We start from the raw sequence: 111,260 nt of genomic DNA, 5'->3' as shown, positions 1-111,260 counted from the left end.
GTCGTGCACCTGGTCGTCGCCGCGCGCGACGAGCTGCACCCGGTCGGTGGCCCGGCGCAGGTTCGGCGTGGTCGGCATGAGGGCGGTCATGAGGGGTTCTCCTCGAGCGGCAGCTGGAGGGTGTCCAGCACGGTCTGGCGGAAGTAGGTCCCGGCGTCCTCTTCGGTCTCGACGAGGAGGTCGAACTGGACGGAGAGCGTCAGCGCCGTCGCCCCGGCGGTGGACGGCGCGAGGCTGAGCGCCGTGCCGTAGGCGAACGGCGGGGTGACGACGAACTCGCCGCGGTCCTCGGTGACCGTGGTCCGGGTGCTGCCGTCGTCGACGACGGCGACGAAGCGGGTGACCTTCGTGGCGGCGCCGCTGCCGCCCTCGATGTGCGCGGAGAGCTGGATGGTCTTGGCGTCGTCCGCCGACCAGCCCTTGGCGTCCTGGGTGGTCCAGTAGTCGACGACCACGCTGCTGTCTCCGGCGGGCAGCGTGTGGGTGATCGAGCCGGTGTCCAGGTCACCGGCCGGGCGGGCAGGTGTGGCGGCGGCCGGCTTCGTCGCCGCGGCGGCCGGTGCGGACGACGTCCGGGACGCGGACGGGCTCGCCGCCTCGACGTCCGGACTCATGGTGACGTCCGGCCAGTCGCAGGCTGCGAGCCCACCGGCCAGCACGAGCGCGAGCCCTGCTCCGGCCAGCCTGGACCGGGTGGTGCGTGACGACATGCGTGTGTTCCCCCCGTGGTGCGGCGACCTGGAGCGGTCACCGATGGCACTCAAAGGGAGGAACGAGGCGACCGCTCCCCCCAGCGGTCGTCACCGACGGTAAGGATCGGCCGGGGCGGGGGGAACGGCGCTCACGCGAAGGGTGGAACGGATGGGCCCCGGCGGGTGAGACCGGGCTCATAAGTGTTTACGCGGGGTTACGACGAGCTGTGCCCACCGTTAACGGGAGGGGTCGAGGACCAGCTTGCCGGTGGTGCGGCGGGCGAGCAGGTCCTGGTGCGCCTCGCGGACGGCGGAGAGCGGGTACCGCCCGCCGCCGATCGGCTTCAGGCCGCCCTCGGCGACCATGGGCAGGAGCTCCTCCACGGCCGCGTCCATCATCCCCGGCCGGCCCATGCAGTGGGCGAGCCAGAACCCGATGACGGCGCGGCTGCGCTGCAGCAGCGCGCCGGGCGGCACCGAGGGGGTCTCCTGCCGCGCCGCCATGCCGTAGGTGACCAGTCGGCCGAACGGCGCCAGCGCCGAGAGCGAGCCCGTGAACACGTTGCCGCCGGTCATCTCCAGGACGATGTCGACCGGCTTGCCGCCGTTGGCCTCGCGCAGCGCGGCGGTGAACTGCTTCGGGTCGTCGTCGGCGAGCGCGGGGTCGACGGAGGCGTCGGCGCCGAGCTCCTCGGTCAGCGCCCGCTTCTCCGGGCTGGAGGCGGTCGCGATCACCCGGCCGGCGCCCCACCGCTTCGCCAGCTGGACGGCGAGCGAGCCGACCCCGCCCGCCCCCGCGATGACGACGACCGACTCGCCCTGCGCCAGGTGGGCGCTGGTGCGCAGCAGGTGCCAGGCGGTCGAGCCCTGCAGGACCACCGCCAGCGCCTGCTCGTCGGTGACGCCGTCCGGCACCTCCCAGGTCAGCCGGGGGTGCGCGGCGACCTTCTCGGCGTAGCCGCCGCCGTCGAGCAGCCCGACCACGCGCGGCCCGCCGCCGGCCTTCGTGCCGACGAACTCCGCGCCCGGCGTCATCGGCAGCTGCTGGGCCGAGAGGTAGGAGTTCTCGATCTGGTGCGTGTCGGCGTAGTTGATGCCGGCGGCGGACACCTCGAAGAGCTCCTGCCCCTCGCCGGGGACCGGGTCGGGGAGGTCGACGACGTCGAGGACCTCGGGACCGCCGAAGCGGGTGATCTGCACAGCTCGCATGGACCTCAACCTAGGGGCATCGGGGTGACGGCCTGACGGGCTCCTGTCCGGCACAGAGCGGCGCCGTCGCGCAGAGGCGATCGAGTGACTGTGGCGTCCCGGTCATGTGCGGAGTCAGAAGGACGCGCTGTCCGGGCACCCCTCACCGCTGCGCAGGTAGGTGACCTCACCCGGCTCGGGGGAGTGGTAGGGCCCGTCCGTGGCCACGCCCTCGTTCACCGATCCGACCCGGACGCCGTCCGCATAGATCTGGACGCCGCCCACGGGCACCTCGGCGATGAAGGCGAACCCCGGGTTCACCGACCCCTGGGCCACGACCGTGGACCCTTGACGGAACTCCACGTCGAACCTGCCGTCGTCCGGGTCGTTGCTCGACGGCCCCTGGCACCACGCCACCCGCTGCACCCGGGGCTCCTCCTGCGAGCCGCACCCGGTCAGGGCCGCGAGGCAGAGCAGCAGCAGGGCAAGGCCGTGCTGGAGCCTGCCCTGCGCGCCCATGGTGATCACCTCGGGGCGCACTGTAAGGGCATCGGCCCGGGATGGTGGGTCAGTAGCTGCGCGGGAGGCCGAGGACCTGCGTGCCGATGTGGGCGAGGACGAGCTCCTCGGCGACCGGGATGTTCTTGCCGATCCGCGCGTCGCGGAACAGCCGCTCCACCGGGAACTCCTTGCTGTAGGCCATGCCGCCGAAGACCTGGAACGCCCGGTCGGCCGCCTCCCACGCCGCCTGCGCGCCGGTCAGCTTGGCCACGTTCGTCTCGGTGCCGCACGGCAGGCCCTGGTCGAACAGCCACGCCGCCTTGTAGGTCATGAGGCGGGCGAGCTCGGTTTTGGCCTTGATCTGCGCGAGCGGGAACTGGACCGCCTGGTTGGCGCCGATCGGCCGGCCGAACACCTGCCGCTCGCGGGCGTAGTCGCAGGCCACCCGCAGCGACGCCTCCGCCGAGCCGACGCCTCCGGCCGCGGCCAGGATCCGCTCGGGGTTGAGGACGTCCCACAGCACCTCGAAGCCGCGGTCCACCTCGCCCAGCACCCGGGACGCGGGCACGCGGACGTCGTCGAACCAGACCTGGCTGGACGTGACGACGTTGCCGCCGAGCTTCGGGATCGGGGTGTAGGTCAGCGTGCCGGCGGCCACTGCCTCGGCCACGTCGACGAGGAAGAGCGTGAAGCCGGACGTCCGCGGCTTCGCCTCGGGGGCGGGCGTCGTCCGCGTGACGGCGATCATCCAGCGCGCGTTCTCGATCCCCGAGATCCACACCTTCTGCCCGCGCAGCAGGAAGTCGTCGCCGTCCCGCCGCGCGGCCGTCGTGATCTCGAGGGCGTTGCTGCCGGCGTCCGGCTCGGTCAGCGCCAGGCAGAACTGGACCTCCCCGGTGGCGACGCCCGGCAGGATCGCCTCCTTCTGCTCCGCGGTGCCGTGCCGCGCCAGGGTCATCGCCCCGAAGCCGGGCGTGAGGATGTACAGGAAGATCCCGGCCGTGCCGCCCGAGGCGGCGAGCGTCTCGCAGGCCACCGCGAGCTCCAGCATCCCCTGGCCGCCCCCGCCGTACTCCTCCGGCACCGACAGCCCGATCCACCCGCCGTCGGCCAGGTCACGCCAGGCCTCGACGGGGAAGCGGTGCTCGTCCTCGCAGCGGGACCAGTAGGCGTGGTCGTACCGGGCCGCGACGGCGCCGACTCCGTCGCGCACGGCGAGAGCGGTGTCGGGCAGAGTGAAGTCCATGGGGGCCTCCGGCAGGCTCGGGAAGGATCCGCTCGTGTCCCTGGGATGGAACGCCGACCGTACGGCGATGCCCGACGCCGCGCGGCGCAACCACTGGAACAACCACGTCGAGCGGCACGGCTTCGCCGTGCCGGACCGCCCGGCCTTCCGGTTCCAGGGCCGGACGACGACGTGGGCGCAGCTGCGCGACCGGGTGCGGGCGCTGGCCGACGCCCTGAGCCGCCGCGGCGTCTCCGCGGGGGACCGGGTCGCCGTCCTCATGGGCAACCGGCCGGAGTTCATGGAGACCGTGCTCGCCGCGAACCGGCTGGGCGCGCTCGCCGTCCCGGTGAACTTCCGGCTCACCGGCCCTGAGGCGGCCTACATCCTGGAGAACTCCGGGGCGCGGCTGCTCGTCGTCGACGGCACCACCGCGGCCCTGGGTCGCGACGCGGCGGAGCGTCGGGCCGAGCCGCTGCCGATCGTGGTGGTCGACGGCCCGGGCTGGAGCGGCACGGAGCCGTACGAGTCGCTGATCGGGGAGAGCGGACCGACCGCGCCGCCGGTCGACGTCCCGGAGGACAGCCCGGCGCTGATCATGTACACCTCCGGCACGACCGGGCGGCCGAAGGGCGCCGTCCTCACCCATCAGAACCTGCAGTGCCAGGCGCTGACGATCATCCGCGCCTTCCAGCTGACCGGGGAGGGCGAGGTCAACCTGGTGGCCGCCCCGATGTTCCACATCGGGGCGATCGGCTCGATCGTGCCGCTGATCCTCATCGGCGGAACGCTCGTCGTGCTGCCCAGCGGGGCCTTCGACGCCGGGCACGTCCTCGACCTGTTCGAGCAGGAGCGGATCACCAGCGTCTTCCTGGTGCCCACCCAGTGGCAGGCGCTGTGCGCCGACCCGACCGTGGCCGGCCGGGACCTCTCCGCGCTGCGGGTGACCTCGTGGGGCGCGGCCCCGGCGTCGGACACCCTGCTGCGCCGCATGGCCGAGGTGTTCCCCGAGGCCCTCAACGTGGCCGTGTTCGGGCAGACGGAGATGTCACCGGTCACCTGCGTGCTGGAGGGCAGGGACGCGATCCGCAAGCTCGGGTCGGTCGGGCGGCTGGTGCCGACCGTCGCGGCGCGCGTGGTGGACGGCGAGATGAACGACGTCCCCCCAGGCACGGTGGGCGAGATCGTCTACCGGGGCCCGACCCTCATGGCGGGGTACTGGCAGAACCCGCAGGCCACGGCCGAGGCCTTCGCCGGCGGCTGGTTCCACTCGGGCGACCTGGTGCGGGTCGACGAGGAGGGCTTCCTCTACGTGGTGGACCGCGCCAAGGACATGATCATCTCCGGCGGCGAGAACGTGTACTGCGCCGAGGTGGAGAACGTCCTCGAGGGGCATCCCGCCATCCGCGAGGTGAGCGTGGTCGGCCGCGCGCACGCCAAGTGGGGCGAGACGCCGGTGGCCGTGGTCGCGCTGCACGATCCCGCGGCCGGCCTCGGCCTCGAGGAGCTGCGGTCCTGGGCGTCGCAGTTCCTGGCCCGCTACAAGCTGCCCACCGACCTCACGCTGGTCGACACGCTGCCCCGCAACGCGTCGGGAAAGGTGGTCAAGGACCAGCTCCGCCGGCAGGTCGGCTAGTGCCTGGTCAGGCAACCTTCGCCCGTTTGATCGTCTCGGCTCGGCGGACGACCTTGCGGAGCGCGGGGTCGGTCACGTGGCGGTTCCGCCAGGCGATGTAGCGGCGGATCATGCTGGCCTGCGCTCGGTGGCTGTCATGGTCGGTGCCGTCGAGGGCGAAGTAGCGCAGCGCGGTGAACTGGGCCTCGATCCGGTTCAGCCAGGACCCGTAGAAGGGCACGTAGGCCAGCTCGACGTTGTTCGCCGCGGCCCAGTCCCCGACCCGCCGATCGGTCTTGGTCGACCGGTGGGGACTGAAGTTGTCCAGCACGATCGCGATCCGCACCTGCGGTGGGTGCAGGGAGCGCAGGTAGCGGCAGAAGGCCAGGAACTGGGTGCGGTCCTTGCGCAGCCTGATGTGCCCGTAGAGCCGGTCAGTCGAGAGGTCGTAGCCGGCCAGCAGGTGACGGATCCCGTTCGGGCGCTTGTAGGTGGCCCGCCGGCGACGTCGCCGCGGCCGCCCCTGATCGCCGGAGCCAGCCGCGATCGGCGCCCACTGCCTGCCCGGATGCGGCTGCAGGTTCAGCGGCCCGAACTCGTCCATGCAGATCACCACGGTCGGGTCGCCGGGGCCGGGTGCGGCCTTGCCGTCGGCGATGGCATAGAGCCCCAGCACCCGGTTCTTCTTCGCCTCGTAGTCAGGATCGGTGCTGGTCTTCCAGGTCTTGATGGCCTGGAAAGGAGACGCCCTGCTCGCGCAGCAGCACGCGCAGCCCCTCGTGGGAGATGTCCTCAACCACCCCCTCGGCGACCAGGAAGTCGGCCAGCTTCGACAGGCTCCAGGTCGAGAACGGCAGCCCGTGATCGGCCGGCCGCCCCAGCGCGATCTTCTTGATCTGAGCCCGCTGCACGAGGTCGAACTTCGGTGGCCGCCCGCCGGCGTACTTCGGCCGGAGCGAGTCGAACCCGTCGGCGTTGAAGTTGTGCAGCACGTCGCGCACCCGATCAACGCTGGTGAACGTCACCTCGGCGATCTTCGCGGCATCCATGCCCTGCGCCGAGAGCAGCACCATCTGCGCCCGCCGCCAGGTCACCACCGAACCGCTGGACCGGCGCACGATCCGTAACAGCCGGTTGCCCTCGTCAGCGCTGATGGCACGGACCTGCACCCGATGCACCATCTCGCATCTCCTGTGGGGAAGACAGGATCAGACGACGCGAGACTCCAACCCCCGAGGCGGCTCAGGAAGGGCCAACGTTCGCAGCCGCGGCACTAGCAGCCTCGCGGATCGCGGCGGTGAGGGCCCCGGGGGCCTCCAGCGGCGCGAAGTGCCCGCTGCCGGGCAGCGCGGTGACCGAGACGTCGGCGAAGAACTAGCCGAGCCGGTCGCCCCACGCGGTGCGCCCTCCGGGCCAGCCGTGCAGCAGCACCACCGGCGGCCCCGCGCCGGCCCGGTCGTAGGCGAGCGAGAAGCCGTCGACCGGTCGCGAGCGGTGCACGGGCGGACCGTAGCGGCCCCTACCCGGGCTCGGTCAGGTGTGACCCGCGACCACCGACTAGGTTCCCGATGTCAGATCTGACGGCTGTCGGAGGAGTGGCACGTGGGCAGGTCGGTGCTGGTGACCGGTGGCAACCGGGGGATCGGGCTGGCCATCGCCCGCTCGTTCGCCGAGAACGGCGACTCGGTCGCGGTGACCCACCGCGGCAGCGGCGCCCCGGAGGGGCTGTTCGGCGTCCGGTGCGACGTCACCAGCACCGAGGACGTCGACCGCGCGTTCACCGAGGTCGAGGAGCACCAGGGCCCGGTCGAGGTGCTGATCAGCAATGCGGGCATCACCCGCGACGGGCTGCTGATGCGCATGAAGGAGGACGACTTCTCCGACGTCCTCGACGCCAACCTGACCGCCGCCTACCGGGTGGCCAAGCGGGCGGCGGCGCGGATGGTCCGCAACCGGTGGGGGCGGATGGTCTTCATCTCCTCCGTGGTCGGGCTGCTCGGCTCGGCGGGGCAGACGAACTACGCCGCGAGCAAGGCCGGCCTGGTCGGGCTGACCCGCTCGATCGCCCGCGAGCTGGGCAGCCGCAGCATCACGGCGAACGTGGTGGCGCCGGGCTTCGTGGCCACGGACATGACCGCCGAGCTGCCGGAGGCGCGGCAGAAGGAGATCCTGGGGCAGGTCCCGCTCGGCCGGTACGCCGACGCGGACGAGATCGCCGGCGTCGTCCGCTTCCTGGCGAGCGACGCGGCGGCCTACATCACCGGGGCGGTCGTCCCGGTCGACGGCGGACTGGGGATGGGGCACTGAGCATGGGAATCCTCGAGGGCAAGAAGGTCCTCGTCACCGGCGTGCTGACCGAGGCGTCGATCGCCTTCGCGACGGCGCGCCTCGCGCAGGAGCAGGGCGCCACCGTCGTCCTCTCCAACTTCGGCCGGGCCCTGTCGCTGTGCCAGCGGATCGCCAAGCGGCTGCCGCAGGAGGCGCCGGTCGTCGAGCTCGACGTCACCGACACCGAGCACCTGGCCACCCTGGCCGACCGGCTGCGCGAGCACGTCGGCGACACCCTCGACGGCGTCGTCCACTCGATCGGCTTCGCGCCGCAGGAGGCGATGGGCGACGGCTTCACCGAGGTCGCCTGGGAGCACGCGGCCACCGCCTTCCACGTCTCCACCTGGTCCTACGCCTCGCTCACCCACGCCTGCCGCCCCCTGTTCGGCGACTCGGCCTCGGTCGTGGGGCTGACCTTCGACGCGACCGTGGCCTGGCCGGTCTACGGCTGGATGGGCGCGGCCAAGGCGGCGCTGGAATCCACCTCGCGCTACCTCGCCCGCGAGCTCGGGCCGGACGGCGTGCGGGTCAACCTGGTCGCCGCCGGGCCGCTGCGCAGCATGGCGATGAAGTCCATCCCCGGCAGCAAGCAGTTCGAGGAGGCGTGGGAGGTCCGCGCCCCGCTCGGCTGGTCGGTCACCGACACCGAGCCGGCCGGCAAGGCGGTCGTCGCGCTGCTGTCGGACTGGTTCCCGGCGACCACCGGCGAGATCGTGCACGTCGACGGCGGCTACCACGCCGTGGGTGCCTAGCCCATGCCGTTGGCGTCCGACGTCGACCTCCACCCCGGCCAGCAACCCGACGAGGACCCGTCGCTCGCCGTCCGCAACAACGGAGGGACGCCGCCCTCCGCCGAGCCCGCCCCGCCCGGACGGCGCGAGGCACTGCTCGTGCTCTCCTTCGGCGGCCCCGAGGGGCACGAGGACGTGATGCCGTTCCTCGAGAACGTCACCCGCGGCCGCGGCATCCCGCGCGAGCGGCTGGAGGCGGTCGCCGAGCACTACCACCACTTCGGCGGGGTCAGCCCGATCAACGACCAGAACAAGGCGCTGATCGCCGCGGTCGAGGCCGAGTTCGCCGCGCACGGGGTGGACCTGCCGGTGTACTGGGGCAACCGCAACTGGGCGCCCTACGTCGAGGACACCTGGCGGCGGATGGCCGACGACGGCATCGAGCACGTCTACGTGTTCGCCACCTCGGCCTACGCCTCGGCGTCGGGCTGCCGGCAGTACCACGAGGACGTCGCCCGGGCCCGCGCGGCGACCACCGGCGGGGGCCCGACGGCGGAGAAGCTGCCGCACTACTTCGACCGGCCCGGTTTCGTCCGCGCCAACGCCGAGGCGCTGGCCGCGGCGCTCGCCTCGCTGCCCCTGGAGCACCGGGACACCGCCCGGCTCGTCGCCACCGCGCACAGCATCCCGAACGCCATGGCCGCCGTCGCGGGGCCGCAGGGGCACGCCTACGAGGCCGAGCTCCGGGCCGCCGCGAAGGCCGTGGTCGACGCCGTCGCCCCGGGCCGGGCGTTCGACCTGGTGTGGCAGAGCCGCAGCGGCCCGCCGGCGGTGCCGTGGCTGGAGCCCGACGTCAACGACCACCTGAAGGCGCTGGCCGGGGCGGGGGAGCAGGCCGTCGTCCTCTTCCCGGTGGGGTTCGTCAGCGACCACCTCGAGGTGATCTGGGACCTCGACAACGAGGCCCGGCAGACCGCGGCGGACCTGGGGCTGGCGTTCGCCCGCGCGGCGACGGCGGGCACCCACCCGGCGTTCGTGGCCACCGTGCGGGAACTGGTCGAGGAGCGCCGCGCCGGCACCGAGCCCCGCCTGGGCACGAACTGCCCCGCCGCCTGCTGCTTCGTGCGGCGCACGGCCCGACCGGCGAGTTGATCAATCCCGCGGGACGGCGTTGAAGCTCGCGGTCACCGCCTCGCGGACGGCCTGGGCCAGCGGGCGCAGCGCGTCGTCGCGGGCGGCGGCCTGGGCGTGGTTGACCGCGCCGCCCGGTGCGTCGGCCAGCGCCAGGTCGAGCACCGCGGCCAGCCGCTGCGCCCGGGCCAGCACCGACAGCGCGAGCGGGTCGTGGTCGGCGGGCAGCCCGACCGCCCGGGACGGCTTCGCCAGCCCGGCCAGCAGCGCCGGCACCTCCGGGTGCCACCGGGCGAGGTCGAGCCCGGCGAGGGTGCGGGCGGCGTCGCCGACGGCGAGGTCCAGCGCCCCGGAGACCGACCGCAGGGTGCCCTCGGGCGCCGGGGGCAGCGGAGGGGCGCCGTCCAGGGGGAACGCCGTCCACGCGACCGCCTCGGGACCGAGCGCCTCGGGCACCAGCGCGAGCCGCTCGCCCACCGCGGCCTGCCCGGACTCCATCGCGAGCGCGGCCAGCCCGGGGACCCGCGGGAGCCCGCGGACGTCGCCGGGCACCGGCAGCACCAGCCGGAAGCGGCGCTCGCCCAGGCCGCGCAGCGCGGTCAGCGCCCAACCGAGCGGCACCGCCTCGTCGGTGCCGGGCAGGCCGGCGACCCGGTGCGCGGTGTCGCCGAGCAGGGCGTCGAGGGCCTCGTCGTAGGAGGCACGGCCGGAGAGCCAGGCGGTCGCCCAGACCGCGAACCGGCCGGCGGGGAAGTCGTGCACGCAGCGAGGCTACGTCGTGACCCCCACGAGACCATTCCGGTGAGAAACTCCGGACGTGGACCCGTGGGTGCTCTGGCTGATCGCGTCCGGCCTGTTCGCGGCCGGTGAGCTGGTCAGCCTCGACCTCGTGCTGCTGATGTTCGCCGGCGGCGCGCTCGGCGGCATGGTCGTGGCGCTCGTCGGCGGTGCCGTGGTGTTCCAGCTGGTCGCCTTCGTGGCGGTGTCCCTGGCGCTGCTGGCCGTCGTCCGGCCGATCGCGCGGCGCCACCTCGAGCAGAGCACCCCGCTGCAGCTCGACGGCGTCGACACGCTGATCGGGAAGACCGCGCGGGTGACGCAGGCGGTCGACCGGCACAGCGGGCGGATCAAGCTGGGCGCCGACGAGTGGAGCGCCCGCAGCCAGTTCGACGGCGACGCGTTCGCCATCGGGCAGACGGTGCGGATCCTGAAGGTCGAGGGCGCCACGGCCCTGGTCGGCGACGCGTTGGAGTGACTGGCGCGCACGGATCGTGACCACGGCGGACGCGGCGGGGCAGGATCGCAGGTGACCGCGTAGAAAGGGGATTCCACCGTGGAGCCCGCCCTCATCGCCCTGCTGGTGGTCGCCGTACTGGTGATCATCGTGGTGGCCAAGAGCATCACCATCGTCCCGCAGGCCCAGGCCAAGGTCGTGGAACGGCTGGGCCGCTACAGCCGCACCCTGTCGCCGGGGCTGAACATCCTGGTGCCCTTCGTCGACCGGATCCGGGCCACCATCGACCTGCGCGAGCAGGTCATCTCGTTCCCGCCGCAGCCGGTCATCACGTCGGACAACCTGCAGGTCGGCATCGACACCGTCGTCTACTTCCAGGTGACCGACCCGCGGCTGGCGGTGTACGGCATCGCGAACTACATCACCGGCATGGAGCAGCTGACCACGACGACGCTGCGCAACGTGGTCGGCGGGCTGAACCTCGAGGGTGCGCTGACCGGCCGCGACGGCATCAACAGCCAGCTGCGCGAGGTGCTCGACGGCACCACCGGCCCGTGGGGCCTGCGGGTGGCCCGCGTCGAGATCAAGGCGATCGACCCGCCGCCGTCCATCCGCGACTCGATGGAGAAGCAGATGCGCGCCGACCGCGACAAGCGCGCGATCATCCTGCAGGCGGAGGGGCAGCGGCAGGCCGCCATCGCCACCGCCGAGGGGCAGAAGGCATCGGCGATCCTCTCCGCCGAGGGCAAGAAGCAGGCGGCGATCCTCGAGGCGGAGGCCGAGCGGCAGAGCCGGATCCTGCGCGCCGAGGGTGAGCGGGCCGCCCTGTTCCTGCAGGCCCAGGGCCAGGCCAAGTCGATCGAGACGGTCTTCCAGGCCATCCACGAGGGCAAGCCCGACCAGGGCCTGCTGGCCTACCAGTACCTGCAGACGCTGCCGCAGATCGCCCAGGGCGACGCCAACAAGATGTGGATCGTCCCCAGCGAGTTCAGCAAGGCGCTGGAGGGGCTGGCTCGCCTCGGCGGCGCGGACAGCGAGCGGTCCTTCCTCGACGTCCCGGCGTCCGGCAACGGCGGCGGCCCCTCGGGTGACCGCATCGACACCAGCGGCTGGTTCGAGTCCCAGCTGCCGCCGGCCGCCGATCAGCCGGAGGCGAAGATCGAGTTGCACACCATCGAGCCCGGCCTCTCCGCCGCGCCGTCCCTGGCCCAGGCCACCGAGGAGGCCCGGGAGGAGGGGGCGGCGGCCCTGCCGCCCGCCCCGCCGTCCCCGGGCCAGCCGGGCGCGTGACCGCTCCCTCGGCGCCGAAAGCCGGACGGCTTTCGGCGCCGAGGGAAAGGCTCAGTCCTTGAGGAGGCCCTCGCGGAGCTTGGCGAGGGTCTGCGACAGCAGCCGCGAGACGTGCATCTGCGAGATGCCGATGTCGGCGGCGATCTGCGACTGGGTCATGTTGCCGAAGAACCGCAGGATGAGGATGCGGCGCTCGCGGGCGGGGATCGTCGCCAGCAGCGGCTGCAGCGACTCGCGGTACTCGACGCCCTCCAGCGCGGCGTCCTCCTCGCCGAGGGTGGCCGCCAGGGTGGGGGAGTCGTCCTCCCCGGAGAGCCGCTCGTCGAGCGAGCTGGACCGGTAGGCGTTGGCGACGGCGAGGCCCTCGAGGACCTCCTCGCGCGGGATGCCCAGGTGCTCGGCCAGCTCGCTCGGCGTCGGCGCCCGGCCGTTCTTCTGCGCCAGCTCGCCGACCGCGGCGTTCAGCGACAGGTGCAGCTCCTGCAGCCGGCGCGGCACGCGCACCGACCAGCCCTGGTCGCGGAAGTGCCGCTTGATCTCACCGGTGATGGTCGGGACGGCGAAGGAGAGGAACTCCACCCCGCGGGTCGGGTCGAACCGGTCGATCGCCGCGATCAGGCCCAGCGTGCCGACCTGCAGCAGGTCGTCGAACGGCTCGCCGCGGTTGCTGAACCGCCGCGCGAAGTGCCGCACCAGCGGCAGGTGCTCCTCGACGAGGATCTCCCGCAGCCGCTCACGCCGCGGGTCGCCCTTCTCCAGCGTCGCCAGCTCGGCGAACAGCGGCGCGGTGCGCTCGGCCCGCCGCCGGTTGTCCGACACAGGGGTGCTGTCGGGCTCCGCGGTCGCGTCCGTCCCGGTGTCCGCATCGGCCTGGCGGTCCGGATCGGCGCCGCGCGATGCCCGGTTCGACGGGATGGCCGGCGGGGCCTCCTCCTCGGGGACCTCGACCGGCTGTTCGTGTGCAGGAATGTCGTCCTCCGCCGCTCGGGGGATCACGGACAGCCCTTTCGGGAGGGTGTCCTCGTCGCCGGGGGCTACCCGGCTCACCGCGGTACCGAGAGGTTCTGCCCGGCCCCGCTGATGGCCTCGGGGGGCCGCTGCCCGGGCAGGTACTTGTCCATGGAGATCACCGCGACGGGCTCGGCGGTGCCGTTGCCGGCCGGGACGTCGGCCTGGGTGGCCGGCCGCCCGGAGACGTTGTCGACCAGGGTCTGCAGCACCGCCCAGCCGAAGCCGTCGCGCGGCACGTCCGTGCCCTCGGCGGCGGGCACCCAGGCGTCGATGTGCAGCCCGGCGCGGCTGGTCTCGAACACGACCGTCAGCGGCGTGTCGCCCGCGGCCACCTGCACCAGCGTGGCGCACGCCTCGTCGACGGCGAGGCGGAGGTCCTCGACCGAGTCCAGGTCGTAGTCCATCCGCATGGCCAGGTCCCCGGCCATCGCCCGCACCGCGGGCAGCTGGGTCGGCGTCGTGGGCACCCGCAGCTCCAGCCGTTCCGCGCGCCGTCCGTCCGGCGCGTGGGCACCCCTCGAGTCCGCCATCCGTGTCCGCCCTCTCCTCGCCTGTCGTCGGTGGTCGCGGGTGCGAGCCCGCGGCAGCTCCACCCCATCCTGCCGGATCGCCGGGCGCGCCCGGTCGGGCGCGCGCGTGCAGCGACCCGGGCTCGCGCCCGAGGGGATGGCATACCCCTTCCGCCGCGGGCGGCAAACGTGGCGCTGACCACGGTGGAGGCCGCCCCGGGCGCGGTTGCCGACCCCCCGCCCGTGTTGTTGTCTGGCCGCAAATGAGTGCGAGTCCGGGGAGCGCGCCGCCGCCGATCCCACCGGGGGACGCGGGCACGGCCGCCCTGGTCCAGGCCATGGAGTCCGCCCCCGCCGGCATCTGGTTCCTCGCCGGCGCGGACGCCGAGCCGGTGTGGGCCAACGCGCGCGCCCGGGCGCTCGGTGGGCCCGGCGAGCTGCCCGCCGTCGGCGGGCACCGGGTGGCCGACCTGGTGGCCGGCGCCCTGCGCACCGGCCGGCCGGAGAGCGTGCACGGCCCCGTGGGGGACGGCGGCCCGGTCGCCAGCGCCGTCGTCCGCCCGCTGCCGACGGCCGGCGGCATGGGCGTGCTAGTGATCATCGAGCCGCAGGACGCCGGCGGCGAGCGGCCCTGGCCGAGCCCCGAGGCCGACGTCGTCGAGAAGGTGCAGCACAGCCTGCTGCCGCCGTCGCTGCCGCTGCTGCCGGACCTGTGGCTGTCCGGCAGCTACCACCGCGCCAGCTCGGTGCGCGCGGCCGGCGGCGACTGGTACGACGCGGTGCCGCTGGGCCGTGGCCGGCTGGGCCTGGTGGTGGGCGACGCGGTGGGGCACGGCGTGCCCGCCGCCGGCGCCATGAGCCGGCTGCGCGGCGCCCTGCGCTCGTGCGCGCTGCTGGACCCCGCCCCGGCCGCGGTGATCCGGGCGCTGGACGCCTTCGCCGGCCAGATGGAGGACGTCGAGGGGGCGTCGGTCTTCTACGGCGTGCTGGACGCCGCGACGGGGCGGCTCAGCTACGCCGCCGCGGGGCACCCCGCGCCGCTGGTCGTCGGCACCGACGGCCGCGCGCGCTTCCTGCCCGTGGTCCCGCGACCGCCGCTGGGCAGCGTGCCCGACGCGGTCACCCACGTCTCCGAGCACCAGCTCGAGCAGGGCGCCACGCTGATCCTCTTCTCCGACGGGGCGGTGGTCGGCTCGGCCGGGCAGCCGGGCGACGGGCTGGCCCGGCTGGCGCAGGTGGCCACCGAGGTCCTGGCCACGAGCGAGGTGCTCGAGGCAGGCGCCTCGGCCGAGCTCGCCGCGGCCGTCGCCGAGGGCGTGCGGACACCCTCGGGCTGGCCGGACGACGTCGCCGTCCTGGTCGCCCACCGGCGCGCGATGTCCCCGGAGCCGGTGCACCTCGACCTGGAGGCGGTGCCGTCGTCCCTGCCCGGGGTGCGGCGCCGGCTGGGCGGCTGGCTCGCCGACCTCGGCATGGGCGAGCAGGATCGGGTCGGCGTGATGGTCGCCGTGGGCGAGGCGTGCGCCAACGCCGTCGAGCACGCCTACCGCGGCCAGGAGCCGGGCCGGATGTACCTGCGCGCGGCGGTCGACGTCGACGGCGTGCTCACGGTCAGCGTCCGGGACGAGGGCACCTGGCGGCCGCCCGACCGGGATCCGGGCGACCGCGGCCGCGGGCTGCTGATCATGCGGCAGATGGTGGACCGGGTGGTGCTCGAGGAGGAGCACGGGACGACGGTGACGCTCAGCATCCGGCTGCGCCGCACCCCCGAGCTGGACGCCGAGCGCGCGGTGGCCGACGCCGCCGCGCACGTGACCGTGGACCGCACCGGCACCCGCCCCGTGGTCCGGGTGGAGGGCCCCGTCGACCAGGTCAGCGCCGAGCTGATGCGCATCAAGCTGCTCGAGGCCAGCCACGGGGGGACGGCGCCCGTCGAGCTCGACCTCGCCGGCGTGGGCCTGTTCACCAGCGCCGGTGTCCGCGTGGTGCTGGCGATCGCCCGCATCGCCCGCGACGAGCACTGGCGGCTGGCCGTGGACGCCCCCGAGGGCGGGGTCACCCGGCACCTGCTCGAGATCAGCGGTCTCGGCGGGCTCGTCGACCTGCTCTGACGGGGGACAGCGGCGCCCCGGCGGTTTGGGGCACGGCGCCGGTGCGCATCCCTTGCGCGTGAGACTGCGGCGCAGCGACGTCAACGGCCCCGGCTGGCGGCGTCGCCGCGCGGGCAGGGGCTTCGCCTACTTCGACACCGACGGGACGCTGATCAAGGACGAACGGCTGGACCGGGTCCGGGCGCTCGCCATCCCGCCCGCCTGGCAGGACGTGTGGATCTGCCCCTGGCCGGGCGGGCACATCCAGGCCACCGGGGTCGACGCCGCGGGCCGGCGGCAGTACCGCTACCACGACGAGTGGCGCGCCCGGCGGGACGCCGAGAAGCACGAGCGGGTGCTGGAGATCGCCCACCAGCTGCCCGACGTCCGCGACGCCGTGGTGGACGCGATCACCGGAAGTGGCCTGAGCCGGGAGCGGGTGCTGGCGGCCGCGGTCCGGCTGCTCGACCTCGGCGCGTTCCGGGTGGGCAGCGAGCAGTACGCCGAGGACAACGGCACCTTCGGGCTGGCCACGCTGCGCCAGGACCACGTCCGGGTGCGCGGGGAGAAGGTGTTCTTCGAGTTCCCCGCCAAGGGCGGCAAGAACTGGGAGCTCGAGCTCAAGGACAAGCCGACCGCCGACGTCGTCCGGGAGCTCATCAAGCGGCCGGAGGACACGGGGGAGGACCTGCTCGGCTACTGGGTGGACGACCCGGACGGCGGACGCAGCTGGCACGACGTCACGAGCACCGAGATCAACGCCTATCTCAAGGAGGTCAGCGACGCCGAGATCACCGCGAAGGACTTCCGCACCTGGAACGCCACCGTCCTCATGGCCGCGACCCTGGCCGAGACGCCGGCGCCGGCGTCGAGGACCGCGCGCAAGCGGGTGGTGAAGGCGGCCTACGAGCGGGTCTCGGACTCGCTGGGCAACACGCCCGCGGTCTGCAAGGCCTCCTACGTCGATCCGCGGGTGGTCGACCGGTTCGAGTCCGGCGAGACGATCGCCGAGGCGCTCGCGGAGGCGCAGCACGCCCCGGACGACCGGACCCAGCAGCGGGTGCTGGAGCAGGCGGTCTGCCGGATGCTCACCAGCGACTGAGGACGACGAAGGGCCCCGCCGGAACCGGCGGGGCCCTTCGTCAGAGGTTCAGTTCGCGGCGCTGTCGGCGATGGTGAACAGGTCGATCAGGCCGGTGACCTCCAGCGGGCGGGTGACCGCGCGGGTGGTCGCGATCAGCCGCAGGCCGACGTCGCGGGAGCGGGCGGCCTTCTGCGTCTCGACCAGCACGGCCAGGCCGGCCGACCCGAGGAACTGCACGCCCGAGAGGTCGATCACCAGCTCGCGCGGCTGCTGCTCCAGCTGGGTGTCGAGGGAGGAGCGCAGCACCGGGGCGGTGAAGGTGTCCACCTCGCCGACGACGGTCACCGTGACCACGCCGTCCTCACCGGTGGAGGTCGAGAGGGTGATGACGTCGTCGAAGGGCGCTTCCGTGCCCTCGGCCGGCACGTCGCGCTGACCCTCGGCGGGCAGGTCGGAAGTCGTCACGGACAGCAGCTCCTCTCGGCGGCAGAACCCGGCGGCAGTGCCGCGCGGTCAATCTACCGCTGCCCGATCCGGGAGCGTCGGGGCCCCGGACCAGGCCTTATGAACGTGTTACCTGCCGGAACGTGGTGTGCCCCGGCTCGAGACGGCTGCTTGTTCAACCGCGAACCCAACGTAGACAACTCAATCTTCGCACGACAACCCGCCCCGGGGTGTCCTTCCGGCGGAGGAACCCCGGGGCGGGGAGGGACGCGGGGGTCTAGTCGGTGAGGTGGACCGCCTGCTCCTCGGCGCTCTCGCCGCCGACCGGCTCGTCGGCGGTCGCCTCGACGTCGTCGGCTGTGCGGTTGGTCCCGGAGTCGGAGTCCGGCGAGGTGCTCGTGTCCTGCTCGTACTGCGCCATCGCCCGGTCGGGGCTCTCCGACGGGCGGACGTCCGCGGCGTCGTCCGGGATCTCCCGCTCCAGCCGGCCGGTGAGCGACTCGCCCTCCGACTGCTCGAAGGCGGTCGTCCCGAAGTCGACGGTGGCCGTCGGTCGCTCGCCGGGCTCCGGGGCGAACTCGGGGTCCTCGTTCTCGTAGATCGTCGGTGAGTCGTCCTGCGAGATGTCGGGGATCCCGTTGTCCTCGGGGAAGATGTCGCGGGCGGTCTGGCCCTCGGGCTCGCTCATCGCGGAAGTGCCTCCTTTGCACGGTTCGCCCTCCCGCCTACCCGCCGGTCCGGCTCTCATGCGGACGCCGGCTCGCGGCATGCCCGGCCGATCGCGGGGGTAGCGGCCCTCGCATGTCGATCGGTGAGGAGGTGCAGCGGTTGGGTGAGCCGGTACGTCGCTGGGCCCGGACCCAGAAGCGCGAGTACGGACGGAATGCCGAGCGCCCCCTCGAGGGCGACCTCGGCGCGATGGGCGTCTACACCGGGCTCGTCGCCGCGGGCGCGGCCGCGATCCGGGCCTCCGGCCGGGAGCTGCCCAGCCGCATCCCCCTCGGGGACGCCGTGCTGCTCACCGTCGCCACCTTCCGGCTCGCGAGACGGCTGGCCAAGGACCCCGTGACCAGCCCGATCCGCGCGCCGTTCACCGCGTTCCAGGGCCCGTCCGGGCACGCCGAGGTCGCCGAGGAGGTGCGCGAGCACGGCGGCGTGAAGCACGCGGTGGGGGAGCTGCTCACCTGTCCGTTCTGCCTGGCCCAGTGGGTGGGGACGGCGTTCGTCTTCGGCTACGCGACCGCGCCGCGGGCGACCCGGCTCGCGGCGCTGACGATGACCACGGTCGCCGGCTCCGACGTCCTCCAGTTCGTCTACGACGCCATCCAGAACGGCGTGCCGCGCCGGGACGGCGAGTCCTCCGGAGAGGTCCCCGGAGGAGGACGATGAGGGCCTCCGTCCGGTCCGCGCAGGGCAGGGCGGTCCGCGCCCGGTGACCTCTTCCCCCGAGGGCGTGTCCCTCGTCCGGGGGAGACCGGTGGCCGGTCGACCTGCCGCGGGTACCCGCCCGCCCCTATCCTGCGGATCTTGACCTCCGGCTGGTCATCACCCGGGCTGGGTCGCGGAGTGCGTGAGGGGAAGGGGCGGCATGCGATCGATCTGGCGCGGGGCGGTGTCGTTCGGCCTGGTCAGCATCGGCGTGAAGCTGTACTCCGCCACCGAGGACAAGGACATCCGGTTCCACCAGGTGCACGTCACCGACGGCGGGCGGATCAAGTACAAGCGGGTCTGCGCGATCGACGGGGACGAGGTCGAGTACGGCGACATCGCCAAGGGCTACGAGCTGCCCGACGGCCAGCTGGTGATCCTCACCGACGAGGACTTCGACGAGCTGCCGCTCTCGACGCGGCGCGAGATCGACGTCCTGCAGTTCGTCGACCAGGAGCAGATCGACCCGATCCACTTCGAGAAGACCTACTACCTGGAGCCCGACGGCCCCGCGACGCGCCCCTACGTGCTGCTGCGCGACGCGCTGGAGAACGCCGGCCAGGTCGCGATCACCAAGATCGCCCTGCGGCAGCGGGAGTCGCTGGCCGCGCTGCGGGTGCGCGACGGCGTCCTGGTGCTGCACACGATGCGCTGGCCGGACGAGATCCGGACGCCCGACTTCGGCTTCCTCGACGAGGACATCTCGGTGCGCCCGCAGGAGCTGCAGATGGCCGAGGCGCTGATCTCCTCGATGTCGGGCGCGTTCGACCCGGGTGAGTTCACCGACGACTACCGCGCCGCCATGGAGGCGCTGCTCGAGGCCAAGACCAGCGGCGGGGAGGTGCAGCCGGTCCCGGAGGTCGCCGACACCGGGGCGGCGGTCGTCGACCTGATGAGCGCGCTGCGGGCGTCGGTCGAGCGGGCGCGTGGCGGTGGCGACGCGGAGGAGAAGCCGGCCCCGCGGGCGACCGCCGCGAAGAAGGCCGCGCCGGCCAAGAAGGCGGCGCCGGCGAAGAAGACCGCCGCGCGCAGCACGGCCGCGAAGAAGACGACCGCCAAGAAGGCGGCGGCCGCCGACAAGCCGGCCAAGCGCGCCCGCCGCAGCGCCTGACGTGCCCGCCCGCCGGTCGGGCCCCGACCCGCTCGCCGAGTACCGCGCCAAGCGGGACCCGGCGCGCACCGCCGAGCCCGTGCCGGCGGAGGGGCAGCCGCTGCCGGCGGGCGACGACGACACCTTCGTCGTCCAGGAGCACCACACCCCGCGCGGTCGAGGCGAGCGGGTGCACTGGGACCTGCGGCTCGAGCGCGACGGCGTGCTGAAGAGCTGGGCCGTGCCCAAGGGGCCGCCGCTCGAGCCCGGGATGAACCGGCTCGCCGTCCCCACCGAGGACCACCCCCTCGAGTACGCGTCGTTCTCCGGGGAGATCGCGGCCGGCGAGTACGGCGGCGGGCACGTGACCATCTGGGACGCCGGCCGCTACGAGACCGAGAAGTGGGACGACCGGCACGTCATCGTGCACTTCACCGGCCGGCGGCTCGCCGGCCGCTACGTCCTCTTCCCGCTCGCCGACGGCACCTGGAACCTCAAGCGGCTCGACCCGGCCGAGGCCGCCCTGCCGCCGCGGCTGGCCCGCGAGGACTTCACCCCGATGCTGGCCACGCCCGGCGAGCTGCCCGCCGCTGCGGAGGACGACCGGTGGGGCTACGAGTTCAAGTGGGACGGCGTCCGCGCGGTCGCGTTCGTGACCGGCGGCCGGGTGCTGCTGCGCTCGCGCAGGGGCGACGACATCACCGTCCGCTATCCCGAGCTGGGCCGGGTGCCGGAGAGCCTCGCCGGGCGCGACGTCGTCGTCGACGGCGAGGTCGTGGCCCTCGACGAGCAGGGGCGCCCGGACTTCGGTGCGCTGCAGAACCGCATGCACCGCACCGGCGCCGAGGTGCCGGCGATGGCCGCGCAGAAGCCGGTCACCTACCTGGTCTTCGACCTGCTGGCCATCGACGGCGAGGACCTGCTCGACCGCCCGTACGCCGAGCGCCGGGAGCGGCTGGACGCGCTCGCGCCGAGCGGGCACCGCTGGGGCGCCACCCCGTGGTTCGCCGGGGGAGGGGAGACCATCGCCGCGGCCGGCCTGGAGAACGGGCTGGAGGGCGTCGTCGCCAAGCGGCTGGACTCGCCCTACCGCCCGGGCGTCCGCGGCCCCGAGTGGATCAAGGTCAAGAACTTCCGCACCCAGTCGGTGGTCGTCGGCGGCTGGCGGCCCGGCAAGGGACGGCGGGCCGGCGGGATCGGCTCGCTGCTGTTCGGCGTCCACGACGACGAGGGCCGGCTGGTCTACGCCGGCCACGTCGGCACCGGCTTCACCGACGCCGACCTGCGCGAGCTGAAGGGGCTGCTCACCCGGCGGAAGACCTCGCCGTTCGACGGCACGCTGCCACGCGAGGTCACCCGCGACGCGGTGTGGGTCGAGCCCACCCTGGTCGGCGAGGTCGCCTACGGGGTGTGGACGGCGGACGGCCGGCTGCGGCACCCCTCGTGGCGCGGGCTGCGTGACGACCTCGATCCGGACGACGTGGTGGTCGAATGGTGAACCTGGGCATGATCACCACGTGAACCGCCAGCGGGTGCGGGTCGACGGCCGTCAGCTGACCGTCTCGAACCTGGACAAGGTCCTCTTCCCGGACATCTCGTTCACCAAGGCCCAGGTGATCGACTACTACGTCCGCATCGCGCCGGTGCTCCTGCCGCACCTCTCCGGCCGCCCGGTGACGTTCACCCGCTGGCCCGACGGCGTCGAGGGCCAGGCGTTCTTCGAGAAGAACAGCGCCCGCCACGCGCCGGACTGGGTGCGGCGGGTGACCGTGCCCAGCCCCGGCAGCTCCACGGGCCGGGAGATGCTCGACATGGTGCTGCTCGAGACGGTCGCCGACCTGGCGTGGGCGGCCAACCTCGCCGCGCTGGAGCTGCACGTGCCGCAGTGGCAGATCGGCAGCAAGCGGCAGCCGGCGCTGCCCGACCTGCTGGTCCTCGACCTCGACCCCGGCCCGAACGCCGGCATCTTCGAGTGCTGCGAGGTCGCCGAGCGGCTGCGCGAGCGTCTCGTGGCCGACGGGCTGGACCCGGTGGTGAAGACGTCGGGGTCGAAGGGCATGCAGGTCTACGCCCCGATCCGGGTGAGCGACCGCGAGCACCCCAGCCGCTACGCCAAGCACCTGGCGCAGGAGCTGGCCGCGGAGACGCCGGAGCAGGTCGTCTGGCGGATGGAGAAGGTGCTGCGGCCGGGCAAGGTGCTGGTCGACTGGAGCCAGAACAACCCGGCGAAGACGACGGTGGCGCCCTACTCGCTGCGGGCCCGGCCCGATGCCACGGTGTCGGCGCCGATCGGGTGGGACGAGGTGGACGCCGTCCTGCAGGGCGACGCCGAGCCGGGCGCGCTGCGCTTCCGCACCGAGGAGGTGCTGGAGCGGGTCGAGGAGTACGGCGACCTGTTCGACGTCGGCGACCGGAGCCGGGCGCCGCTGCCTCACGTCTGAGCGCGGTCGTCGGGCGGCAGGCCGAGCGTGCGCCGGTTCTCCGGGGTGTCGTCGTGCACCTGCCACCGGGCGACCCGCCCGCCTCGGACGACGGCGCTCCACAGGGCCGGTCCCGCCAGCGCGGGCTCGGCACAGCGGGAGTACCCGGCGATCGCGACCCGCTCGCCGTCGCCGCAGACCCGGGTGAAGACGTTGCGGTAGTCCGGGAACGCGGTGAAGAAGCCGGCCCACGCCGACCGGCAGGCCGCACGGCCGGACACCGACCGGCCCTCGGTGTCGACGAACACGTGGTCGCCGGTCATGAGGCGGCTCAGCGCCGCGGCGTCGCGCGCGGTGATGCGGTCGTTGAACGCGATGGCGACCTCCGCGGCGTCACCGGGGGTGAGCATGCCTGCGGGGGTACTCGCCGCGGCGCCCCGCCACAAGGGGTGAGATCACCGCCCGCATGCCCGCCGGCACCGCGGCGTTTGGCACGATTCCCGGCGTGTCAGCACCCGAGGACCGGTTCCGCGACGTCGGACGGCTCGTCGTCCGCTGCCCCGACCGCCCGGGGATCGTCGCCGTCCTCTCCCGGCTGCTGGCCGACGTCGGGGCGAACATCATCGAGTCGCAGCAGCACTCCTCGGACCCGACCGGCGGCACGTTCACGCTGCGGCTGGAGTTCGTCCTGCCCGACCTCGCCGCCCACCGGCACCATCTCGAGGGCGCGCTGAACCTGCTCGCCCGCCAGTGGCAGATGACCTGGCGGCTGACCGAGGCCGTGCACCGGCCCACGGTCGCGGTCTTCGTCAGCCGGACCGACCACGTGCTGCAGGAGCTGATCTACCGGGTCCGCGCCGGGGATCTGCGCGCCGACATCACCGCGGTGGTCTCCAACCACCCGGACCTCGAGCCGGTCGCGAAGGCCGCCGGCATCCCGTTCCACCACGTGCCGGTCGCGCCCGACGGGAAGCCCGCGGCCGAGGCGCGCGCCCTGGAGCTGATCGGGGACGTCGACCTCGTCGTCCTCGCCCGCTACATGCAGATCGTGTCCGAGGACTTCTGCAGCCGCTTCCCCGAGCGGCTGATCAACATCCACCACAGCTTCCTGCCGGCCTTCGTCGGGGCCAACCCGTACCAGGCCGCCCACGACCGCGGCGTGAAGCTCATCGGCGCGACCGCCCACTACGTCACCCCGGAACTCGACGCCGGCCCGATCATCGAGCAGGAGGTGGCCCGGGTCGACCACCGCGCGACCGTCGAGGACATGCGCCGGGTCGGCCGCTACGTCGAGCGGCAGGTGCTGGCCCAGGCGGTCACCTGGCACGTGGAGGACCGCGTGATCGTCGAGGGGCACCGCACGATCGTCTTCGGGTAGGGCCGCCGCCGGCGGTGCACGGCCGGCTCTCGCGGTGGTGTGCGTGCTCATGCGGTCCCGCATCAGCGCAGAACCGTGCAGAACACCGCAAGAGTGGTGTCGGCCGAGAGCGGGCGCGCACTTGTTTTGACTGGTTCAAGAAAAGTTCGTTGGGTGGACGGCGATGGGCACGCCGTGGACGCACCAGCTGCGCGCCGCCGGCTGCGGGTCACCCGGCCCCGGCTCGCGGTGCTGGACGTGCTGGCGACCCATCCGCACGCCGACGCCGACACCGTCGTCACCGCCGCTCGGGACGCGCACCCGTCCCTGTCTCCTCAGGCGGTCTACGGCGTGCTGAAGGCCCTCGTCGACGGGGGCCTGGCCCCGGTCGCGAACTACACCCGCGCCAAGCTCTTCCAGGAGAAGGGCAAGCGGACCGAGGTGGCGCTGCGGTTCTCGACCGTCGCCGGGGGCCGGGACTCCTCGGAGATGGCGCGCGACCCGCGCGGCTTCGCGGTGAAGTTCTACACCGAGGACGGCAACGGGGACCTCGTCGGCAAAAACCTCGGCGTCTTCTTCATCCGCGACGCGATCACGTTCCCCGACTTCATCCACTCGCAGAAGCCGGACCCGGTCACCTTCGAGGCCAACGTCGCCGAGCGCGCCTTCGACTTCTTCAGCCGGACCCCCGAGGCCCTGCACATGATCACGCTGGTCTTCGGTCCGCGTGGCATCCCGGCGACCTACCGGCACATGCAGGGCTTCGGCGTGAACACCTACACGTGGGTCAACGCGCAGGGTGAGACCGTCCTGGTCAAGTACCACTGGCTGCCGAAGCAGGGCGGAAGTCCTACACCTCGGCCGACGCCGCCGCCGTCCAGGCGCAGTCGACCGGCTCGCACACCGAGGACCTGTACGACTCGATCGCGGCCGGCGACTTCCCGTCGTGGGACCTCCACGTGCAGCTCATGAGCGACGACGAGCACCCCGAGCCGGACTTCGACCCGCTCGACAACACCAAGGTGTGGCCGGAGGAGGTCTTCCCGCTGCGCAAGGTCGGGACGATGACCCTCGACCGGATGCCGGAGAACTTCTTCGCCGAGAACGAGCAGATCGCGTTCGGCACCGGCGTGCTGGTCGACGGCCTGGACTTCTCCGACGACAAGATGCTGGTCGGCCGCACGTTCAGCTACTCGGACACCCAGCGCTACCGGGTCGGCCCGAACTACCTGCAGCTGCCGGTCAACCAGCCGAAGGCCAAGGTCGCCACCAACCAGCGCGACGGCCAGATGGCCTACGGCGTGGACCTCGGCCCCGGCCAGAACCCGCAGATGAACTACGAGCCGTCGATCCTCGGCGGCCTGCGGGAGGCCGAGTACCCGACCCACGACGAGCAGGGCCCGGTCATCACCGGCCGGCTCACCCGCAAGCGGATCCCGCGGACCGACGACTACGCGCAGGCCGGCGAGCGCTACCTGCTGTCGGAGCAGTGGGAGAAGGACGAGCTCGTCGCCAACCTCGTGGCCTCGCTGCAGCAGTGCAACCGCGAGATCCAGGAGCGCATGGTCTGGCACTTCTTCCTGTGCGAGGACGAGCTGGGCCAGCGCGTCGGCGACGGCCTGGGCATCAGCGCGGACGACGTCCGCGGCCTGGCCCCGCTGCAGACGCAGACCCTCGCCGAGGACGAGCAGCAGCGCGCCGCGAACCTCGGCAAGAACGGTCCGCGCGACGTCAGCGGTCACCAGATGACGCACTGCGTGCCGAACGAGGGGGTCGTCGTCGCCTCCTGACGACCTGACCTGCACCGCTTCAGCGGGCCGCGACCGGGGTCTCCGGTCGCGGCCCGCTGTCGTCTCGGCAACCCTGGTGGCGAGACCTCGGCTCGAGGAGGAGCGATGAGCGGTTCCGGGACCACCACCCGCACAGCAGCCGGGACGGCGGCGCGCGCGGCCGGCTGGGTCGCGCCGCTGTGCTGGATCGCCGTCCTGCTGGACGGGTTCGACCTGGTCGTCGTCGGCACGGTGGTGCCCGCGCTGCAGGAGCCGTCGGAGTGGGGGCTCTCCGGCGCCGGGACGACGTTCGTCATCACGATCGGCCTGGTCGGCATGATGATCGGCGCGCTGACCATCGGCACGCTCACCGACCTGCTCGGCCGCCGGAAGGCGCTGATCGGCGCGGTGAGCGCGTTCTCGCTGTTCACGCTGCTGTGCGCCTTCGCGCCCAACGCCGCCACGTTCGGCGTCCTGCGCTTCCTCGCCGGGCTCGGCCTCGGCGGCTGCCTGCCCACGGCGATCGCCATGGTCAACGAGTTCAGCCGCACCGGCCGCAGCGGCCGCGCCACCACGACGGTGATGACCGGCTACCACGTGGGCGCAGTGGTGACCGCCGCCCTGGCGATCGTCGTCGTCGAGCCGATCGGCTGGCGCTGGATGTTCGTCCTCGGCGCGCTGCCGGCGCTGGTGCTGGTGCCGCTCATGCTGCTGCGGCTGCCCGAGTCCGCCGCCTACCTGGTCGCCAAGGGCCGCCGGGCCGAGGCCGAGGACGTCGCCCGCCGCTACGGCCTGGAGCTGGAGGCCCCCGCCGCACCGGTGGCCGACCACGCCGGGGAGACCGCCGGCGCCACCCTGAAGACGCTGTTCACCGGCGGCTACCTGCGCAACACCGTCGCCATCGGCGTCACCTCGTTCATGGGCCTGCTGCTGGTCTACGGCCTGAACAACTGGCTGCCGACGATCATGAAGGAGGCCGACTACGCGCTCGGCGCGGCGCTGGCCTTCCTGCTGGTGCTCAACGTCGGCGCGATCGCCGGCCTGCTGCTGGCCGGCACGGTCGGCGACCGGATCGGCACCCGGACCGCCGGGATCATCTGGTTCGCCTGCGCCGCGGTGTTCCTCGCCCTGCTGTCGGTGCGGCTGCCCACCGCCGGCCTCTACGTGCTGGTGTTCCTGACCGGCTGCTTCGTGTTCAGCTCGCAGGTGCTCGTGTACGCGTTCGTCAGCGGCAACCACCCGCCGCAGGTGCGCGCCACGGCGCTGGGCTGGTCGGCCGGTGCCGGGCGGGCCGGCGCGATCGTCGGCCCGGTGATCACCGGCGCGCTGTTCGCGGCCGGCAACGCCTTCCCGTGGGGCTTCTACGTCTTCGCGGTCGTCGGGGTGCTCGGGGCGCTGGCCCTGGCGGTTGCCAGGCCGCGGGCAGCCGCCTGACAGCTGCGGGCGCTACGGTCCGGCGCCATGAGCTGGATCCCGACGCCCGACGAGGACGGCGGACCGGTCGCGGCGGCCTTTGACCGCGACCGGGCCACCCTGGGCTACGTCGCCAACTACACGAAGGTGTTCGCGCACCGGCCGGCGGTCTACGAGGCCTGGCGCGGCCTGAACACCGCGATCAAGGGGTCGATGGACCCGCGCCGCTACGAGCTGGCCACGGTGGCGGCCGCGCTGCGGCTGCGGTCGAGCTACTGCTCGCTGGCGCACGGGAAGGTGCTCGCCGAGCAGTTCGGCGGCGCGGCGACGCTGCCCGCGCTGACGGGGGACCCCGCCGCGGCGGAGCTCGACCCGGTGGAGCGGGCGGTGGTGCGGCTCGCCGACCGGGTCGCCGCCGGGGCCGCGGACATGACCGAGGACGACCTCACCGAGCTGCGCGGCCTCGGGCTCGACGACGCCGAGATCCTCGACGTCGTCCTCGCCGCCGCGGCCCGGTGCTTCTTCAGCACCGTGCTCGACGCGACCGGCACGCAGCCCGACGCGGCCTTCCGGTCGCTCGAGCCGGGGATGCGCGACCCGCTGACGGTCGGCCGCCCGATCGCAACCGGCTGATTCAGTCGCGCGGGCGCTTGCGGTCCTGGTCGGCGAGGAAGCGCTCGAACTCGCTGGCCAGCTCCTCGCCGCTGGGCAGGTCGCCCGAGGCGCCGAGCAGGCCGTTGTCCTCGCGGGCGGCCTGGAAGGCGTCGAACTGCTGCTCGAGCGCGGCGACGACGGCCGTGTTCTCGGGGGACCGGGCGATCTGCTCGTCGATCTCGGTGCGGTTGGCCTCGGCGGCCTCGCGGAGCGACTCGACCGGCAGGTGCAGGCCGGTCAGCGTCTCGAGGTGCTCGAGCAGGGTCAGCGAGGCGGCCGGGAAGGTGGTCTGCGCCAGGTAGTGCGGCACGTGCGCGGCCACGCCGAGGGCGTCGACGCCGGCCTCGCCCAGGCGCAGCTCCAGCAGCGCTGAGATGTGGCCCGGGATGCGCATCTCGCCCCAGTAGACGGGATAGGACGCGATCAGCTCCCGGCGGGTGGCGTGCGCGGTGACGGTGACCGGCCGGGTGTGCGGCACCGGCATCGGGATCGCCTGCAGCGACACCGCCGAGGTGACGCCGAGCCGTTCGACCAGCCCGAGGACGGCGGACACGAAGCGCTGCCACGCGAAGTCCGGCTCCGCCCCGTGCAGGAGGAGGAACTCCTCGCCGGCGTCGTCCTCCACCGCGTACAGGTCGATCTCCGGCCCGGTGAAGGACTCGTAGTGGTCGCTCTGGAACGTGACCCGCGGGCGGTGCGCCCGGTAGTCGACCAGGCTGTCGACGTCGAACCGGGCGATCCGTCGGTGCGGGAGGCTGGCCAGCAGGTGCGCCCCGGCGAGGGCGCCGGCGTGGGCGGCGTCGAAGTCCCCGGCGAGGTCGTGCACGAGCACGAGGCCGCGGCGCTCCTCGGGCGCGCGCACGGCCGCCTCCCGGGCGAGGAACGGCTCCGCCTCGGGGAGCAGCTCCACCAGCTCCTCCGGTCGCTGTGTCACGGTCCCACCTCCTGCTCGACGGCCCCGGCGGCACCGGTTGCGATCGGTTCAGCCGACGCGGGGGACGGCGCATTCCCATCGTCCCCCGCAGGGGTCAGCGCCGGTCGTCGTCCGTGCTGCCGGCGGGCTCGGCGACCAGCCGGCTGCCGCTCTCGTCGCCCGCCACCTGGGCGACCGTGCCGTCCTCGGCCACCTCGGGTTCTCGGTGATCCAGCTGATCGCGGACGTAGCGGTAGATGACGGCGATCAGCGCCGCGATCGGCACGGAGAGGAAGGCGCCGATGATGCCGCCCAGGCTGCTGCCCGCCGTGACGGCCAGGATCACCACGGCCGCGTGCAGGTTGAACCCGCGGCCCTGGATGATCGGCTGCAGCACGTTGCCCTCGAGCTGCTGCACGGCGATGACGATGATCAGCACGATCAGCGCGTCGGTGGGTCCCTCGCTCACCAGCGCGATGAGGACGGCGAAGGCGCCGGCCACGAAGGCGCCGATGATCGGGATGAACGCCCCGAGGAACGTGATCACCGCCAGCGGGATCACCAGGGGGACGCCGAGGACGAGCAGGCCGAGGCCGATGAAGAACGCGTCGACGAAGCCGACCAGCGCCTGCTGCTTGATGAACTCCGAGAGGGTCGACCACGCCTGCTGCGACAGCGCGGCGACGTGCGGTGCGGCGCGCGGGCCGGTCTGCGCGGCCAGCCACGGCGTCCAGCGCGGGCCGTCCTTGAGGAAGAAGAAGCACAGCACGAGGGCCAGCACCAGGTTGATCAGGCCGTTGCCGATCGCCGACGCGGTTGTGAGCGCGTAGCCGGCGATGCTGGTGGCGTTGTCCTGCAGCCGGTTGATGGCCGTGTCGACGGCCTGGCCGATCTGGTCCTCGCCGATGTTGAACGGCGGGCCCTGCAGCCACTCCTGCACGTTCTGCAGCGAGGCCACGGTCTGGTCGGCCAGTTCGCCGGCCTGGTTGGCCACCTGCGGTGAGATCACCGCGATCAGGCCGCCGAAGACGGCGAGGAAGCCGAGCAGCACGAGCGACGCGGCCAGCGCCGGCGGCCAGCCGTGCCGGCGCAGGAAGCGGGTGGGCGGCCACAGCACGGTGGCGATCAGCAGCCCGAGGATCACCGGCAGCAGGATCGGCCACAGCTTCCCGAGCACGTAGCCCAGGACGACGACCGCCCCGACGATGAGCAGCAGCTGCCCCGACGCGATCGCCAGGGTGCGGGTGGCCGACCGCACCCGCTCGCCGCGGCCCGCGGCGGGGGTCGGCGCGAGGGTCGGCCGGGTGCTGTCCGCGCCGGCGTCGGGCATCCGGTCCGCCGTCACCGGCGGCTGCCCGGTGTCCGTCGCGGCGTCGTCCGGCCCCGTCCGGGAGCCGGGTCGAGGAAGCCTCATGGGCATGATCACAACACAGATGCGGGCCTCTCACCGGACGGTGCGCGGCTGTCACCCGGCAGACGTAGCGTGCCGTGCATGCCCAGGACCGCCACCGCCGACCGCGTCGACCGCGAGACCCCGCTGGAGTTCGTCCGCGCCCGCCACCGCGGCATCCTGCTCACCCGGCGCGGCAGCGGCGGCCCGCAGCTGTCCCCGGTGACCTTCGGGGTCGACGGCGCGGGACGGGTCGTGATCTCCACGTATCCGCAGCGGGCCAAGGTGGCGAACGCCCGCCGCGACCCCGCGGTGTCGCTGTGCGTCCTCTCCGACGACTGGGACGGGCCGTGGGTGCAGCTCGACGGCGAGGCCGAGGTGCTCGACCTGCCCGACGCGCTGGAGCCGCTGGTCGAGTACTTCCGGGTCATCAGCGGCGAGCACCCGGACTGGGACGACTACCGGGCCGCCATGGCCCGCCAGGGCAAGTCGCTGCTGCGCATCGGCATCACCCGGTGGGGCCCGATCGCCACCGGCGGGTTCCCGCCCGCGGTGGTCGACAAGCTCTGATCCTTGCTTTGAGCTGAGAAAGGTGTCAGGCTTGCGCGGTGCCGTACGTGCTGACCGTCGACCAGCGGGCGAGCCGCCGCGGCCCCGACCGGGTCGCGGACGCGCTGCGCCGGCTCGAGGGCGCGGTGCCGGTGCTGCTGCCGTTCGAGCGGACCGCGGGCGACGAGTTCCAGGGCCTGCTCGCCGAACCGGCGGACGTCGTGGACGTGGTGCTGCGGCTGGTGCGGCTGGGTGGCTGGAGCATCGGGGTGGGCGCGGGCCCGGTGCAGACACCGCTCCCGGACAGCACGCGGGCGGGCTCGGGGCCGGCGTTCCTGGCCGCCCGCCGGGCGGTGGACGCGGCCAAGCAGCGGCCGTTCCGCCTGGCCGTGCGCGGCGCGGTGCCCTCGGAGGCCGCCGACGCCCAGGCGGTGCTGAGCGCGCTCGCGGCGCTGGTGGACCGGCGCAGCGAACAGGCGTGGGAGGCGATCGCCCTGGTCGAGGAGGGACGCACGCAGGCCGACGCCGCGACCGCGCTCGGCGTCTCCCGGCAGGCCGTGGGCCAGCGGCTGGCGGCGGGTATGTGGGAACTGGAGCGCGAGTTGCGCCCGACGGCGGCCCGCCTGCTGGCGCGGGCGGCGGGATGAGGGGGAGGGCATGACGGTCGCCGTCCTCACCCTGGTGGCGCTCACCGGGGCGGGCGGGCTGGCGCTCACCGCGTTCGGCGAGCAGGTGCGCCCGGCCTGGACGGCGCTGGTGCTGGTCGTCGCCCTGGGGCTCGCGGCCGTGCTGGCGTGGGTGGCCGGCCCGCCGTCCGACGGGATCGTCCAGGCGGCGACGCTGCTGGCGGTGCTCGCCGCGGTCGCCGGCGGCGGTCCGGTGGCGACGGCGGTGCTGCGCTCGGCCGACCCCACCTCGGCGTCCACGGCCGGCGGCTCCGGGGGTGGGCCGGGAGATCCTGACGTGCTGCGCGGCGGGGCCTGGATCGGGGTGCTCGAGCGGATCGCCGTCGCCGGGGCCCTGCTGGCCGGCTGGCCCGAGGGCCTGGCGGTGCTGCTCGCGGTCAAGGGGCTGGGGCGCTTCGCGGAGCTCAGGGCGCCCGCGGCGGCGGAGCGGTTCATCCTCGGCACGCTGGCCAGCGCGCTGTGGGCGATCGCCTGCGTCGGGGTGGTCGTCCTGCTGCGGCGGTGAGGCGTTCCCCCTTTCGGGTGACGGTCCCACCTGGGGGTTCGCGCCGGGGATCGGCGGGGAAGGCAGGCCGCCGATCCCTGACCGAGGAGGACCCGTGAGCCAGGACGACCCGCGCCCGCTCTCACCCGAGGAGCTCGCCGCCGAGACCGCGGCGCCGCTGCCGGACAAGGAGGTCATCTCGCTGCTCGACCTCAACGCCGACCTGGACCTGGCGATCGACGCGGCGGCGCCGATCGACCTGGCCGTGGCGGCGAACGCGAACGTGGCCGCGCCGATCGACGCCGCGGTCGGCGCGAACGTGCTGTCGGCGGACTCGTCCGCACAGGCGCTCTCCGACCAGGGGGCGCTCATCGACCAGGGCATCACCGGCTCGGCGACGGCGACCGCCCCGCAGGACTCGGGCATCGACCAGGTCGGCAACGACGCCGCCGCCGGCGACGCGCCGCCCGCCCCGGCGCCGGACGCGGGCGCGGCCGACGCCGGGACCAGCACGGTCGGCGACCCCCTCTCCGGCGACCTGCTCGACGTGAACGTCGACGTGAACGCCGACGCCGACATCGCCGCCCCCATCGCCGGCGCGGTGGCCGCCAACGCCAACGTGGCCGCCCCGATCGACGCCGCGGTCGCCGCGAACGTCGGCTCGATCGGCTCGGAGGCGACGGCGGTGTCGCAGCAGGACGCGATCATCACGCAGAACATCGACGCCGACGCGACCGCGACGGCCGACCAGTCGTCCACCATCGACCAGTGACCGCGCGCGGATGAGTGATCCGCGCACCCGCCCGATCGTCGTCCCCGCCGGGCCCCCCGGGGCCGTGGCGGGGCCGGACGGCGAGGTGCTCGCGCGTGCCGCCGGCGTGGAGCTGCTCGGCGAGATCCCCGGCTCGGGCTACCGGCGCCCGCCCGCCCTGGCCCGGCGCGGCGACGGCCAGGTCGTCACGCTGACGCCGCTGCTGCAGCAGGTCCTCGCCGCGGTCGACGGCCGCCGGACGGTCGCCGAGGTCGCCGAGGCGGTCGGTGCCGCCACCGGGCGGCTGGTCCGGCCCGACGACGTCCGCCAGCTGGTCGACCGGTCGTTGCGGCCGCTGGGCCTGCTCCGGCTCGCCGACGGCGGCGAGCCCGCGGTGCGGCGGGCCAACCCGCTGCTGGCGCTGCGGTTCCGGCGGGTGGTGAGCGATCCGGCGGCGACCCGGCGGCTGACCGCCCCGTTCGCCGTCCTCTTCTCGCCGTTCGTCGTCGTGCCGGTGGTGCTCGCCTTTGCCACGGTGTCGTTCTGGGTGCTCTTCCGGGAGGGCCTGGCCGCCGCGACGGCGCAGGCGTTCTCGTTCCCGGGCCTGTTCCTCGCCGTCGTCCTGGTCACCGTGCTGTCGGCGGGCTTCCACGAGTTCGGGCACGCGGCGGCCGCCCGCTACGGCGGGGCCACGCCGGGGGCCATGGGCTTCGGCCTCTACCTGTTCTGGCCCGCGTTCTACACCGACGTCACCGACAGCTACCGGCTCGGCCGGGCCGGCCGGGTGCGCACGGATCTCGGCGGCCTGTACTTCAACGCGATCGTCGTCCTGCTCGCCTTCGGCGTGTGGTGGCTGACCGGCTGGCACGCCGTCCTGCTGATCGTCGCCACGCAGGTCCTGCAGATGATCCGGCAGCTCGCGCCGCTGCTGCGCTTCGACGGCTACCACGTGCTCGCCGACGTCACCGGGGTGCCCGACCTGTACCAGCGCATCGGCCCGGTCCTCACCGGCCTGCTGCCGGGGCGGTGGCGGCAGCCGGAGGCCACCGCGCTCAAGACCTGGGCGCGGGTCGTGGTCACGCTGTGGGTGCTGGTCGTCGTCCCGCTGATGGCGGCGTCGTTCCTGCTGATGGTCCTCTCGCTGCCGCGCCTGGTGGGCACGGCCTGGGCGGCGCTGCAGCAGCAGGGCAGCGCGTTCACCCGGGCCGTCGGGGACGGTGACATCCTGGCCGCGCTGGCCCGTGCGCTCGCCGTCGTCGCGATCGTGCTGCCGCTGCTCGGCATCGCGCTCGTCCTCCTCCGCCTGGTGCGGCGCACGGCCACCGGCACCTGGCGGCGGACGGCGGGCCGCCCGGTGCTGCGCCTGCTCGCGCTCGCCGTCGCGGCCGCGCTGCTCGCGGGGCTGACCTGGGCCTGGTGGCCGGAGGACGGCCGGTACCGCCCGGTGCGGCCGTACGAGGGCGGCACGGTGCTCGACGCGATCCCGGCCGCCGCGAGCAGCGACCTGGGCGCGGCCGAAGGAGAGCCGGGGGCCGGGCTGACCATCTGGCCGGACGACGGCCCGCTGCCGACCGCGGACCACCCCGCCCTGGCGCTCGTCCTCACGCCCGCCGGAGCGGCCGGCTCGGGGGGCTCGGGGGCGTCGTCCCCGGCGGACGCGCCGACCTGGGTCTTCCCCTTCGACCGGCCGCTGCCGCCGGGGGACGGCGACAACCAGGCGCTGGCGGTGAACACCGCGGACGGCTCGGTGCAGTACGACGTCTCCTTCTCCCTGGTCTGGGTCGACGGCGACACCGCGGTCAACCGCAACGAGGCGTTCGCGCTCGCCAGCTGTTCCGGCTGCCGCACGGTGGCCGTCGCCTTCCAGGTCGTCGTCCTGCTGGGCTCGGTCGACGTCGTCGTGCCGGAGAACCTCTCAGCCGCGGTCAACTACGCCTGCGTCGACTGCGTGACCTTCGCGCTCGCCACCCAGCTCGTGGTCAGCGCGCCCGGGCCGCTGGACGAGCAGGCCACGAGCGACCTGGCCGCGGTGTGGGCGCGGCTGCGGGCCTTCGGCGAGCAGATCGAGGGCGTGCCGCTGGCCGAGCTGCAGGCACGGCTCACCGGGTTCGAGGAGGAGATCCTGGCGATCGTCCAGCGGACCGCGGAGGACGCGCCGGCGGGGCACGAGGTGACGGACCAGACGGCGGGTACCACGGCGTCCGTCGACGGATCGGAGGCGCCGGCCGACGGATCCGGCGCGGCCGGCGCACCGAGCGGCGACGAGTCGTCGTCCGCGAGCCCGGCCGGCTCGTCCGCCGCGCCGTCGTCCTCGACGGAGGAGGGGGACGGCGGGACGACGGAACCGTCGTCCTCGGCCGAACCGGTGACCACGGAGCAGCCCGGCGCGACGGCGACGGCCAGCCCCAGCCCCTGACCGGTCGACCGCGCTCGGCGTGGTCCCGTGTCCTAGTAGGCGGTCGTCACGGGCACGGCCGGTTGCGATCGTGCTCCGGCTGCCTGCTCGATGTTCCGCTTGAGCACGGACAACATGCGCGCCTGCATGATCCAGACGACCGGGACGTAGATCCAGTAGTTGTAGAAGCGTTCCAGCCACCGGGGGCGCATGGCCTGATAGCCGCTGATGACCAGCCGCGTGCGGCCACCGGGCAGCTCCGTCAGCAGGAAGCCCCACAGCCCGTCCGTGTAGACCCGCGGGCGGGGTTGCTCGGGATCGAGGGGACGGCCGCGCACATCGCTCGACCCGTGCAGTCCCAGGAACCGGTTCGGTTCCAGCGCGGCGACCTGCCACGCGTCCACGGGGCCGCGGCGCGGTACCCAGTACGTCACGTGGTGGCCGAGGTGGAGGTCCTGCCACTCCGGGTGGACGCGGTGGGCGCTGGAGTGGCCGGCGTTGTCCAGGTGGTCCCAGGAGTACCAACCCCCGCGGTCGCCGCCCAGCTGGACGAGCCAGGGCCACACCTGGTCCGGCGGCGCGTCGATGGTGACGGCCATCGTCGCCGCCCGCTCGCCCTGTGGCACCAGCTCGGCACCGGGGTACGGCCCGGCAACCTCCTCGTCGCTCGCCCCCCAGTGCAAGAGCCGGGGGCGCAGCAGCCGGCCGTAGCCGACGGCGGCCGCGCCGGCCACCGCGGCTCCGGTGAGAACGCGCCCGAGCGTCATGCGAGCAGCCTCCGAGCCACGCCGCGGAATCGCCACGGGCCGAACGTCCCGCCGGACCGGCCCATCGGCCTCGGGGGACGGCGCGCCGACGGCGGTCAGCGGATGCCGGCACTGTTGTTTGCCGTCCTCGCCGGGCGGTGACTAAGGGACGGACCGACGTCATCCGACCCTGGAGGTCCCGTGTCCGAGTCGCCCGCCGCCGGCGGCATCCGCAACCCCGACCTCCTGGGCGTCTACTGCAACGACCACCTGGCCGCCTCCGTCGGCGGCATGGAACTGGTGAAGCGGATGCGCGGCGTCCATCGCGGCACCCCCTACGAGGGGCGGCTGACCGCGTTGCTGGGCGAGCTGGAGGAGGAGAACTCCTCGCTCGAGACCCAGATGCGCGCCGTCGGCTGCCCGGTCCGCCGGTACAAGCAGGTGGCGTTGTGGGTGGGCGAGAAGCTCGCGCGGGTCAAGCTCAACGGGCGGCTGATCGGCCGCTCCCCGCTGTCCGACCTCGTCGAGTTCGAGTTCCTCGCCTCGGCGGTCCGCGCCAAGCGCAGCGGTTTCGAGACCCTGCGCGAGGTCGCCGAGGTCGAACCGCGGCTGGACAAGGCGGAGCTGAACCGGCTCATCGACCAGGCGAACCGGCAGCACGACTGGATCACCCACGCCCGCCGGGAAGTCGCCGCGGCCGTGTTCGGCGGCCGGGTCGACGCCGCGCGAGAGGCGGCCGACTGATCGCGGCGGTAGAACCGGGGCATGTGCCACGACCAGGACAGTCGCCCGCCCGCACCGCCCCGGACCGGTGAGGTCGCCGAACGCGGCACCCTCAGCCTGACCGCCGCCGACGGCACCGAGTTCTCCGCGGCGTACGCCGCCCCGGCCGGGGAGGCCCGGGCGGGCATCGTCGTGCTGCCCGACATCCGCGGCCTGCACCCGTACTACGTCGCGCTCGCCGAGCGGTTCGCCGAGGCCGGGCTGCCGGCGGTCGCGATCGACTGGTTCGGGCGGACGGCGGGGCTGGCCGGCGGCGCGAGCGGCACCGGCGTCCGCGAGGCCGACTTCGACTGGCAGACCCACATCCCGCAGTGCACGCCCGAGGGGATCGACGCCGACATCACCGCCGCGATCGGCTACCTCCGCGAGCGCACGCGGGCCGGCCTGCCGGTGGTGACCGTCGGCTTCTGTTTCGGCGGCAGCCACTCCTGGCGGCAGGCCGGCGGGGACCTCGACCTGGCCGCCTGCATCGGGTTCTACGGGCGGCCGGCGATGGTGGGCGACGCGGCGGGACGGGCGCGCAAGCCCACGCTCATGTTCATCGCCGGCGCCGACGCCGCCACCCCGGTCGAGGACCAGCTCGCCCTCGCCGAGACGATGCGGTCGGCCGGCGCCGACGTGGAGACGGCGGTCTACGACGGCGCGCCGCACTCGTTCTTCGACCGCGCGTTCGGCGAGTGGGAGGACGCCTGCAGCGACGCGTGGCGGCGGATGCTCGCGCTCACCGACCGGGTCGCGGCCGGCTGATCGGGGCAACCGGCTCGTGATCCCGGCAACCGGCTCGGCGTCTCGAACGGCCCTAGTCTGAGTCGTGTGAGTGAGCCCATCGATCCGGAGGTCATCGCCCTGGCGGGCCGCGTCTTCGACCTCGCCCGCGCCGGTGCCACGGAGGCCCTCGTGGGTTACCTCGACGCCGGCGTGCCGGTCAACCTGACCAACGACAAGGGGGACACGCTGCTGATCCTCGCCGCCTACCACGCCCACCCCGAGACGGTCGCCGCGCTGCTCGACCGCGGGGCCGACCACGGCCGCGCCAACGACCGCGGCCAGACCGCCCTGGCCGCCGCGGTGTTCCGCCAGTCCGCCGAGGCGGTGCGGCGGCTGTTGGCCGCAGGCGCCGACCCGGACGCCGGCGGGCAGAGCGCGCGCGCCACCGCCCAGTTCTTCGACCTGCCCGAGATGACCGCGCTGCTGGACGGCGCCCGCCGCTGACAGCGCCCACCAGGGGGAACGATGGTCGCGCAGCCGAACCTGCCAGGACACCGGCTGCCGCCGGCTCACGAGACGTCGGCGGCGGCGCCGGTCCGGCCGCCCGTGGCGCGGGCGGAGCCCGTGGTCGACGCCGCTCCGGAGCCGGTCGAGACGACGGCCGACGCGCTCGGGAACGCTGCGGCCGCCGCACCGGCGCCCGAGCCGCCGCCGTCCGGCGGCCTGCCGCGCTGGCTGCTGCTGCTCGTGGGTGGCGCCACCGCGACGATCGCGATCGCCGGCCTGCGCGAGATCTCCTGGCTGGTCGCCCCCGTGCTGCTCGCGCTGGTCGTGGTGATCGCGCTCGCGCCGGTGCAGAGCTGGCTGATCCGGGCCGGCTGGCCGCGGTGGGCCAGCGCCACCGTACTGCTGGTCCTCGTGTGGACCGTGCTGCTCGCCTTCGTCGGCCTGCTCGTGCTCTCCGTCGCCCAGCTCGCCGCCCTGCTGCCCGACTACGCCGGCCGTGCCGAGATCCTCATCGGCGGTGTCGTGGCCGATCTCAACGACGCGGGGGTGGTCTCCGGGCAGCTCTCCGACCTGATCCGGGACATCGACTACAGCCAGCTGGTCGGCGTCGCGACCGGCCTGCTGGCCCGGCTCACCGACGCGGCGACCACGCTGCTCCTGCTGCTCTCGGCGCTGGTCTTCCTCGCGATCGAGTCCGGCGGCTTCGGCCGGCGGCTGGCGCTGGTCGCCGCCGAGCGTCCGCACCTGCCGATCGCGCTGGGCCTGTTCGCCCGCGGCACGCGCAGCTACCTGCTGGTCAGCACCGTCTTCGGGGCGATCGTCGCGGTCGGCGACGCGATCGGGCTGGCGCTCCTCGGCGTCCCCGCGGCGGTGCTGTGGGGCCTGCTGTCCTTCATCACCAACTACGTGCCGAACATCGGCTTCGTCCTCGGTCTCATCCCGCCGGCGCTGCTCGCCCTGCTCGGCGGGGGCTGGGGCAAGCTGATCGCGGTCGTCGTCCTCTACTGCGTGCTCAACTTCGTCGTCCAGACGCTGATCCAGCCCCGGTTCGTGGGCGACTCGGTGGGCCTGTCGATGACGGTGACGTTCGTGGCCCTGCTGTTCTGGGGCTGGGTGATGGGCGCGCTGGGTGCGCTGCTGGCCATCCCGCTCACGCTGCTGGTCAAGGCGCTCCTGGTCGACGTCGACCCCAGGGGGCACTGGCTCGACGTGCTGCTGCGGGAGGAGCCGCGCGCGCCGCGGACCGACCGGGCCCGCCGCCGGACGCACGCCCGGCGCGCCGCGCTGGCCTCCGTCCGGGCCCTCCACCCGCACCGCCGGACGCATCCGCCGGAGCCGCTCGACCACCCCTGACACGCGTCGCGACCTGCGGAAACGGAATGTCGTACCCCCTCCGTACGTTGTGGATGTGTCGGGTGGACGTGCTGCTCGGCAGCCGAGGAGGACAGCGACATGAAGGGCGACCGTGTGGAGGTCGTCATCGACGCCGGTGACGACACCCGTACCTACGAGATCCAGGCCACCCGGGCCGGCCGCCGGGTGGAGATCACCCACGGCCGCGGGCTCGTGGAGGTCACCGAGACCACCCGCGGTGGCACGAGGGTGCGCACCGCGCGGTTCATGGCCAACCGCGTGCTGGCCCTGGTGGAGCACCCGGCGTCCCAGGACGCGCTCCCGGACGACGCCGCGGTGACGCAGCTGCGCCAGCCCGCCTGATCCGGCCCCGCCCCCGGCGCCGCGAATCACGGCAGCGGCGGGTGGTCGCCGAGCTGCTCGCCGCAGGCAGCCCGTCCGCTATGTGTGGGCGGGAGCCGCTGGTCGGGGTCTTCGCCACGCGGGGACGGTTCGTCGCGCCCACGCCGGGGGAGGGCTTCGACAGAGTGGACGTCGTCCGGCCGTAACGTGTCGGTCGCCACGACGCCGCGACCCACACCGCCCTGCGAGGACCCGTGACCGCGAAGAGGACCGACGAGGTCGCCGCGTCGTCCGATGTGCCCGCAACCCCGCTGGGTCCGCTGGCCATCCTGCGCATCCGGCCGTTCCTGGTGCTCTACCTCAACGCGGCGGTCGTCTTCCTCGGCGTGATGGGGCAGGTCGTCGCCCGGACCTGGCTGGCCTTCGAGCTCACCGGGTCCAACGCCGCGCTCGGCGGTGTGCTGCTCTCCTTCGGCGTCACCATGCTGCTCGCCACCCCGTGGGGCGGGGTGGCCGCCGACCGGCTGCCGAAGCGGCTGGTGCTGCAGGTGTCCGTGGCCGTGCTGGCCGTGTCCAGCGCCTGGATCGGGCTCGCCGTCACCTTCGGTGTCATCCAGTACTGGATGCTGCTGGGCGCGGGCGTCCTGCAGGCGATCGGATTCGCGCTGTTCAACCCCGCCCGCATGGCCTTCCTGGCCGAGATCGTGCCCGAGGCGTCGGTCCCCGGTGCGGTGTCGCTGCTGCTGGTGAACGCGGAGGTCAACCGTGTCGTCGGCCCGGCCGTGGCCGGGGTGGTCATCGGGGCGGTGAGCTTCGGCACCCAGGCGGTGTTCCTCGCCGCCGCGACCCTGTCCACGGTCGGCGTGCTGCTGACCGGCGCCCTGCCGCCCGGACGACGCCGCGGCGAGCCGCCGGACCGCTCGCCGGTGGCGGAGCTGGCCGACGGCATCCGCTACGTGCGCCGCCGCCCCGTGCTGGCCGCGCTGCTGTGGTGCGGCATCGGCGTGACGATGGCCGGGCTGCCCTACCTGGCCTTCCTGCCGACCGTCGCCAGCGACCTCTTCGGGCTGGGGCCGGCCGGGTACGGCGTCCTCTCCGCGACCTCCGCGATCGGCGCCGTGATCACCGGGGTGGTCCTCGGGCGCCGGTCGTACCGGGGCCGGGAGAACCGGGTGCTCGTCGTGTCGGGGGTCGTGTTCGGGGTCGGGCTCGTCGCGCTCGCCCTGGCACCGGTCTTCGCCGTCGCCGTCGCCGTCCTGCTGGCGATCGGCGGCGGGATGCTCGCCTTCCAGACCACCAACCAGTCGATGCTGATCGCGCTGTCGGACATGGAGTACCACGGCCGCATCCAGGGCCTGATCATGCTCAGCTTCGGGGCGTTCGGGATCGCCGCGCTGCCGCTCGGGGTGCTCGCCGACCGGGTGGGGCTGCGCGCGACCTTCGGCGCCATGGGCGCGGCCGTCGTCCTGATCACCGGGCTGTACGCGCTCGTCAGCCGGCGGCGGATCGCCCGCGCCGGCCGGCTGCGCGACCTGGGCTGAGCCCGGTGCGGCTCAGCGCCGCCAGTCGACGTCCGGCAGGGTGGCGCTCCACGACTCGACGATCCGGCCGCCGGCGAGCCGGTGCACGATCAGCCAGGTCACCACGGAGGTCTCCCCGGTGTCGAGGTTGACGCCCTGGGTCGTGGCGCGGGTCCAGACCTTGTCGCCGTCGGCGACCTGGTCCTCGATCGTCGTGGCGGGGTCGTGCAGCAGCTGCCAGGCCTCCTTCAGCTCCCGCTTGAACTCCTTCCGGCTCAGCGACCGCGAGCCGGCGGAGGAGTGCCGCACGTAGGGGTCGCCGATCAGCTCGTCGACCACGCCGAGGTCGCGGCGGTGCCAGAGCCCTTCCCAGTACCGGGCGACGATCGTCCGGGGGTCCTCGTCCACGGCCGCGGATCCTAGAGCCCGCCACGCCGCGGTCCGGCGGCCGGTGTGTGGCGGTGGACACCACGACGGAACCGGCCGGCAGCGCAACGCTGCACGTCGGAACCGGTCGCACGGACCGGCGTGGGGTCTCCTCCGGGCCTCATGACCCGGCCGCGGGCGGGGGCTTCGGCGGGGACGGCGTCGTGCGCCCGTACCGTGTGGGGCACGCGCGCGGCCGCGCCGGGCGACGACGCCCCGCTGCGGGCCGGCGATCAGGACGAAGGGAACGCAATGAGCGAGGCAGGGACGGCCCGCGTGGCCGTCGTGACGGGGGCCGCCCGGGGCATCGGTGCGGCGACGGCCCTGCGGCTGGCCCAGGACGGGTTCGCCGTGGCCGTGCTGGACCTGAACGAGACGGACGCCAAGAACACCGTTCAGGCCATCGAGGCGGCCGGCGGCCGGGCGCTGGCCGTGGGCGCCGACGTCAGCGACGCCGAGCAGGTCCAGGCCGCGGTCGACCGCATCGCCGCCGAGCTCGGCGGCCCGACGGTGCTGGTGAACAACGCCGGCGTGACCCGGGACAACATGCTGTTCAAGATGACCGAGCTCGACTGGGACACGGTCATGAACGTCCACCTGCGCGGGGCCTTCCTCATGACCCGAGCGGTGCAGAAGTACATGACCGAGGCCAAGTGGGGCCGGGTCGTCAGCCTGTCCAGCGTCTCGGCGCTGGGCAACCGCGGCCAGACCAACTACTCGACGGCCAAGGCGGGTCTGCAGGGCTTCACCAAGACGGTCGCGATCGAGCTGGGCAAGTTCGGGGTCACCGCGAACGCCATCGCCCCCGGCTTCATCGAGACCGAGATGACCAAGGCGACCGCCGAGCGCATGGGCATCCCGTTCGACGACTTCATCAAGGGCGCCGCCTCGCAGATCCCGGTGCAGCGCGTCGGCCAGCCCGAGGACATCGCCCACCTGGTGAGCTTCCTCGTCAGCGAGGGCGCGGGCTTCGTGTCCGGCCAGGTGATCTACGCGGCCGGCGGCCCGCGCGCCTGAGCACGTCGGTGGGGGCCCGGACGACCGCGCGTCGTCCGGGCCCTTGTGCTTCGTGGCGCCGGCCGGGTAATTGACGGGCGTGGGATCCGTTCCGCTCCGGCTCGCCGTCCTCGGTGACTCCATCGGCTACGGGCAGGGCGCCCGCCGTCCGGAGGACCGGCTCGGCCCCCGGCTGGCCGCCGGCCTGGCCGCCGAGGGCTTCGCCGTCGACCTGCACGTGCTCGCTCTCCCGCGGTCGGTCTCCGCCGACCTGGCGGCGCAGGTCCGCCGCGCCGCGCCGCTGGCGCCCGATCTCGCCGTCGTCGTCGTCGGCGCCAACGACCTGGCCCGCTTCGTCCCGCCGGCCGACGCCGCCCGCTCGCTGGCCGACGCCGTGGCCGGGCTGCAGGCCGCGGGCAGCGACGTCCTCGTCGTCCCGGCCCCGGACATGTCGGTCGTGCCGTTCGTCCCGCCGGCGTTCCGCGCGGTGGTGCAGGCGGCGTGCTCGATGCTGCAGCGGCAGCAGGAGGCGGTCACGCGCGCGGCCGGCGCGATCTTCGCCGACGTCGGTCCGGAGGTCGGCGCCGCGTTCGCGGCCGACCCGAACCTGTTCTCCGCCGACCGCTTCCACCCGTCCTCGGCCGGCTACGCCCGCATCGCCGAGGCGCTGGCGCCCACCGTTCTCGCCGCCGCCCGCGCCCGCCGCGACGCCGCCGCCTGAGCGCAGGCAGCCGCCGCGTCGAGATGCGCGTGAGTGCCGGTCCCCGCGGCGGGATACAGCACTGCGGCGAATCTCGATGGCCGGCGACCCGACGGTTGGCGGAATCGGTCACCTGCGTGGACGACGTGCGCATCCGGCGGCGCTGACCCGGGGCCAGGGGTCAGGTCGGGCGGAACTCCTCGTCGGTCGCGTCGTACCGGCCGTGCTCGACGGCCAGGAACCGGAACTCCTCGGGCGCCGGCCACTCCGCGGACCCGGCGACCGGCTTCGGCCGCGGCCGCCGGGGCACCGACGCGCCCGCACCACCACCGCGGCCGCGGTAGACCACCAGCCCGTGCACCCGGTCCGGGACCGCGTCGAGCGCCGCCTGGACGGCGGGCAGCGCCCGGTAGCGCTCGAGCCGCTCGTCGTCGGGGAAGGCCAGTTCGAGGACGACGCCCCAGCGCGTCTCGTGCCACTCCCAGTACAGGGCGTAGTTCGTCACCGCAGCCTCGACCAGGTCGTTGCCGTGGGCGTCCTGCCAGAGCGACGCCGGGAAGCCCTCGGCGTCGAGCACCTCGATCGTGAGCCACTCGGCCACGACGCAACGTTAGGCCCGCCGCCGCCCGGCCGTCTACGTCCGCCCGGCGAGCAGCTCGGCCAGGTGCAGGCCGCGCCGGCCGGCGAGCTGGTCGAGCTGGGTGCGGCAGGAGAAGCCGTCGGCGAGGACGACGGCGTCCGGTCCGAGCCCGCGGACGGCGGGCAGCAGCTGCTGCTCGGCGACCGCCACCGAGACCTCGTGGTGGCCGCGCTCGACGCCCCAGTTGCCGGCCAGTCCGCAGCAGCCGCCCAGCCGGGTCACGGTCGCGCCGGCCTGGCGTAGCAGCCGCTCGTCGGCCGCCCAGCCCAGCACCGACGCGTGGTGGCAGTGCGGCTGGGCGACGACCTCCAGCCCGGCCAGCGACGGCGGCTCCCAGCCGGGGGTGTCCGCCAGCAGCTCGGCCAGGGTGCGGGTGGCCGCCTTCACCCGCACGGCCGCGGGGTCGTCGACCAGGTCCACGGCCTCGCCGCGCAGCACCGCGGTGCAGGAGGGCTCCACCCCGACGATCGGCACGCCGGCGTCGGCCAGCGGCGCGAGGGCCCGCACCGTGGTGCCGAGGATCCGCTGCGCGGCGTCGAGCTGGCCGGTGGTGATCCAGGTCAGCCCACAGCACGTGTCGGCGTCCGGCACCTGGACCCGGTAGCCGGCCCGCTCCAGCACCTCGGCCGCAGCCCAGGCGACCGACGGCGCGAAGTGGTCGGTGAACGAGTCCACCCACAGCGCCACCGGGGCGCCCTCGCCCCGGGCCGGCGGCCGGCCCGCCCACTCGGCCCGGAACGTCCGGACGGCGAACGGCGGCAGCTCGCGGCGCTGGTCCATGCCGGCCGACCACTTCGCCAGCCGCCCGCCGAGCCGCGAGCCCATGACCGCGTTCACCGCCCGCGGCGCCCGCGCGGCCAGGTCGGCCCAGCGCGGCAGCCACCCGAGCGTGTAGTGCGGCCGGGGCCGGGGCCGGCGCCGGTAGGACTGGTGCAGCACCTCGGCCTTGTAGGAGGCCATGTCCACCCCGGTCGGGCAGTCGCGCGAGCAGCCCTTGCAGGACAGGCACAGGTCCAGCGCGGCGTGCACCTCCGGGGAGCGCCAGTCCCGCACCGGCCCGCCCGGCGCGAGCATCTCCTGCAGCACCCGGGCGCGGCCGCGGGTGGTGTCCTTCTCCTCCCGCGTGGCCGGCCAGGACGGGCACATGACGCCGCCGGCGGACTGCAGGTCGGCCCGGCACTTGCCGACGCCGGTGCAGCGGTGCACCGCCGCGGCGAAGTCGCCGCCGTCGTGCGGGTACGCCAGCGCCAGCCGCTCCCGCCGCGGGCGGACGGCGGCCACCCGCACGTCCTCGTCGAAGCGGGCCGGGCGCACCAGCACGCCCGGGTTGAGCACGTCGTCCGGGTCGAACAGGCCCTTCACCCGCTCGAAGAGCGCCAGCGCGGCGGGGGAGTACATGTGCGGGAGCAGCTCGCTGCGCGCCCGCCCGTCGCCGTGCTCGCCCGAGATCGACCCGCCGTAGCCGGCGACCAGCCGGGCGGCGTCCTCGATGAAGGCGCGGTAGGCCTTGCGGCCCCGGTCGGGCTCGCGGTCGAACGGGAAGTCGATCCGCACGTGCACGCAGCCGTCGCCGAAGTGGCCGTACGGCACGCCCTGCAGGTCGTGCTCGGTCAGCAGCGCCTCGAACCCGCGCAGGTACGAGCCCAGCGACTCCGGCGGCACGGCGGCGTCCTCCCACCCGGCGTGCGCGGGCCGGCCGTCGGACGTCCGGGCGGCCAGCCCCGCGCCGTCCTCCCGGATCCGCCAGATCGCCGCGGCCTGCGCCGCCTCGGTGACGACCAGCGAGTCCAGCGCGGCGGCGTCGGCGAGCACCCCGCGGGCCTTCGCCTCCACCTCGGCCACGGTGTCGCCGGTCAGCTCCACGATCAGCCAGCCCTCGCCGCGCGGCAGCTCCGGCACGGTCGCCGCGGGGACGTCGCGCAGCCGCTGCACGATGCGCGCGTCGAGGCCCTCGACGGCGGTGGGGGAGTGCGGCAGCAGCCCGGGGGTGGCGTCGGCGGCGTCGGCCATCGTCGGGTAGCCGAGCACCACCAGACCGCGCACGGGCGCGTCGGCGACCAGCCGCACGGTCGCGCCGAGCACCAGCGCCAGCGTCCCCTCGCTGCCGACCAGGGCGCGGGCCACGTCGAAGCCGCGTTCCGGCAGCAGGTGCTCCAGCGAGTAGCCCGAGACCTGCCGGCCGAAGCGGCCCAGCTCGGTGCGGATCGTCGCCAGCTCGCCGTCCACCAGCCGGCGCAGCTCGTCCAGGACCCCACCCGTGCCGGTCGGCGCGAGGCTCAACCGCTGCCCGCCGCCGGTCACGACGTCCAGCGCGACGACGTTGTCCGACGTCCGGCCGTAGCCCAGGGCCCGCGAGCCGCAGGCGTTGTTGCCGATCATCCCGCCGACGGTGCAGCGGTTGTGCGTGCTCGGGTCCGGGCCGAAGCGCAGCCCGTGCGGCCGGGCGGCGGCCTGCAGCGCCGCCTGGACCACGCCGGGGTCGACGACGGCGGTGCGGCCTTCCGGGTCGATCGCGGAGATCCCGTGCAGGTGCCGGCTGGTGTCGACGACGACGCCGGGGCCCACGGCGTTGCCGGCGATCGACGTCCCGGCGCCGCGGGCGGTGAGCGGGACGCCGAGCTCGCGGCAGACCTCGAGCGTCGCCACCACCTCGTCGGGGTGCCGCGGCCGGACCACCGCGCGCGGCAGCACGCGGTAGAGCGAGGCGTCCGAGGAGTACAGCGCGCGGGCCAGACCGGAGTCGTCGACGTCGTCGACGCCGGCCCGGCGCAGCGCCTCGCGCACCGCGACGGCATCGATGGTCGGCTGCTGCGTCGTCACCCGGCCAGTCTCCGGCCCGGGCCGGGACGGCGCCTACGGGACCCCGGCGGAGATCTCCGTGTGCGGCAGGTTGGCCCGGGCCCAGAGCGCCGCGGACGTGCGGTCCCGGACGCCGATCCGCTGGAACACGCTGGTCAGGTGGGCCTTCACGGTGCCCTCGCGGATGCCCAGGGCGCGGGCGATCTGCTTGTTGGCCAGGCCCTGGCCGACGAGGGCCAGCACCTCCTGCTCGCGCTCGGTCAGGTCGCCGGCGGGGGAGGCCGCCCGGCGGTCGCGCAGCAGGGTGCGGGCCACCCGCGGGTCCAGCGGCGAGTCGCCCCGCGCCACCGACCGGATCGCCTCCAGCAGGTCGGCCGGTGCGGCGTCCTTGAGCACGTAGCCGAGGGCGCCGGCGTCGAGCGCCTCCACGACCCGGTCCCGGTCGGAGAAGGAGGTGAGCACCAGGACGGCCACGTCCGGGTGCTCCGCGGTGATCCGGGCGGTCGCGGCGATGCCGTCCATGACCGGCATGGACAGGTCCATGAGGACCACGTGGGGGCTCGACGCCGTCACCGCCTCCAGCGCCTGGGCGCCGTCGGCGGCCGTGTCCACCACGCGCATGTCCTCGGCGCCGCTGATCAGGCCGGTCAGGCCGGCGCGCATCAGGGCATGGTCGTCGACCAGCAGGACGTCGATCACGGCTGCGGAACCTCCAGTCGGGTGCTGGTGCCGGCGCCGGGCGCCGTGCGCAGGCGCAGCCGGGCACCGGCGGTGGTGGCCAGGTCCTGCAGGACGCTCAGGCCCAGGTGCCCCGAGCGTCCGCGGTGGCGCACCGCCTCGAGGTCGAAGCCGATCCCGTCGTCGTCGATCTCGAGGACGACGCGCCTGGTCAGCCGGGTGACCGTCACGTCCACCCGGGTGGCCTGCGCGTGCTTCGCCACGTTGAGCAGGCTCTCCTGCGCGACGCGGAACAGCAAGGTCGCGGTGTCCAGGGGGACGTCGAGCGGGTCGGGGACACGGACCCGGACGTCGATGCCGCGGGAGCCCAGCCGGTCGGCGAGGTCGTCGAGGGCGGTGGCCAGGCCCGCCCGCTCCAGCGTCGGCGGGTAGATCTCGACGAGCAGGGAGCGCAGCGAGCCCGCCGACTCGCGCAGCGCGGTCGCGGCGTCGCCCAGGACACCGGCCACCTCGCAGTTGCCGCGGCCGTCCTCGCGCAGCCGGTCCGCGGCGCCGGCCACGAGCAGGGCGGAGGCCGAGACGTCCTGGACGATCCCGTCGTGCAGGTTGCCCGCGATGCGCCGCCGCTCCTCGGTGGAGGAGTCCAGCGCTCGGGTCTGCAGCAGCTCGCGCTCGCGGTGGGTGGCGCGCAGCTGCGCGACCATCCGGTGGGCGAGGGGCAGCTGCATCGCCAGGAAGGCCAGCAGGACCGCCACCGAGATGGGCGCGAACCGCCACCAGATGTCGGTCTGCCGCTCGAGCACGAGGTCGTACGGGGAGTAGGTCTCCAGCCCGAGGCGCTCGCCGCTCGGCGTCACGACGGCCCGGTAGACCTCGAGCAGCCGCCCGAACGGGCGCTCGTACTTGTTCTCCTCGCGGCTGAGGTCGCTGACCTCGGCCTGCGTCGTCCCGTCGACAAGGGCCTCCTGGTCCTCGTCGTCCAGCGTGAACTGCGCACCGATCAGGCGCTTCTCGTCCGAGTAGACGATGAGGCCCTGGGGCGTCCAGATCTTGACCCGGACGATGCCGACCTCCCCGAGCCGGCCGAAGACGCCGTCGAGCCGGGCGATCGCGGCCCGGTTCGCCGCGGGGTCGTTCGCGAGCAGGCCGTCGTCGAGGGCGGCCTCGACCACCAGGACGGCGAGGGTGTCGGTCCGCTGACGGGCGTCGGCGATGCCTTCCTCCTCCGCCGCGGCCCGGCTCGCCCAGATGCTGCCCGCGAGCAGCAGCAGGACGGCGACCACGTTGGCGGCGAGGAAGCGCCCGACGACCCGCCGGGTCGAGGGCAGCGCGCGGGAACGGCCGGCCGCCAGGCCGTCGACGAGCATGGTCCAGCCGGGCGTGCTTCGGCCGTCCACGGGCCGGTTGAGCACCAGCGAGTGTTGGCCCACGCCCGGCCCTCCTCGTTCCGCGTCGACGTGCGGGGATGTGCACAGATGGTGACCGGTTCGCGCGCCGGAGAAGATCCCCGAACCGGGGGGTCAGCGGTGCAGCGGCCGCAGGGCGGGTCGTCCGGTCGTCGCCCTGCCCGGTGACCGCCCGGGTGGTCGGGCGCGGCGCCGTGCACCACCGCGCGGGGCGCCGCGGGCGGAGCCGCCCTCGAGGACGGCGACGATGGCCGTCGCCAGGCCCACCGTGTCGTCGGCGGAGACGACCAGGCTGACGGGCTGCTGCCGCCCTGAGGGGAAGCGCTCGAAACAGGACCGGTCGGCCGGTCCGGCGCTCGCGCCGGTGAGGACGTCGAGCAGCAGGGCGGGCTCCTCGCCGGCGGTCTCCGGCTCGACCCGGCGGGGCAGGACCAGGGCGCTGCTCGAGCCCGCCGCCTCGCTCGACGCCGGCCCGTGGAAGTGGATCCGGTCCTGCAGGGAGAGCGCGCGCACCTGCGCGCGCAGGTCGTCCTCGAGGGGGCCCTCGCCGACCAGGTCCAGGTGGAGGTGCGGGCGGTCGGCGGCGAGCATGCCGAACGCCGTCACCAGCGTGTCGACGCCGAACCCGGCCACCATCGGGGACACGCACAGCACCCGCTGCGGAGACAGCGCGCCGGACGATTCCTCTGCAGGCATCGTTGCCCTTCCTTCGGTCGACCCCGGTGTCGGGGACAGACCATCAGGTCAGGGGTCCAGAACGCCTTTGGACACCAGTCCTACGACCCGCCGGAGCGGGGTGGATCCGCCGGCCGGATCCACCCCGCGTCGCCTCACTCGGTGGGCGGCTCGTCGCGGCCGGACTCCTCGGCCTCGTCGGCCTCCTCCTTGGTCCTGTGCACCGCGCCGTCGGCGTGCTCCGGCGGGCCGTAGACGGTGTAGAGGATCAGCGGGTTCTCGCCGGTGTTGAGGAAGTTGTGCTTCGCGCCCGCGGGGACGACGACCAGGTCGCCCTGCGCCACCTTCTTGGTGCTGCCCGAGACGCGAGCCTCGCCGGTGCCGCTGACGAAGGTGAGGATCTGGTCGGTGTCCTCGTGCACCTCCTCGCCGATCTCGCCGCCCGCAGGGATCGTCATGATCACCAGCTGGGTGTTCTTGCCGGTCCAGAGCACGCGGCGGAAGTCCGGGCTCTTCTCGGCCTCGGTCGCGATCGTGTAGTTGATGACGGACGCCACGGGCGAACTCCTCGTCTTCGGACGGACGGTCTCGCCGCTGGTCCTATCCCGCGATCGAGAGGCCTACGCGTCGGGCGGCCGGTGTCGCCCGACCGGGTCACCCGTGGTGTTCGAGCAGGCAGAGGAGGACGGAGGCGGCCACGTCGGCGTCCTCGGTGACGCGCTCGGCCTCGCCGCGCTCCACGCGGACCAGCATCAGCTCGTTGATGCCGCCGACGGCGGCCAGCACCAGCTCGCGGCCGACCGGCCGGACCTCGCCGGGGTGCGCCTCCCTCAGCTCGTCGGCGACCTCGACCAGCAGGTCGACGTAGCGGTCCACCACGGCGCGGCGCAGCTCGAGCGCCGCGCGCCCGGCCGCCTGCACCTCGACGAGCGCGGCCCAGGCGACCGCGGGACCGGCCGCGAGCACGGCCAGGTAGGACTCGACGCTCGTGCGCACGCGGTCCCGCCACGGCAGCCCGGCGGCCCGCGCGTCGTCCTGCGCGCGCCGCACCGTGCCGAGCATCGTGTCGGTGGCCCGCTGGTACAGCTCGAGCAGGCACTGCTCCTTGTCCCGGAAGTGGGCGTAGACCACGGTCTTGGAGACCTGGCCGACCCGCGCGATGTCGGACATCGTCGTGGCGCGGTAGCCCTTCTCGGCCATGCACGTGGCGAGGGCCCGCAGGATCCGGCCGCGACGGTGCCCGTCGTCCACGGCCGGGTCGTCCACCACCGGTGCAGTCGAGACGAGTGCCCCCATCGGCCCGACTGTATCGCCGAACCTCGGGTCCGGGCGCTTCGCGAGCCGCCGCGGCGGGCATGGGTGGGGCGTGACCTCATCGCCTGCCAGCAGTCCCGTCCGGCCGGTTCCCGTCCGGGCGATCCTGGCCGTCATCGGCCTGGTGCTGGCGACGGCGTTCCTGCTCTACCTGGTCATCGAGACCCGCCGCGTGCTCACCTGGATCGTGATCGGCGCGTTCTTCGCCGTGGCCCTGGCCCCGCTGACCGGCTGGGTGCAGCGGCGGCTGCTCGGCGGCCGCCGCCGGGCGCTGGCCACCTTCCTCGTCTTCCTCGTCGTGTTCCTCGTGCTCGCCGGGCTGATCACCGCCTTCGCCGTCCCGCTGGTCCAGGAGGGCGCGAAGTTCGCCGGGCAGCTGCCCGGCCTGGTCGACGACGCGCGCCACGGCCGCGGACCGGTCGGCGACCTGCTCGAGCGCACGAACGCGCTGCAGTGGGTGCAGGACAACCAGGACCGGATCGGCCAGTTCGCCCAGGGCCTGACCGCCCCCGCCGCCGGCGTGATCGGCAGCGTCGCCACCGGCCTGGCGGGGCTCGCGACCGTGCTGGTGCTGGCCTACCTCATGGTGCTCGAGGGCCCGAAGCTCGTCGACGGCGTGATCAACCTGTTCCCGCCGGAGCGCGGGGAGCGGATCCGGCGGGTCGGCCACGACTGCGCCAAGTCGGTGACCGGCTACATCTCCGGCAACCTGCTGATCAGCTTCATCTGCGGGGTGCTGACCTACGTCGTCCTGCTGATCGCCGGCGTGCCCTTCGCCGGCCTGGTCGCGCTCTTCGTCGGCCTGGCCGACCTCATCCCGCTGGTCGGCGCGACGATCGGCGGCGTCGTCGCGGTCGTCGCCGGCTTCGTGCACTCGGTGCCCGCGGGCATCGCCGTCCTGGTGTTCTTCCTGCTCTACCAGCAGCTGGAGAACCACCTGCTCCAGCCGCTGATCTTCGCCCGGACGGTGAAGCTGAACCCGCTGACCGTGATCGTCGCGATCCTCCTCGCCGTGGAGCTGATGGGCGTCCTCGGCGCGCTGCTGGCGATCCCGGTGGCCAGCATGGTCCAGGTGATCCTGCGCGACGTCTGGGACCACCGCCGCGGCCGGCCGAAGGCGGAGCCGACCGTCGGCGAGGAGCGGGAACCGGTCGGGGAGGACGGCGGCGTGCGCAATGTCACGGGCGACGGCGGAAGGGTCGGTGCCGCGCAGGTGTCGTCCTCAGGGTGACGACGGTGACCGCCCCGACGCCCGCTCGTGCCCCCGCCCGCGCCTATGCGGTGTGGCTGGTCGGTCTGTTCGCCTACGCGGTGGCAGTGTTCCACCGCGGCTCGCTCGGCGTCGCCGCGGTCGAGGCGCAGCACCGCTTCGACGCCGGGGCCTCGGCGATCTCGCTGTTCCTGGTCCTCCAGCTGGCCGTCTACGCCGCGATGCAGGTGCCCGTGGGCGTCGCGCTCGACCGGTTCGGCTCGCGGGCGCTCATCGTCGCGGGCGCGGTCACCATGGCGGCGGGGCAGCTGATCCTGGCGCTGGCCACCGACGTCCCGACCGCAGTCGTCGCGCGCGTGCTCATCGGGGCCGGCGACGCGATGACCTTTATCAGCCTGCTGCGGGTGATCGGGTTGTGGTTCCCCGGCACGACCGTTCCGCTGATCACGCAGGCGACCGGCATCTTCGGCCAGCTGGGGCAGATCGCCGCCGCCTACCCGCTGGTCGCGCTGCTGCACGCGACCTCGTGGCGCAGCACCTTCCTCGGCGCCGCGGCGGTCGGCGTCTTCGCGGGCGTCCTGGTGCTCGCGACGCTGCGTGACGCCCCGCCGGGGACGCCGCGGCCGCGTGCCGCCGGTATGCCCGAGGTGCGCCGCCGGCTGGCCGACACCTGGCGCGAGCCGGGCACCCGGCTGGGGCTCTACACCCACCTGGTCACCCAGTTCTCCGGCACCGTCTTCGCCCTGCTCTGGGGCTACCCCTTCCTCGTGCTGGGGGAGGGCCTGGCCCCGGGGACGGCGGCCGGGCTGCTGACCCTGCTCGTGCTCGTCGGCATGGCGTTCGGCCCGTTGCTGGGCCGGCTGTGCGGGCGCTGGCCGCTGCGCCGCTCCAACCTCGTCTTCTCGATCCTGCTGGCGACCGCCACGGCGTGGACGGTCGTGCTGCTCTGGCCGGGGCGGGCGCCCCTGCCGGTGCTCGTGCTGCTGGTGGTCGTGCTCGGCACGAACGGCCCCGGCTCGATGATCGGCTTCGACTACGCGCGCACCGAGAACCCGGCGGAGCGGATGGGCAGCGCCAGCGGCGTGGTCAACGTCGGCGGGTTCTTCGCCTCGCTGTGCACGATCCTCGCGGTGGGCGCGGTGCTCGACCTGCTGACGCCGGGCGGCTCGACCGGCTACGACCTCGGCGCGTTCCGGGCCGCGTTCGCCGTCCAGTACGTGTTCTGGGCGATCGGCCTGATCGGCGTGCTGCGGCACCGCCGCCAGGTGCGCGCCCGGCTGGCCCGCGACGGGGTCGTGCTCGTGCCGCTGCACGTGGCCGTCGGTGCCCGGCTGCGCGGCGGCTCCGCCTACCGCTGACCCTGGCTCGCCGCCCGGGAGCGGAAGTCGCCGCGGCCGGTGTCGTTGCGCCAGTGGGCGAACGACTCGCCGCTCTGCTCCTCGAGCAGCGCGATGTCGTCGAGCAGCGGCGCCAGCACCTCGCGGCGCACCTCGACCGGCAGGGGCGGGCGCTTCGCGTGCCCGGCGTGCAGCGCCGCCATCAGCGGCCGGCTCGCCTGCCGCCAGACCTGCGGGGGAGCGAACGCGCCGAGCGCCGCGCCGGCGCGGACGACCCGGGCCAGCGCCCGGTAGCGCGCCCCGTCGGCGACGTAGGGCTTGACGTTCTCCGGCGGGACGGCGTGCGCCTGCCCCTCGGCGACACCGAGGAAGGCGCAGACCCGGTCGAGCGTCTGCTGCGGGGTGTCGACGAGCTCCCGGTAGCGCAGGAGCAGCACCTGCTCGCGGGGGAAGCGGGTCAGCAGGTCCCGCAGCTGCTCGCCGTAGCGGCCCAGCCCGCGGTAGTGCCAGAACGGCGCCCACCCCCCGGCGATCCGCCGCTCCTCCGCCCGGACGGCGGCCAGGAAGTCGGCCTCCGGCTCGAGTCCGTCGGCGCGCAGGTGCACCCAGTTGGACACCGCCCGGTCGACCGGATCGCGGACGACGAGCACGATCCGGGCGTCGGGCACGTCGGCGGCGATCCGGGCGTGCGCGGCGCGGTCGTACAGGTAGAACGGCGTGCTCTCGCCGCGGACCGCCCCGGCCGGGGCGCCGTCGAACAGGGCGACGTACCGCTCCCGCCGCCAGATCCACTCCCCGGCGCTGTGCGCGTCGCCCGGCCCCCGCTGGCGGGAGCGGGCGGGCGGGCGGCCGCCGGTGAGGTAGTACTTGGGCTCCTTGACCGGGGAGAGGTACAGCCCCGGGTGCGTCGCGAGGGCCGCGTGCAGCGCCGTCGTCCCCGCCTTGGGGGCGCCGGCGATGAAGAACTGGGGCAATCGCTCGGCCATGGCGCCATTTCTACCAATTCCACCGTGATGATGGGGATTCTGAGGGCTAACCTGCAGGGACCGCCACCGTCGCCGGGGAGCCGCACGTTGACCAGCAGTCTGTCGTCCCGTTCCGACCTCGTGCCCCCCGCGGGGAGCCTGCTCGCCCGCACCGACCGCTTCTGGGACGACGCCGTGGTGGCCGTCGTCCCCGAGGACGCCCGGCCCGGCGCCTGGGCCGGTGGCCCGTCGGCGCTGCTCGTCGACGGGGTCTGGTGGCTGGCCTACCGACTGCGCCGGCCGATCGGCGAAGGCCGCGGGTACGCCAACGTGGTCGCCCGCTCGGCGGACGGCGTCACCTTCGAGCAGGTCGTGCGCATCGCCCGTGACGACTTCGGCGCCGAGTCCCTCGAGCGCCCCGCCCTCGTGCGCACCCCGGAGGGGCGGTGGCGGCTCTACGTCAGCTGCGCCACCCCGGGCACCAAGCACTGGCGGGTCGACCTGCTCGAGGCCGGCTCGGTGGAGGACCTCGGCGGGTCGCGGCCGGAGACGGTGCTGGCGGGCAGTGCCACCGCCGCGGTGAAGGACCCGGTGATCCGCCTCGTCGACGACCGCTGGCACCTGTGGGCCTCGGTGCACCCGCTCGACGACCCCGATGCCACCGACCGGATGACCACCGAGCACGCGACCAGCCCCGACGGGCGGGCGTGGACGTGGACGGGCACCGCGCTGGCCGGCACCCCGGGCACCTGGGACGCCCGCGGGGTCCGGTTCGCCACGGTCCTCCTCGGCCCCGGCGGCCCGGACGACCCGGCGACCTGGGCGCTCTACGACGGACGCGCCACCGCGGAGGAGAACTGGGAGGAGCGCACCGGGGTGGCCCGGGCCACCGGCGACGGCGGCCGCTTCGCCGCCGACCCCGACGGCCCGGCGCTGGCCAGCCCGCACGCACCCGGCGGCCTGCGCTACGCCGACGCCGTCCCGCTGCCCGACGGCACCACCCGCTGGTTCTACGAGGCGACCCGCGCCGACGGCGCGCACGAGCTGCGGACGGTGCTGCTGCCCTCCTGACCGCAGGCGGCGCCGCCGAACCGGGAGCACACTCCGGCCATGACCTGGCTCTCCCGCGCCGCAGCAGCCGGCCTCTCCGCCCTGGGCGCGGTGGCCGCCCGCGACCTCCTCCAGCGCGAGCACACCCTGCTGCGCAACTTCCCGGTCATCGGGCACGCGCGCTACCTCATCGAGGCGGTCGGCCCCGAGCTGCGCCAGTACCTCGTCGCCGGCAACAACGAGGAACGGCCGTTCACCCGCGACCAGCGGCGCTGGGTGTACGCGTCGGCGAAGAAACAGAACAACTACTTCGGCTTCGGCACCGACAACGACCTCGAGTACACGGCCGGCTACCCGATCATCAAGCACAAGACGTTCGGCCGGGCGGTGCCCACCACCAACGTGCACGCCGGCAGCGAGGTGGCGCTGCCCTGCGCCAAGGTGCTCGGCGCCGCCCGCGGCCGGGCCCACGCGTTCCGCCCGGCATCGGTCGTGAACATCTCGGCGATGAGCTTCGGCTCGCTGTCCGGCCGCGCGGTCGAGGCGCTCAACCGCGGCGCGGCGCTGGCCGGCTGCCTGCACAACACCGGCGAGGGCGGCCTGTCGGTGCACCACCGGCACGGCGGCGAACTGGTCTTCCAGATCGGCACCGCCTACTTCGGCTGCCGCGACGAGCACGGCCGCTTCGACCTCGCCCGCCTGAAGGACCTGGTCGCGTCGGCACCGGTGCGGGCGCTGGAGATCAAGCTCAGCCAGGGCGCGAAGCCGAGCCTGGGCGGGGTGCTGCCGGCGGCCAAGGTGTCGGCGGAGATCGCCGCGGCGCGCGGCGTGCCGGAGGGCGAGGACTGCATCAGCCCGTCCCGGCACGCGGAGTTCTCCGACCCCGACAGCATGCTCGACTGGGTGGAGCTGCTCGCGGCGGAGACCGGCCTGCCGGTCGGGATCAAGTCGGCGGTGGGCGACATGGCCTTCTGGCACGAGCTCACCGAGCTGATGGCGACCACCGGCCGCGGCGTCGACTTCGTGACCGTCGACGGCGGCGAGGGCGGCACGGGCGCCGCGCCGCTGATCTTCACCGACTCGGTCTCGCTGCCGTTCCAGCTCGGATTCGCGCGGGTCTACACGGTCTTCGCCCGCGCCGGGCTGCACGAGCAGGTGGCGTTCATCGGCGGCGGCAAGCTCGGCCTGCCGGACAACGCGGTCGTCGCCTTCGCCCTGGGCTGCGACCTGGTCAACGTCGCCCGCGAGGCCATGCTCGCCATCGGCTGCATCCAGGCGCAGAAGTGCCACACCGACACCTGCCCCACCGGGGTCGCCACGCAGAGCCCCTGGCTGGCGCACGGGCTGGACCCGGCCCTGAAGTCGGTGCGCGCGGCCACCTACATCAGCACCTTGCGGCGGGACCTGCTCAAGGTCGCCGAGGCCTGCGGCGTCGAGCACCCGGGACTGATCGACACCTCGTCGGTCGAGGTGCTGACCGGGCGGACGGCGTCGCGTCCGCTGCGCGAGGTCTACGACTACGAGCCGGAGTGGGGCCTGCCGTCGGAGGCCGACCGGACGGAGATCGTCCGGCTGATGACGGCGGAGGCGCCGCAGGGCGGCAGCGCGCCGCCGTCGCCCACCGCCGTCGGCTGACCGCCCCGGGAAGGGCTCCGGGGGCGGCCCACCCGGTTGCGCGCTACCGTCGTGCCGACCTGGGACGAGAGGTCCGCGGCTCATGATGCGGCGAGGGAATCGGTCGGGGGGATGCCCGACCCTGCCCGCCGCCGGGCCGCCCGGGGGGCTGTCGTCGCAGGTTCCTGGATGAGCGAACCGATCCTGACCGGCCCCGAAGAGGCGACGGCGGCGCAGCTGGCGCGCTACCGCGCCCTGGTCGAGCACGCGCCGGACGCGATCGTCATCCTGGACGTCGGGCTCGGGCGGTTCGTCACCGTCAACCGCGCCGCGGAGGAGCTGTTCGGCCTGCCCCGCGAGGAGCTGCTGCAGCTCGGCCCGGTGGACGTCAGCCCGGAGGTGCAGCCCGACGGCCGCGCGTCGGCCGACGCCGTCCGGGCCCATGTCGAGGCGGCGGCCGCCGGGGGCCGGCCGCGCTTCGCCTGGACGCACCGCCGGGCCGACGGCGGCGACGTGCCCTGCGAGGTCACCCTGCTCCGGCTGCCGGCGGAGGACCGCGTGCTCGTCCGCGGCAGCGTGCTCGACGTCAGCGAGCGGCTCGCCGCGGAGGCCGACCGCGCGGCAGCGGCGGCCGAGCAGGCGGGCCGCCGGGCGGCGGAGGCCGGGGCCGCCCGGCTGGCCGCGATGGTCGCGGGGCTCAACGCGGTCGTGTGGGAGCGCAACCCGTTCACGCTGCAGATCCGCTTCGTCAACGACCGCGTCCAGGAGTTGCTCGGCCACCCGGCGGCCGCGTGGATGGCCGACCCCGACCTGTGGCGGCGCACCGTCCACCCCGACGACCGCGAGCGCGCGTTCGCGACGGTCCGGCAGGCGGTCGACGACGGCAAGGACTTCGCCCTGACCTACCGTGCCCACGCCGCCGACGGCCGGCTGGTCTGGCTGCACCACCTCGGTCACGTGGCCCGCGACGAGGCCGGGACGGCGACCGCGCTGCACGGGGTCCTGATCGACGTGACCGAGCAGAAGCGCCGGGAGCAGGCCGGGGTCCTCCTCGCCGCGGCCGGGCGGTTGCTCGCCGCCCCCGGCGCCGTGGAGGACCGGCTCAGCGCGGTGGCCGAGCTGACCGTGGGGGTGCTGGGGGAGCGGGCGAGCGTGTGGCTGCGCCAGGACGACGGGCGCTACCGCGCGGTGGCCGCGGCGCCCGCCGACTTCGCCCCCGCCGTCCTCGGTCTCGACCCCGTCACCGTGCCCGGTGACCTGCAGGCGACCTACCGCAGCGGCCTCCCGTTCCTCATCCAGCAGGTCGACGACGCGATGCGCCGCCGGGTGGCCCGCGACGCCGAGGAGTACCGGCGCATCGCCGAGCTCGGCACGCGGACCGTGCTCGTCGTCCCGCTGGTCACCGGCGGGACCGTGGTCGGCCTGCTCAACGTGGTGACCGTGCAGGCCGAACGGCACTTCGACGACGCCGACCTCCAGCTCGCCGGCGAGCTCGGCCATCGGCTCTCGGTCAGCGTGGCCGCGGAGCGGATGGCCGCGCACCAGCGGGCCCTGTACGAGCTGACCCGCCGGCTGGCCGGCGCGGGCACGGTGGCCGAGGCGGCCGCCGAGCTCTCGTCGGGGCTGCGCACCGTGCTCGGCGCCTCCGTCGCGACGGTCTGCGTGCTCGGGGCGGACGGGCTGCTGCGCCCGGTGGAGGTCTCGGGCTACCCCGCCGACCGGCTCGCGGCCTACTCGGCCATGCGGCTGACCGCCCCGCTCCCGGTCACCGAGGCCGCGCGCACCGGTCGCCCGGTCTGGCTGCCGGACCGCGCCGCGTGGCTGGCGCGCTACCCCGAGGCCGTCGGTGGCCTGATGGACAACACCGAGGCGGCCGCGGCGCTGCCGCTGTCGGTCGGCGGGCGGGTGCTGGGCAGTCTCGGCGTCAGCTTCCCGGCGGCGCGCGAGTTCGACGCGGACGAGCGGGGCTTCCTGATGACGCTCGCCGGTCAGGCCGGCGTCGCCGTCGAGCGGGCGGCCCTGGCCGACAGCCGGCGGGAGATCGCCGAGACGCTGCAGCAGAGCCTCCTGCCCCGGTCGCTGCCGCGCCTGGAGCGGCTGGCGGTCAGCGCCCGGTACCTGCCGGGGGCGTACGGCGCCTCGGCCGGTGGCGACTGGTACGACGTGCTGCCGCTGGACGGCGGCCGCCTCGCCCTGGTGGTCGGTGACGTGGTCGGCGAGGGCGCCCCGGCCGCGGCGGTCATGGGCCAGCTGCGCAGCGCGCTCGCCGCCCTGCTCCTCGAGGGGCACCCGCCGGCCCGGGCGCTCGAGCTGCTCGACCGGTTCGCCGGCTCGGTGGAGGGGGCGCGGGTCAGCACCGCCGCCTGCCTGCTGCTCGACCCGGGGTCGGGCCGGCTGTCCTACAGCCTGGCCGGCCACCCGCCGCCGCTGCGCCTCGGCCCGGGGGGTGCCGGGTACCTCGACGGGCCGCCGGGGCCGGCGCTGGGCCTGTCCACCCGCACCGGACGCACCGACTTCGGCACCACGCTGTCCCCGGGGGAGACCCTGGTGCTCTACACCGACGGCCTCATCGAGCGCCGGGGCGCCACCCTCGACGACGGGCTCGCCCGGCTGGCCGATGCCGCCCGGCCGGCGCGCGGCATCGGCGTGGCCGGGCTGGTCGACGGCGTCCTGGCCGCGCTGCTCCCGGGCACCCGGGCCGACGACGACGTCGCCGTCCTGGCCGCCCGGCTGCTGCCGGCGCCGCTGGAGCTGGCCCTGCCGGCCGATCCCGCCCGGCTGCGGGACCTGCGGCGGTCGGTGGCCGGCTGGGCGGAGGAGGCCGGGCTCGGCGAGCGCACGACCGGCGACCTCCAGCTCGCCCTGGGCGAGGCCGTCGCCAACGCCGTCGAGCACGCCTACAGCGCCGGGGGCGGCCCCGGCTCGGTGGGGGTGACCGCGGCCGCCGAGGACGACGCCGTCGCGGTCACCGTCACCGACACCGGGCTGTGGCGGCCGGTGCCGACCGACCCGGGGTTCCGCGGCCGGGGCCTGCAGATCATCCGTGAGCTGGCCGACGCGGTGCAGCTGCGGCCGGGGCCGCACGGGACCACGGTCAGCTTCCGGATGCCGCTGCCGACGGCACCGGAAGCCGCCGGGGGGTGGGCGCCGGGGCGCGCCGCGCGGCCGGCCGCGGTGCGCGTGATCGAGCGGGGCGGCGGGCGCTGCGTCGAGGTCGCCGGTGACCTCGATCTGGCCGCGGTGGGGGCGGTGCGCGAGGCCCTGCTGCGCGAGGTCGGCGTTCCTGGCCCGGTGCAGCTCGACCTCACCGGCCTGGGGCATCTCACCAGCGTCGGCATCGGCCTGCTCGACGAGCTGGTGCGCGGTACCCCGGTGCTCGACGTCGTCCTGCCGACCGGCGGGCCGGCGCGCCGGGCGCTGGAGGTCACCGGCATGGTGGCCGTGCTGCAGGGCCGACACCCCTCGTCACCCGGCGAGAGCCCGGCGTAGCGACGCGCAAGCACCCGGTTTCCCATTCCGAGACATCGGGGAGCAGTCGCCGCCAGGACCGCTAGCTTCGCTTCCTCACCGAGCGCGGTCCGAACCCCTGGGGGCATTCGATTTGGCCGGCTATGTGTACCGGTGCGGGACCTGCGGTCCCTGGGAGGTCCACCGGCCGATCGGGACGGCGGATCCGACGAGCGTGTGCCCCCGCTGCGGTGCGGCGGGGCGACGGATGTACACGCCGCCGCTGGTGAGCCGGGGTTCCGGCCCGGCCGCGGCGGCGCGACTGCGCGACGAGGCGAGCAGCGACGCGCCGGAGGTGACCACCGCGGTCCCGCCGGCGGCGCGGCGGTCGGCGCCGGCCGACCCGAGGTGGCAGGCCCTGCCGCGACCGTAGCGGCGGGCACCGGTCAGACCGCAGGGAGCGCGGGGGCTCCGCGATACGGAGAAGGGAGGTTCTCCTCGCCCACCCAGACGGCCCGCTCCGGCGGACCGGACCCTGCAGCGGTAATCGAGATCGGAGAGTGGGGGACATGCCAGACGTCGTCTTCACCGTCGATCAGGCGAAGTCGATGCGTGATCAGGCGGTACCCGGGCACAACCGGTGGCATCCGGACGTACCGGTCGCCACGATGGTGCGGCCCGGGCAGACCTTCCGCGTCGAGTGCCGGGAATGGACCGACGGCCAGATAGGCAACAACGACTCGGCCAACGACGTCCGTGACGTCGACCTGACGCATGCTCACATGCTCAGCGGGCCGATCGGCGTGGAGGGCGCGGAGCCCGGCGACCTGCTGGTCGTCGACATCCTCGACCTGGGGCCGGTGCAGTCGCCGCAGGAGTACGGCGACGCGCCCGGCCAGGGCTGGGGCTACACGGGCATCTTCGCCAAGGTCAACGGCGGCGGCTTCCTGACCGACTACTTCCCGGACGCGTACAAGGCGATCTGGGACTTCTCGGGCCAGGTGGCCACCTCCCGGCACATCCCCGGGGTCCGCTACACCGGTCTGACCCACCCGGGGCTGTTCGGCACCGCGCCGTCGGCGGAGCTGCTCGCCCGGTGGAACGAGCGGGAACGGGCGCTGATCGCCACCGATCCCGACCGGGTGCCGCCGCTGGCGCTCCCGCCGCTGGAGCAGAGCGTGCTCGGCGGCACCGCCTCCGGGGGCGTGCTGGACGGGATCGGCCGGGACGGCGCCCGCACGGTGCCGGCCCGAGAGAACGGCGGCAACCACGACATCAAGAACTTCAGCCGTGGTTCCCGCGTGTTCTACCCGGTGCACGTGAAGGACGCCAAGCTCTCCGGCGGCGACCTGCACTTCAGCCAGGGCGACGGTGAGATCACCTTCTGCGGCGCCATCGAGATGGGCGGGTTCATCGACTTCCACGTCGACCTCATCAAGGGCGGCATGGAGACCTACGGTGTGACGACGAACCCCATCTTCATGCCGGGCAACGTCGAGCCCCGCTACTCGGAGTTCCTGACGTTCATCGGCGTCTCGGTGGACCCCGACACCAACACGAACAAGTACCTGGATGCCACGCTGGCCTACAAGCGGGCGTGCCTGAACGCGGTCGAGTACCTGAAGAAGTTCGGGTACTCGGGCGAGCAGGCCTACCTGCTGCTCGGCTCGGCCCCCATCGAGGGCCGGATCAGCGGCATCGTGGACATCCCGAACGCCTGTGCGTCGCTGTACCTGCCGACCGCGATCTTCGACTTCGACGCCCGCCCGTCGGCGTCGGGGCCGGTCAAGGCCGACCGAGGGCAGTGCGCCGTCACGTCCTGACCGATTCGGGGGGCTCGGCGGTCACCCTCAGGGCGACCGCCGCGCCCGCCGCCGTTCAGGACGGTGCCCGGCCCTCATGGGTCCGGACAGTGGGCCGGGCGGTCACGACGACCGGTCCACCGCAGTTCCAGCATCGGGGGCTGGTCCCTCCAGCCCCCGGTGCGTCCTGTCCGGTCACCTCGCAGGGAGGGCAGGTCCAGCACACCTCGACCCGGGTCTCCACGGATCGCTCGCTCCTTCGTCGGTTCCGTGCGGCTCCTGCTGGCTGGGGAACCGTCGGAGGCATACCCACCCGGAGCCGCCGACTCACCCTGGGTGCGGACACCCCGCACGAGCCGGTCGGCGCCAGGGCGCCGGGGGGAGGAGACTCGGCCCGTGGCCGACGAACACCTGCCGATCGAGCGGCACGAGGCGGTGGACCGGTTCGGCAAGACCGCGCTGCGGACGGCCCACGACCTCGCGGCCGGGCTGGCCGAGGAGGACGGCGGTCCGGCGGAGCCGGTGGTGCTGCGGACCGACGGGCCGCACCGGAGTCTGGCCGGGCTGGCGGCACTGCTCGACGCGGCGCTCGCCGACGAGGGGGACGACGCCGCGCGCTGACGGCGGCGCTCGTGCGGTCCGCGTGCCGGCCCGCACAGCCGGTGAGGGCGCGCGGGGACGCCGCCGCACCGGCCCGCGCGTGCGGGGCAGACATTGACTCCGCGCCGCGGTCGGCAAGATCGTCGTTCCGCAGCGGTCGGCAGCAGCACCGGGCCGCGGGCGCGGCGCCTGACCGACCGACAGGAGGTCGGCGGCCCATGTCCGCAGTCAGGGACACGTGGGTGCGCCGCTGTGGGGGCACGGGTCCGCGGGCAGGCGCCGGTTCTGCGCGCCGCCGGCCCGGCCCGGGAGGTCCGGACGCCCTGCGCCGTCCGGCGCGTCCCGTCTTCTGGCGCGTCGTCGCCACACCGACACGGGGGACCTTTCCGCACCGTGCAGGCACGCAAGGAGATGAGTGCACGTGGGACCTGTCGGACTGCTCTACGTAGGGCCCGTGCTGATCGTCAACGGGCTGATGCTGCTGGGCCTGGTCGACGCCCGGGCGGCCGCGCCGCTGAACCTGTTCGTCGGCACGCTCCAGGTGGTCACCCCCACCGTCCTGATCCTCACCTCGGGCGGCGATCCCGACGTGATCCTCTTCGCCGCCGGGATCTACCTGTTCGGCTTCACGTACCTGTACGTGGGGATCAACCTGCTGGCCGGCCTGGACGGCACCGGGCTGGGCTGGTTCTCGGCCTTCGTGGCGTGCGCCGCGGTCGTCTACTCCCTGCTGAACTTCTTCTTCCCCAACCCGATCTTCGACAACGCCTTCGGCGTCATCTGGCTCTACTGGGCGGTGCTCTGGGCGCTGTTCTGGGTGGTGCTCGGGCTCAAGCGCGAGGAGTACGGCCGGTACACCGGTGCGCTCGCGATCGTCGCCGGGGTCTTCACCTGCGCGGCCCCGGGGTTCCTGATCCTCACCGGCAAGTGGACGGCGAACGTGAACACCTGGGCGGTCGCGCTGGCCATCGTCGAGGTGGGCTCGCTGGTGGCGCTCTACCCGCTGCTGCGCCGCCAGATGGTCACGGCGGAGACGGCGGAGTTCACCGAGGGCGTGCCCGAGGGGATGCCGCTGCCCCGCACGGCCGAGGACCAGCAGCGCTTCGGGTCGGAGTCCGGCTCGCGCTGAGCCGGTGATCCTTGGGAGCAGGGGGACGATGTGCCGTCCCCCTGCTCCGGCCGGGCTCAGGTGCCGCGCAGCAGTTCCTCGAAGGACGGGGTGCCCCCGAACGGGCCCTGGAGCGAGTCCGCCGGGGGCGCGGTCGGCAGGCCGGCGATGAGGTCGGCCAGCTCGCCGGCGGCCCGGCGGACGCGCTCGCCCAGCGCCCGGCTGACGCCGTCCCCACCGGCCCAGTCCTCGGAGGCGGCGAAGACCGCCGTCGGCGCGACCGCCGCCCGGAGGTAGGCGAACAGCGGCCGCAGCGCGAACTCCAGAGCCAGCGAGTGGCGTGCGGTACCGGCGGTGGCTGCCAACAAGGTCGGCTTGGAGAGCAGCGCGTCCCGGTCGAGGACGTCGACGAACGTCTTGAACAGGCCGCTGTAGGACGCCGAGAAGATCGGCGTGACCGCGATCAGGCCGTCCGCGCCGGTGACCGTCTCCACGGCCCGGCGCAGCGCGGCGTTCGGGAAGCCGGTGACCAGGTTGTCGGCCAGGTCGCGGGCGTGCTCGCGCAGCTCCACGACCTCCACGGTGGCGGGGACGCCGCGCTCGCGCAGCGCCTCGACCGTGGCGGCGGTGAGCCGGTCGGCCAGCAGCCGGGTGGACGACGGGACCGACAGCCCGGCGCTGACGACGGCGAGCGTGCGCGTGGTCATCGCACCTCCACCTCCTCGGCCTCCTCGCCGCGGACCTGACCGGTGACGTCGTCGGCCGGCGCGTGCACCGTCGAGTCCTTGGCCCCGCCGGCGGCGGCGACCAGGCTCGCGTGGGTCGGGGCGTCCGGCACGTGCGCGGGCTTGAGCGCGGCGAACTCGCGGCGCAGCACCGGCACGACCTCCTCGCCGAGCATGTCCAGCTGCTCGAGGACGGTCTTGAGCGGCAGGCCGGCGTGGTCGAGGAGGAAGAGCTGGCGCTGGTAGTCGCCGACGTAGTCGCGGAAGCCGAGGGTGCGCTCGATGACCTGCTGCGGGGACCCGACGGTCAGCGGCGTCTCGGTGCTGAACTCCTCCAGCGACGGGCCGTGGCCGTAGACCGGGGCGTTGTCGAAGTAGGGCCGGAACTCGTTCACGGCGTCCTGCGAGTTCTTGCGCATGAACACCTGGCCCCCGAGGCCGACGATCGCCTGGTCGGCCGTGCCGTGGCCGTAGTGCTCGTAGCGCCGGCGGTAGAACTCGACCATCCGCTGGGTGTGCTCCGGCGGCCAGAAGATGTGGTTGTGGAAGAAGCCGTCGCCGTAGTACGCGGCCTGCTCGGCGATCTGCGGACTGCGGATCGAGCCGTGCCACACGAACGGCGGGACGCCGTCCAGCGGGCGCGGCGTCGACGTGAAGCCCTGCAGCGGGGTGCGGAAGCGGCCCTGCCAGTCGACGACGTCCTCGCGCCAGAGCCGGCGCAGCAGCGCGTAGTTCTCCACCGCCAGCTCGATGCCGTTGCGGATGTCCTGCCCGAACCAGGGGTAGACCGGGCCGGTGTTGCCGCGGCCCATCATCAGGTCGACCCGGCCGCCGGCCAGGTGCTGGAGCATCGCGTAGTCCTCGGCGATCTTCACCGGGTCGTTGGTGGTGATCAGCGTGGTCGCCGTCGACAGCTGCAGGGTGGTCGTCTGCGCCGCGATGAAGCCCAGCGTGGTCGTGGGGGAGGAGGAGAAGAACGGCGGGTTGTGGTGCTCGCCCAGCGCGAAGACGTCCAGCCCGACCTCCTCGGCCTTCTTGGCGATCGTGACGATCGCCGCGATCCGGTCCGCCTCGCTCGGCGTGCGGCCGGTCGTCGGGTCGGTCGTGATGTCGCTGACCGAGAAGATCCCGAACTGCATGACAGTCTCCGTTGCTAGTTGAGAGTGCAACTACCTTCGCCCGCACAACGTAGCCGCACCCTGGTCTATGCCCGCGCCCGCCTGCCCCATCCGGGGGTCAGCGGCGCCGGCCGAACCGCAGGTAGGCCAGCGGCCCCACGACGTTGATCGCGATGACCACCGCCCACACCGCCTTCGGCCCGTTCACGCGGGACGCAGGGCGCCGGGCCAGGTCGGTCCAGGCCGTGGCGGCCAGCGACACCTGCACCGAGGCCAGCGCGAGCAGCGCGGCCCGCTGCCGTCCCGAGAGATCCGCCCATCGCCTGCGTGTCATCCCTGCTCCTCCGTCCGGCCCGGGACCTCGGCGCGCCGCTGGATGCCGAGCAGCATCGCGCGCTGCATGACGGTGTCGCCCAGCAACACGACGCCGGCGAGCCGCAGCATCCAGGCCGGCTGGTACCGGGCGCGCGAGCGGACGAGCAGCCGGGCGCCGGCCGCGCCGTCGGGACGCAGGGCGAAGGCCCAGCTGCAGGCGAACCACGAGCGCGGCAGCGGATCGCCGGGCCGCAGCTCGCGGCCGCTCATGGTGCGCCGGCTGAAGAGGACGAGCGAGCGCCCCTCGTCGACCGAGACCACCGTCCAGGCGCCGACGGTCTCGTCGCAGCCGGCGCCGTCGAGCAGCACGTCGCCGGGCGCGAGGTGCTGGTGCCCGGCCAGGACGGCGGCGGCGCTGGAGTTGCGCCCGGTGCGGCCGGCCGGGTCCCTCCACCACGGCAGGTCGGCGTACCAGCCGCCGCGGCCGTAGCCGAGCTGCCGCAGCCACGGCCAGACCGAGGACGGCGGGGCCGCGATGCTCACCGCCCGCGTGGCCGCCCAGCCCGGCTCCGGCACCAGCTCGTCGCCGGGCAGCGTGGCCCGCTCCTCCTCGGGCGTGGCCCCGGACCGCCGCCACTCGGGGTGGGCCAGGCCGTACAGCACCTCGGCGGTGTACTCGCCGAGGACGACGGCGAGCGATCCCCGGCGGGCGCGGGCAGCGGCCGCCGGGGCGGTCACGACGCGACGAGCCGGCCGACCAGGTCGTGGGCCCAGCGCCGCGCCCGGTCGAGCTCGCCGTCCTTGACCGGTCCCTCGGTGCCGGTGACGGCGAAGCCCTCCGGCTCGGCGGCGAGCTCGTAACCGGCCCGGCGCAGCCGCTTGGCGATCCCCTTGGCCGCGCTGCCGGCCAGGGGGTTGTCGGCCCGGGTGGCGAAGGCCGCGGCGAGCCCGCCGGCGGGGGCCGGCGGGAGCGCGTCGAGCCACTCCCGGACGCCGGTCGTGCTCGCGTGCGCGGCCTCGGCGGCGGCGACGTCCTGCTGCCGGCCGTTCGCGCGCGTCGAGGCGCGGCTCATCCCGAAGGCGTGGGTGGGGCCGCCGACCAGCAGCAGACCGGCCGAGGTCATGCGCTCCGGCGGCGCGTCGTCCACCGGCAGCACCGAGACCCGCGCCTGCGGGTCGGCGTCCTGCACCCCCGCGGCCAGTGCGTCCGCGACCGACCGGGTGGTGCCGAACAGCGTCTCGTACACGATCGCGACGTCCATGCGCAGACGCTGGCCCGCACGCCGCGACCGCTCCAGGGGACGTACGTCCCGAACCGCGGGCGGAGGGTCCCGTCGTGACCGGAGCGTGACCTCGGCGTCCCCGATCCGCCACGTGCCGTGACGACAGCGGTACCGCGCGCGTAGCTACGCCGGGGCGGCCGCCGACGCGCCGGGGATCTCGCGCAGCCGCTCCGGCGTGTCTGTCACTGTGCGGGGAGGTCAGCACGATCCCAGGAGGCGGTAGCCGCATGTTCCGACGCACCGAGGTCGCCGGCGGCGCCGGCCGGGAGCCGGAGGCCCCGACCCCGGCGGGGGCGACCGCCGCGGGCAACTTCGTCGTCGACGACCCGTCGTGGCCCAACTTCTCCGGCGACCTGCACGCGCTGTTCACGACGGCGCCGGTGTTCCGGACGGCGGTGCGCGGCTACGACCGGCTCGAGGTCGACAACTACGTGGCCTGGGCCGAGGCGGAGCTGCGCGCGGCGCGGCGGGAGACCGACGACCTGGTCGAGCGCTACGGCCGGGCCTCGGCCGAGCTGGAGATGTCCCGGCGGCTGCTGGCGCGGTCGCCGGAGGGCCAGGAGATGAGCGTCCTCTCCGAGCGCATGGGCCGGATGCTGCGCATGGCGGCCGACGAGGCGGCGGAGCTCACCGCGGCCGGGTCGGCGGAGGCCGAGCAGATCCTCGCCGACGCGCGGATCGAGGCCGACGCCCGGCTGCGCAAGGCGCACGAGATCAAGCAGATGGCGATCGAGGCCGGCGACCGGATGCGCGAGGAGGCGCGGCTGGTCCGCGCCGAGGCCGCGGCCGAGGTCGAGCGGGCGCGGGCTGAGGCCGCCGACCTGCTGCGCACGGCGGCGGCCGAGCGCGAGCGGCTGGACCGGGAGGCGGCGGAGGTGCGTTCGCGGGCCGAGGCGGACCTGGCCCGCTGGCTGGCCGACACCCGCGCCGCGGCCCGGCGGGAGCGGGAGGAGGCCGCCGCCGCCGCGGAGGCGGCGCTGGCCGCGGCGCAGGGCGAGCTCGACGAGCTGCAGCGCCGCCGCGACCGGGCCTGCGAGTCGCTGCTGCGGCTCAACGAGCAGATCGGCGTCGCGCTGGAGACGGTCGCGGACGTGGGCGACCTGGCCGCGGCCGGCCCGGGCGGCCGCGCCGTCTAGGGCAGCCGGACCGGCGGCCGCAGCCCTCGGCCGGTCCGGCTCACGCCGACGTCAGCAGGACGTCGTTCCACATGTCGAGGATGTCGTCGACCCGCGCGCGGCACGCGGCCACCCGCAGCCGGGCGGCCGCGGTGTCCTCGGCCCGTGCCGCCTGCTGGGCCGCGGCCAGCTCCAGCCGGGCCAGGTCGAAGTCGAGCTGGATGCTCTCCTCCAGGCTTCCGTCGTCGTCGTGCATGGACCCTCCGCATACACACGCTGACGGACCGATCCTCCACCCGTGGCCACCGGAACCCAAGGGGCGACGCGGGACGGCCGGCACTCCCTACATTGCGGGGCATGACGGTCTACCGGATGGATCACGCCGGCGTCGTGGTCGAGGACCTCGCGGCTGCCGTCGCGTTCTTCGTCGAGCTGGGCCTGGAACTGGAGGGCGAGACGGCGGTCGAGGGGGAGTGGGTGGACCAGCTCGTCGGGCTGGACGGCGTGCGAGCGGACCTCGCCTTCCTGCGGACGCCGGACGGCCACGGCCGGGTCGAGCTGTCGACGTTCCACGCGCCGGTGGCCACCCGCAGTGCGCCGCGGGCGCCGGTGAACACCCCGGGCATCCCGCGCCTCACGTTCGCCGTCGACGCCGTCGACGACGTCCTCGATCGCCTGCGGCCCCACGGCGCCGAACTCGTGGGCGAGGTGGCGCAGTACGGGGACGTCTACCGGTACTGCTACGTCCGCGGCCCCGCCGGCGTCGTCATCGGTCTGGTCGAGGAGCTCCGCTGACCGACCCTCCGGGCATCGACGGCCCGCCGGGCGACGGAGCCGTGCCTGGTCGCCCGTGGCTGACGCTCGTGCGGCCTTCTAGGCGCCTCTGCGGCGCTGCACGACCGCACGAGTGTGCAGAACACCGCAGGACATGTCCGGTCGACTGCGTGCTCAGCGCACGGTGAATCCGGCGTCCACGGGGAGGGTCACGCCGGTGACGTACCGGGCGTCGTCGCTGACCAGCCACAGGACGGCGTTGCTGATGTCCACCGGTTCCACCATGGGGACCGGCATCAGGTTGGCCAGCGCGTCCGCGACCCCGGGGTTCTCCTCCATGTACTTCATGATCACGTCGTTGACGATCATGGGGGTGTTCACGCCGGTCGGGTGGACCGTGTTGACCCGGATCGAGTGCGGCGCCAGCCAGTTCGCGAACGTGCGCATGAGGCCCACGACGCCGTGCTTCGCGGCGCTGTACGCCGTCAGGCCGGCGCTGCCGTTGCCGCCCCGCCCGGTCAGCCCCTGGGTCGAGCTCGTGAGCACGATCGCGCCGCCCCGGCCCTTCTCGATCATGCCCGGCGCGGTGGCCATGACGGCGTTCCAGACCCCGGTGAGGTTCACGTCGATCGTGTCCCGCCAGACCGCCTCGATGTCGTCGCCCTCCTCACCGACGCCCGCGATCCCGGCGTTGGCCAGGACGATGTCCACCGGGCCCAGTTCCGCGGACCCCGTGGCGACCGCCTCCCGGAGTGCGGACAGGGAGCGGACGTCGGCCTGCCGGGCCACGATCCGCCGGTCCAGGGCCTCGACCTCCTTGACCGTCTGCGCCAGGTCCTCCGGCGTGGCCATCGGATAGGCCACCGTCCCGATCTGGGCGCAGAGGTCGACGGCGATGATGTCGGCGCCCTCCTGGGCCAGCCGGACCGCGTGCGAGCGGCCCTGCCCCCGGGCGGCCCCGGTGATGAAGGCGACCCTTCCGTCGAGCTTTCCCATGACGCTCTCCTCCGCGTTCCGGGGTCCGCGCCGGCCGGCCGACCCGCCGTACGTGGCCGGTCAGGCCGACCAGGTCCAGTCGCGCACCTCGGGCAGGTCCTCCAGCGCCTCGACGACGTGGGCGCGGTGCCGGTCCAGCTGCTCGCGGCACACGCGGGCCAGCCGGTCGCCGCCCTCGGGCACCCGCCGCGAGCGCCGCAGCGCCTCCAGCACGAGGTCGTAGCGGCTCATCCGGTTGAGCACCACCATGTCGAACGGCGTCGTCGTCGTCCCGTGCTCGGTGAACCCGCGGACGTGGAAGCGGTCGACGTCCGGCCGGCCGTGCAGCAGCGGGTGGATCGCCGGCGGGTGGCCGTGGAAGGCGACGACGACGTCGACGGTGTCGGTGAACAGGTCGGCGAAGTGCTCGGGCGAGAACGCCGACGGGTGCGCGCCGGGCGGCAGCAGTCCCATCAGGTCGACCACGTTCACCACCCGCAGCCGCAGGTGCGGCACGTGCTCGCGGATCAGCTGCGCCGCGGCGAGCACCTCCATCGTCGGGACGTCGCCGATCGCGGCCAGGACGACGTCCGGCAGGTCGGCGCGCGACCGGCCCGGCTCCTCGGTGCCGGCCCACTCCCAGACCGCGGCCCCCGCGGAGACCAGCGTGCGGGCGCCGTCGAGGTCGAGGTACTGCAGGTGCCGCTGCTTGTCGACGACGATCAGGTTCAGCTGCCCGCGGCCGGCGAGGCACTCCCCGGCGACGACCAGGGCGCTGTTGGCGTCCGGGGGGAACCAGATGCGGGTGACGTCGGGCGCCAGCGGGGCCACGGTGTCGATCAGGCCGGGGCCCTGGTGGGAGAAGCCGTTGTGGTCGTTGCGCCACGTCGTGCTGGTCAGCAGGACGTTCAGCGACGGCACCGGCGTCCGCCCCGGCTGGTTGACCGCCAGCTGCAACCACTTGGCGTGCTGCACGATCATCGAGGCGCTGACCATGGCGAACGCCTCGTAGGTGGCGAACAGCCCGTGCCGGCCGGTGAGCGTGTAGCCCTCCAGCCAGCCCTCGCACAGGTGCTCGCTGAGCACCTCCATGACCCGGCCGTCCGGGCCGAGGTGGTCGTCGCCCGGCAGCACCGGCAGCTGCCAGCAGCGGTCGGTGGCCTCGAACACCGCGCCGAGCCGGTTGCTGGTGGTCTCGTCGGGGGAGAACAGCCGGAAGTCGCCACCCCCGTCGGCGCGGGCGGTGCGGATGAGGAGGTCGCGCAGCAGCTCGCCCAGCGGCCGGGTCGTCTCGTGCTCGAGGACGCCGGGGGAGCACACCTCGAGCGCGTAGTCGGCAACGTCCGGCAGCGGCAGCGGCCGCACGCGGAAGCCCGGACCGCCGGCGCGCGGGCTGGCGGAGATGCGCAGGTCCCCTTCGGGCACCAGGGCGGCCAGCTCCGGGACCAGCCGCCCCGCGGCGGTGAAGCACTCGTCGGGCCGGTAGGACCGCAGCCACCCGGCGAGCTGCGCCAGGTGCGCCGGGTTCTCCCGGACGCCGGACAGCGGCACCTGGTGGGCGCGGAAGGTCCCCTCGACCGGGACGCCGTCCACCTCGCGCGGGCCCGTCCAGCCCTTCGGCGTCCGCAGCACGATCGCCGGCCACGGCGCTGTGTCCCCGGCACCCGCCCCGCCGTCCCCGGACCGGGCGCGCGCCTGGGTGGCCCGGATCGCCGCCTGCGCCCCGGCCAGCGCGGCGTCCAGGGCGGGGAAGACCAGCGCCGGGTCGTCGCCGGCCACGACCACGGGGTCCCAGCCCTGGCTGCGCAGGAACGCGCAGACGTCCTCGTCGGAGGTCCGGCCGAGGACCGTCGGGCCGGAGATCTTGTACCCGTTGAGGTGCAGGATCGGCAGCACCGCGCCGTCGCGGCGCGGGTTGAGGAACGCCGGCAGCCGCCACGACGCCGCCAGCGGTCCCGTCTCGGCCTCGCCGTCCCCGATGACGCAGGCGACCAGCAGCTCCGGGTCGTCGAACGCGGCGCCCGCGGCGTGCACCAGCGCGTACCCCAGCTCGCCGCCCTCGTGGATGCTGCCCGGGATGTGGATGCCGGCGTGGCTGCTCACGCCGCCGGGCGTGGAGAACTCCCGGACCAGGCGGGTCAGGCCCGGCAGGTCGCGGCCCACGCGCGGGTGCACCTCGCTGTAGGTGCCGTCGAGGTAGGCGCCGGCCAGCACGGCCGGGCCGCCGTGCCCGGGGCCGGTCACCAGCAGGACCTCGCTGCCGGTGCGCCGGATCAGCCGGTTGAGCAGCGTGTAGACCATGGTCAGGCCCGGGCTGGTGCCCCAGTGGCCGAGCAGCCGCGGCTTGACGTGCTCGCGCCGCAGCGGCTCGCGCAGCAGCGGGTTGGCGCGCAGGTAGATCTGCGCGGCGGTGAGGTAGTTCGCCGCCGCCCACCAGCGCAGGTCCAGGTCGAGCTCGTCGGCGGGGTACTCCGTGGCGGCCGGCCGGGCCTCGGTGGCGGTCATGGCACCGATCCTGTCGGTACCGTGCCGTCCGCGTCGGGGACTTTCGTCCCCCGGCCGGCGCCCTTGCGCCCGAAAGGGACGACCGATTTTCGGAAGGGACCTTCGACCCTGCGCCGACCGGGACCTGGTGCACCTAGCCTCTGCAGGTCATGAACGGGGATGCAGCTGCGGCGATCACGGTGTTCCTGCTCGACGACCACGAGGTCGTGCGGCGAGGGGTCGCGGACGTGCTCGAGAGCGACCCGGGCATCTCGGTCATCGGTGAGGCGAAGAACGTGGCGGAGGCGCTGGCCCGCGTGCCCGCGCTGCGCCCGGACGTCGCGATCCTCGACGTCCGGCTGCCCGACGGGGACGGCGTGTCGGTCTGCCGCGAGCTGCGCTCCCGCATGCCGGAGCTCAAGGTCATCATGCTGACCAGCTACAGCGACGACGAGGCGCTGTTCGAGGCGATCATGGCCGGCGCCGCCGGCTACCTGCTCAAGCAGATCCTCGGGCAGGACCTGGTCACCGCCGTGCGGACGGTCGCCGCGGGCGGGTCGCTGCTCGACCCCGCCGCGACGACGGTGGTGCTGGAGCGGATGCGCCGCGCGGCCGAGCCGGCCGGACCGCTGGCCAAGCTCAGCGAGCAGGAGCGCACCGTCCTCGAGCTCATCGGCGAGGGCCTGACCAACCGGCAGATCGGCGAGCGGATGTTCCTCGCCGAGAAGACCGTCAAGAACTACGTCTCCCACCTGCTGGCCAAGCTGGGCCTCGAGCGGCGCACGCAGGCCGCCGTCCTCGCGACCGAGCTGCGCGGCGCCCCGCCGACCCCGCGCTGAGCGGGCTCAGCCCAGCGGCGCCGACCAGCGCAGGCGGGTGCCGCCCTCGGACAGGGGCTCGACCGACGCCTCGCCGCCGTGCTTCTCCGCGCGCCGCTCGAGGTTGCGCAGCCCGCTGCGGGCGGCCCGGGGGTCGATGCCCCGCCCGTCGTCCACCACCTCGAGGACCACCTCGTCGGCGACGTCCAGGGTGACGGTCACGTGCCGGCCGCCGGAGTGGCGGGCGGCGTTGCTCACCCCCTCCCGGGCGACCGCCTCGACGTCGGCCGCGAGCTCGCCGGTGACCAGGTGGTCGACGGCGCCGGACATGCGCACCGTGGGTTCCAGGCCCACGGCGGTCTGGGTGACGATGTCGAGCAGCCGCCGGCGCAGGCTGTCGCCGGTCGCGACCGCGCCGGTCGTGTGCAGGTCGAAGATCGTGGTGCGGATGTCGCGCACGGTCTCGTCGAGCTGGCCGACCACGAACGCGATCCGGTCGCGCACCTCCGGGTCGGCGATCCGGGGCATCACCGCCTGCAGCGCCAGGCCGGAGGCGAAGACCCGCTGGATCACGTGGTCGTGCAGGTCGCGGGCGATGCGGTCGCGGTCCTCGTACACGTCGAGCTGGTGGGCCAGCAGCTGCCGGGCCGCCATGTCGAGCGCGGCGGTGGCCTGGTCGGCGAAGGCGGTGACGAGCGGGAGGATCGACTCGTCGAACGGCGCGGCGCCGGCCCGGCGGCAGGCGATGACGAGGGCGTTCTCGGCGTGCGTCCCGCGCAGCGGGATCGCGATGCACGGGCCCCAGTGGCCGACGAGGTCACGGTCCTCGAACTCCACGGCGGTCAGGTCGAGGGCGACCACGCCGCGGGCGGCCTCCACCGCCTCCAGCACCGGGTTGGTCGCCGCCGACGTCCGCTCGCCGGTCAGGTCGCGCAGCCCCCGGCGGCTCTGGGCCGCGACGGTGTAGACCCCCGTGCCGGGCTCGGGGCCGAGCAGCAGCCAGGTCGCGTCGGCCTCGGTCAGCTCGGTCAGGCGCTCGGTGATCAGGACCAGGGCCGCCCCGGTCGACGGCGCGTCCAGCAGCACCGCGCGGACGTCGGAGATGGCGGCCATCCAGCGCCGGCGCACCTCGCTCTGCTCGTAGAGGTGGGCGTTGTCGATCGCGATGCCGGCCGCGCCGGCCAGCGCGGTGAGCACCGCCTCGTCCTCGGCGGTGAACTCGCCGTGCCGCTTCTCGGTCAGGTAGAGGTTGCCGAACACCTCGCCGCGGACCAGCACCGGGACGCCGAGGAAGGTCCTCATCGGCGGGTGGTGCGGGGGGAACCCGACCGAGCTGGGATGCCGGCCGAGGTCGGAGACGCGCAGCGGGTAGGGCTCCCGGATCAGCAGCCCGAGCACGCCCTTGCCCTCGGGCAGCGCCCCCATCCGCGCGGCCGTCGCGTCGTCGACCCCCACGTGGAGGAACGCGGCCAGGCCGTCGCCGTTCTGGCGCAGCACGCCCAGGGCGCCGTACCGGGCGTCGACCAGGTCGACCGCGGACTCGACGAGGCGCCGCAGCGTGCTCGGCAGGTCCAGGCCGGTGGAGACGCTGAGGAAGGCGTCGAGCAGGTGCTGCACGCGGGTCTGCGCCCGTGCCACCGACGAGAGCCGGTCCTGCACCTCGCCGATGAGTTCGGTCAGGCGCATGGCCGACAGCGGCGAGACCTCGAGTCCGCCGCTCTCGCTCTGCCGTTCCGGGCCCGGCATGCTATGTGGACCTCCCACGACCACCGTGCCATGGGCGGCCAGCGGAACGGAAGGGTCCGAACCCGCGCCGTCACACCGGGAGGGACGTCCGCCAGCCCTCCACGAGTCCGAGCCGGACCGAGATCAGGTGCACGTCCGGGGCCACGCCGTCGTGCAGCACGTGCGAGGTGCCGACGACGGTCACCGCCCACCCGGTGCGCGCACCGCTGTCGTAGACGTCGGCCTCGAAGGCCACGACGGCCCCGCGGACGGCGTCGACCAGCGGGTTCCCGGTCCGGACCGGGATGACGACCTCCCCCTCGCGCAGGCAGAACGACACCGGACGGATCGCCGGGAGCGCGCCGCGCGTGTAGGCCAGTCGGCCGATGCCGGCACTGGCGAGCAGACGCAGGCACTCCGCGCGCCCGAGTACCTCGTGCGCCCGGTCCTCGTCCGTGGTCGGCACCGGCCGCCCCCCGTCGTTTCCGCGGGTGCACCGGGACCCCGGTGCGGACGCCGGATGCGTCCGCTGGAACTCTCGGCCGGGGCGGGCAGTTGGCGTCAGGGACGGACGTCCCGCCCGGCGGAGCCTTGGTCCCTGGGGGCCCGGGCGCGGCCGGGCGGCCGGGGTGCGACATCGTGGGTGGGACACCGTGCGGACGCGAGGAGGACGGCGAGTGGCCGAGGTCTGCGAGGCCCTGACGATCGACGGCGGCGTGCTCGTCGGGCACGACGGGTCCGAGTGCGCGCAGGAGGCGATGATCTGGGCGGCCGGGCTCGCCGGGCGGGCGGCGCTGCCGCTGCACGTCGTCCGGGCGTGGGGGATGACCACCGCCCCGCGGCCGGCGACCTGGGCGCCCGGGTACGTGCCCCCGATGGCCGACTTCGAGCAGGCCGTGCGCTCCGAGCTGGAGGCGTGCATCGCCGGCGGGCACCTCGACCCGTCGGTGCGGGTGCACGCCCACGTCGTCCACCGGCCCCCGGCGAAGGCCCTGGTCGAGGCGAGCCCGGGCGCCGACCTCGTGGTCGTGGGCGCCCGCGGGCGCGGCGGCTTCTCCGGCCTGCTCCTGGGCTCCACCAGCGACCAGGTGGTGCACCACGCCCGGAGCCCGGTCACCGTCGTCCGCGCCGGCTCGTCCCGGCCGTGGTCCCGGGCCGGCGAGTCGTCCGGGGCCGCTCAGGTCTGAGCCGCCGCCACCCCGGTCAGGGCCGCGGCGATGTCCGCCGCCCAGCCGGCGATCTGCGCCCAGTCGCGGAAGTCGCCGACCGGCGCGCGCATCGCGGTCACCATCGCGCGCTCGCCGAAGCTCAGCCGCGCCTTGTCCAGCCGGCCGGGGAACACCCGGTGCTCCCGCGCGCCGGTCAGGGTGGCCAGCGGGCCGGCGTCGTGCGGGACGTCGGGCGGGAACGGGGGCTCGCCGATCGGCCCGCTCGAGAACAGCCAGACCGCGCGGGCGCGCAGCGCGTCGGCGTGCAGCGTCGCGTACTCGCGGGCCGGGTCGAGCCAGCGGCCGACGTAGACGGCGCTGCCCAGGACGACCGCGGCGAACGGCGCCGGGTCCGGCCGCTGCTGTGCGGGGACGGCGACCGCGGTCAGGCCCGCCGCCCGCCCGGCCGGCGAGTCGGCCAGACCGCGGGCCAGGGCGTCGGCGATCTCGGCCGTGGCGCCGTGCCTGCTGGCGGCGACGACGAGGACGCGCGGCGCGCTCACCGGGCGGCCCGCGACGCGAGCGGGACGACCGCGACCGGGCAGGCCGCCCGGTGCAGCACGGCGGACGCGGTCGAGGCCGGCCGGTGCCGGGCCCGGTGGCCGACGACGAGCAGCTCGGCGGTCAGCCCCGCGGCGACCAGCGCGCGGGCGGGCCGGTCGCGGACGACGACCTCGCGGACCTCGACGTCCGGCTCCTTGTCCCGCCAGCCGGCCAGCGCCTCGGCGAGCACCCGCTCCTCGTCGGCGCGGACGGCGGCCCAGTCGACCAGCGGCACGGTGGTGCGCAGCGCGGTCTCCAGGACGGCGTCCTGCCAGCCGTGCACCGCGACGAGGTCGGTGTGCCGGGCGGCCGCCTCGGCGAACGCGAACGCGAGGACCTCCTCGTCGCCCGGCCGGCCCTCGACCCCGACGACGACCGACCGGCGGCTGCGCACCACCACCGAGGCGTCGTCGGGCAGCACCAGGACGGGGCACCGGGCGTGCGCGATCACGCCGACGGCGGTCGAGCCGAGCAGCAGGCCGGCCACCCCGCCGGCCCCCCGGCCGCCGAGGACGATCAGCTGGGCCGCGGCGGAGCGCTGGGCGAGCACCGTTGCCGGGTCGCCGTCGCGCACGGCGGTGGTGACGCCGTCCTCCCCGAGCACGTCGGCGGCCGCGCGCACGACCGCCTCGCCGCTCTCGCGCAGGAGCGCCGGCAGGTCGAGGTCCGGGGGCGGCGTGGTGAGCCCGTCGTACGGCCACGGCACCACGGTGACCAGCTCCAGCGGGGCGCCGCGGCGCCGGGCCACGTCGGCGGCGAGCCGGGCGGCCGCGAGCGCGCGGAGGGAGCCGTCGACGCCGGCGAGCACGGGCAGGGCGGTCATCGCGGGCTCCTCCCGGGTCAGGCGGACACCGGCCGGTCGGCCGGCACGGGCTCGGTCAGGATCCGGACGCCGATGACGCCGCCGACCGTGGTGGCCAGCGCCCGCAGCGCCCGCTCCTCGACCTCGGCGGAGACCTGCGGGCCGCCGCGGGTGCGCCGGATGGTGGCCATGCCCTCGGCCACCTCGACGTCCCAGGCGCCCAGGTCGCCGGTGTAGCCCTCCACGAGCCGCAGCACCTCGGCGCGGATGTCCGCGTCGGGCCGCACGAGCGCGCGCAGCAGGTCGCGGCGGCTGACGATGCCGGCCAGCCGGCCGTGCTCGAGCACCGGCACGCTGCGCAGCCGGTCGTCGACGAACAGGCGGGCGATGTCGGCCAGGTCGGCGGTCGCGTCGACCGACCGCACGCCGGTCGTCATCACGCCGCGCACCAGCAGGGACGGCGTCGGCGCGGACGGCTCGTCGCGGCGCGCGTGCAGCCGCGGGTCGTGCGGCAGCCGGTCGCGCAGCACGTCGGCCTCCGCGACGATGCCGACGATCTGGTCGTCGTCCACCACGGGCAGCGCGGCGAACCCGCGCTCGGCCATCACCTCGGCCGCGTACTTCGCGGAGGTGTCCGGTCCCACCGTGACCACCTCGCGGGTCATGACGTCCCTGGCCTGCACGTTCCGCTCCTCGTCGTCGGGGTCCCCGTCCTCGCCCTCGACGCTAGGCAGCCGCCCGTGCCGGCCTCAGGGTCTCCGGGCGCACCGGGGCGGGACCTCCGTCCCTGCTCGGGCAGGGCGGCGGAGCCGCGGGCCGACCAGAGTCAGCGGAACCGGCTGGCCCACAGCGGCTCGACCGCGGCCCAGCCCGTCTCCCAGCGCCGGAACCGGCGCCGCTCCAGCTGCCACAGCACGATGAGGTGGCTGCTCAGCCCCGCGATGACGATGCCGAGGACGGTGAGCGTGCCGAGCACCAGGCCCTGGCCGGTCACCTCCTCGTCGGTCAGCGGGGCGTCTGTCACCCGGCCGTCCCGGTCCACCCAGATCTCGACCGGGGAGCCCGCCCGGGCACCGGCCGGGGCGTCGACGTCGCCGGTGCGGCTGCGGCCGTCCGGCCCGGTCCAGACGGCGGGCGCCGGCACGTGCGTGTCGTAGATGCCGTCGGCGTCGGGGGCGTCGGAGAGCAGCGTCGCGCTGGCCTGCTGCCGCGTCGCCGCCTGCGCCTCGGCGACGGCGCGCACGCCGGCCGCGGTCGCGCTGCCCACCACCAGGCCGGCCGGCGCCGCCGTCAGCAGCGCCAGCACGAGCACGAGGCGGGAGAGGAACTCGACCCGGTCCGACGCCCGCTTCAGGGGCCCGGAGCCCAGCGTGAACCGCCGCCGCAGGGTGCGCGCGGGCGCGCGGGATCCCGACACGCGAGCAGCCTGGCCGGTCGGCGCCTCCCGCGGACGGGGCCGAGGTCCCGAGCTGGGGAGACCTTCGCACCTCACCGAGCCGAGCGCCGGGCCCCAGGGTGCAGCGCATGGCCGCCCCCACGCGTCCTCTCGCCGCCCCGGTGCGGGCGGTGCGCGACGTGGTCGTCGGCGGGGCCGAGGTGCTGGCCGCGCTGCTCGCCGCGCCGCTGCTGCACCGCCGGTACGACCGCTGGGGCGCGACGCCGGAGGAGGTCGCCGGTCAGCTCCCGGGAGACGACCTCGTGCCGGCGCCCCGGCGTGGGTACACGCGGGCGATCACCGTGCACGCGCCGGTCGCGGCGGTCTGGCCGTGGCTGGCGCAGATCGGCCAGGGCCGCGGCGGGCTGTACAGCTTCGACGGGCTGGAGAACCTCCTCGGCCTCGGCCTGCACAGCGCCGGGGAGGTCCGCCCCGACCTGCAGGACCTCCGGCCGGGGGACGTCGTCCGGCTGGCAGGGGGCGAGGGCACGCCCGCCTACCGCGTCCGGGAGGTGGCGCCCCCGACCACCCTGGTCCTGCTCGGGGGCGACCCGGCGGCGCCCGACGACGTGCACCTCACCTGGCAGTGGTCGCTGCGCCCGCTCGATGCGGGTCGGCGGACGCGGGTGGTCGTGCGCCAGCGGCTGGCCCACCCCGCGTCCCAGCGCCTCCTGTGGCGGGTCGTCGCGCCGATCGGCTTCGTGATGGAGCGGCGCATGCTCCGCGGCCTCGCGCGCCGCGCCGAGGGACGGCACGCGTGAGCCCGCGCTCCGCCGTCCGGCAGCTACCCGTGCGGCCCCACGAGGACGCCCGGGCGGGCCGGGGTGTCCAGCTCCCGGCGGGGCTGGGGGACGGGCGCGGTGGGGGTCAGCGGGACGACCAGCACCGGGCCGGGAGCACGGTCCGCGACGGCCGCGGCGGTGCCGCCGCGCCGCCCCGGACGGCGCCCGACGACGACGACCGCCGCGGTCTGCGCGGCCTGCACCAGCACCTCCACCGGCGGGGCGTGCACGATGCGCAGGTCGACGGGGAGGGACGGCGCGCCCTCGCGCAGCGGCCGGACGTAGCTCTCGAGCAGTTCCCGCTCGGCCTGCTCGACCGCCGCCTCGACCGCCGCCTGGATCGCCGCCGACCCGCCGCGGGCCCGGTCCCAGGCGTGCAGCACCAGCAGCGACGTGCCGCGCAGCCCGGCCTCGGCCGCGGCGGCCGCGAGCAGCGCCGCCGTCCCCGGGCCGCCGTCCACGCCGACGACGATCCCGCCCCGGTCAGGCTGTGCCCGCGCGAGCAGCACCGGGCAGTGCGCGCCGCGGACGAGGGCCTCGGCGGTCTCGTCCAGCCCCGCCCGCGCGCCGGAGGGGCCGACGACCAGCAGCGCCGCCGTCCGCGACTCGTGCAGCAGCACCAGGTCCGGCGGTCCGGCCCGGACGACCGCGGTCACCGCTTCGTGGGGGAGGACCTCGGCCACGACGCGGCGGACCGCGTCCAGCCGGCCGGTGGCCGCCGTCCGCACCGTCTCCGCGCCCGCCGGCAGCGCGCGCACCAGCCGCAGCGGCAGGTGCCGCGCCCGGGCCAGCTCGGCGGCGGCCGCGCCCGCGGCGAGGGACTCCGGCGTGTCGTCGACGCCGACCACCACCGGGCGCGGTTCGGAGGTCATCGCACGCCGTCTCCGTCGAGCTCCCCGTGGGCGTGCGGGGGAGAGCGCCGGAGGCGCAGCAGCAGCTGCGGATGGGCGTGCCAGGTCAGCGCCGACCGCAGCTGGGTGCGGGTCAGCGGCACCTCGATCGCCGAGGTGAGCAGCGCGGCTGCCCAGCCCAGGGCGGCGAGCTCGAGCAGCGTCCGCTCCACCGCCTCGCCGCACCGCAGCCAGGCCGGCCGGTCGTCGGTGGGGGTGGCGATCAGCACCAGCGTCCCGCCGGCCGTGTGGTGAGCGGACCCGTCGTGCAGCACCCGCTCGGCGTGCTCGGTCAGCCGGGTCACCAGGGCCCGGTGCTCGCTGCGCACCGGGACCAGCAGCGCCCCCTCCTGCGCGGCCGCGACGGTGAGGCGGCGCAGGAGGGGGACGGGCATCCGGTCGGGGGCCGGTGCGCGGCCCGCCCCGGCGGGGGCCAGGGCCGCGAGCGCGGCGTCCGGCTCGCCCGCGACCGGCCGGACGACGGCCAGCAGGTCCGGGTCGGCGGGGTCGGGCAGCCGCTCGACGTCCGCGGCCCACCCGGCGGCCGCCAGCGCGACCCGGGCCGAGAACACGGCCGCGCCGGCGCTGCGCACCAGCTGCCGGCCCGCCGGGTCGTCGACGGGCAGCGGTCGGTTCGGGTCGGTGCGGACGAGGAGCCGGTCCGGCCGCGGGTCGAGCTGCCACGCCCGCGGGCCCGGGGGTGCGGCGGCCCGCAGGGCGAGGTCGACGGCGCCCTCCCGCGCCGGCGCCGGGGTGCCCGCGAGCGGGCCGCCGGACGAGGTCAGCGCGAGGGGCGGGGGCATCGACGACTCCTGATCGGGGTCCTCCACGCTGCGCCCGCGACGGTCGACGGCGCAGGGGTCGGCGGTCCCCTCGCGGGGAGACCAAGGTCCGTGTCCCGCCGCGTCCGGGCGGCCCCAGGCTCGTCGCACCGGTGTGCTCCGGGCGACCGCCGTCCGTCGCCGCCGGCCGAGGAGGCCGGGACATGACCGAGATCCAGCGGCCCTATCCCGTGCGCGTCGACGCGTCCCCCGACCCGTCGGCGTCGCGGGCGCTGTGGCTGGTCAAGTGGCTGCTGCTGATCCCGCACTACGTCGTGCTGGTGTTCCTGTGGATCGCCTTCGTCGCGGTCAGCGTCATCGCCTTCTTCGCGATCCTGATCACCGGGCGCTATCCGCGCGGCCTGTTCGACTTCAACGTCGGGGTGCTGCGCTGGACGTGGCGGGTGAGCTTCTACGGCTACGGAGCGCTCGGCACCGACCGCTACCCGCCGTTCGCCCTCGGCGACGTCGCCGACTACCCGGCTCACTACGAGGTGCCCTATCCGGAGCGGCTCTCCCGCGGCCTGGTGCTGGTGAAGTGGTGGCTGCTCGCCATCCCGCACTACCTGGTCCTCGCCGTGTTCATCGGGGGCGGCATCTGGTTCGGCACCCGGGCCACCGACGCCGACGGGATCTGGGACAGCAGCTGGGGCGCGGGCGGGCTGGTCGGGCTGCTCGTGTTCATCGCCGGCGTCGTGCTGCTGTTCACCGGCCGCTACCCGCGCCCGCTCTACGACTTCGTCCTCGGCATGGACCGGTGGGCGCTGCGGGTGGCCGGCTACGTCGGCCTGATGACCGACGCCTACCCGCCGTTCCGGCTGGACCTGGGCGGCCCCGACCCGGGCACGGTCCCGGCCGCGCCGGTGCCGCCCGCGCCGTCCGGCGTCCCGGTGTCCGCGTACCCGCCGCCGGCCTACCCGCCGCCGGCCGCCTACGCGGCCCCGGCCGGCGCCGCCCGGCCGAACAGCTGGTCGGCCGGCCGGGTCGTGGCGCTCGTGATCGGCGTGATCCTGCTGTTCGTGGCCGCCGGCACGCTGGTCGGCGGGGGCGCCCTGCTCTGGGCCGACCGCACCCAGCGGGACGGCGGCTACCTGATGTCGCCGGACGCGCGGATCAGCTCCGGCGGCTACGCGGTGGTCAGCGAGACCCTGAGCCTGCACGGCGAGGGGCTGGACTGGGCCGTCGACTCGGTGATCGGAACGGCGCGCCTCGACGTCTCACCCGTCGGGGACGGCGACGTGTTCGTCGGGGTGGCCCGCAGCGCCGATGCCGCCGGTTACCTGCGCGGCGTCGCGTACGGGCGCCTCCACGACCTGAGCGTCGGCCTGGACCAGGGCGACCCCGACCGGTTCGCGGTCACCGAGCGCTCCGGCGGCGCACCCGCGCAGCCGCCCGCGGACGCCGGCATCTGGGTGGCGTCGGCGAGCGGGGCGGGCACCCAGTCGCTCACCTGGCGGCCGTCGGACGGCAACTGGACCCTCGTGGTCATGCGAGCCGACGGCGGTGCGGGCGTGACCGCCGACGTGCGCGCCGGTGTCACGGCGCCGAACCTCGGCTGGGTGGCCGCCGGCGTGCTCGCGGTCGGTGCCGTGCTGCTCGCCCTCGGCGGCCTGCTCGTCGGGCTCGCGGCGCGGCGGCCGCAGGGCCCACCGGCCGAGATCCCGGCGCAGCGGGGCCCGGCCGCACCGACGGCGCCGGAGGCCGGGGCGGAGAAAGGGGCGGAGGAAGGGGCGGAGGTCGCCCGCCCGCCGACCAGCTGAGTCGCACGCTGGAGCGGCAGGCGGCACCGGGAGGGCGAGGAGGAACGGCCGTGGAGAACGCGAGGCAGCGGGTCGTCGTCGGCATCGACGGCTCGGACGGCGCCCGCGCGGCGCTGGCCTGGGCGATGACGGAGGCAGCGGCCCGTGACGCCGCCCTCGAGGTGGTCACCGCCTTCCCGGTGGACTTCTACTGGGCCGATCCCGAGCTGCTCGACAGCGGCCGGATCGACAACATCCGGGCCGACACCGAGGCCCGCGCGCGGGCGATGGTCGATGAGGTGCGCAGCGACCCGGCCGCCGCTGGGGTGGACGTGTCGGTGCTGGCCGTCGCCGGCTCACCGGCCGCGCACCTGGTGCAGCGCTCGGAGGGCGCGGCGCTGCTGGTGGTGGGCAGCCGCGGCCGGGGCGCCGTGCGCAGCGCGGTCGCGGGCTCGGTCGCGCTGCACTGCGCGGCGCACGCCCGCTGCCCGGTCGTCGTCGTCCACCCGGCGCCGGTGTCCGAGCCGGCCCGCGTGGTGGTGGGGCTGGACGCCTCCGAGCACGCGCGGGCCGCGCTCACCGCGGCGGCGGGCCAGGCGCGGCGGCTCGGTGCCCGCGTCGACGCCGTCCTGGCCTACGAGGCGCCCAACTATTGGAGCGACCTGTACGCCGTGATGGCCCCGCCGCTCGGCGAGAGCGCCGAGCACGCGCGCACCCGCGGGGAGGCGCTGGTCGCCGAGGTGCTGGGCGACGGTGCGCGCGACGCCGTCCGGGTGGCCGTCGTCGAGGGACACCCCGGGCACGTGCTGGTCGACCAGGCCCGCGGCGCCCGGCTGCTCGTGGTCGGCAGCCGCAGCCGCAACCAGCTGCAGGGCGTCGTCCTCGGGTCGACCGCGCTGCACTGCGTGCTGCACGCGCCCTGCCCGGTGCTCGTCGTGCACGCGCGCCCGGGTGCCCCGGCCGACCGGCCGGCCCGGGCCACCGCGACCGCCGCGGGCTGAGGTCCGCGGTGCAGGCCTGGGTGGTCGAGCGCCCGGGACCGATCGACGACGGTCCGCTGCGGCGGGTGGAGCGCCCGCTGCCCGAACCCGGCCCGGGCCAGGTGCGGGTGCGCGTCCGCTGCTGCGGTGTGTGCCGGACCGACCTGCACCTCGCCGAGGGCGACCTGCCGCCGCGCCGGGCGGCCGTCACCCCGGGGCACGAGGTCGTCGGCGTGGTCGACGCCCGCGGCGAGGGCGCCGCGCGGTTCGCGGTGGGGGAGCGGGTCGGCGTCGCCTGGCTGGGCCGCACCGACGGCTCCTGCCGGTACTGCCGGCGCGGCGATGAGAACCTCTGCACCGCCCCGGCGTTCACCGGCTGGGACGTCGACGGCGGCTACGCCGACGCCTGCCTGGCCGACGAGGCGTTCGCCTACCGGCTGCCGGAGACGCTGTCCGACGAGCAGGCCGCGCCGCTGCTGTGCGCCGGGATCATCGGCTACCGGGCGCTGCGCTGCGCGGCCGTGCCACCCGGCGGCCGGCTGGGCCTCTACGGCTTCGGCGGCAGCGCGCACCTGACCGCTCAGGTCGCCCTCGCCCAGGGCACGCGGGTGCACGTGTTCACCCGCGGCGAGCGCAACCGCGCGCTGGCCGCCGAGCTCGGCGCGGACTCGGTGGGCGGGGCGGCCGATCCCGCGCCCGAGCCGCTGGACGGCGCGATCCTCTTCGCCCCGGCGGGCGACCTCGTCCCGGTCGCGCTCCGGGCCCTCGACCGCGGCGCCACCCTCGCGGTGGCCGGCATCTGGCTGTCCGCGATCCCGGGGCTGGACTACGCCGCCGAGCTGTTCCAGGAGCGGCGGCTGCGCAGCGTCACCGCCAACACCCGGCGGGACGGCGAGGAGTTCCTGCGCCTGGCCGAGCGGCTCGGCGTCCGGGCGACGACGGTGCCCTACCCGATGGCGGAGGCGCCGCGGGCGCTGGCAGACCTCGCGCACGGCCGCTTCGGCGGCGCCGCCGTCCTGGTCAACTAGTGCCGTGGCCTTCGACCCTCGCCCTGTCGTTGGCTCGCCGCCGGCCCCGTGACGGCCGAACCGCGTCCCGCCCCCGTTGCCGGTCGCGGTACTAGCGGCGGCGGACCGCGCGGGCGACCCCCCAGACCGCGAGGACCCAGCCGAGGATCCCGGCGGCGACGATCCGGTTGACGTCGACGGCCGGGTGCCAGGTGACCCCGCCGTCCTTGACCACGTAGGCCCCCGCCGGCCGGGCGATCAGCCCGAAGCCGCCGCCGTCGCCCTCCTCGCCGGTGTCGGCCTTCCTGCCCGTTCCGCCGCCACCGCCGCCGCGGACGGACGCCGCCGGGATCACCGTCACCCCGTCGCGCTCGTACGGCTCCCCGAAGACGCGGGACACGGTCATCGCGTCGCGCACGGCGGGGATCAGCGTGGACGGGTTCATGACGGCTCCTTCGTCGAGGGGTGCTGGGCATCATCGGGCACCCGGCGGGCGTTCGGGGCGTCCCTCGGCCCCGGGTGACGGCGACCTTCGGCCCTGCTCGCCGAGCGCGGCCGACCGGCAGCGTCGGGACCATGACCATCGAGCGGGCGAGCGCCGGCGACCTGGCGATGCGGGCCCGGGCCAGGCGCAGCCCGGTCCCCGAGCGCATGGGGGCGGTGCTGGTCCTCGACGCGCCGGCGCCCGATCCGGAGGAGCTGCGCCGGGTCGTCGCCGCCCGGCTCGGCGCGGTGCCGCGGATGCGGGAGCGCCTGGTCCGCCTGCCGCCCGGCGCCGGCCGGCCGATCTGGGCCGAGGACCCGGGCCTCGACCTCGACGCCGCCGTCGGGGTGCGGCGCTGCCCGGCGCCGGGGGACGAGGCGGCGCTGCTCGGCCTCGTGGCGGACCTGGCGGGCGGGCCGTTCGAGCCGGCCGGGCCGCTGTGGACGGCGACCGTGGTGACCGGGCTGGCGGCCGGCCGCAGCGCGCTGGTCCTCCTGCTGGACCACACGGTCGCCGACGGCCTCGGTGGCCTGGCCGTCCTCGGGCGGCTGGTCGATCCCGGGCCCGGGCCGCGGCCGCCGGCGTCCCTCCGTCCGCCCTACCGCCTCCTCCTGGCCGACGCCGCCCGGTCCCGGCTGGCGGCTCTCGGGCGGGCGCCGGCCGCCGTCCGGGCGTTGCTCCGCACCCGCGGCGCGCTGTCCGGCCCGCCCGCCGAGCCGTGCTCGCTGCTCGCCCTGACCGGGCCCCGCCGGGCACTCGCCGTCGCCCGCGCCGACCTCGCCGCGGTGCACGCGGCCGCGGCGGCGGCCGGGGCCACGGTCAACGACGCCCTGCTGTCGGCCGTCGCCGGTGCCCTGCGCGACCTGCTCGCCGCTCGCGATGAGGCGGTCGGCGAGTTCCGGGTCGGCGTGGCGGTCGCCGTCCACCGCACCGCGGGGATGGGGGAGTTCGCCAACTCGGTCGCGCCGCTCGCCGTCGGCGTCCCGTCGGCCGGCACGGTGGAGGAGCGGCTGCGCCGGATCGCCGGACTCGTCGCCCGGCACCGGGCCGAGATGGCCGATCCGGAGGCCGGCGCCGTCCTCGCCCCGGTGCTGCGGGCCGTCTGCGCTCTGGGCCTGTACCGCCGGATGCTGCGGCGGCAGCGGATGATCCACACGCTGGTCAGCGACGTCCCGGGTCCGACGGGTGTCGTGTCCCTCGCCGGCGTGCCGGTGGCCACGCTGGTCCCGCTCTCGGTCGGGGACACCGGCAACGTCACGGTGTCGTTCGTCGCCCTGTCCTACGCGGGCACGCTCACGGTGACGGCGGTCGCCGATCCGGGCCGGGTCCCGGACCTGCCCGTACTGGCCCGGGCGCTGCAGGCGGCACTGGACGAGCTGTGCGCCGCGGCACCCCGAGCGCCAGGTTCAGCAGTGCCCCGATCGTGACCCCGGCGGCCGCGCCGCCGAGGACGTCCAGCGGCGCGTGCGCGCCCAGGTAGACGCGGGCGACCGCGTTGAGGACCGCGACCACCAGCAGCAGCCACTGCCAGCGGCGCGCCACGTAGGGCGCCACGAGCACCACGATCCCGAAGGTGATGATCGCGTGCCCGGACGGGAAGGAGACCCCGGCCGACGGGACGTCGCGCAGGATGGCGCCGGGGATCGTCGTCCCGGGCCGCTCCCGGTGCACGAGGACCTTGAGCACCTCCTTCTCGACGAACAGCTTGAGCGGCACGAGCAGCACGAGGCCGGCCGCCAGCCGCCAGTGCCGGGTGACCGCCGCGACCACGGCCACCAGCAGCGGCACACCGAGGACGCCGGCCAGCTGGAAGACCCACAGCGGCCAGCGCAGCGCGTCGGGGAGCCCGTTCACCGCCCGGAAGACCGCCCGCTCCACCGCCCCGACGGTGCCGGAGGACGCGACGACCGCGCACCCGGCGGTGACGACGGCGCCGCCGAGCGCGAGCCAGGCGTCGGCCGGCCGCCGGACCACCGCGGTGCTCACAGGACCAGCCGCCGCTCGAGCCGGTCGCCCAGCGCCCAGCCCAGCGCCGCGGGCAGCCAGAAGGTCAGCGTGCGCACGGTGAGGAGGGCGGCGCCGGCCGCGGGCAGCGGCGCCCCGACGGCGGTCAGGCCGAGCAGCAGCCCCGCCTCGGCGAGCCCCGGGGCGCCGGTCAGCGGCAGGACCGCCCACAGCAGCCTCAGGACGGCGTAGACGGAGGCGGTGGCCAGCACCGGGACCCGTCCGCCCGCGCCGTGCAGCGCCGCCGCGAGCGCCGCGGCCTCGAGCGCGATGGCAAGCGCGGACCAGCCGAGCTGGACGGCCCACGACCGCATGCCGTCCGCCCGCTCCGGACGCAGGCCCCGCGGCAGGCCGAGCAGCCGCGCGCGCAGCTGGGCCGGGCGCGGGCCGCCGGGGCGGACGTGGCGGCCGGCCAGCAGCTGGCCGGCGAGGGCGAGCAGCAGCGCGGCGGCGCCGACGGCGAGGACCCCGGCCGGCCGCACGGGCGCCTGCGCGCCGGCGAGCCGCCCCTCGAGCAGGGCGAGGCCGACGGAGCCCGCGGCGACCAGCAGCGCCGCCGCCACCGCCCCGGTGTCGTACCGGTCGATCGCCCGCTCCGCCGCCTCGGGCAGCACCCCGGCCCGTTCCAGGAAGCGGGCGGCGACCCGCCGCCGGTCGACCGGGCCGCGGCGCAGCGTCGCGCCGTCGGTGGTGAGGGTGGCCGCGAAGATCCGGCCCAGGGCCAGCCGCCGGTCGACCGCCATCCCGACCGCCGCCGCCGTCGCGCCCCGGGCGAGGACGGCGAGGGCCACCGCGCCGCCGAGCCAGCGCCAGCCGTTGAGCTCCACCGCCTCGAACACCCGGGTCGCGCCGGTGAGCCAGGTGAACCCGACGAGCACCACGGCCGCGGCGGCGCCCACCGCCAGCGCGGCCCCCGCGCCGGCCGGGCCGAACTGCAGCCGGGCCGGGTCGGGGACGCCGACCTGGCGGCGCACCTCGCGGCGCAGCGCGGTCAGCCGGGGGCGGTCGGCCTGCACCTGCGCGCGGGTGGCGGCGGACAGCGCCAGCGGGGCCAGCCGCGGCAGCGCCGCCGACACCGCCGCCGTCCCCAGCCGCCGGACGGCGCCCGCGACCACCTCGGCGGGCTCGACCCGCGGCGCCAGCGACGCCATCAGCTCGGCGACGTCCCCGGCGAGCGTGTCGTCGTCCGCGCCGGTCTCGGCGTTGCCGAAGTCGACCAGCCAGGGGCGGCCCTCGTCGTCGACCAGCACGCTGGACGAGCCGAGGTCACGGTGCGCGATGCGCGCCGCGTGCAGCAGCGCCACCTGCTCCCACACCCGGTCGAGCAGACCGGGGGTCAGCTCCGCGGCGGGCAGCCGGTCCAGCGTCCGGCCGGCGACGAAGACCTGGACGACGACGGCGCCGCGGTTGCTGCCCCGCGCGAGCAGCACCGGCGGCACCCGCACGCCGCGCTGCGCGGCGGTCAGCGCGGCCACCGCCTCGTGCTCGGCCTGCTGCCCGAGCGGCGCGAGAGCGTCGGCGTCCTTGACCTCGCGCGCGCCGAGCACCCGGGCCAGCCGGAACAGCCAGTCCCGCTCGTAGCGGTCGGGGTCGAGGACCTTCACGAACACCCGCCGGCCGTCCCGGTCGACGGCGGTGAACGGGTGCGAGCTGCGGGCGCCCGTCCCGGCGGGGACGACGTCGTCCACCGGCAGCCCCATCCGCCGCAGGATGCCGGCCACCCGGCCAGCGCTGGGCTGCCAGCGGGGGACGCCGAACGCCCAGTGCACCAGCGAGCCGATCGCCCAGCCGGCGGCCAGCCCACCCACGACGTCGAGCGGCAGGTGGGCGCCCACGTAGATGCGCGCCAGGCCGACCGCCCAGGCCAGCGCCCAGACCACCCGGCGCCAGCGCCGCGAGAGGTACGGGGCGGCGGCGGTGGCCATCGCGGCGGCCACCGCGGAGTGGCCGCTGATGAAGCCGGCGCCGCTCGTGACGCCCTCGTGCAGGACGGCGCCGACGGGCAGGCCCGCGGGCCGCTCCCGGCCGACGACGCCCTTCACCAGGTCGGCGGCGAGGTAGGCCAGCAGCCCGGAGATCAGCAGGTCCCGCGCCATCCGCAAGTGCCGGGTCGCGGCGGCGAGCGCCGCCACCGTGGGCACGGCGAACACGTTGCCGAGCTGCATGACCGCCCAGACCACCGGATAGGCGAAGCCGGGCAGGTCGTTCACGATGCGGAACAGGTCGCGCTCGAACGCCGACAGCTGGCCCTGCTGGGCGACCAGGACGCCCAGCAGGAGGACGGCGAGGCCGAGCGCCACCCGCAGCAGGTCGCCGGGGTGCCGCTCCGGCCGCGCGGCCGCACCGGCGCCGGACCCGGCCAGGGTGGACCGGCCGGCGCCGCGCGCGAGCGTGGCGTCCATGCCGGGCAGTCGACACCGCGCGGACCCGGATCCGGCAGGGTCTTCCGACCCCGGCCGTACGTCGGCAGGACCTCCCCGGCCCGGCACGACGCCCCGGCTCAGCCGGGGGTGGGCGTGTGGTAGATCGCGGTCAGCCAGACGTCGAGCAGCACGTCGACGACGTCCCCCGCCGCGATCGCCGGCCCGTCCCCGCTGAACGTGCCGTGCAGGGCGCGCTCGTTCATCGAGTTCAGCGCGATCGCCAGGTCACGGGCCGGCGGGCCCGGGGGAGCGGCGCCGTGCGCGCGCTCGGCCTCGATCAGCGCGGTGCAGTTCTGCACCCACTGCTCGAACACCCGCGCCCACAGCTCGCGGACCTCCTCGTTGGTCGCGCGGGCCTCGGCCAGGGCCAGCGCCACGCTGCGGTGCTCGCGGAAGGTCTCGAAGTACGCCCTGATCCCGTTGCGCCAGTCGGTGCGGCGGTCCCCGCTGCGCGCGGCGAAGGACTCCGCCGAGGCCCGGTCCGCCTCCGCGATGACCCGGTCCAGCAGGGTCAGCAGGACGGCGTCCTTGGAGCGGAAGTAGAAGTAGAAGGTGGGCCGGGAGATGCCGGCGCCGCGCGCGAGGTCGTCCACCGAGATCGCCGACAGGGGGCGGTCGGCGAGCAGCCGCTCGGCGGTCGCGAGGATGGCGAGCTCGCGGTCGTCCCCCGAGGGCCGCGGCGCGCGACGGCCCCGGGTGCCGGGGCGCGCGCGGGGAGGAAAGGCGACCACCGCCGTACCCTAGCCGAGCTGTGACAGAGGCCTCAACATGCTGTTGACCCTTTCGACGGACTGTCGATACGGTGACTCGGTGGCAGCGCAGCCCCTCGACGACCTGTCCCGACCACGCCCCGCGGAGCACGTCGACGTGCTGATCGTCGGCGCCGGCCTCTCCGGCATCGGCGCGGCCTGCCGGCTGCGGACCGATTCCCCCGGCCGGTCCTTCGCGATCCTCGAGGCCCGCGAGGCCATCGGCGGCACGTGGGACCTCTTCCGCTACCCGGGCGTGCGCTCGGACTCCGACATGTTCACCCTGAGCTACCGGTTCCGGCCGTGGACGGGGCGGAAGTCGATCGCCGACGGGCCGTCGATCCGGCGCTACATCGAGGAGACCGCGCGCGAGTACCGGGTCACCGACCGGATCCGCTACTCCCACCGCGTGGTCGCGGCCGAGTGGTCCAGCGAGGACGCGCGCTGGACGGTCACGGCCGAGCGCACCGACACCGGCGAGACCGTGCAGCTCACCTGCTCGTGGCTGTCGGTCTGCGCCGGCTACTACCGCTACGACGAGGGCTTCCGCCCCCGGTTCGAGGGCGAGGAGCGCTTCGGCGGGCAGATCGTCCACCCGCAGCACTGGCCCGAGGACCTCGACCACACGGGCAAGCGGATCGTCGTCGTCGGAAGCGGCGCCACCGCCGTCACCCTGGTGCCGAGCCTGGCCGACCGCGCCGAGCACGTCACGATGCTGCAGCGCACGCCCAGCTACATCGTCTCGCTGCCGGGGGAGGACCCGCTCGCGCGGACGCTGCGCGGCAAGCTGCCGCCCACCGCGGTCTACCGGGTGGTGCGGGCCAAGAACCTCCTGCTCAGCACACTCATGTACCAGTTCAGCCGGCGCCGTCCCGAGGCGATGAAGGCGCTGGTGCGCAAGGGGCAGGTCCGGGCGCTGCCCGAGGGCTACGACGTCGACACGCACTTCGCGCCGCCCTACGACCCGTGGGACCAGCGGCTGTGCCTGGTCCCGGACGGCGACCTGTTCCGGGCGCTGCGCTCGGGCAGGGCCGAGGTCGTGACCGACCGGATCCGCACCTTCACCGAGGACGGCGTCGAGCTCGAGTCCCGCCGGACGATCCCCGCCGACGTCGTCGTGACCGCGACCGGCCTGCAGGTGCAGCCGCTCGGCGGCATGACCCTGACCGTCGACGGGAAGAAGGTCGACCCGTCCACCCGGGTCTCCTACAAGGGGATGATGTTCTCCGGCGTGCCGAACCTCGACATGGTGTTCGGCTACACCAACGCCTCGTGGACGTTGAAGGCGGACCTGATCAACCGCTACGTCTGCCGGCTGCTCAACCACCTCGACGCGCACGGCTACGTCTCCGCGACCCCGGTGGCGCCCCCCGAGGGCGGCAGCGCGCCGTTCGTCGACCTGACGTCGGGCTACATCCGGCGCAGCCTCGCCGAGCTGCCCCAGCAGGGCTCGCGGGCGCCGTGGCGGGTGTACCAGAACTACTTCCTCGACCGGCGGATCATGAACCGCGGCCCGGTCGAGGACGAGGGGATGACCTTCCAGCGCGCCGTGGCCGCGCCCCGCGAGGTGGCGGTCTGATGCAGCCCTACGTCTTCGCCGGCGGGACGGCGGCGGTCACCGGAGCGGCCAGCGGCATCGGGGAGGCACTCGCGCACGCCCTGGCGGGCCGGGGGAGCGACCTGGTGCTGCTCGACCGCGACGCGGAGCGGCTGGCGGGGGTGGCCGACGCCGTCCGCTCGGCGAACCCCGACCGGAAGGTGGCCATCCACGTCGTCGACCTGGCCACCGACGAGGCGGCGCAGGAGATCGGGGCGCGGCTGGCCGCCGAGCACCCGGAGATCACGCTGCTGGTCAACAACGCCGGCGTGGCGCTCGGCGGCCGGTTCGACCAGGTCACCCTCGAGGAGTTCGACTGGGTGATGGCGATCAACTTCCGCGCCGTCGTCCGGCTGACCCACGCGCTGCTGCCGGTGCTCAAGGCCCACCCGGGCGCGCACCTGGTCAACGTGTCGAGCGTCTTCGGCATCTTCGCCCCGCCCGGGCAGGCGGCCTACGCGGCGAGCAAGTTCGCCGTCCGCGGCTTCTCCGAGTCGGTGCGCCACGAGCTCGCCGAGGACGGCGTCGGTGTGACCGTCGTCCACCCCGGCGGCATCCGTACCCGCATCGCCGAGACCGCCCGCACGGCCTCCGTCATCTCCGAGGAGGAGGCGGCCGAGGGCAAGAAGCAGTTCGCCAAGCTGCTGCGGATCCCGCCGGAGACCGCCGCCGCGCAGATCGTCGCCGCGATCGAGAAGCGCCGGCCGCGGCTGCTCATCGGCGCCAGCGCGAGGATCCCCGACGTCCTGGTGCGCCTGCTGCCCGGCACCTACTGGAAGCTCGTCGCCCGCGGCACCGGCCTCTGACGACGTTGTCGGGGCGATGCGCGCGGATGGACGCCGCCGGACCTGACCCCGGCGCAGGTCGTGCGCCGAGGCCGGGTTCCCGCGCCAGGAACCCGGCCTCAGCGCACTCTGTCGCTGCCGCTGATCAGCGGCCGAGGGCGGCCAGCTCGCGCTGGACCATCTCCTCGTGCGCCCGCTCGTCCTCGCGGGCCCGACGCGGGCTCCACCGGCCGGCCATCACGAAGACGAACGGCAGGAAGAGGACCTGACCGGCGATGCAGACCCACCACCAGGTCTGCCACTGGCCGGGGATGTCCTCGGCCGCCTGGGCCACCTCCGGACCGTTCGCCGCGAGGTACTCGAGGTCACCGTCCTCGAAGGCGCCCGGCGCGGCCTGCAGGTCCGCGGCGTACTGCCCGGCCGCCTGCAGGTTCGCCTGGACGTCGGCGGAGGCCAGGCTGGTGAGCAGCCCGACCGCCGTCTGCTGGTCGACGCCGAGGCCGGCCATGATCTGCTGCACCGCAGCGCCCTGGGCCGCCTGGTCGGTCGGGTCGGCCTGCAGCGCCGCGAGGGTGTCCGGCGCGATCACCTGCACCGTGGCCAGCTGGCCGTCGCGGACCACCGACTCCACGCCCGCGGCCGCGGCCTCGCTCGCACCCTCGGCGCGGGCCACCTGGCCGAGCAGGGTCGCCAGCGCATCGGTGTCGGACGGGTCGGACTGCACCTGCGCGGCCAGGTCCGGGTCGATGCCCGTGACGATCGCGAACTCCTGCGGGTGCTCCTCCTGCATCGCCGTGATCCGCGAGCCCTGGTCGACCAGGGTCGAGGTCGCCGGGACGACGAGGGTGAGGACCGCCAGCGACACCGTCACGACGATCCGCAGGATCCAGCCCCACACCGCCAGGCCCGTCGCCGTGGCCGCCGGGTTGTGCTTCTCGACGGTCTCGGTGAACGACGCCATCCACGCGACGTAGGCCATGCCGCCGCCGACGGAGCTCAGCACGAAGTAGACGGCGAAGCTGTAGTAGCCGGTGTCCGGCTCGGTCGCCGCCAGGGTGAACAGCACGCCGCCCACCAGGCTGATCAGCGTGCCGACGACCATGAACGGCTTCCGGACGCGCAGCTTGTCCGACAGCAGGCCGAAGAGCACCAGGCCGATCGCGTTGAAGCCCCAGTACCAGTTGGCCAGCCCGTTGGCCCGCTGCTCGGAGTAGCCGTAGACGGTCGCGAAGTAGACGACGACGAAGCCGACCAGCGCGTAGTACAGGAGCAGGAAGACGCTGATCGCGAACGCCGACCCGACGATGTCGAAGCGCAGCACCTGCCGCCACGAGCCCTTGACCGCCTGCTCCGGGTCGATGCCGGCGGCGCGCGCCTCGATCAGCGCGCGGTCGCGCATGCTGACCATCAGCTGGTCGCGCAGCGCGGGGGAGAGCTCGCGCAGGCCGACCAGCGCGACCAGGAAGACGGCGAGCCCGGCGATGCCGCAGACGTAGAACTGGAAGCGCCAGTCGGGGTGGTCGTCGAGGGTGTTGCTGGAGACCGTGGTGACCACCAGGCTGCCGAGCACCGGGCCGAGGGTCCAGAAGCCCATCGCCACGCCCCGGCCGACCTGCGGCGAGAAGTCGCGGATCAGGGCCGGCGTGGCCACCAGGACGATGCCCTCGACCAGGCTGAGCAGCGCGAACAGCACCGTGTAGACGGTCTTGTTCGGCGCGTGCGGCAGTCCGAACAGGATGATCAGGCCGGTGACCAGCAGGCCCCCGACCACCAGGTTGGCGCGGCCCCAGCGGTCGGCCAGCCCGGCGAACAGCGAGGCGAAGGCGCCGACCGCGTTGCCGATGACCGAGACGAACACGAAGAACGTGAACGACATCCCGAAGTCGGCGATGATCTGCGTCGCGACCGCGCCGCCGATGTAGAGCTCGTAGTACAGGACCACCGTCGCGAGCACGGTGATGCCCAGGTAGAGGGCCCGCGGGCCGGTCTCCGGGTAGTGCGGGAGCTTGCGGTCCCAGAGCCGGCTCAGCCCGCCCCGCGGCGGCGCGGGGTCGTCGGCGTTGCGTGGCGGGACGGTCGTGGTCGTCACGGTGTTCCCTTCCCCGGCGACGGTGCCGGGCCCCGAGTGGGAGCACGCCGGGCCGGAGGCCGGCGGTGTGGTGCAGACCACACAGCGGCGCAGGTTATCGACGCGCTGTCAGCACAGTCAACGATCTGTCGAGTCACCCGACGGGTTGTTTCACTGACGCAGCGTCGCGCCGGGACGTCGGCGAGACTGGCCGGGTGCCGACCGCCGTCCCCGCCGCCTTCGTGAGGGCGCACACCCGCCCCGCCACGCCCTCGCTCGTCCCCGAGGTGACGCTGCACGTCGCCGACGACGTCGTGGCGCTCTGGGACGCGATGGAGACCGAGCACGGCCGGCCGGCCGAGCAGCCGCCGTTCTGGGCCGCCGCCTGGCCGGGCGGGCAGGTGCTGGCCCGCTACGTGCTGGACGCGCCGGGGGTCGTCGCCGGGCGCCGCGTGCTCGACCTCGGCTCCGGCAGCGGGCTCGTGGCGATCGCCGCCGTCGCGGCCGGTGCGCGGGAGGTGGTGGCCAGCGAGATCGACCCCTACGGGACGACGGCGATCGCGGTGAACGCCGAGACCAACGGCGCCCGCGGTATCCGCGTGGTGGGCGACGTGCTCGAGGGCCCGCCCCTCGACGTGGACGTCGTCCTCGCGGGGGACGTCTGCTACGACCGTGAGATGACCGAGCGGGTGATGCCCTTCCTCGACGCGTCGCGCGCGGCCGGGGCCGAGGTCTTCATCGGCGACCCGGGCCGGATGTACCTGCCGGTCGAGCGGCTGACCGCCGTCGCGGCCTTCGACGTGCCGGAGACCGAGGGGCCGGGGATCCGCCGGTCGACCGTGTGGCGGCTCGCCTGAGGGGACGGCGCGGTTCCGTTTCGTTCGCTGCTACGCATTCCCGCCGTCGAGAAGTTTCTCCCGCGACACTCATCACCCCACAAATCGTCGGCCGCGGATTGTCACGACTGCATAACGACCTCTACGGTGGAGAGGTCCGGTTCGGCGTCACGTCCCCACCCGGGGAGTCCGAGCGGACGCCGCCGAGTCGCCTTCACGGGCGAGCCGGGGACCCACCGAAGTACTGGGGTGAATCCCGCCGACCGGGCACGTGCCCGTCGCGGGTAGGGCTGCTTCCCGCCCGAATCCGTCAGCTAACTCGGTAGGCGGCTGACGGAAGAAACGGAGAGCCGCCTGATGGCGCGCCCGATCCCCTCCGCACGTTCCCGCAGCGCCCGGCACCGTCGCCTCCGGATGCGCCCGCGCATCTAGACGTTCGCGGCCGTCCGCCCGGACGCCGCCCGCAGGCCCACCGCTCCCGAGCACTCCGCTCGACCGGCTGAACCAGCCGCCTCCCGGTGCGCCCGCGCAGGTCCGGCTCCCCGGCGAACCGCCGTGACCGCTGCCCGCTCATCCGCCGCAGCCCCGCAGCCCGCGACGGGCTCTGCTGCGCCCATACCCCCTCGGAGCACCGCCACTCATGAACCTCCGCAGCACGATCTCCGGCCGCAGCACCGCCCGCCGCCGTCCGCCGTCCTTCACCCGCCGTCCCGCCCTGTACCTCGGCGTCGCCGCCGCGGGTGCGGTCATGGTCAACGTCCTGTTCGGCGCCGACCCGGCGGCCCAGGCCGAGGCCGGGACGGCGGACTCGGTCAGCGTCGCCCAGGAGCTCGGCCTGACCGCCCAGTCCGGCGCTGTCGCCCCCACCGAGAACCTGCAGCCGCTGGAGGACCTCGCCGCCAGCCGCAGCACCCGCGAGGCCGACCAGACCGCGGCGCAGCAGGCCCAGGCCGCCGCCGACCAGGCCGAGCTCGACCGGCAGAAGGCGGAGGCCGAGGCGAAGGCCAAGGCCGAGGCCGAGGCGAAGGCCAAGGCGGAGGCCGAGGCGAAGGCCAAGGCGGACGCCGAGGCCAAGGCCCGCGAGGAGGCCGCGGCGGCCGCGGCGCCGGCGTCGTCCGGGTCCGGGTCCGGGTCCTACCAGGACTACGCGCTGTCCAAGCTCGGCGGCAACAGCTCCGAGTTCTCCTGCCTCGAGAACCTGTGGGGCAAGGAGAGCGGCTGGAACCCGAACGCGCAGAACCGGTCGAGCACCGCGTACGGGATCCCGCAGTTCCTCAACTCGACGTGGGCGAGCACCGGCATCGCCAAGACCTCGGACCCGTACCGCCAGATCGACGCGGGTCTGATCTACATCGACAACCGCTACGGCTCGCCGTGCGGCGCGTGGTCGCACTCGAAGTCCACCGGCTGGTACTGAGCCGACAGCTCTCGCCTGACCTGACCTGACCGAGGGGTCGCCCGTCGCGGGCGGCCCCTCGGCCGCGTTCTGGGACCATGGATCCGTGCGCGGCTGGCTGACGGGACTCGGGATCGCCGTGGCGGTCATGGTCATCAGTTGGGCGGTGCTCATCCTGCTGGCCCGCCGGCTGCCGGAGGGCACCGCCAAGGAGCTGGCCCGGTTCCTGCCCGCCTGCGTCACCACGGCGCGGCGGCTGCGTGCGAACCCGGCCGTGCCGCGGCGGGCCAAGCTGGCGGTCGGCTTCGCCGGCCTGTGGGTGCTCTCGCCGATCGACCTCATCCCCGAGTTCCTGCCGGTCATCGGCCCGCTGGACGACGTCGTCGTCGTCGCCCTGGCGCTGCGCTACGCGGCCCGGCAGGTGCCGCGCGAGGTCCTGCTCGAGGCCTGGCCCGGCGACCGGCGCATCATCGAGCGCCTGCTGGGCACCCCGCGGACGAAGGACGCCCCGACCGACCGAGAGCGGTGACCGTGCCCGACGCCCCGTGGTGGACCAGCGCCGTCGTCTACCAGATCTACCCGCGCTCCTTCCAGGACTCCGACGGCGACGGGATCGGCGACCTCGGCGGAGTGCTGCAGCGGCTGGACCACCTCGCCGACCTCGGCGTCGACGTCCTGTGGCTCTCGCCGGTGTACCCCTCGCCGCAGGCCGACAACGGCTACGACATCTCCGACTACCAGGACGTCGACCCGCTGTTCGGCAGCCTGCCCCAGCTCGACGAGCTGATCGCCGCCCTGCACGCCCGCGGGATCAAGCTGGTCATGGACCTGGTGGTCAACCACACCAGCGACGAGCACCCGTGGTTCGTGGAGTCCCGGTCGGGGCCGGACTCGGCCAAGCGCGACTGGTACTGGTGGCGGCCGCCGCGGGCCGGGCTGGCCGCCGGCGCCCCGGGCGCCGAGCCGACCAACTGGGCGTCGTTCTTCTCCGGGTCGGTCTGGGAGCTCGACGAGGCCAGCGGTGAGTACTACCTGCACCTGTTCGACCGGAAGCAGCCGGACCTCAACTGGGAGAACCCCGAGGTCCGGCACGCGGTCTACGCGATGATGGCGTGGTGGCTCGACCGCGGGGTCGACGGCTTCCGCATGGACGTCATCAACATGATCTCCAAGGACGTCGCCCCCGACGGGCACCTGCACGACGGGCCGCCGATCCCCGGCACCGGCCTCGGTGACGGCTCGTCGTCCTACCTCTGCGGCCCGCGCATCCACGAGTTCCTCCAGGAGATGCACGGGGAGGTGTTCGCCGGGCACGACTCGCGGCTGCTACTGGTCGGCGAGATGCCCGGCGTCACCGTGGAGGAGGCGCGGCTGTTCACCGACCCGGCGCGCGCCGAGGTGGACATGGTGTTCCAGTTCGAGCACGTCGGCCTCGACCACGGGGCGTCGAAGTGGGACCTCCGCCCGCTGCGCATGCACGACCTCAAGGCGTCGTTCGGCCGCTGGCAGGCCGGCCTGGCCGAGGTCGGCTGGAACTCCCTCTACTGGGACAACCACGACCAGCCGCGCGCCGTCTCCCGCTTCGGCGACGACTCCCCGGAGCACCGGCGCAACTCGGCGACCTGCCTGGCCACCCTCCTGCACCTGCACCGCGGGACGCCCTACGTCTACCAGGGCGAGGAGCTGGGCATGGCGAACTACCCGTTCGCCGGCATCGAGGAGTTCCGGGACATCGAGTCGGTCAACCAGTTCACGACGGCGGTGGCCGGGGGGACGGACGAGGGGACCGTCCTCGCCGGTCTGAAGAAGATGAGCCGGGACAACGCGCGCACGCCCGTGCAGTGGGACGGCTCGCCGTCCGCCGGGTTCACGACCGGCACCCCGTGGCTGCCGGTCAATCCCGACCACGTCGAGTGGAACGCGGCGCGCCAGCGGAAGGACGACGCGTCGGTGCTGGCCCACTACCGGCGGCTGATCGCCCTGCGCCACGAGCTGCCGGCGGTGAGGCTCGGCGACTTCACCATGCTGCTGCCCGACCACGACGACGTGTACGCCTTCACCCGCGCGCTCGACGACGACCGGCTGCTCGTCGTCTGCAACGTCAGCGGCCGGCCGTGCGCGCTCGGCGACCTGCTGCCCGAGGCGGTGGACGCCGAGCTGGTGCTGGGCAACCTGCCGGAGGCCGACCCCGCGGTCCTCGGCCCCTGGGAGGCGCGGGTGCTGCGCCCGCGCTGACGCCGGCGATCAGTCCCAGTCGTGGTAGTGGTGGTGCTCCCAGCCGCCGCCCACGTTGGCGGCGTCGGCCATCGCCGCGGTGAGGATCATGACCAGCAGCACCCCGAGCAGGATGGCGCTGATGAGGACCCACCGCCGCCGCTTCCGGTCGGCCAGGGCCCACGTGGGGGCGCCCATCACGGACGTCCGCGCCTGCAGCGCCGCTGTGGACGCCACGGCCCGCCAGCCCGGGGCGATCGGGGTGGGGTCCGGCAGGTCGCCGGTGAGGGGCGGCAACTCGTCGACGTAGCGCGCGCCGAAGGCGGCCTGCGTCCGCTCGTGCCCCTCCTCCACGGTGAGCAGGCCGGCTCCGACGGCGTCGTGCAGCCGGTGCACGACCGCCTCGCGCTGGGCATCGGAGGCGCGGACGCGCTGTCCGGAGCCGGGCGGGGCAGTGGTGCCGGGATCGGTGGGTGCGGTCATGGCGGAGCTCCTCTCGCTCGCCCCTCCCGGGGTGTCGAGGGTGCCCCTCCGACCTGTCATCTGTCTATGAATCCTCAGGTTCGCCAGCGCACGCGGCCGGTGACGGACGGCGGGCCGCCCGGGGTGCCGGCGGCCAGCCGCGCGCCGGCGTCGTCCGGGGCGCCGGAGACGAGCACGGGCCGGCCGGCGAACGAGGGGCGCTCCAGGCGGTACTCGAACCCGGTGACCGTGCGGTCGGGGGCGAAGCGGCGCGGCAGTTCGAGCAGCAGCAGGGCGAGCAGGGGGCCGTGCACGACCAGCCCCGGATAGCCCTCCACGCCGGTGACGTACTCGTGGTCGTAGTGGATCCGGTGGGTGTTGTAGGTCAGGGCGCTGAAGCGGAACAGCATGCGGGGGTCCGGGTCCACGCGCAGCTGCCACGGGTCGTCGGCCGGTTCGGGCTCGGACGGCGCCGGCTCGGGCGCGCGGCGCTGCGGGGTGCCGGCGGGCTGGCTGCGGTAGACGACGTCCTGCTCCTCGACGACGGCGAGCTCGCCCGCGACCTCGTAGCGGTGCCGGACGGTCACGAACACCATCTCGCCGGTGCGCCCGGTGGCCGGTCGGACCGTGGCCAGGCGGGAGTGCCGGACGACCTCGGCGCCGATCGGCACCGGCGCGAGGAACTCCAGCCGGCCGCCGGCGATCATGCGGCGCCGGTCGGTGATCGGCGGCAGGAAGTGCCCGTCGGCGGGGTGGCCGTCCTCGCCCAGCGCCGACTGCGGCGGTGCCTCGAGGAAGGAGAACCAGTGCCACAGTGGCGGGAGCCCATCGGGGGTGGGCTGGTCGAGCAGCGCGGCGAACGCCGCCACCGGCCAGGGATCGATCCGGTCGACGGCCTCGACGTGTCGGGGCGCCCAGTCGGTGAGGAGCTCCGCGAGGCGGTTCACCGGGGGAGGCCGCCGCGCTGGATCAGCTGCCGGGCGATGACGTCGCGCTGGATCTCGTTGGTGCCCTCGCCGACGATCATCAGCGGTGCGTCGCGGAAGTAGCGCTCGACGTCGAACTCGGTGGAGTAGCCGTAGCCGCCGTGGATGCGGACGGCGTCCAGGGCGATCTGCATCGCGGTCTCGGAGGCGAACAGCTTGGCCATGCCGGCCTCGAGGTCGCTGCGCCGTCCGCTCTCGAGCGTCTCGGCGGCGTGCAGGAGGAGCTGCTTGGCCGCGGTCAGCTTGGTGGCCATGTCGGCGAGGTAGTTGCCGATGGACTGGTGCTGCCAGATCGGCTTGCCGAACGACTCGCGTTCCTGCGCGTAGCGCAGCGCGTCGTCGAACGCGGCCTGCCCGACGCCGACGGCGCGGGCGGCGACCTGGAGCCGGCCGGTCTCCAGCCCGCGCATCATCTGCGCGAAGCCGTTGCCCTCGACGCCGCTGAGCAGGGCGTTCTCCGGCGCGCGGTAGCCGTCGAAGACCAGCTCGCAGCTCTCCACGCCCTTGTAGCCGAGCTTGGGCAGGTCGCGGGACACCGTGAGACCGGGGCCGTGCTCGACCAGCAGGATGCTGATGCCCTTGTGCGGCGGGTCGGCCTGCGGGTCGGTCTTGCACAGCAGCGCGATCAGCTGCGAGCGGCGGGAGTTGGTGATCCACGTCTTGGCGCCGGTGACGACGTAGCCGCCGTCGTCCTTCTTCGCGACCGTCGTCATCGCCTGCAGGTCGGACCCGCCGCCGGGCTCGGTCAGCGCCATGGTCGCCCTGACCTCGCCGGTGGCCATGCGGGGCAGGTAGGTCGCCTTCTGCTCGTCGGTGCCGAAGGCCAGCAGCAGCTTGGCGACGACGGTGTGCCCGCCCATCGCCCCGGCCAGCGACATCCAGCCGCGGGCCAGCTCGGCGGTGACCAGCGCGTAGCAGGGCATCGACACCGGCGCCTCGCCCCACGGCTCGGGGATGGCCAGCCCGAACACGCCGAGCTCCTTCATCCGGTCGATGAGCGTTTCGGGGTACTCGTTGGCGTGCTCGAGGTCGCGGGCGACCGGGCGCACCTCCTCGTCCACGAACCGGCGCACGGTCTCGAGGACGAGCTCTTCCTCCGGCGAGAGCTGCGGCATGGGTCCAGACTGCCGTACGGCATGAGTGTGTGGATCGGGACGTCGGGCTGGAGCTACGCGCACTGGGACGACGTCCTCTACCCGCCGGGCACGCCGCCGTCCGCCCGGCTCGCGCACTACGTGCGTCGGTTCCCGACCGTGGAGCTCAACGCCTCGTTCTACCGCTGGCCGAGGACGGCGACCTTCGCCTCGTGGCGACGGCGGCTGCCGCCGGGCTTCCAGCTGTCGGTCAAGGCGCCGCGCGGGCTGACGCATGCCAAGCGGCTGCACGCGCCGGAGGCGTGGGTGCCGCGGTTCCGGGAGTGCTGGCACGAGCTGGGGGACAAGCGGGCGGTGTTCCTCGTGCAGCTGCACCCGGCGCACGAGCGGGACGACGAGCGGCTGGACTACTTCCTCGCGGCGCTGCCGGACTGGATGCGGGTGGCCGTCGAGTTCCGGCACCCGTCGTGGCACGACGACGGTGTCTACGCGCTGCTCGAGCGGCACGATGCGGCGTACGTCGTGATGAGCGGGGCGAAGCTGCCGTGCGTGCTGCGGGCCACCGCGCCCTTCGTCTACGTGCGGATGCACGGGCCCGACTCCGCGCACCTCTACGCCGGCTCGTACTCCGACGAGGACCTGCGCTGGTGGGCCTCGCGCATCGGCGAGTGGTCGGGGCAGGGCCGGGACGTGTTCGTCTACTTCAACAACGACGGCTTCGGCCACGCCGTCCGCAACGCCGACACCCTGCGCGCCTTCGTCGGCGCCTGACCGCGAGGACTCACCGCGGGTCGGTCTCCACGAGGGCGGCGAGGCGGGCGAGCGACTCCCGCCAGCCGAGCTCGTTGTCCTCGGGCCGTACCGCGCTCGGCAGGCCCTCGTGGACGGCGACGAGGTCGGTGCCGCCGTCCGCCGCGTCGGTGAGGGTGACCGTGATCGTCATGGCGCCGCGCAGTGCCGGGTCGTCGGTCTCGAACTCGTCGACCTCGACCACGCGCTCGTCCGGGACCAGCTCCGTGAACCGGCCGGAGTAGGTGTCGGTGTGCGCCGCCGTCTTGCCGGCGCGGTCGGGGCTGTCGTACGTGAGCGAGACCCGCAGCCGGCCGCCCACGCTCGCGTCCCACTCGTGCACGTCGCTGGTCATGCCCGGCGGGACCTTCCAGCGGGCCACCGCGACCGGGTCGAGCAGCGCGCGGAACACCGCGGACCGCGGTGCGGCGATGTGCCGCGTCATCCTGGTCGTGCTCACGTGCGGTACCTCCGGCGGTGTCGTCACCAGGACTTGTCGGCTCGTCGACATGACGGCGAGCCGACAAGTGTCTTCGGTCGCTAGAAGGGTGGCGGGTCGTCGTCCGGGTCGGGCGGTGGTTCGGGTGGTTCGGGTGGGGGTCGTCGGCGCATGGCCCAGGGCCGGGTGGCGCGGGTGACCCCGCTGGGGGTGGTGACGTGCAGGGTGCCGTCGGGTTCCATGACGAACTCCCAGCCGCGGAACAGGGTCTTGAGCCGGTGGTGGGTGCGGCACAGGCAGCAGAGGTTGGTGCAGGTGGTCTGTCCGCCGCAGGCGTGGGCGACGACGTGATCCAGGTCGGCCCAGCCCACCCGGTGGGTGCAGAACGGGTGCCGGCAGGTGCGGTCGCGGGTGCCGACGAAGTGCCGCTGCTTGGCGGTGGGGGTGTAGCGGTCGGTGGCCGGCGGCGGGTTGAGGCCCTGGCCGCGGCGGACCCGCTGCTGCAGGTCGGCCAGGCTCAGGGTGGCGATCAGCTGTCCGGACGCGTCGTTGACCGCGAGGGTCAGCGACCCGCCGTCGGGGGTCTGCAGGCCCAGGGCGCCGATCCGGCGCAGCAGGTCGCGCAGGTGGGCCGGGGTGATGGCGTAGCCGTTGACGTCGGCCGGCCGCGTACTCGCCCCCTCGAGGGCGTCAAGCCACGCGTGGATGGTCAGGTTCGCCCGGGCACCGGCGGCGCCGATCGCGGCGCCGCGGAGGAGCAGGGAGTAGATCTCGGTGCGGATCTGCCCGATCGGCCGCTGATCGCCGTCCTGTTTGGCCAGCTGGGCGAGGGCGTTGATGAAGTCGAAGCCCTCCGCGGCCTCCTCGGCCGGCAGCTCGGCGGCGAGGGTGGCGCGGCCCTCGCCGACCGGGTCGACGATCACGTCGGCGTTGCGCTCGGCCACCTGCCGGCGCTCCTCCGCCGCCGACGCGTCCAGCTCCAGCAGCACTTCGAGGATGCGCCGCTTGAGGGCGGCGAAGTTCAGCCCCGCGGCCTCGGGCAGCACGACGGCCTCCACCCGGCCGGCCAGCGCCGGGCGGGTGTGTTCGAGGGTGTCGGCGAGGATCTGCGCCCGCCGCTCGTCGAGCTCGCCGCGCGCCAGCGCGGCCTCGGTCAAGGGGAGGCTGTGCCGCCAGATCCACGCCCGGCCCAGCCGGTGCGCCGCGGTCCCGCGACCCACCCCGAGCACCAGGCCGAGCTCGTCGGGAAAGGACTCACTGACGCCGGGGAACTCCGGCTCGGTCTGCCGCCAGGTCTTGCTGCGCGCCCCGCGGCTGCCGGCAGGCGGATCGTCGTGATCGGGGCGGTCGGCGGCGAAGGCGAGCATCAGCTCGGCCTCCTGCGCGGCGAGCTTCGCCCGCTTGGCCTGGATCAGCTGCAGCAGCCGGGCCTTCTCCTCCGGGGACAGCGAGGCCATCGGCGCCGGCCGGACGACCGTCGGCCGCCAGGCCACGTCGACCACGATCTCCCTGAAGGAGTGCGGCGCGGCGGTGGTCATGGCCCCAAGCTACGGAGGGGGTCCGACAGTTTCGGCTGGTCAGCGGATCGGACCCCGACATTCACGCCGGCGGGAGCAGGCCGGCGCGCGCCTTCGCGGCCAGCGCCGTCCGCACCGCGGCGTCCACCTTCCTCGCGAACGCGGGGTCGGCGGCGTCGCGCGCGAGGACGGCGTCGTGCATCGCCGGCAGCACCGACGCCGTCACGGTGAGCACGAGGGTGCCGCCGGCGTCGAGGAAGCGCACCGCGCGGTCGCCGGGCGCGACGTCCCGGACCGCCACCGCGTTGCCGACGTCGTCGGTGATGACGACGCCTCGGAAGCCCACGTCGCCGCGCAGCACCTGGCCGATCACGACCGGCGAGAACACCGCGGGCGCCGACGGGTCGATCCGCTCGTAGGTCGCCGACGACACCATGACGAACGGATGGGCCGGGCTGCGCGAGAGCACGCCGAACGCGGCCACCTGGTCGCCGTCCGGCGGCGTCGCGTCGTCGACCACGTCCGCGCTCACGTCGGTGTTCCCCGTGACCGACCCCAGCCCGGGGAAGTGCTTGAGCGTCGCGGTGACGTCGTGCGCGCCGAGGCCCCGGACGACGGCGCGCGCGGCCGAGACGACCTCCGCGGCGGTGTCGCCGTACTGCCGGTCGAACGCGCCGATCGGCGCGTTGGAGCGCGCCGTCGTGGCCGGGACGACGTCGGCGACCGGTGCGAGGTCGAGGTTGAGGCCGGCCCCGGCGAGCGAGGCGCCCATGCCGTCGGCCAACTGGTCCAGCTCGCCCGGCGGCAGCTGCCCCTGCGCGAGCGCCGACGGCAGCGTGCCGAACCCCGGCCCGGACAGCGTCTGCACCAGCCCGCCCTCCTGGTCGGCGGCCACCCACGGACGGATCCCGGCGGCCGACCAGCGGCCGGTCACCGCGGCGAGGTCGGTCGTGGAGATGGCGGACCGCCCGGCCAGGAACACCCCGCCGACGCCGTCGTCCACGAGCCCGTCGCCGGCCGATAGGTCCGACAGCGGGACGCCGACGACGAACAGCTGCGCGACCTGCGCCCGCCGGTCGAGCCCCGCCAGGGCGGCGCTCACCTGCGCCGCCTGCGCCGGGGTCAGGCCGTCGGGGTCGGCCGGCGCCGACGGGGTGGACGACGGCGCCGGCGAGGACGACGCGGGCGCCCCAGAAGGCGAGGACGACGAGCACCCGGCCACGGCCAGCCCGGCCAGCACCGCGGCGAGCGTGCGCCGCACGCCCGCGTTCACCGCTGGTCCCGGCGCAGCGGATGGTCGGCGGGCACCTCGACCAGCACGATGCGGACGCCGTCCGGGTCGGCGAGCCAGGCCTCGACGAGCCCCCACGGCTCCTGCCGGGGCTCGCGCAGCACCGGCACGCCCGCCGCGGCGAGCCGCGCGACCTCGGCGGCGACGTCGCGGACCTGCAGCCACAGCGCCATCCCGCCGACCGGGCCGTCGGAGCGGCCCGAGACCTCCAGCAGCCCGTTGCCGGTGAAGAACACCAGGCCCGGCGAGTCCGGCGGCCCGAACTCGCGGGCGACGGCCAGGCCGAGCACGTCGCGGTAGAAGGCGTGGCTCCGCGCCGGGTCGACCGGGCGGAGGAGCACCCGGCTGCTCAGCACGTCCATGCGGCCATCCTCGTCCCGGACTGCCAGGGTGGGGTGCATGACGGTCGACGACCTGCTCACGGCGAGTCGCGAGGGCATCCGCCGCTACGACCCCCGCGAGACGATCCTGGCGGCCGCGCGCGGTGCGCTCGTCGTCGACACCCGGACCGAGGCGCAGCGCCGTCGCCAGGGTGAGCTGCCGCGCGACCTGCTGCCCGGCGTGCTGGTCATCGACCGGACGGTCTTCGAGTGGCGCCTGGACCCGAAGGGCGAGGCGTGCGTCCCCGAGGCGGCCGGCCACGACCTCGAGGTCGTGGTGGTCTGCCGGCAGGGCTACAGCTCCAGCCTGGCCGCGGCCTCGCTGCGGACCCTCGGCCTGGAGCGGGCCACGGACATGATCGGCGGCGTCGAGGCGTGGCTGGCGGCGGGCCTGCCGGTGACCGACGACCCGGCCGACGTGCGCGAGTGAGCGAGCAGCGGCCGGGCTACGGTCGCGCCAGAAAGGGGACGCCGATGACCGACCAGGACCGCACGCAGCCGGAGCCGGGCAACTCCGGGCTGGTGTCGCGCTCGATCGAGGAGTTCGTGAACCAGCTGCGCTCGTTCACCGACCGCGCGCGGGGCCTGGCCGCCGGCGCCGTCCCGTCCGGGATCAGCCTGCCGTCCCTGCCCAGCCCGCCGGGCGCGATGTCCGCGGCCCAGCTGCGGGCGGTCGCCGACGCGGTCAAGGCCCAGCGTCAGCAGCTGCAGGCCATGACCGCGCAGTTCCACGCCTTCGACCAGCAGCTCGCCGTCTTCGAGCGGGTGCTCGAGCCCCTGGTGGAGTGGAGCTCGACGTGGGCGCGTCTGGAAGAGGGCGTCGCCTCGCTGGTCCGCCGCGACGGGACGAGCGGCGACGACCGGCGCTCCGCCGGGGAGGCCTAGCTAGCCGGCGGCCGAGCCCCGCCGCACCTCCACGTGCGGGCGGCTCTGCCACAGCGCCCACTCCGCGCTGACCTCGCCGGCGGTGCGCAGCAGCCGCGGGAGGTGGTCGCCCAGCAGGCACTCGGTGGAGGTCTCGGCCGCGTGCACGGTCACGTTCATCGCCGCACGGACGACGCCGTCCCGGTCGCGCACCGGCACCGCCACCGACCGCACGCCGGGCGCGAGCTCCTCGTCGGCCAGCGCCCACCCGCGCGCCCGCACCTCGGTCAGCTCGTCGCGCAGCTGCTCCGCCGTCCGCCCGTCGTAGGGCGGCAGCCCGGCCCGGCTCGGCTGCGCCAGCACGGCCTCGAGCTCGTCCGCGGACAGCGCGGCGAGCAGCACCTTGCCCTGCGAGGTCTGCTGCGCCGGGAACCGCGTGCCGATGTCCACCCGCAGCGCGATCAACTTGGGCACCGAGACCCGGGCGACGTAGACGATGTCGGACCCGTCGAGCTGCGCCATCGACGAGGACTCGCCGGTCTCGCCGACCAGCCGCTCCAGATGCGGCCGGGCGATGTCCCACAACCCGAGCGCGCCGACGTAGGCCATGCCGAGGGTGAGCACCTTCGGTGTCAGCTCGAATCCCGCCCCGGTCGCGCGGACGAAGCCGAGCTCCTCGAGGGTGAGCAGCAGCCGCCGCGCCGTCGGCCGGGCCAGCCCGGCCGCCGTCGCCACCTCGGTCAGGGACATCGTCCGGTGGTCGGCGTCGAAGCAGGCCAGGACGTCGAGGCCGCGCGCCAGCGCCTCCACGAAGTCCGGGCCTGCTCCGCGCCCCGCCATCGATCTCCTCTCCGAGCGGAGAAGATTCGTCGGCGTCACGCCCACGAATCCACTCCGCAAACCCCTCAGCGGCCGAGCACGCGCTCCTCGCCGCCGGCCCGCTTCGACTCGTCCTTGAAGTCGCTGTACTGGTACGGGTTCTCCAGGATCGACTGCTCGGCCTCCGGCATCTCCGGGAACATCCCGGCCTGCCAGACCTCCTCGCCGCACTCCTTCTTCAGGTAGTCGATCGTGTTCTCGATCTCCTGCCGCACCGGCGCGAGGTCGATGCCGACCAGCTTCCCGTCGTACTTCACGACCCGGCCGTCGACGACGACGGTGTGCACGTCGCCGCGCTGCGCCTGGAACGCCACGTGCCCGAACGGGTTGAGCAGCGGGAAGGACACCGGCGAGTTGTCGTTCTTCAGCAGGACGACGTCGGCCTTCTTGCCGGCCTCGAGGCTGCCCAGGTCGCGGTCGCGGCCGATGGTGTGCGCGCCGCCCCGGGTGCACCACTCGACGACCGTCTTCGCGCGCAGCCGCAACTGGGTGATCGTGTCGCCCTTCAGGTGCGCGGTCAGGTGCTCGGACATCCGGTCGGCGTTCAGCGTCGAGCGCATCGCCGAGAACATGTCGCCGCTCCACCACACGCTGGTGTCCATCGACAGCGACACCGGGATGCCGTACTGCAGCACCTGCTCGGTCGGCGCGTGCCCCTGCCCGGCGCTGCACTCCGACTCCGTCGCCACCGAGATCGAGCCGCCGGTCGCGGCGATCCGCTGGTAAGAGTCCCGGGTCAGCGTCGAGGCGTGCACGTACGTCGTCTCCGGCGTCATGAAGCCGCCGTCGTACATCTGCTGGATGCCGGTGTCGCTCGTGGCGCCCCAGACGCCGGCGTGCGTGGTCACCGGGATGCCGAGGTCGCGGGCCACCTCGAACGCCGCCTTCTCCGGGAACGCCGGGTCGCCGGTGACGTCGAAGGCCATCTGCACGCCCATCATGTCGTCGCCGGCGTCGCGCAGCCGCTCGAGCAGCGAGCGGACGGCGGGGTCGGCACTCCACTCCCAGGGACCGGCCTGGATGTTGCCGTAGGCCATGACGAACCGGCCGGGCACCGACCGCAGCGCCTCCACGGCCGCCTCGCCGTGGTCGACGGTCTGCAGGTTGTGCGACCAGTCGACGGTGGTGGTGACGCCGGCGTCGAGTGACTCGATGGCGGCCAGCCGGTTGCCCGCGGCGATGTCCTCGGGGCGGAACTTCTTGCCGTGCTCGAGGTAGTACCAGACGAAGTACTGGGTGAGCGTCCAGTCAGCGCCGTAGCCGCGCATCGCGGTCTGCCACATGTGCCGGTGCGTGTCGATCATGCCCGGCATGACGATCCCGCCGCGGGCGTCGATCTCCTGGGCGCCCTCCGGCACCTCCAGGTTCTGGCCGACGGCCTCGATCCGGTCGCCGACGACGAGCACGTCGGCGTCGGTCAGGACGGTGGACGCGTCGTCCATCGTCAGGACGGTGCCGCCGCGGAACACCAGCGGCCGGCCGGCCTCGGGTGCCGGGCTCGCGGGATCGGACTGGCTCATGCTGGCCTCCTCGACGTCATCGTCTGCGGTCGGACGGCCGTCCGCACAGCGGACGGCGGCCCCGGCCGTCACCCTGGTGTGACGCCCGGCACATGTCAAGGCCGCGGTGCGGCAGAATGACCCCGGCCAGCAGGGTTGGCGGTGCCGCTTGACAGGCGCGCAGCGGCGATCCGAGACTGCGGGCGCAGACGGACATCTGTCCGCACAGCGGGCGGTCGAACGGAAGGGCGCGCAGACAGCGATGACCGACGGACCGCCCGCCCCGCCCCGCACCGGCCCCCTGGCGGGGCTGCTCGTCGCGGACTTCTCGCGCATCCTGGCCGGTCCCTACGCCACGATGCTGCTGGCCGACCTCGGCGCCGAGGTGGTCAAGGTGGAGGGCCCCGGCGGCGACGACACCCGCACCTGGCAGCCCCCGGTCCGCGACGGCATCTCCACCTATTACCTGGGCGTCAACCGCAACAAGCGCTCGGTCGCGCTCGACCTTAAGGACGCCGAGGACGTCGCCCTCGCCCAGGAGCTGGCCCGGCGGGCGGACGTGCTCGTCGAGAACTTCAAGCCCGGTGGGCTGGCCCGCTTCGGCCTCGACTACGACACCGTGGCCGCCGCGAACGCCGGCATCGTCTACGCCTCGATCAGCGGCTTCGGCAGCGGCCCCGGCGGGCGCTCGCTGCCCGGCTACGACCTCATCGTGCAGGCGATCTCCGGGCTGATGAGCCTCACCGGCGACCCCGACGGCGAGCCCTACCGCGCCGGCGTCGCCGTCTTCGACGTGATGGCCGGGCTGCACGCGACCATCGGCATCCTGTCCGCCCTCAACCTCCGGCACGAGACCGGCCGCGGCCAGCACGTCGAGGTCAACCTGCTCGCCTCGGCCATGTCGGGGCTGGTCAACCAGACCAGCGCGTTCGTCGCCGGCGGCGTCGTCCCCTTCCGGATGGGCAACAGCCACCCGAGCCTGTTCCCGTACGAGCCGCTGCCCTGTGCCGACGGCGAGCTGATCGTGACCGCCGGCAACGACGGCCAGTTCCGCAAGCTCTGCGAGGTGCTCGGCCTGCCCGAGCTGCCCGAGGACCCGCGCTTCGTCCGCAACGAGGACCGCACCGCCAACCGCGACGAGCTGCGCCCGCTGCTGGTCGACCGGCTGCGCACCCGCAGCAAGATGGACTGGTTCCGCGAGATCATCGCCGCGGGCGTGCCCTGCGGGCCGATCAACACCGTCGACCAGGGGGTCGCCTTCGCCGAGGAGGTGGGCCTGGAGCCCGTGGTCACCGTGGGGGAGGGGGACGCCGCCGTCCCGTCGGTGCGCAACCCGATCCGGTTCTCCGAGACCCCGCCCGACTACCGGCTGCCGCCGCCGACGCTCGACGAGCACGGTGCCGAGATCCGCCGCTGGCTGGGCGACCGCGAGGAGCGAACCGCATGAGCGACCTGACCTTCCCCACCTCCCTCGGCACGTCGACCGCCGACGAGATCCGGCTGCTCGGCCAGGACCTGACCGCCGACCTCATGGGGAAGGTCGGCTTCGGGGAACTCGCGTTCTGGCTGGTGACGCTGCGCCGGCCGACGCCCTCGGAGGTCCGGGTCTTCGAGTCCGTGCTCGTCGCGCTGGCCGACCACGGGTTCACCCCGACCGCGATCGCCGCCCGGCTCACCTACCTCTCCGCGCCCGACTCCCTGCAGGGGGCACTCGCCGCCGGGCTCCTCGGCGGCGGCTCCCGCTTCCTCGGCGTCACCGAGGACTGCGGCACCTACCTGCACGAGGTCCTCGGCAGGCAGGACCAGCTGCCGGAGGACGACGCCGGCTGGGACGAGCTCGCGCTGGCCGCGGTCCGCGAGACCAAGG

General features: G+C 74.8%; 113 protein-coding genes, 2 pseudogenes and 1 riboswitch (2 of these 116 only partly in view). Of the genes and pseudogenes, 59 read left to right on the top strand and 56 right to left on the bottom strand.

The window, feature by feature from the left end; translation table 11 throughout:
• The 5 genes from AB3388_RS17800 to AB3388_RS17780 all read right to left on the bottom strand — a co-directional run.
• A protein-coding gene (locus tag AB3388_RS17800; RefSeq protein WP_495406641.1) for a glycosyltransferase family 2 protein crosses the window boundary here: on the bottom strand, positions 1-90 show its 5' portion. It extends 1,395 nt beyond the left edge of the window; 90 of the gene's 1,485 nt are visible here — the first part of the coding sequence; the start codon lies at positions 88-90; the stop codon falls past the left edge of the window.
• Positions 87-710 (bottom strand): hypothetical protein, encoded by a 624-nt coding sequence (locus AB3388_RS17795; protein ID WP_495406640.1) that lies wholly within the window; start codon positions 708-710, stop codon positions 87-89. Before AB3388_RS17795 ends, AB3388_RS17800 begins: the two co-directional genes overlap by 4 nt.
• A gap of 219 nt (positions 711-929) precedes the next feature.
• Complete coding sequence (locus AB3388_RS17790) at positions 930-1,901, bottom strand: quinone oxidoreductase family protein (protein ID WP_495406639.1); 972 nt, start codon at positions 1,899-1,901, stop codon at positions 930-932.
• Between the two features lie 114 nt (positions 1,902-2,015).
• A complete protein-coding gene (locus AB3388_RS17785) occupies positions 2,016-2,408 on the bottom strand; it encodes a hypothetical protein (protein WP_495406638.1) in 393 nt (130 codons plus the stop codon).
• Between the two features lie 40 nt (positions 2,409-2,448).
• On the bottom strand, positions 2,449-3,627 hold the full coding sequence (locus tag AB3388_RS17780; protein WP_495406637.1) for an acyl-CoA dehydrogenase family protein: 1,179 nt from the start codon (positions 3,625-3,627) through the stop codon (positions 2,449-2,451).
• A 67-nt stretch (positions 3,628-3,694) separates the two neighbouring features.
• Here AB3388_RS17780 and AB3388_RS17775 point away from each other — a divergent pair, with 67 nt between their 5' ends.
• Positions 3,695-5,242, top strand: a complete 1,548-nt coding sequence (locus AB3388_RS17775) for a long-chain-fatty-acid--CoA ligase (RefSeq protein WP_495406636.1) — start codon at positions 3,695-3,697, stop codon at positions 5,240-5,242.
• A 7-nt stretch (positions 5,243-5,249) separates the two neighbouring features.
• On the opposite strand, the gene AB3388_RS17770 is transcribed toward AB3388_RS17775, so the two are convergent.
• The 3 genes from AB3388_RS17770 to AB3388_RS17760 all read right to left on the bottom strand — a co-directional run bounded on the left by AB3388_RS17770 (position 5,250) and on the right by AB3388_RS17760 (position 6,721).
• Entirely contained in the window at positions 5,250-5,897 is a 648-nt protein-coding gene (locus AB3388_RS17770; RefSeq protein WP_495406635.1) for a transposase, read from the bottom strand.
• A 22-nt stretch (positions 5,898-5,919) separates the two neighbouring features.
• Positions 5,920-6,390 carry a helix-turn-helix domain-containing protein gene (locus AB3388_RS17765; RefSeq protein ID WP_495406634.1) on the bottom strand — a complete coding sequence of 157 codons (471 nt, stop codon included), beginning with the start codon at positions 6,388-6,390 and terminating at the stop codon, positions 5,920-5,922.
• Between the two features lie 205 nt (positions 6,391-6,595).
• Complete coding sequence (locus AB3388_RS17760) at positions 6,596-6,721, bottom strand: alpha/beta fold hydrolase (protein ID WP_495406633.1); 126 nt, start codon at positions 6,719-6,721, stop codon at positions 6,596-6,598.
• A gap of 102 nt (positions 6,722-6,823) precedes the next feature.
• Between AB3388_RS17760 and fabG (AB3388_RS17755) the strand changes: the two genes are divergently transcribed.
• Genes fabG (AB3388_RS17755) through AB3388_RS17745 form a run of 3 tightly spaced genes read left to right on the top strand, consistent with a single transcriptional unit; the run spans position 6,824 to position 9,432 of the window.
• A complete protein-coding gene (gene fabG / locus AB3388_RS17755) occupies positions 6,824-7,528 on the top strand; it encodes a 3-oxoacyl-ACP reductase FabG (protein WP_495406632.1) in 705 nt (234 codons plus the stop codon).
• 2 nt (positions 7,529-7,530) lie between these two features.
• Entirely contained in the window at positions 7,531-8,301 is a 771-nt protein-coding gene (gene fabI / locus AB3388_RS17750) for an enoyl-ACP reductase FabI (RefSeq protein ID WP_495406631.1), read from the top strand.
• A 3-nt stretch (positions 8,302-8,304) separates the two neighbouring features.
• A complete protein-coding gene (locus AB3388_RS17745) occupies positions 8,305-9,432 on the top strand; it encodes a ferrochelatase (RefSeq protein ID WP_495406630.1) in 1,128 nt (375 codons plus the stop codon).
• On the opposite strand, the gene AB3388_RS17740 is transcribed toward AB3388_RS17745, so the two are convergent.
• Positions 9,433-10,173, bottom strand: a complete 741-nt coding sequence (locus tag AB3388_RS17740; RefSeq protein WP_495406629.1) for an Rv1486c family protein — start codon at positions 10,171-10,173, stop codon at positions 9,433-9,435.
• Between the two features lie 55 nt (positions 10,174-10,228).
• Here AB3388_RS17740 and AB3388_RS17735 point away from each other — a divergent pair, with 55 nt between their 5' ends.
• Together AB3388_RS17735 and AB3388_RS17730 are read left to right on the top strand one after the other, a co-directional pair.
• Positions 10,229-10,666 (top strand): NfeD family protein, encoded by a 438-nt coding sequence (locus tag AB3388_RS17735; protein ID WP_495406628.1) that lies wholly within the window; start codon positions 10,229-10,231, stop codon positions 10,664-10,666.
• Positions 10,667-10,744: 78 nt separating this feature from the next.
• Positions 10,745-11,935, top strand: coding sequence for an SPFH domain-containing protein (locus AB3388_RS17730; RefSeq protein ID WP_495406627.1), 1,191 nt, complete (start codon positions 10,745-10,747; stop codon positions 11,933-11,935).
• A 51-nt stretch (positions 11,936-11,986) separates the two neighbouring features.
• Here AB3388_RS17730 and AB3388_RS17725 read toward each other — a convergent pair whose 3' ends face one another.
• On the bottom strand, positions 11,987-12,931 hold the full coding sequence (locus tag AB3388_RS17725) for an RNA polymerase sigma factor SigF (protein ID WP_495406626.1): 945 nt from the start codon (positions 12,929-12,931) through the stop codon (positions 11,987-11,989).
• 47 nt (positions 12,932-12,978) lie between these two features.
• Complete coding sequence (locus AB3388_RS17720) at positions 12,979-13,476, bottom strand: ATP-binding protein (RefSeq protein ID WP_495406625.1); 498 nt, start codon at positions 13,474-13,476, stop codon at positions 12,979-12,981.
• 317 nt (positions 13,477-13,793) lie between these two features.
• Here AB3388_RS17720 and AB3388_RS17715 point away from each other — a divergent pair, with 317 nt between their 5' ends.
• Together AB3388_RS17715 and AB3388_RS17710 are read left to right on the top strand one after the other, a co-directional pair.
• Positions 13,794-15,566, top strand: coding sequence for a SpoIIE family protein phosphatase (locus AB3388_RS17715; protein ID WP_495406624.1), 1,773 nt, complete (start codon positions 13,794-13,796; stop codon positions 15,564-15,566).
• A gap of 58 nt (positions 15,567-15,624) precedes the next feature.
• The gene (locus AB3388_RS17710; protein ID WP_495406623.1) at positions 15,625-16,647 is read left to right on the top strand and encodes a DNA topoisomerase IB; all 1,023 of its coding nucleotides are present in this window, start codon (positions 15,625-15,627) and stop codon (positions 16,645-16,647) included.
• A gap of 48 nt (positions 16,648-16,695) precedes the next feature.
• Here the strand turns inward: AB3388_RS17710 and AB3388_RS17705 are convergent, their stop codons facing one another.
• Both AB3388_RS17705 and AB3388_RS17700 read right to left on the bottom strand, forming a co-directional pair.
• Positions 16,696-17,094 (bottom strand): STAS domain-containing protein, encoded by a 399-nt coding sequence (locus AB3388_RS17705; protein ID WP_495406622.1) that lies wholly within the window; start codon positions 17,092-17,094, stop codon positions 16,696-16,698.
• Positions 17,095-17,350: 256 nt separating this feature from the next.
• Complete coding sequence (locus AB3388_RS17700) at positions 17,351-17,761, bottom strand: hypothetical protein (RefSeq protein ID WP_495406621.1); 411 nt, start codon at positions 17,759-17,761, stop codon at positions 17,351-17,353.
• A gap of 113 nt (positions 17,762-17,874) precedes the next feature.
• On the opposite strand from AB3388_RS17700, the gene AB3388_RS17695 reads away from it, so the two are divergent.
• From AB3388_RS17695 to ligD (AB3388_RS17680), 4 genes are all read left to right on the top strand, one after another.
• Complete coding sequence (locus AB3388_RS17695; RefSeq protein ID WP_495406620.1) at positions 17,875-18,462, top strand: DUF1360 domain-containing protein; 588 nt, start codon at positions 17,875-17,877, stop codon at positions 18,460-18,462.
• Positions 18,463-18,661: 199 nt separating this feature from the next.
• The gene (gene ku, locus AB3388_RS17690) at positions 18,662-19,612 is read left to right on the top strand and encodes a non-homologous end joining protein Ku (protein WP_495406619.1); all 951 of its coding nucleotides are present in this window, start codon (positions 18,662-18,664) and stop codon (positions 19,610-19,612) included.
• 1 nt (position 19,613) lies between these two features.
• A complete protein-coding gene (gene ligD / locus AB3388_RS17685; protein ID WP_495406618.1) occupies positions 19,614-21,089 on the top strand; it encodes a non-homologous end-joining DNA ligase in 1,476 nt (491 codons plus the stop codon).
• 19 nt (positions 21,090-21,108) lie between these two features.
• Entirely contained in the window at positions 21,109-22,032 is a 924-nt protein-coding gene (ligD, locus tag AB3388_RS17680; RefSeq protein WP_495406617.1) for a non-homologous end-joining DNA ligase, read from the top strand.
• Here the strand turns inward: ligD (AB3388_RS17680) and AB3388_RS17675 are convergent.
• Entirely contained in the window at positions 22,023-22,421 is a 399-nt protein-coding gene (locus tag AB3388_RS17675) for a nuclear transport factor 2 family protein (RefSeq protein ID WP_495406616.1), read from the bottom strand. The two genes, ligD (AB3388_RS17680) and AB3388_RS17675, sit on opposite strands and share 10 nt — an antisense overlap.
• A gap of 95 nt (positions 22,422-22,516) precedes the next feature.
• Here AB3388_RS17675 and purU point away from each other — a divergent pair, with 95 nt between their 5' ends.
• From purU to AB3388_RS17650, 5 genes and pseudogenes are all read left to right on the top strand, one after another.
• Entirely contained in the window at positions 22,517-23,389 is an 873-nt protein-coding gene (gene purU, locus AB3388_RS17670; protein WP_495406615.1) for a formyltetrahydrofolate deformylase, read from the top strand.
• A 39-nt stretch (positions 23,390-23,428) separates the two neighbouring features.
• Positions 23,429-24,663, top strand: a pseudogene (locus tag AB3388_RS17665) (catalase); the annotation flags it as partial.
• Positions 24,658-25,158 (top strand): catalase-related domain-containing protein, encoded by a 501-nt coding sequence (locus AB3388_RS17660; protein ID WP_495411470.1) that lies wholly within the window; start codon positions 24,658-24,660, stop codon positions 25,156-25,158. The pseudogene AB3388_RS17665 and the gene AB3388_RS17660, both read left to right, overlap by 6 nt.
• A gap of 105 nt (positions 25,159-25,263) precedes the next feature.
• Positions 25,264-26,571 (top strand): MFS transporter, encoded by a 1,308-nt coding sequence (locus AB3388_RS17655; protein ID WP_495406614.1) that lies wholly within the window; start codon positions 25,264-25,266, stop codon positions 26,569-26,571.
• A 27-nt stretch (positions 26,572-26,598) separates the two neighbouring features.
• A complete protein-coding gene (locus AB3388_RS17650; RefSeq protein WP_495406613.1) occupies positions 26,599-27,183 on the top strand; it encodes a carboxymuconolactone decarboxylase family protein in 585 nt (194 codons plus the stop codon).
• Between the two features lies 1 nt (position 27,184).
• Here AB3388_RS17650 and AB3388_RS17645 read toward each other — a convergent pair whose 3' ends face one another.
• Positions 27,185-28,138 (bottom strand): proteasome assembly chaperone family protein, encoded by a 954-nt coding sequence (locus tag AB3388_RS17645; protein ID WP_495406612.1) that lies wholly within the window; start codon positions 28,136-28,138, stop codon positions 27,185-27,187.
• A 94-nt stretch (positions 28,139-28,232) separates the two neighbouring features.
• Positions 28,233-29,531, bottom strand: coding sequence for an AI-2E family transporter (locus tag AB3388_RS17640; protein ID WP_495406611.1), 1,299 nt, complete (start codon positions 29,529-29,531; stop codon positions 28,233-28,235).
• A gap of 78 nt (positions 29,532-29,609) precedes the next feature.
• Here AB3388_RS17640 and AB3388_RS17635 point away from each other — a divergent pair, with 78 nt between their 5' ends.
• From AB3388_RS17635 to AB3388_RS17615, 5 genes are all read left to right on the top strand, one after another.
• Entirely contained in the window at positions 29,610-30,077 is a 468-nt protein-coding gene (locus tag AB3388_RS17635; protein WP_495406610.1) for a PPOX class F420-dependent oxidoreductase, read from the top strand.
• A 38-nt stretch (positions 30,078-30,115) separates the two neighbouring features.
• Complete coding sequence (locus AB3388_RS17630; protein ID WP_495406609.1) at positions 30,116-30,703, top strand: hypothetical protein; 588 nt, start codon at positions 30,116-30,118, stop codon at positions 30,701-30,703.
• 10 nt (positions 30,704-30,713) lie between these two features.
• A complete protein-coding gene (locus AB3388_RS17625; protein WP_495406608.1) occupies positions 30,714-31,247 on the top strand; it encodes a hypothetical protein in 534 nt (177 codons plus the stop codon).
• A 94-nt stretch (positions 31,248-31,341) separates the two neighbouring features.
• Positions 31,342-31,998: a hypothetical protein gene (locus tag AB3388_RS17620; protein WP_495406607.1), complete on the top strand. Its 657-nt coding sequence runs from the start codon at positions 31,342-31,344 to the stop codon at positions 31,996-31,998.
• 10 nt (positions 31,999-32,008) lie between these two features.
• Entirely contained in the window at positions 32,009-34,393 is a 2,385-nt protein-coding gene (locus AB3388_RS17615) for a zinc metalloprotease (RefSeq protein WP_495406606.1), read from the top strand.
• Positions 34,394-34,425: 32 nt separating this feature from the next.
• Here AB3388_RS17615 and AB3388_RS17610 read toward each other — a convergent pair whose 3' ends face one another.
• The gene (locus AB3388_RS17610) at positions 34,426-35,139 is read right to left on the bottom strand and encodes a hypothetical protein (protein ID WP_495406605.1); all 714 of its coding nucleotides are present in this window, start codon (positions 35,137-35,139) and stop codon (positions 34,426-34,428) included.
• Positions 35,140-35,319: 180 nt separating this feature from the next.
• Between AB3388_RS17610 and AB3388_RS17605 the strand changes: the two genes are divergently transcribed.
• The 6 genes from AB3388_RS17605 (at position 35,320) to AB3388_RS17580 (ending at position 40,352) form a co-directional block, all read left to right on the top strand.
• On the top strand, positions 35,320-35,862 hold the full coding sequence (locus AB3388_RS17605) for a hypothetical protein (RefSeq protein ID WP_495406604.1): 543 nt from the start codon (positions 35,320-35,322) through the stop codon (positions 35,860-35,862).
• Positions 35,863-35,883: 21 nt separating this feature from the next.
• On the top strand, positions 35,884-36,648 hold the full coding sequence (locus AB3388_RS17600; protein ID WP_495406603.1) for a dienelactone hydrolase family protein: 765 nt from the start codon (positions 35,884-35,886) through the stop codon (positions 36,646-36,648).
• 66 nt (positions 36,649-36,714) lie between these two features.
• Positions 36,715-37,113: an ankyrin repeat domain-containing protein gene (locus tag AB3388_RS17595; protein ID WP_495406602.1), complete on the top strand. Its 399-nt coding sequence runs from the start codon at positions 36,715-36,717 to the stop codon at positions 37,111-37,113.
• Between the two features lie 21 nt (positions 37,114-37,134).
• Positions 37,135-38,469 (top strand): AI-2E family transporter, encoded by a 1,335-nt coding sequence (locus tag AB3388_RS17590; RefSeq protein WP_495406601.1) that lies wholly within the window; start codon positions 37,135-37,137, stop codon positions 38,467-38,469.
• Between the two features lie 99 nt (positions 38,470-38,568).
• Entirely contained in the window at positions 38,569-38,832 is a 264-nt protein-coding gene (locus AB3388_RS17585; protein WP_495406600.1) for a DUF8836 family protein, read from the top strand.
• Between the two features lie 233 nt (positions 38,833-39,065).
• Positions 39,066-40,352, top strand: coding sequence for an MFS transporter (locus AB3388_RS17580; RefSeq protein WP_495406599.1), 1,287 nt, complete (start codon positions 39,066-39,068; stop codon positions 40,350-40,352).
• Between the two features lie 12 nt (positions 40,353-40,364).
• Here the strand turns inward: AB3388_RS17580 and AB3388_RS17575 are convergent, their stop codons facing one another.
• Positions 40,365-40,739, bottom strand: coding sequence for an ester cyclase (locus AB3388_RS17575; RefSeq protein ID WP_495406598.1), 375 nt, complete (start codon positions 40,737-40,739; stop codon positions 40,365-40,367).
• 294 nt (positions 40,740-41,033) lie between these two features.
• Here AB3388_RS17575 and fabG (AB3388_RS17570) point away from each other — a divergent pair, with 294 nt between their 5' ends.
• A complete protein-coding gene (gene fabG, locus AB3388_RS17570) occupies positions 41,034-41,774 on the top strand; it encodes a 3-oxoacyl-ACP reductase FabG (protein WP_495406597.1) in 741 nt (246 codons plus the stop codon).
• A 79-nt stretch (positions 41,775-41,853) separates the two neighbouring features.
• Positions 41,854-42,474 carry an SGNH/GDSL hydrolase family protein gene (locus AB3388_RS17565; protein WP_495406596.1) on the top strand — a complete coding sequence of 207 codons (621 nt, stop codon included), beginning with the start codon at positions 41,854-41,856 and terminating at the stop codon, positions 42,472-42,474.
• Positions 42,475-42,634: 160 nt separating this feature from the next.
• On the opposite strand, the gene AB3388_RS17560 is transcribed toward AB3388_RS17565, so the two are convergent.
• The 7 genes from AB3388_RS17560 to AB3388_RS17530 all read right to left on the bottom strand — a co-directional run bounded on the left by AB3388_RS17560 (position 42,635) and on the right by AB3388_RS17530 (position 49,947).
• Complete coding sequence (locus AB3388_RS17560) at positions 42,635-43,054, bottom strand: hypothetical protein (RefSeq protein ID WP_495406595.1); 420 nt, start codon at positions 43,052-43,054, stop codon at positions 42,635-42,637.
• A 33-nt stretch (positions 43,055-43,087) separates the two neighbouring features.
• Entirely contained in the window at positions 43,088-45,913 is a 2,826-nt protein-coding gene (locus AB3388_RS17555; RefSeq protein WP_495406594.1) for an FAD-binding and (Fe-S)-binding domain-containing protein, read from the bottom strand.
• 33 nt (positions 45,914-45,946) lie between these two features.
• Positions 45,947-46,591 carry a response regulator gene (locus AB3388_RS17550; protein ID WP_495406593.1) on the bottom strand — a complete coding sequence of 215 codons (645 nt, stop codon included), beginning with the start codon at positions 46,589-46,591 and terminating at the stop codon, positions 45,947-45,949.
• On the bottom strand, positions 46,588-48,000 hold the full coding sequence (locus AB3388_RS17545; protein WP_495406592.1) for a sensor histidine kinase: 1,413 nt from the start codon (positions 47,998-48,000) through the stop codon (positions 46,588-46,590). The genes AB3388_RS17550 and AB3388_RS17545 overlap by 4 nt, the downstream gene beginning before the upstream one ends.
• 90 nt (positions 48,001-48,090) lie before the next feature.
• On the bottom strand, positions 48,091-48,672 hold the full coding sequence (locus AB3388_RS17540) for a glycosyltransferase (protein WP_495406591.1): 582 nt from the start codon (positions 48,670-48,672) through the stop codon (positions 48,091-48,093).
• A 134-nt stretch (positions 48,673-48,806) separates the two neighbouring features.
• Positions 48,807-49,208: a cupin domain-containing protein gene (locus tag AB3388_RS17535; RefSeq protein WP_495406590.1), complete on the bottom strand. Its 402-nt coding sequence runs from the start codon at positions 49,206-49,208 to the stop codon at positions 48,807-48,809.
• A gap of 97 nt (positions 49,209-49,305) precedes the next feature.
• Positions 49,306-49,947, bottom strand: coding sequence for a TetR/AcrR family transcriptional regulator (locus AB3388_RS17530; protein ID WP_495406589.1), 642 nt, complete (start codon positions 49,945-49,947; stop codon positions 49,306-49,308).
• Positions 49,948-50,017: 70 nt separating this feature from the next.
• Between AB3388_RS17530 and AB3388_RS17525 the strand changes: the two genes are divergently transcribed.
• Both AB3388_RS17525 and AB3388_RS17520 read left to right on the top strand, forming a co-directional pair.
• Positions 50,018-51,196 carry an AI-2E family transporter gene (locus AB3388_RS17525; RefSeq protein WP_495406588.1) on the top strand — a complete coding sequence of 393 codons (1,179 nt, stop codon included), beginning with the start codon at positions 50,018-50,020 and terminating at the stop codon, positions 51,194-51,196.
• 5 nt (positions 51,197-51,201) lie between these two features.
• Entirely contained in the window at positions 51,202-52,533 is a 1,332-nt protein-coding gene (locus tag AB3388_RS17520; protein ID WP_495406587.1) for an MFS transporter, read from the top strand.
• Here the strand turns inward: AB3388_RS17520 and AB3388_RS17515 are convergent.
• The gene (locus tag AB3388_RS17515; protein WP_495406586.1) at positions 52,524-53,498 is read right to left on the bottom strand and encodes a sulfotransferase family protein; all 975 of its coding nucleotides are present in this window, start codon (positions 53,496-53,498) and stop codon (positions 52,524-52,526) included. The genes AB3388_RS17520 and AB3388_RS17515 overlap by 10 nt on opposite strands.
• An 87-nt stretch (positions 53,499-53,585) precedes the next feature.
• Here AB3388_RS17515 and AB3388_RS17510 point away from each other — a divergent pair, with 87 nt between their 5' ends.
• From AB3388_RS17510 to AB3388_RS17480, 7 genes are all read left to right on the top strand, one after another.
• On the top strand, positions 53,586-54,548 hold the full coding sequence (locus AB3388_RS17510) for a glycoside hydrolase family protein (RefSeq protein WP_495406585.1): 963 nt from the start codon (positions 53,586-53,588) through the stop codon (positions 54,546-54,548).
• A 39-nt stretch (positions 54,549-54,587) separates the two neighbouring features.
• Positions 54,588-56,162: an FMN-binding glutamate synthase family protein gene (locus AB3388_RS17505; protein ID WP_495406584.1), complete on the top strand. Its 1,575-nt coding sequence runs from the start codon at positions 54,588-54,590 to the stop codon at positions 56,160-56,162.
• Positions 56,163-56,330: 168 nt separating this feature from the next.
• The gene (locus AB3388_RS17500) at positions 56,331-59,630 is read left to right on the top strand and encodes a SpoIIE family protein phosphatase (protein WP_495406583.1); all 3,300 of its coding nucleotides are present in this window, start codon (positions 56,331-56,333) and stop codon (positions 59,628-59,630) included.
• A gap of 226 nt (positions 59,631-59,856) precedes the next feature.
• On the top strand, positions 59,857-60,021 hold the full coding sequence (locus AB3388_RS17495; RefSeq protein WP_495406582.1) for a hypothetical protein: 165 nt from the start codon (positions 59,857-59,859) through the stop codon (positions 60,019-60,021).
• A 136-nt stretch (positions 60,022-60,157) separates the two neighbouring features.
• A complete protein-coding gene (gene fmdA, locus AB3388_RS17490) occupies positions 60,158-61,411 on the top strand; it encodes a formamidase (protein ID WP_495406581.1) in 1,254 nt (417 codons plus the stop codon).
• Positions 61,412-61,786: 375 nt separating this feature from the next.
• On the top strand, positions 61,787-62,011 hold the full coding sequence (locus tag AB3388_RS17485) for a hypothetical protein (RefSeq protein WP_495406580.1): 225 nt from the start codon (positions 61,787-61,789) through the stop codon (positions 62,009-62,011).
• 400 nt (positions 62,012-62,411) lie between these two features.
• Complete coding sequence (locus AB3388_RS17480; RefSeq protein WP_495406579.1) at positions 62,412-63,119, top strand: AmiS/UreI family transporter; 708 nt, start codon at positions 62,412-62,414, stop codon at positions 63,117-63,119.
• Between the two features lie 56 nt (positions 63,120-63,175).
• Here AB3388_RS17480 and AB3388_RS17475 read toward each other — a convergent pair whose 3' ends face one another.
• The 5 genes from AB3388_RS17475 to AB3388_RS17455 all read right to left on the bottom strand — a co-directional run bounded on the left by AB3388_RS17475 (position 63,176) and on the right by AB3388_RS17455 (position 66,518).
• Positions 63,176-63,805: an FMN reductase gene (locus AB3388_RS17475; protein ID WP_495406578.1), complete on the bottom strand. Its 630-nt coding sequence runs from the start codon at positions 63,803-63,805 to the stop codon at positions 63,176-63,178.
• Positions 63,802-64,962, bottom strand: coding sequence for an LLM class flavin-dependent oxidoreductase (locus AB3388_RS17470; RefSeq protein ID WP_495406577.1), 1,161 nt, complete (start codon positions 64,960-64,962; stop codon positions 63,802-63,804). Before AB3388_RS17470 ends, AB3388_RS17475 begins: the two co-directional genes overlap by 4 nt.
• Positions 64,963-65,059: 97 nt before the next feature.
• Positions 65,060-65,275 (bottom strand): PLD nuclease N-terminal domain-containing protein, encoded by a 216-nt coding sequence (locus tag AB3388_RS17465; protein ID WP_495406576.1) that lies wholly within the window; start codon positions 65,273-65,275, stop codon positions 65,060-65,062.
• A complete protein-coding gene (locus AB3388_RS17460) occupies positions 65,272-65,994 on the bottom strand; it encodes a hypothetical protein (protein ID WP_495406575.1) in 723 nt (240 codons plus the stop codon). The genes AB3388_RS17465 and AB3388_RS17460 overlap by 4 nt, the downstream gene beginning before the upstream one ends.
• Positions 65,991-66,518, bottom strand: a complete 528-nt coding sequence (locus tag AB3388_RS17455; RefSeq protein ID WP_495406574.1) for a flavodoxin family protein — start codon at positions 66,516-66,518, stop codon at positions 65,991-65,993. Before AB3388_RS17455 ends, AB3388_RS17460 begins: the two co-directional genes overlap by 4 nt.
• 248 nt (positions 66,519-66,766) lie before the next feature.
• On the opposite strand from AB3388_RS17455, the gene AB3388_RS17450 reads away from it, so the two are divergent.
• The gene (locus AB3388_RS17450; protein ID WP_495406573.1) at positions 66,767-67,675 is read left to right on the top strand and encodes a DivIVA domain-containing protein; all 909 of its coding nucleotides are present in this window, start codon (positions 66,767-66,769) and stop codon (positions 67,673-67,675) included.
• A gap of 40 nt (positions 67,676-67,715) precedes the next feature.
• Here the strand turns inward: AB3388_RS17450 and AB3388_RS17445 are convergent, their stop codons facing one another.
• The gene (locus AB3388_RS17445) at positions 67,716-67,910 is read right to left on the bottom strand and encodes a hypothetical protein (RefSeq protein ID WP_495406572.1); all 195 of its coding nucleotides are present in this window, start codon (positions 67,908-67,910) and stop codon (positions 67,716-67,718) included.
• A 101-nt stretch (positions 67,911-68,011) separates the two neighbouring features.
• On the opposite strand from AB3388_RS17445, the gene AB3388_RS17440 reads away from it, so the two are divergent.
• A complete protein-coding gene (locus AB3388_RS17440; protein ID WP_495406571.1) occupies positions 68,012-68,449 on the top strand; it encodes a VOC family protein in 438 nt (145 codons plus the stop codon).
• 153 nt (positions 68,450-68,602) lie between these two features.
• Here AB3388_RS17440 and AB3388_RS17435 read toward each other — a convergent pair whose 3' ends face one another.
• On the bottom strand, positions 68,603-69,424 hold the full coding sequence (locus tag AB3388_RS17435; RefSeq protein WP_495406570.1) for a mycofactocin-coupled SDR family oxidoreductase: 822 nt from the start codon (positions 69,422-69,424) through the stop codon (positions 68,603-68,605).
• Positions 69,425-69,484: 60 nt separating this feature from the next.
• On the bottom strand, positions 69,485-71,908 hold the full coding sequence (locus AB3388_RS17430) for a phosphoketolase family protein (RefSeq protein WP_495406569.1): 2,424 nt from the start codon (positions 71,906-71,908) through the stop codon (positions 69,485-69,487).
• Between the two features lie 149 nt (positions 71,909-72,057).
• Between AB3388_RS17430 and AB3388_RS17425 the strand changes: the two genes are divergently transcribed.
• Positions 72,058-72,726, top strand: a complete 669-nt coding sequence (locus tag AB3388_RS17425; protein ID WP_495406568.1) for a response regulator — start codon at positions 72,058-72,060, stop codon at positions 72,724-72,726.
• Positions 72,727-72,732: 6 nt separating this feature from the next.
• Here AB3388_RS17425 and AB3388_RS17420 read toward each other — a convergent pair whose 3' ends face one another.
• Both AB3388_RS17420 and AB3388_RS17415 read right to left on the bottom strand, forming a co-directional pair.
• Entirely contained in the window at positions 72,733-74,451 is a 1,719-nt protein-coding gene (locus AB3388_RS17420; RefSeq protein WP_495406567.1) for a sensor histidine kinase, read from the bottom strand.
• Positions 74,452-74,521: 70 nt separating this feature from the next.
• Entirely contained in the window at positions 74,522-74,896 is a 375-nt protein-coding gene (locus AB3388_RS17415; protein WP_495406566.1) for a pyridoxamine 5'-phosphate oxidase family protein, read from the bottom strand.
• 211 nt (positions 74,897-75,107) lie between these two features.
• Here AB3388_RS17415 and AB3388_RS17410 point away from each other — a divergent pair, with 211 nt between their 5' ends.
• Positions 75,108-75,617, top strand: coding sequence for a universal stress protein (locus tag AB3388_RS17410; protein ID WP_495406565.1), 510 nt, complete (start codon positions 75,108-75,110; stop codon positions 75,615-75,617).
• Here the strand turns inward: AB3388_RS17410 and AB3388_RS17405 are convergent.
• The 4 genes from AB3388_RS17405 to AB3388_RS17390 all read right to left on the bottom strand — a co-directional run bounded on the left by AB3388_RS17405 (position 75,608) and on the right by AB3388_RS17390 (position 78,400).
• Complete coding sequence (locus AB3388_RS17405; RefSeq protein ID WP_495406564.1) at positions 75,608-76,141, bottom strand: flavodoxin domain-containing protein; 534 nt, start codon at positions 76,139-76,141, stop codon at positions 75,608-75,610. The two genes, AB3388_RS17410 and AB3388_RS17405, sit on opposite strands and share 10 nt — an antisense overlap.
• Positions 76,138-77,004, bottom strand: a complete 867-nt coding sequence (locus AB3388_RS17400; protein ID WP_495406563.1) for a universal stress protein — start codon at positions 77,002-77,004, stop codon at positions 76,138-76,140. Before AB3388_RS17400 ends, AB3388_RS17405 begins: the two co-directional genes overlap by 4 nt.
• 17 nt (positions 77,005-77,021) lie before the next feature.
• Positions 77,022-77,666: a CBS domain-containing protein gene (locus AB3388_RS17395; protein WP_495406562.1), complete on the bottom strand. Its 645-nt coding sequence runs from the start codon at positions 77,664-77,666 to the stop codon at positions 77,022-77,024.
• A gap of 143 nt (positions 77,667-77,809) precedes the next feature.
• Entirely contained in the window at positions 77,810-78,400 is a 591-nt protein-coding gene (locus AB3388_RS17390) for an Rv1733c family protein (protein ID WP_495406561.1), read from the bottom strand.
• A gap of 107 nt (positions 78,401-78,507) precedes the next feature.
• Here AB3388_RS17390 and AB3388_RS17385 point away from each other — a divergent pair, with 107 nt between their 5' ends.
• Entirely contained in the window at positions 78,508-79,179 is a 672-nt protein-coding gene (locus AB3388_RS17385) for a hypothetical protein (protein WP_495406560.1), read from the top strand.
• A 23-nt stretch (positions 79,180-79,202) separates the two neighbouring features.
• On the opposite strand, the gene AB3388_RS17380 is transcribed toward AB3388_RS17385, so the two are convergent.
• Both AB3388_RS17380 and AB3388_RS17375 read right to left on the bottom strand, forming a co-directional pair.
• A complete protein-coding gene (locus AB3388_RS17380; RefSeq protein WP_495406559.1) occupies positions 79,203-80,072 on the bottom strand; it encodes a universal stress protein in 870 nt (289 codons plus the stop codon).
• Entirely contained in the window at positions 80,069-80,893 is an 825-nt protein-coding gene (locus tag AB3388_RS17375; RefSeq protein WP_495406558.1) for a hypothetical protein, read from the bottom strand. Before AB3388_RS17375 ends, AB3388_RS17380 begins: the two co-directional genes overlap by 4 nt.
• A gap of 182 nt (positions 80,894-81,075) precedes the next feature.
• Between AB3388_RS17375 and AB3388_RS17370 the strand changes: the two genes are divergently transcribed.
• From AB3388_RS17370 to AB3388_RS17360, 3 genes are read left to right on the top strand one after another with little or no spacing between them, the layout of a single operon-like run.
• Entirely contained in the window at positions 81,076-82,671 is a 1,596-nt protein-coding gene (locus AB3388_RS17370) for a DUF4389 domain-containing protein (RefSeq protein ID WP_495406557.1), read from the top strand.
• Positions 82,672-82,721: 50 nt separating this feature from the next.
• On the top strand, positions 82,722-83,651 hold the full coding sequence (locus tag AB3388_RS17365; protein WP_495406556.1) for a universal stress protein: 930 nt from the start codon (positions 82,722-82,724) through the stop codon (positions 83,649-83,651).
• Positions 83,652-83,659: 8 nt separating this feature from the next.
• Positions 83,660-84,658: a zinc-dependent alcohol dehydrogenase family protein gene (locus tag AB3388_RS17360; protein ID WP_495406555.1), complete on the top strand. Its 999-nt coding sequence runs from the start codon at positions 83,660-83,662 to the stop codon at positions 84,656-84,658.
• A gap of 91 nt (positions 84,659-84,749) precedes the next feature.
• Here AB3388_RS17360 and AB3388_RS17355 read toward each other — a convergent pair whose 3' ends face one another.
• Entirely contained in the window at positions 84,750-85,082 is a 333-nt protein-coding gene (locus AB3388_RS17355) for a hypothetical protein (RefSeq protein WP_495406554.1), read from the bottom strand.
• Between the two features lie 131 nt (positions 85,083-85,213).
• Here AB3388_RS17355 and AB3388_RS17350 point away from each other — a divergent pair, with 131 nt between their 5' ends.
• On the top strand, positions 85,214-86,548 hold the full coding sequence (locus AB3388_RS17350; protein WP_495406553.1) for a wax ester/triacylglycerol synthase domain-containing protein: 1,335 nt from the start codon (positions 85,214-85,216) through the stop codon (positions 86,546-86,548).
• A gap of 10 nt (positions 86,549-86,558) precedes the next feature.
• On the opposite strand, the pseudogene AB3388_RS17345 reads toward AB3388_RS17350, so the two are convergent.
• From AB3388_RS17345 to AB3388_RS17335, 3 genes and pseudogenes are all read right to left on the bottom strand, one after another.
• A pseudogene (locus AB3388_RS17345) lies at positions 86,559-86,975 on the bottom strand (phosphatase PAP2 family protein); the annotation flags it as partial.
• Positions 86,976-87,103: 128 nt separating this feature from the next.
• Complete coding sequence (locus AB3388_RS17340; protein ID WP_495406552.1) at positions 87,104-89,527, bottom strand: phosphatase PAP2 family protein; 2,424 nt, start codon at positions 89,525-89,527, stop codon at positions 87,104-87,106.
• Between the two features lie 98 nt (positions 89,528-89,625).
• Entirely contained in the window at positions 89,626-90,279 is a 654-nt protein-coding gene (locus tag AB3388_RS17335) for a TetR/AcrR family transcriptional regulator (protein ID WP_495406551.1), read from the bottom strand.
• A gap of 79 nt (positions 90,280-90,358) precedes the next feature.
• Here AB3388_RS17335 and AB3388_RS17330 point away from each other — a divergent pair, with 79 nt between their 5' ends.
• Positions 90,359-91,876 (top strand): flavin-containing monooxygenase, encoded by a 1,518-nt coding sequence (locus tag AB3388_RS17330; protein WP_495406550.1) that lies wholly within the window; start codon positions 90,359-90,361, stop codon positions 91,874-91,876.
• Positions 91,876-92,700: an SDR family NAD(P)-dependent oxidoreductase gene (locus tag AB3388_RS17325; protein WP_495406549.1), complete on the top strand. Its 825-nt coding sequence runs from the start codon at positions 91,876-91,878 to the stop codon at positions 92,698-92,700. The genes AB3388_RS17330 and AB3388_RS17325 overlap by 1 nt, the downstream gene beginning before the upstream one ends.
• Before the next feature lie 124 nt (positions 92,701-92,824).
• Here the strand turns inward: AB3388_RS17325 and AB3388_RS17320 are convergent, their stop codons facing one another.
• Complete coding sequence (locus tag AB3388_RS17320) at positions 92,825-94,768, bottom strand: MFS transporter (RefSeq protein WP_495406548.1); 1,944 nt, start codon at positions 94,766-94,768, stop codon at positions 92,825-92,827.
• 194 nt (positions 94,769-94,962) lie between these two features.
• Here AB3388_RS17320 and AB3388_RS17315 point away from each other — a divergent pair, with 194 nt between their 5' ends.
• The 4 genes from AB3388_RS17315 to AB3388_RS17300 all read left to right on the top strand — a co-directional run bounded on the left by AB3388_RS17315 (position 94,963) and on the right by AB3388_RS17300 (position 99,214).
• Positions 94,963-95,604: a class I SAM-dependent methyltransferase gene (locus AB3388_RS17315; RefSeq protein WP_495406547.1), complete on the top strand. Its 642-nt coding sequence runs from the start codon at positions 94,963-94,965 to the stop codon at positions 95,602-95,604.
• A 170-nt stretch (positions 95,605-95,774) separates the two neighbouring features.
• A riboswitch (cyclic di-AMP (ydaO/yuaA leader) is annotated at positions 95,775-95,927 on the top strand.
• Between the two features lie 296 nt (positions 95,928-96,223).
• Positions 96,224-97,000 (top strand): aggregation-promoting factor C-terminal-like domain-containing protein, encoded by a 777-nt coding sequence (locus AB3388_RS17310; RefSeq protein WP_495406546.1) that lies wholly within the window; start codon positions 96,224-96,226, stop codon positions 96,998-97,000.
• A gap of 85 nt (positions 97,001-97,085) precedes the next feature.
• Positions 97,086-97,508 carry a YkvA family protein gene (locus AB3388_RS17305; RefSeq protein ID WP_495406545.1) on the top strand — a complete coding sequence of 141 codons (423 nt, stop codon included), beginning with the start codon at positions 97,086-97,088 and terminating at the stop codon, positions 97,506-97,508.
• Positions 97,505-99,214 (top strand): glycoside hydrolase family 13 protein, encoded by a 1,710-nt coding sequence (locus AB3388_RS17300; protein WP_495406544.1) that lies wholly within the window; start codon positions 97,505-97,507, stop codon positions 99,212-99,214. Before AB3388_RS17305 ends, AB3388_RS17300 begins: the two co-directional genes overlap by 4 nt.
• A 9-nt stretch (positions 99,215-99,223) precedes the next feature.
• On the opposite strand, the gene AB3388_RS17295 is transcribed toward AB3388_RS17300, so the two are convergent.
• The 3 genes from AB3388_RS17295 to AB3388_RS17285 form a co-directional block, all read right to left on the bottom strand.
• Positions 99,224-99,676: a DUF1707 SHOCT-like domain-containing protein gene (locus tag AB3388_RS17295; protein WP_495406543.1), complete on the bottom strand. Its 453-nt coding sequence runs from the start codon at positions 99,674-99,676 to the stop codon at positions 99,224-99,226.
• A gap of 74 nt (positions 99,677-99,750) precedes the next feature.
• Entirely contained in the window at positions 99,751-100,602 is an 852-nt protein-coding gene (locus tag AB3388_RS17290) for an HTD2 family dehydratase (protein WP_495406542.1), read from the bottom strand.
• Complete coding sequence (locus AB3388_RS17285; protein WP_495406541.1) at positions 100,599-101,756, bottom strand: acyl-CoA dehydrogenase family protein; 1,158 nt, start codon at positions 101,754-101,756, stop codon at positions 100,599-100,601. The genes AB3388_RS17290 and AB3388_RS17285 overlap by 4 nt, the downstream gene beginning before the upstream one ends.
• 21 nt (positions 101,757-101,777) lie before the next feature.
• Here AB3388_RS17285 and AB3388_RS17280 point away from each other — a divergent pair, with 21 nt between their 5' ends.
• Complete coding sequence (locus AB3388_RS17280) at positions 101,778-102,506, top strand: DUF72 domain-containing protein (RefSeq protein ID WP_495406540.1); 729 nt, start codon at positions 101,778-101,780, stop codon at positions 102,504-102,506.
• Between the two features lie 10 nt (positions 102,507-102,516).
• On the opposite strand, the gene AB3388_RS17275 is transcribed toward AB3388_RS17280, so the two are convergent.
• The 4 genes from AB3388_RS17275 to AB3388_RS17260 form a co-directional block, all read right to left on the bottom strand.
• Positions 102,517-102,984: an SRPBCC family protein gene (locus AB3388_RS17275; RefSeq protein WP_495406539.1), complete on the bottom strand. Its 468-nt coding sequence runs from the start codon at positions 102,982-102,984 to the stop codon at positions 102,517-102,519.
• 80 nt (positions 102,985-103,064) lie between these two features.
• Positions 103,065-104,501: an HNH endonuclease signature motif containing protein gene (locus tag AB3388_RS17270; protein WP_495406538.1), complete on the bottom strand. Its 1,437-nt coding sequence runs from the start codon at positions 104,499-104,501 to the stop codon at positions 103,065-103,067.
• A gap of 61 nt (positions 104,502-104,562) precedes the next feature.
• Positions 104,563-105,753: a glycoside hydrolase family 3 N-terminal domain-containing protein gene (locus AB3388_RS17265; protein ID WP_495406537.1), complete on the bottom strand. Its 1,191-nt coding sequence runs from the start codon at positions 105,751-105,753 to the stop codon at positions 104,563-104,565.
• Entirely contained in the window at positions 105,750-106,133 is a 384-nt protein-coding gene (locus AB3388_RS17260; protein ID WP_495406536.1) for a VOC family protein, read from the bottom strand. The genes AB3388_RS17265 and AB3388_RS17260 overlap by 4 nt, the downstream gene beginning before the upstream one ends.
• 37 nt (positions 106,134-106,170) lie before the next feature.
• On the opposite strand from AB3388_RS17260, the gene AB3388_RS17255 reads away from it, so the two are divergent.
• Both AB3388_RS17255 and AB3388_RS17250 read left to right on the top strand, forming a co-directional pair.
• Positions 106,171-106,581, top strand: a complete 411-nt coding sequence (locus tag AB3388_RS17255; protein ID WP_495406535.1) for a rhodanese-like domain-containing protein — start codon at positions 106,171-106,173, stop codon at positions 106,579-106,581.
• 44 nt (positions 106,582-106,625) lie between these two features.
• Entirely contained in the window at positions 106,626-107,036 is a 411-nt protein-coding gene (locus tag AB3388_RS17250; protein ID WP_495406534.1) for a hypothetical protein, read from the top strand.
• Here AB3388_RS17250 and AB3388_RS17245 read toward each other — a convergent pair whose 3' ends face one another.
• On the bottom strand, positions 107,037-107,855 hold the full coding sequence (locus AB3388_RS17245; protein WP_495406533.1) for an IclR family transcriptional regulator domain-containing protein: 819 nt from the start codon (positions 107,853-107,855) through the stop codon (positions 107,037-107,039). It abuts the gene before it with no gap.
• A gap of 65 nt (positions 107,856-107,920) precedes the next feature.
• Positions 107,921-109,414 (bottom strand): amidohydrolase family protein, encoded by a 1,494-nt coding sequence (locus AB3388_RS17240; RefSeq protein WP_495406532.1) that lies wholly within the window; start codon positions 109,412-109,414, stop codon positions 107,921-107,923.
• Positions 109,415-109,655: 241 nt separating this feature from the next.
• On the opposite strand from AB3388_RS17240, the gene AB3388_RS17235 reads away from it, so the two are divergent.
• Together AB3388_RS17235 and AB3388_RS17230 are read left to right on the top strand one after the other, a co-directional pair.
• Positions 109,656-110,840: a CaiB/BaiF CoA transferase family protein gene (locus AB3388_RS17235; RefSeq protein WP_495406531.1), complete on the top strand. Its 1,185-nt coding sequence runs from the start codon at positions 109,656-109,658 to the stop codon at positions 110,838-110,840.
• Positions 110,837-111,260 carry the 5' portion of a citryl-CoA lyase gene (locus tag AB3388_RS17230; RefSeq protein WP_495406530.1) on the top strand. 377 nt of this gene lie beyond the right edge of the window, so only the first 424 of its 801 coding nucleotides appear in the window; its start codon is at positions 110,837-110,839; the stop codon falls past the right edge of the window. The genes AB3388_RS17235 and AB3388_RS17230 overlap by 4 nt, the downstream gene beginning before the upstream one ends.

The sequence above is a fragment of the Geodermatophilus sp. SMS 5-13 genome, from assembly GCF_059428245.1.
The sequence above is the reverse complement of the archived record's forward strand: the minus strand, read 5'-3'. Positions and strand labels throughout refer to the sequence as shown.

Bases quoted from the DNA above. Each gene is read 5' to 3' on its own strand.
- AB3388_RS17270 (WP_495406538.1), bottom strand. From the start codon at position 104,501: ATGACCACCGCCGCGCCGCACTCCTTCAGGGAGATCGTGGTCGACGTG.
- fabI (WP_495406631.1), top strand. From the start codon at position 7,531: ATGGGAATCCTCGAGGGCAAGAAGGTCCTCGTCACCGGCGTGCTGACC.
- AB3388_RS17530 (WP_495406589.1), bottom strand. From the start codon at position 49,947: ATGGGGGCACTCGTCTCGACTGCACCGGTGGTGGACGACCCGGCCGTG.
- AB3388_RS17465 (WP_495406576.1), bottom strand. From the start codon at position 65,275: ATGACACGCAGGCGATGGGCGGATCTCTCGGGACGGCAGCGGGCCGCG.
- AB3388_RS17700 (WP_495406621.1), bottom strand. From the start codon at position 17,761: ATGAGCGAGCCCGAGGGCCAGACCGCCCGCGACATCTTCCCCGAGGAC.
- AB3388_RS17250 (WP_495406534.1), top strand. From the start codon at position 106,626: ATGACCGACCAGGACCGCACGCAGCCGGAGCCGGGCAACTCCGGGCTG.
- AB3388_RS17400 (WP_495406563.1), bottom strand. From the start codon at position 77,004: ATGACCGCCCTGCCCGTGCTCGCCGGCGTCGACGGCTCCCTCCGCGCG.
- AB3388_RS17350 (WP_495406553.1), top strand. From the start codon at position 85,214: ATGACCATCGAGCGGGCGAGCGCCGGCGACCTGGCGATGCGGGCCCGG.
- AB3388_RS17370 (WP_495406557.1), top strand. From the start codon at position 81,076: ATGACCGAGATCCAGCGGCCCTATCCCGTGCGCGTCGACGCGTCCCCC.
- AB3388_RS17720 (WP_495406625.1), bottom strand. From the start codon at position 13,476: ATGGCGGACTCGAGGGGTGCCCACGCGCCGGACGGACGGCGCGCGGAA.
- AB3388_RS17640 (WP_495406611.1), bottom strand. From the start codon at position 29,531: ATGAGGCTTCCTCGACCCGGCTCCCGGACGGGGCCGGACGACGCCGCG.
- AB3388_RS17540 (WP_495406591.1), bottom strand. From the start codon at position 48,672: ATGCCTGCAGAGGAATCGTCCGGCGCGCTGTCTCCGCAGCGGGTGCTG.
- AB3388_RS17790 (WP_495406639.1), bottom strand. From the start codon at position 1,901: ATGCGAGCTGTGCAGATCACCCGCTTCGGCGGTCCCGAGGTCCTCGAC.
- AB3388_RS17255 (WP_495406535.1), top strand. From the start codon at position 106,171: ATGACGGTCGACGACCTGCTCACGGCGAGTCGCGAGGGCATCCGCCGC.
- AB3388_RS17650 (WP_495406613.1), top strand. From the start codon at position 26,599: ATGAGCTGGATCCCGACGCCCGACGAGGACGGCGGACCGGTCGCGGCG.
- AB3388_RS17655 (WP_495406614.1), top strand. From the start codon at position 25,264: ATGAGCGGTTCCGGGACCACCACCCGCACAGCAGCCGGGACGGCGGCG.
- AB3388_RS17245 (WP_495406533.1), bottom strand. From the start codon at position 107,855: ATGGCGGGGCGCGGAGCAGGCCCGGACTTCGTGGAGGCGCTGGCGCGC.
- AB3388_RS17325 (WP_495406549.1), top strand. From the start codon at position 91,876: ATGCAGCCCTACGTCTTCGCCGGCGGGACGGCGGCGGTCACCGGAGCG.
- fmdA (WP_495406581.1), top strand. From the start codon at position 60,158: ATGCCAGACGTCGTCTTCACCGTCGATCAGGCGAAGTCGATGCGTGAT.
- AB3388_RS17695 (WP_495406620.1), top strand. From the start codon at position 17,875: ATGTCGATCGGTGAGGAGGTGCAGCGGTTGGGTGAGCCGGTACGTCGC.
- AB3388_RS17715 (WP_495406624.1), top strand. From the start codon at position 13,794: ATGGAGTCCGCCCCCGCCGGCATCTGGTTCCTCGCCGGCGCGGACGCC.
- AB3388_RS17515 (WP_495406586.1), bottom strand. From the start codon at position 53,498: ATGGCCGAGCGATTGCCCCAGTTCTTCATCGCCGGCGCCCCCAAGGCG.
- AB3388_RS17430 (WP_495406569.1), bottom strand. From the start codon at position 71,908: ATGACCGCCACCGAGGCCCGGCCGGCCGCCACGGAGTACCCCGCCGAC.
- AB3388_RS17610 (WP_495406605.1), bottom strand. From the start codon at position 35,139: ATGACGCTCGGGCGCGTTCTCACCGGAGCCGCGGTGGCCGGCGCGGCC.
- AB3388_RS17445 (WP_495406572.1), bottom strand. From the start codon at position 67,910: ATGCACGACGACGACGGAAGCCTGGAGGAGAGCATCCAGCTCGACTTC.
- AB3388_RS17260 (WP_495406536.1), bottom strand. From the start codon at position 106,133: ATGGACGTGCTGAGCAGCCGGGTGCTCCTCCGCCCGGTCGACCCGGCG.
- AB3388_RS17425 (WP_495406568.1), top strand. From the start codon at position 72,058: ATGAACGGGGATGCAGCTGCGGCGATCACGGTGTTCCTGCTCGACGAC.
- AB3388_RS17600 (WP_495406603.1), top strand. From the start codon at position 35,884: ATGTGCCACGACCAGGACAGTCGCCCGCCCGCACCGCCCCGGACCGGT.
- AB3388_RS17450 (WP_495406573.1), top strand. From the start codon at position 66,767: ATGTTCCGACGCACCGAGGTCGCCGGCGGCGCCGGCCGGGAGCCGGAG.
- AB3388_RS17495 (WP_495406582.1), top strand. From the start codon at position 59,857: ATGTACACGCCGCCGCTGGTGAGCCGGGGTTCCGGCCCGGCCGCGGCG.
- AB3388_RS17625 (WP_495406608.1), top strand. From the start codon at position 30,714: ATGACGGTCGCCGTCCTCACCCTGGTGGCGCTCACCGGGGCGGGCGGG.
- AB3388_RS17310 (WP_495406546.1), top strand. From the start codon at position 96,224: ATGAACCTCCGCAGCACGATCTCCGGCCGCAGCACCGCCCGCCGCCGT.
- AB3388_RS17380 (WP_495406559.1), bottom strand. From the start codon at position 80,072: ATGACCTCCGAACCGCGCCCGGTGGTGGTCGGCGTCGACGACACGCCG.
- AB3388_RS17340 (WP_495406552.1), bottom strand. From the start codon at position 89,527: ATGGACGCCACGCTCGCGCGCGGCGCCGGCCGGTCCACCCTGGCCGGG.
- AB3388_RS17435 (WP_495406570.1), bottom strand. From the start codon at position 69,424: ATGGGAAAGCTCGACGGAAGGGTCGCCTTCATCACCGGGGCCGCCCGG.
- AB3388_RS17375 (WP_495406558.1), bottom strand. From the start codon at position 80,893: ATGCCCCCGCCCCTCGCGCTGACCTCGTCCGGCGGCCCGCTCGCGGGC.
- AB3388_RS17780 (WP_495406637.1), bottom strand. From the start codon at position 3,627: ATGGACTTCACTCTGCCCGACACCGCTCTCGCCGTGCGCGACGGAGTC.
- AB3388_RS17585 (WP_495406600.1), top strand. From the start codon at position 38,569: ATGAAGGGCGACCGTGTGGAGGTCGTCATCGACGCCGGTGACGACACC.
- AB3388_RS17745 (WP_495406630.1), top strand. From the start codon at position 8,305: ATGCCGTTGGCGTCCGACGTCGACCTCCACCCCGGCCAGCAACCCGAC.
- AB3388_RS17440 (WP_495406571.1), top strand. From the start codon at position 68,012: ATGACGGTCTACCGGATGGATCACGCCGGCGTCGTGGTCGAGGACCTC.
- AB3388_RS17455 (WP_495406574.1), bottom strand. From the start codon at position 66,518: ATGGACGTCGCGATCGTGTACGAGACGCTGTTCGGCACCACCCGGTCG.
- AB3388_RS17660 (WP_495411470.1), top strand. From the start codon at position 24,658: ATGGCCTACGGCGTGGACCTCGGCCCCGGCCAGAACCCGCAGATGAAC.
- AB3388_RS17355 (WP_495406554.1), bottom strand. From the start codon at position 85,082: ATGAACCCGTCCACGCTGATCCCCGCCGTGCGCGACGCGATGACCGTG.
- AB3388_RS17285 (WP_495406541.1), bottom strand. From the start codon at position 101,756: ATGCCGCAGCTCTCGCCGGAGGAAGAGCTCGTCCTCGAGACCGTGCGC.
- AB3388_RS17590 (WP_495406601.1), top strand. From the start codon at position 37,135: ATGGTCGCGCAGCCGAACCTGCCAGGACACCGGCTGCCGCCGGCTCAC.
- AB3388_RS17240 (WP_495406532.1), bottom strand. From the start codon at position 109,414: ATGAGCCAGTCCGATCCCGCGAGCCCGGCACCCGAGGCCGGCCGGCCG.
- AB3388_RS17420 (WP_495406567.1), bottom strand. From the start codon at position 74,451: ATGCCGGGCCCGGAACGGCAGAGCGAGAGCGGCGGACTCGAGGTCTCG.
- ku (WP_495406619.1), top strand. From the start codon at position 18,662: ATGCGATCGATCTGGCGCGGGGCGGTGTCGTTCGGCCTGGTCAGCATC.
- AB3388_RS17295 (WP_495406543.1), bottom strand. From the start codon at position 99,676: ATGACCGCACCCACCGATCCCGGCACCACTGCCCCGCCCGGCTCCGGA.
- AB3388_RS17475 (WP_495406578.1), bottom strand. From the start codon at position 63,805: ATGACCACGCGCACGCTCGCCGTCGTCAGCGCCGGGCTGTCGGTCCCG.
- AB3388_RS17505 (WP_495406584.1), top strand. From the start codon at position 54,588: ATGACCTGGCTCTCCCGCGCCGCAGCAGCCGGCCTCTCCGCCCTGGGC.
- AB3388_RS17280 (WP_495406540.1), top strand. From the start codon at position 101,778: ATGAGTGTGTGGATCGGGACGTCGGGCTGGAGCTACGCGCACTGGGAC.
- AB3388_RS17775 (WP_495406636.1), top strand. From the start codon at position 3,695: ATGCCCGACGCCGCGCGGCGCAACCACTGGAACAACCACGTCGAGCGG.
- AB3388_RS17385 (WP_495406560.1), top strand. From the start codon at position 78,508: ATGGCCGCCCCCACGCGTCCTCTCGCCGCCCCGGTGCGGGCGGTGCGC.
- AB3388_RS17795 (WP_495406640.1), bottom strand. From the start codon at position 710: ATGTCGTCACGCACCACCCGGTCCAGGCTGGCCGGAGCAGGGCTCGCG.
- AB3388_RS17470 (WP_495406577.1), bottom strand. From the start codon at position 64,962: ATGCAGTTCGGGATCTTCTCGGTCAGCGACATCACGACCGACCCGACG.
- AB3388_RS17615 (WP_495406606.1), top strand. From the start codon at position 32,009: ATGAGTGATCCGCGCACCCGCCCGATCGTCGTCCCCGCCGGGCCCCCC.
- AB3388_RS17635 (WP_495406610.1), top strand. From the start codon at position 29,610: ATGCCCAGGACCGCCACCGCCGACCGCGTCGACCGCGAGACCCCGCTG.
- AB3388_RS17675 (WP_495406616.1), bottom strand. From the start codon at position 22,421: ATGCTCACCCCCGGTGACGCCGCGGAGGTCGCCATCGCGTTCAACGAC.
- AB3388_RS17500 (WP_495406583.1), top strand. From the start codon at position 56,331: ATGAGCGAACCGATCCTGACCGGCCCCGAAGAGGCGACGGCGGCGCAG.
- AB3388_RS17235 (WP_495406531.1), top strand. From the start codon at position 109,656: ATGACCGACGGACCGCCCGCCCCGCCCCGCACCGGCCCCCTGGCGGGG.